Raw genomic sequence first — 115,343 nt, 5'->3', positions numbered from 1 at the left:
ATCGATCTCGAGTTCTTCTTTGGTGTCAATCCTTTGGCCGGAGCTGAAGTGGTAGTAATTTCCTCTTTTCTGGGGTCTTTCAGTATCAGGGAAGCCCTTCGAACGCGGGTATATATAGTACTTCTCCTCTTTCGGCATCTGCATTACCGCAATCTTAATTGCCTGATTCTCGATCCCGCTTGTATAGGAAACAACGAGTCTTTCGCCCCTTATAAAACAGTGCGGATTAAAGGCAAACGGGTCTGTCCTTGATATCGTTCGGCCTGCTTCAAAATCGAAGTTTGGGCCGTGTTTGCAGAAAATAGCAAGGTTGTCGTGAGCGGTTATATCCTCCGAGCGCCCTTTGTATTTCGAATCATTGGTAACGAGGAAGTTTCGCGTAAGCTTTTCGGACTGCTCAAAGCTTTCGGCCTGATTGAAACCTCTCACAGGCGTTTCTACCATATTGAACGGAAATTTCTGGGGATAGCTCCAGTGCTTGCCCCAGTCTATGGATTCTGCGTATATGCAGCTTGGGTCTTCCGGATTGAACTGGGGTTTGATGAAGGCTGAGAGCTTTGTTTCGCCGCTTCGCCAAACAGCGGCATTGAAATCGCCCTTAGGAAGGGGCTTTATTTCGCCGATTTTCTCCCAAGTTTTGCCTTCATCTTTTGTCTGTGCTGTGAGAAGCGTCCTGGAATCCTTATCCAGAACGAGGAAGTTTGCACCAGCTACACCGGCATTTACTATAAAAGGTGTTCCTTGCAGAGTGATATCGGAATTCTTATCAAAGCCTTCAATCTTCGGATAAACGGTTTTCTCGGGCTCGTCCATTTCATCAAAACGGGAAAGTGCAAGCCTGCCGGAAGATGTTTTCCAGAAGAGCCAGAGGCTCCTTCCGTAAATGAAGGGTTCTGCTCTCTTGCCGGAGCTGTCGGATTCGAAAAGCTTTTTCGGCTCAGACCATCTCCTAAGGTCTCGGCTTACGCTGTAGTAGATGTCATTCTTCTCAAACTTTTCATCTCTGCTGTTCCAAAAGCAGTACCAGCCTCCTTTGAACCATACTACAGAGCTGCCGTCGTTGAACCTGCCTGTCTGCTCCGAGCTTCTGATCACCCTGTACTTATGGAGATCCGGCTGGTAAACTTCATAATTCCGCCAAGGTTTGCCTATGGCATCAATCGAAGCTGCAAGCAGCAGAAGTATAAGCAGCCGTTTCATATTTCACCTCCGAAAGCTAATTATCATCGAGCCCCAGATCCACTGATCTTGCCCCGTGGGTAAGGGCTCCTATGGATATTCTGTCAACGCCCGTTTCAGCTACAGCGCGCAGGGTTTGTTCGGTGATCCCGCCGCTGGCTTCGAGCTCTTTGTTTGGGGCGGTTTCGTTTCGCACTTCAACAGCGTAAGACATCTGCTCGGGGCTCATATTGTCCAGAAGGATTATATCAACGCCCTTTACCTTGAGAACAGTATGAAACTGCTCTGCAAGCTCATCAACCTCAACGCATACAAATTTAACCCCTTCCAAGGCCTTGCTCATATCTACGAATCTTCTGAGCTGTGATTCGTGGTCTTCACCGAGGTGGGCAAAGTGGTTGTCTTTGAGCATAACAGCATCAGAGAGGTTGTAGCGATGGTTGAAGCCGCCGCCGCATCTGACGGCAAATTTCTCCAGCTCACGCCAGCCCGGAGTGGTTTTGCGGGTATCGTAGATGCCTGCACCTGTGCCTTTGATAATGTCAACGTATCTCTTTGTTGCCGTTGATACCCCGCAGAGCCTCTGGAGGAAATTCAGAAGAACCCTCTCTGCGCTGAGCATTGCTCGAAGAGGCCCGTAAACAGTTGCGATGGATTCGCCTTTCTTTGCAAAGTGCCCATCGCCAGCGAAGAACTCAATATGAAGCTCGCTGCTGTATTCCTGCAGAACAAGCTCTGCTACCTCACGCCCGCAGAAAACCAAGTCTTCCCTCGCTCTGAGGTATGTTCTCGCGTTGCTGTCTGGAGGTATTGTTATCCTTGTGGTGTGGTCGCCCCCGCCGAAATCTTCTTCAACTGCGAATTTTATCAGCGGCAGGACTCTTTCAATCTCTATTGGTTTAATTTTCATCTCATCTTTTTAATAACGGCAAGTTTCTTTGCCGGCTGCCCTGCGAGCGGCGTTCTTAAAATTTATTCTTAACAGCTCTTCTCAGGAGCACCATAGCCATTGCTTCAATAGCCTCGCATCTGCCCACAGCACCCATACCTTCGTTTGTTTTGGCCTTTATGTTTACCTTCGCAAAGTCCGCACCGCATATATCTGCAATGCTCCTCTTTATCTGCTTCTTATAAGCAGAAAGGTTGGGTTCTTCAGCCTTTATTACTATATCAATATTAACGAATTCCCATTTCTCCGATTCGGTTATCTCTATTACGAACGAAAGCAGCTTTTTGCTGTCTATATTGTGGTATCTTTCGTCGCTGTTCGGGAAAAATTCGCCTATATCACCAATGCAAGCAGCCCCGAGTATGGCATCTATTACAGCATGAATCACTACATCCCCGTCGCTGTGGCCTACGAGGCCCTTGTCAAAAGGGATTTCAACACCTCCGAGGAACAATTTTTCGTCCTCGTCGAGCCTGTGGATATCTGTACCCAGACCCGTTCTGTATTCAAAGGTTGTATCAACTACTTTCACAGCACACCTTTCGTACTTGGTATTTCGTCTCCTGTAACTTTCACCGCAATTCCAAAGGCCTGTCCGAGAGCCTTGAACACGGATTCAGCTATGTGATGGTTGTTCGTTCCGTAAGGCACATTTATATGCATATTTATTCTCGCAGAATTTGTGAAAGACCGCAGAAATTCTTCCAGCAGCTCCACATCAAACGAGCCTATCCTGCTGCTCGAAAATTGCACATTATACGCAAGGAAAGGGCGTCCTGATATATCAACAGAGGTATTCGCCAGGGCGTCTTCCATAGGAACGCTTGCCCAGCCGTATCTGTTAATTCCGCGTTTATCGCCCAGAGCCTCGTTGAATGCTGTGCCAAGGCAGATTGCGGCATCCTCGCAGGTATGGTGGCTGTCAACTTCATAATCTCCAGCGGCTTTGACAGTAATGTCAATCCCGCTGTGTTTGCTTAAATGGGCAAGCATATGGTCGAGAAAACCGATGCCGGTGTTGGCTTTGCAGATGCCCTTCCCGTCCAGATCGACGCTCAGGTTTACCTGCGTTTCGGTGGTTTTGCGGTTTATCTCTGCCTTCCTTTCAGACATAACTTTTCTCCTAAAGGGCTGGTAGTATCGTGCTCAGGGTGTCGAGCAGTTTGTTGTTTTGATTATTTGTTCCTACGGTAATCCTAAGCTTATCTCGAAGACCGTCAAGGTCGAAATAGCGAACTATGATGCCTGCTTCGAAAAGCTTATTGTATATCTGCTTTGCTTCTGGATGCTGGGCCAGCACGAAGTTTGTATGGCTCTTATTCACCTCAAAGCCGAGTTTCACCAGCTCAACGCGAAGCGTTTCTCTCTGCTGTTTTATCTTTTCAACCGTTTTGCGGAAGTAGTTCTGATCAGCGAGGGCTGCGGAGGCGATCTCCACCGAAAGCCGGTTTACGTTGTACGAATCGCGCACCTTATTGAGCCCTTCAAGCAGATTCTCCGATACGATCCCGTATCCGAAGCGAAGCCCTGCAAGCCCGTACCCCTTAGACATAGACCTGAGCACGATTATATTGTCGAATTCTTTCACAAGCGGTGCGCAGCTTGCCGGAGCGAAATCCACATACGCCTCGTCTATCAGCAGGATTCCGAGCCCTTCAAGCCTTGCCGCAAGCATTGAGATTCTGTCAGGCGTGATGAAATCGCCTGTGGGGGCGTTCGGATTGCACAGGATGCTCAGCGAAGCGGATATCTCTGCGATTTTCTGCACGGCCTCATCCGGCTGATATGTTACTCGAAGTGCCGAGCAGCCCTGAATACCTGAAAGCTCGTCGTAGAGTGAATAAGTGGGCGATGCCCAGCATACGTTTCGTTTTTCATCTGTGAAAGCCCTGAAAGCGAGCGTGAGCAGTTCATCTCCGCCGTTGGTGCAGATTATGTTGTCTATGCCGACGTTGTTTACCTCAGCGGCAATCTTGCGGAATTTATCTGCCGAGGGCTGAGGATATTTGCGAAGCTCGTCCGGACTGAAGTTTTTAAGGGCTTCTCCCGCCTTTGGAGATGGCCCGTATGCATTCTCATTGGTGTTGAGCTTTATAACATCATTTCCTGCCGGCTGGTAACCGGGAACATAGGCCTCTAAATTTTCAATATTTTCTCTGAAATAGCCCATCATTTGTTCCATAAATAATCTATGAGTTTTGCAAGCTCTTTCCGCAAATCTCTTCTGTCTATTATCATATCCACGAACCCGTGTTCAAGGAGGAATTCGCTTCTCTGAAATCCTTCAGGCAAATCAACGTTTATCGTCTGCTTGATAACTCTCGGGCCTGCAAAGCCGATAAGGGCTCCGGGCTCTGCTGCAATAATATCGCCCAGCATCGCAAAGCTCGCTGTTACTCCGCCTGTTGTGGGGTCCGTGAGGATGGGGATGAAAAGCCCTCCCGCATCATCGAGCCGGGAAAGGGCGGCGCTGGTTTTTGCCATCTGCTGCACCGAGATTACCCCCTCGTGCATCCTTGCTCCGCCGCTGCATACCACCATTATCAAAGGCACTTTTTCCTCAACAGCTCTTTCTGCCGCTCGGCAGAATTTCTCGCCTACTACCTCGCCCATTGAGCCCATCAGGAAACTCGAATCCATAACTCCGAGGATCACCCTTCGGCCTTTTATGAATGCGCGCCCGATTTTTACTGCCTCTGTGGAGCCGCTTTTTTCGGCATCTGTTCTGAGTCTGTCTTTATAGCTCGTTCCCCGGAAGTGAAAATTCAGAGGGTCTGAGCTGATCAGCTCAGAATCGAACTCTTCAAATGAGCTTTCATCTGCGAGCTGTTTTATCCTTGTATCGGCATCAATGCGGAAATGCTGACCGCATTCTGTGCAGATATGCATATTCGAAGCTACGGCCTTGCAGTAGAGCGTGTTTTTGCAGCTGCTGCACTGCATCCAAACGCCTTCTGGCATTTCAAGCCGGGGGTTGAGCGAAAAACCGCCCCAGTTAGACCTTGGTTTTTTTGCCATAAATTTTAATTCCCTGCTGAAGGTTTTATAAGGCCTCTCAGTTAACTTTGAACCGCTAATTATGCTCAAGCGGACTGAGCTTTAAGAGAATAATTATATTCATACAAAAGCCTATTTCGAGAAAAAAACAATTAGTAAAACGAAGTCTCCAACCCTTTTAAAGCCTTCGCCGGAAGATTTAGAAGGTTTCTGTATTATTTTTTCCTGCATCTACAGTGAATTTATTGTATATTTTACTGTTCAAAAATTTATCCGCTCTTGTATAATCGGGGCAGTGAAAACTTATTCAGGTTTGTCTTTGATAAATTCAAAAAGTTCTTTTCAATGTCGGGCAATGTTTGGAGCAAATTTCCTTTATTGCAGAAAGTTTTTTTGAGCAGTTCTTCTTTGAGATAAAAAACAGAACACCTCTGGAATAAAGCTGTATGTAAGATCCTGTTTGGCAAGGGCTTATGCGAACAGAACTGCAGCCGGGCATTGTAATGTAAAAACTGCACAGTTAAGGCCTGTAGTTTTTTCTTGACAAGGGGGCTGTTTTTTTATATTTAATCTGCTCTGTTTTGCAAAATGAATTAAGCCCCGCCGCTTGCGTTAAGCCGTGGGGCGATAGTTTTTAGTGGTAAAGTACTATAAATTTGACAGCAAACATATATAAACGGAGATAATAATGCAGCCAGTAAAAAAGACGAGTCGTTCCCGCACTAGGACAAGAAGAGCTCATCACGCCCTTCGCCCTGTGAACTACTCTGTATGCCAGCAGTGTGGCGAGTCTAAGCTGCCTCATGCGGCCTGCGGAAACTGCGGGTACTACAACAAGAAGATAAGTATTGATATCGATACGGAGGCCGCAAGCTGAAAATGCGAGTTGCCTTGGACGTAATGGGCGGAGACGGAGCTCCCGGGGTTAATATTGAAGGAGCCCTGCTCGCTGCTAAGGAAATTGAAAAGGGCGATGCCATATATCTGGTAGGCCCCGAAGAGATTGTTAAAAACAAACTCAGTGAATTCAAAAATGCCTCTAAGTTTGACAATCTTGAGATAATCCACGCACCGGAAGTAATCGGTATGGAAGAACCTCCTGTGGAGGCGATTAAGAAGAAACGCAGCAGCTCTATTGCTGTTATGGCGAAGATGGCGTCCAAAGGTGAGGTAGATGCTATAGTTTCTGCGGGCAATACAGGAGCCTGCGTAGCTGCAAGTCAGCTCAGAATGAGAAATCTTCCCGGCGTGAACAGGCCGGGTATTGCAGTTGTTTTCCCTACAAAAACAGGCCCGCACGTTGTATGTGATGTTGGGGCGAATGTGTCCTGCAAGCCGATCAACATATATCAGTATGCGATTATGGCAAGCGTTTATTCAAGTCAGATGCTTGGTATAGAAAAGCCGAGAGTGGGGCTATTGAGTATAGGTGAGGAGGAAAGCAAAGGCAATGAGGTTACAAAGAAAACACGTGCGCTTTTAAGAGACGATGAAGACCTAAACTTCATTGGAAACATTGAAGGAAGGGATGTTTTTAAGGGTGTTTGCGATGTTACAGTTTGCGAGGGTTTTGTTGGTAATATTGTGTTAAAGCTAACCGAGGGGCTTGTTGACCACCTCTTCGGGGCTATAAGAGATGAACTGAAAAAAGAAAATATGCTCTTTGCCCTTAAATTCAAGGGTATGATGAAGCGTTTTTACAAGAAATACGACTATCATGAGTATGGAGGTGCGCTGCTTCTGGGCGTGAACGGAACTTCTGTTATATGCCACGGGTCGAGTGTGCCACGTTCTATAAAGAATGCAGTGCTTGCAGCCGAGAGATTCACAAACAAACAAATAAACGACCAGATAGTTGATTGGCTGTCCAGCAGGTCTGTGGAGACTCCGCAATGAGCAATAATAATCCAAAAGTACAATTGCCCTCAAGGAGCGCAGTGATCGCCGGAACAGGTTCGGCGCTTCCGGGGAATATCCTTACCAACGATGATCTGACAAAAATCGTAGAAACCAACGACGAATGGATCACTACAAGAACAGGAATCAAGGAAAGGCACATAGCCGGCGAGAATGAAACCACCGCTTCACTTGCTGCTGAGGCTGCAAGGAAGGCGCTTGAGCAGGCCAGGATGGATCCTGAAGAGCTTGATTTAATAATAGTTGCCACGGTTACACCGGAGATGGTTTTTCCCTCGACTGCATGTTTTGTGCAGGCTGATTTGGGAGCGAAGAATTCAGCGGCGTACGACCTTTCTGCCGCATGCAGCGGGTTTGTATTCGCCCTTATGACAGCGGCCAACTGCATAAATAACGGTGCTTTGAATAATGTGCTTGTGATAGGTGCTGAAACGCTCAGCAAGATAACCAACTATAAAGACCGCGCAAGCTGCATACTTTTCGGAGATGGGGCAGGGGCGGCTGTGGTTAAGGCCTCAGACGAGCAGGAAAAAGGGATTTTGTACAGCAATATGGGCTCAGACGGCACAGGCTGGACTGCCCTGAACTGCCAGGCCTATGGCTCAAAGTATCCCGCGGATAAGCCGCTGGAGGATGAGGCCAAGAAATATATGTTCATAAACGGCAGAGAAGTATATCAGCTCGCCGTGAGAAAGATAGTGGAAACAGTAGAAGACTGCCTTGATAAAACAGGCCTCAAAAGCGAGGATATTAAGAAGGTTGTACCGCATCAGATGAATGCGAGAATAATCGAATCCAGCGCCAAGAGGCTCGGTCTTACTCAGGACCAGCTCTTTGTTAATATAGATAAAACCGGCAACACCTCGGCAGCTTCAATACCAATCGCCCTTGATGAATGTAACAGGGCAGGCCATATTTCCGAAGGCGACTACGTAGCACTGGTTGCATTCGGTGCAGGCCTTACCTGGGGCGGAAACATCATTAAATTTTGATTGAAGGCGTTTGATATGAGTATAGCGTTTATATTTCCCGGGCAGGGATCGCAGATTGTTGGAATGGGCAAACAAACCGCTGAAGATTTTCCTGAAGCAAAGGAGATCTTTCAAAGGGCTGATGAGGCAGTGGGCTGGAAAGTTTCTCAGTACTGCTTTGAAGGCCCTCAGGACGAGCTCAATAAAACCAGCATCTCCCAGCCTGCTATATTTGCAGCAAGTGTTGCGATGCTGGAAGTAATCAAGAACAGAACAGCTCTTAAGCCTGATGTAACAGCGGGGCTCAGTCTTGGTGAATACACCGCTCTATACGCAGCCGGTATGCTGAGCTTTGAAGATGCAGCGGTGCTTGTTCAGCAGAGAGGCGAGGCAATGCAGAAGGCAGCCGAAAATTCCTCGGGCTCGATGCTCAGCGTTCTCAAGCTTGATGAGGATAAGGTTATGGAGGTAGTGGAAAAGGCGCGGCAGGGCGATACTCTCGTAGCGGCGAATTTCAACTGCCCCGGACAGATTGTCCTCAGCGGCAGCCCTGAAGCCTGCAGCAGAGCAGCAGAGCTGGCAAGCGAGATGGGAGCCTTGAAAACGGTAGAGCTCGCGGTAGCCGGAGCGTTTCACTCGCCGCTTATGCAGCCCGCAGCAGATGCCCTAAGAGAAGCCTTAAACAGCAAAGAGATTGTTCTGGGCAAAGCTAAGGTGATTTCCAACGCCTCAGCGGAGTATTATTCCTCTGCTGAGCATGTTCGAGATGGGCTCTGCCTCCAGCTGACAAGCTCTGTATTGTGGCAGAGATGTATGGAAAGGCTTATCGAAGACGGAACAGATGATTTTTACGAGATCGGCCCGGGCAGGGTGCTCACCGGTCTTATGAAAAAGATTGACAGAAAACAGAAAGTTACGAATCTAAGCAATGCAGGCTCAATAAAGAAATTTATCGAGAGCCTTGAAGATTGATTGGATTTGAGAAGGAAAGTTTGATATGTCAGAGAAAAGATTAGCAGTAGTAACAGGTGCGGCAAGAGGAATCGGCCGCGCTATAGTTCTTGAGCTGCTCAGAGAAGGAAGAGCCGTTGCAGGGCTCGATATAAATCAGGAACAGCTTGATGAGCTTAAGGAAGTGGTTCAGAAGGAAGGTTTTGAAGTAGAAGCAAGGCTTTGCGATATAACAAACCTTGATGAGCTTACAAAAACCCTTGATGAGCTTTCCGAAGCCTACGGCGGCGTGGGAATCCTCGTAAACAACGCAGGTGTTACCCGAGATAAACTTATGATGCAGATGGAAGAACAGGATTACGACATCCCGCTGAACGTGAACCTAAAGGCCGCTTTTATGGCTACAAAGACCGTTCTCAGAGCTATGGTGAAGAATAAGTTCGGAAGGGTTGTTAATATCAGCTCGGTTGCTGGTGTTATGGGGCAGGCAGGCTCTGCAAATTACGCTGCGAGCAAGTCCGGCCTTATCGGCATGAGCAAGTCCCTTGCCAGGGAAGTGGGCAAGAAGAATGTTACGGTAAACTGCATCGCTCCGGGATTCATTGAAACTGATATGACCAGCGTATTGCCTGATTCGGTTAAAAATGCAGCCAAGGCTGTGATTCCGATGAGAAAATACGGCAGACCGGAAGACGTGGCAAAGGCTGTAGCTTTTCTTTCAAGAGACGAATCAAGCTACATTACCGGACAGGTGCTTTGCGTGGACGGCGGGATGGCGATGTAGCCGGAAAGTGTCCAACCGCTAAAATAATGTTAAAATTTAATAAGATTTCATTTGAATTTGGATTACGTGTCGGTATTATACCGCCGCAGGATTTGGAAACAGAAAAGAAACTTTCTAATTTATTAGGAGAATAGAGAATGGAACGTCAGGAAGTATTCGAAAAGGTCGTTGAGATTGTAAGCGAGCAGATGGGTGTGGACCCTGAGTCTATCACTGAAGAAACATCTTTTATCAATGATCTAAACGCGGATTCGCTTGACACAGTGGAACTGGTGATGGAATTTGAGGATGCATTTGATACCAGCATTCCTGAAGAGGAAGCTGAAAAGATCCAGACCGTCAGCGCTGCTGTTGATTACATTTTGAAAGTAGCAGAGTAACTCGATTAAACCAAGCTTGATTATGGATAAACGTAGAGTTGTAATAACCGGGATGGGCTGTGTAACCGCCTATGGCGAGACAGTTGACAGTCTGTTTGATAACCTCTGTAAGGGCAATAGCGGCGTCTCTAAAATCGAAGGGTTTGATCCCTCCGATTACGACGTGAAGATAGCCGGTGAGTGCACAAACTTCGATGTAAGCAAATACATTGAACGCAGAAAAGCCAAACGCCTTGACAGATTCAGTCAATTTGCTCTTGTAAGCTCGATGACAGCTTTTGAAGAGAGCGGTTTAGATTTGTCTATTCCGGAAGAAGCCGAGAGAACCGGGGTCTTGATTGGCTCTGGCATCGGCGGCATACAGGAAATAGAAACTCAGCATAAAAGGCTTCTTGCCAAAGGGCCTTCGAAAGTTTCAGCATTTTGTGTGCCCAAACTAATGGTAAACGCAGCTTCAGGATGCGTGTCAATTGAACTCGGAGCCAAAGGACCGAATCTTTGCGTTGTTACAGCTTGCGCTTCTGCAGCTCACTCCATAGGAGAAGCTTTCAGAATGGTACAGGACGGCGATGCCGACGTAATGATTACAGGCGGAAGCGAGGCGGCAGTTTCGCCGATAGCGCTTGCTTCTTTCTGTTCGCTCAAATCATTGAGCACGCGGAATGATGAGCCCGAAAAGGCCTCACGCCCGTTCGATGTGGAAAGAGACGGATTCATACTCTCTGAAGGTGCCGGAACTGTGATACTCGAGGAGTATGAGCATGCGGTCAAACGCGGGGCAAAGATATATGCCGAGCTTGCGGGCTATTCAGCCACCGGCGATGCCCATCATATCACTGCTCCTCTGCCGGATGGTGCGGGAGCGGCAAGAGGTATGAAACTTGCCCTCAATGATGCGGGAGTTAATCCCGAAGATGTGGATTACATCAATGCCCACGGGACAAGCACTCAGCTCAATGACATTGCTGAAACACTCGCAATAAGGAGCGTATTCGGCGAACATGCAGACAGGCCTGCAATCAGCTCCACCAAGAGCTGCACAGGGCATTTCCTTGGAGCAAGCGGGGCGATAGAGCTGATTGTTTCGGCGAGGTCAATAGATGATTCTATAATTCCGCTTACTGCGAACACAGAAAATCTCGATGAGAAATGCCTTCCTCAGCTCAACCATATACTTGGTGAGTCTGTGCAAAGGGATGTAGATGTTGTGCTGAGCAATTCGCTCGGTTTTGGCGGGCACAATGCCTCACTGGTTCTCAAGAAGGTGAAATAAGTTTTGTATTGAAAATAAAAGCCCCTTAATCAAGGGGCTTTTTAATGCTCTGAAATTCTTATTGAAGCGGGATTTTCAGTTCCTTCACTTTTTTTCCCACGGCTTTTGAATAAAAATCTTTTCCCTTGTCTAAGTTGTTTTCGATAGTTTTTTCAAACAAGCTTCCCACTACTACTCCATCCCCTGCAAATGCAATTTTCTCCGCATCCTCAGGCGAGGATACTCCAAATCCCATGCAGACAGGCAGTTTTGTATGCTGTTTAATCTGGCCAGCGTGCGCCGCAACAGATTCGGGATCGAGCCCGCCTGTTCCTGTAATTCCCACGCGGTTGATCATATAAATAAAGCCCTCTCCTGCCTTGCATATTGTTTCAAGTCTTGCCTCATCGGTTGTGGGGGCGGCGAGTTTAATCAGCGCAAAATCTTCTGCGGATGAATGTTTATCCCTGATTGATTTGAAGTCTTCTGATTCCTCATGCGGCATATCAACCGCCAGAAGACCGTCTGCCCCTGCCTCAAGTGCCTCTTTGATAAACCTTTCATACCCAAACCGGTAGATTGGGTTGAGATATGAGAAGATGATAATCGGCTGATTGTAATTCTCTCTCAAGGCTGCTGTCATCTGGAGTATTTTGCTCAGATTCGCCCCTGCCTTTAAGGATCTCGCAGAAGACCGCTGTATCACATCGCCGTCGGCGGTGGGGTCTGAGAAAGGAATGCCCAATTCGAGTATATCAAGACCGTTATTGAACATCTCCGATACCACAGCAAGCGAGCCTTCCATATCCGGATCGCCTGCGGTGATAAAGCCGACAAGGGCTTTAGCATTTTCGTTTTTGAGTTTAGTAAAGGTGTCTTTAATTCTGCTCATTTTATTATCCAAAGCTGTGTTGTTATTATTATCTGCTACATACCAAGAATAGATATCGCGCTGGTGAGGTCTTTATCACCTCTTCCGGAGAGGTTTACCAGCATATTTTTGCCCCTGCCCAGCTCGGCAGCGTATTTAACTGCATAGCTTATCGCATGCGAGCTCTCCAGAGCGGGGATAATCCCCTCCTTTTCCGAAAGCAGGCAGAAGGCGTCCATAGCTTCGCTGTCGGTGATTGTTTCGTATTTTGCCCTGCTGATTTCTTTCAGTATGGCATGCTCAGGCCCTACGCCGGGATAATCCAGCCCCGCTGATACCGAATAGGCCTCGCTGATCTGTCCGTATTCATCCTGAAGCACGTAAGACTTAGACCCGTGCAGAATTCCCACAGACCCGTGTGTGAGGCTTGCCGCATGCTCACCAGTTTCGATCCCTCTGCCCGCAGCCTCAACTCCTACAAGCTCAATATTATCGTCTGCAAGGAAGGGATAGAATATGCCCATCGCATTGCTGCCTCCGCCAATGCAGGCAACGATTGAATCGGGCAGCTTTCCGGTGTCTTCGAGCATCTGCTCCCGAGCCTCCTCGCCGATAACCTTCTGGAAATCGCGTACGAGAATTGGATAAGGATGGGGCCCCGCAACAGTTCCGATAACGTAAAACGTATCTTCAACGGCGGTTGTCCAGTATCGAAGGGCGGCGTTCATTGCGTCTTTGAGCGTGCCTGTCCCCCCGTCAACTTGAATCACCTCAGCACCCATAAGCCGCATTCTGTCAACGTTGGGCTTCTGTCGTTTTATGTCCTCCCTGCCCATAAACACCTTGCACTCCATTCCCAGCAGGGCGGCTACTGTAGCAGTAGCTACGCCGTGCTGGCCGGCGCCGGTTTCAGCAATGAGCTTGCGCTTGTTCATATATTTTGCGAGCAGTCCCTGCCCCATAGTATTGTTTATTTTGTGTGCGCCGGTATGAACGAGATCTTCGCGTTTGAGGTATATATTTGCTCCCCCAGCATATTCGCTCAGGTGAGAGGCAAAATAAAGCGGCGAAGGCCTGCCCACGTATTTCTTAAGCAGTTCCGACAGTTCGCTCTTGAAGCTTTCATTCTGCATATATTTTTTTCTCGCCTCGTCCAGTTCAAGGATAGCGGGCATAAGCGTCTCGCCAACGTACATCCCGCCGAACTGGCCGAAATGACCTCTGCTGTCCGGATAATTGTAATTGTTGTTCATTCTAAAAGATCCTTTTTATTTTCCGTTCGTATTTAATTTCCTGCATTGCATTCCCGAGGGTGTCAAAAAGGCTCTTCACCTTGCCCATATCCTTTACTCCAGGGCTCGATTCCACTGCACTGCTAAGATCAATGCCGTCCGGGTAAGCCTCGCTTATTGCCTGCGTGAGATTCTCTTCGTTTATCCCGCCTGCAAGGAGAAACGGGCGTTTGCCTGATATGCACTTCGAATCCCCCCAGTTCCATTCCAAAGCATTCCCGCCCGGAAGCTCGCCGCTGCCTGATTCCAGAAGAAGGGGAAAGCCTGTGAATCTCTCTGTAATAAGATCCATGGCTGCCTCAAAAGCCTTCAGCTTTTTGATTACTCCCAGCCCCTTTTCTTGGAGCTGTTTTGCAAATTCCGGCGTCTCGCTGCCGTGAAGCTGAAACCAGTTAATCCCTGTTTCCCTGTGAATCTCTTCTATTTGCTCAAGGCTTTTATCTACAGTAACTGCCACAACAGGCCTTTCCCCCGCTGCTTCCTTAATCTGCTTAGCCAGAGCCGAATCCACGAACCTCGGGCTCTTTTCGTAGGACACAACACCCACAGCAGACGCTCCGTATTCAAAGCATCTTACTGCATCGCAAGGGTTTGTAAGCCCGCATATCTTTACCTGCAATCCAGATAGATTCACTGCTTCCCCCTGAGCTCTCTTATAAATTCCACAGGGCTGCTGCTTCGCATAATGCTTTCTCCTATCAGGAAATTTGATATTCCGTAATTTTTTGAAAGCTGCACATCTGCTATCGTGTTGATCCCGCTCAGGGCAACCGGAAGCTGGTATCTCTCGAGTTTTGAGGCCAGAGATATAGCGTTTGATACGCTGGTTTCAAAAGTTTTGAGGTTTCGGTTGTTTATGCCTACAATTCTCGGGTCTATATCGGAGATCCGGCTAAGTTCGGCCTCGTCGTGGATTTCTACCAACACATCAAGCCCGATTTCCCTCGCTATGTGGTAGTATTCTGAGAGCTGCTTGTCTTCCAGACAACCCACAATAAGCAGTATTGCATCTGCCTTAGCTGCGGCAGATTCATATATCTGATACTCTGTTACGATGAAATCCTTACGCAGAACGGGAAGCGTTGAAGCCTGTTTCACGCTGCGCAGGTCTTCAAGCGAGCCGTTGAAGTAGTCCGGTTCTGTAAGCACGGATATTGCACATGCCCCGCCTTCTTCATAGGTCCTTGCGGTTTGAGCAGTATCAACGCTTTCTTTAATAATTCCCTTGGAAGGAGATCGGCGTTTGATCTCAGCGATTATATTTATTGCATCAAAGTCCTGTTTCAGTGCCCTGAAGAAACGTCTCTTGGGTCTGTCGGAATCAATCTCCGCCTTTATAGATTCAATCGGCCTGTTTTGCTTGTCTTGCGCAACAAGCTCAAGCCGCCTTTCCACAATCTCCGCTAATATGTTTCTCTGCTCTGTTTTCATTATGCAAACTCCGCCAGTTCTTTCAGTTTATTCTTGGCCTTGCCCTGATCGATAACCTCTTCAGCAATTTTGATTCCTTCCTCTATCCCTTCGGCCTCTCCGCCCGCAGTGATTGCGAAAGCCGCATTTATTACCACAACATCCCTTGCAGGGCTCTTACTGCCTGAAAAAATATCGTCTATTATCTCAGCATTCTGCTGCACATCACCGCCTTTCAGTGATTCGGGTTCTGCATAGCTTCCGAAATAGATATCCGGATAAAGCTCATATGTCTTCACTGTCCCATTGTTCAGCTCGCTTATGCGGGTGGAATCGCATACGGAGATCTCATCGAGCCCGTCATTGCCGTGGACGATAAATGCCCTCTGGGAACCCAGCAGATTCAAGGCGTTTGCGAACATCTCTGTAAGCTCCGGTGCAAACACGCCCAGAAGCTGGCGTCTTGTGCCCGCAGGATTGGTAAGAGGCCCAAGCATATTGAATATGCTTCTTATCCCGAGTTCTTTTCTCGGGCCGGCGGCGTGTTTCATTGACGAGTGAAACTTTGGCGCAAAGAGAAATCCTATCCCGATCGTGTCCACAGCATCGGCCACAATTTCAGGCTCCACGTCCAGATTAACCCCGAAGGCTTCAAGGACATCTGCGCTCCCGCATTTGCTTGAAACGCTCCTGTTACCGTGCTTGGCAACGCTTACCCCCGCTCCGGCGGCAACGAAGGCAGTGGCGGTGGAGATGTTGAACGTGCCTAGGCTGTCTCCGCCTGTCCCGCAGGTGTCTATATGGTTAGAGGCGGTAAGCTGCATCTTTCTCGCCTTAGCACGCATAGCCGAGGCGGCTCCAGCCAGCTCTTCAAATGATACCCCCTTGCAGGCAAGTCCCATAATCAGAGCTCCCGTCTGAGAGCCGGTAAGATCGCCTGAGAGCATATGATCGAAAAGCTCTGCAACCTGCCTGCGGGATAAATCGTTCTTTGCAATTAAATTATTCAGTACATCAGAAATCATCGTTCAATCTCCCTTAAATTAATGCCTCGGCGAATCTGCCTGCCCCGCCGTCTTTATCGGTGAGCAGTTTGGCCTGATTTATAAAATTCCGCAGCATCCTTTTGCCGTGCGGACTCATTATCGATTCCGGATGAAACTGCACGCCTTCGGTGAAGTGGCTTCTATGGCGAAGCCCCATAATCTCACCGTCTTCGCTCTCAGCGGTTATCACCAGCTCTTCCGGCAGCGAATCTCGGTCAACCACGAGCGAATGATATCTCATCGCCCTGAATGGTTTCTTGAAGCCGGAGAATATTCCCTTGGCATCGTTTGTTATCTCGGAGGTTTTTCCGTGCATAATTTTTCCCGCGCGTATTATCTTTCCGCCAAATGCCTCAGCAATAGCCTGATGACCAAGACAAACCCCCAGAATCGGAATCTTTCCGCTGAATTTTTTTACCGTTTCAACGGAAATTCCCGCATGAGACGGCCTTCCCGGCCCGGGTGATATTACTATTGCCTCAGGATTCATCTTCTCTATCTCAGGGCAGGTAAGGGCGTCGTTTCTGTAAACCGCAGTTTCCGCCTCAAGCTCCCTGAGATACTGCTCAAGATTATAGGTGAATGAGTCGTAATTATCTATTAGAAGTATCATTGCTCAGCCTTTCTTTTCTATTAATTAATGGCTTCCCGGGAGCATAACTTCCTCTATGAAAGTTAGAGCTCTCTGGATAGACATAGATTTATTAACTGTTTCGATATATTCGCTCTCGGGATCTGAATCTGCCACTATTCCTGCCCCTGCCTGTACTGTAACCTTATCTTTTTCCACAACAGCAGTTCGTATCGTAATAGCCATATCCATATCCCCGTTGAATGAGATATAGCCTGCGCAGCCGCCGTATGGGCCTCTGGGCTCCTCTTCCATCTCGCCGATAATCTCCATCGCCCGAACCTTCGGAGCTCCTGAGAGCGTTCCTGCGGGAAAGGCAGCACGGATGAGGTCGAAGCAGTCTTTCTGCTGCCTGATATTGCACTCAACATTCGATACAAGGTGCATAACGTGCGAATACCGCTCCACTATCATCAGGTCCGTTACCTGAACGGTGCCGGTTTGGGCGATTCGTCCGAGGTCGTTCCTGCCGAGGTCCACAAGCATCAGGTGCTCAGCACGTTCTTTCTCGTCTTTTAGCAGTTCATCGGCGAGTTTGCGGTCTTGCTGCTGGCTTGCTCCTCTTTTTCTCGTGCCTGCAATCGGCTTCAGAAAAGCCTTATCGTTTTCAAGGCGAACCATCGTTTCAGGGGATGAGCCCACAAGGGTTCTCTCATCTATATCGATGAAGAACATATAAGGCGAGGGGTTAATATAACGCTGTGCCCTGTAAAGCGAGAGCGGACTGACCCGGTGTTCACATATAAAGGGGTGCGATATCACAGCCTGAATTATATCGCCTTCTGCTATATGCTCCTTAACCTTCTCCACCTTTTCCATAAATTCTTCTTTGCCGCAGGTCGGCTTCACTGAGAAATCCCCGTCGTCCTTGGCTATTGTGGAAACTGCCGGGGTTTGAAGCATATGCCTTACCGAGATTACCTTATCAGCGGCCTGCTTATAGGCTTGCTTCGGATCGGAGACCTCTTCTTTGAAGGCGAGGGCGGCGCATATTGAGGTGTGTTTTGAATTATCGAAAGATATAATCACCTCCGGCACTACAAAACAAGCAATTGACTTATCTTTTTCGAGCTTGTTGGGGATTTTTTCAAAGAAGCTCACCATCTCGTAGTTCATATATCCCACCAGGCCGGCTGGCATCCTTTCAATTCTGCTGATATGTGCAAGATTATACTCTGATGAAATCTTCCGCAGAACATCAAAAGGCCGGCCTTCATGGGCGATGGTTTCCTTGCCGCTCGTGCCTGTGATCACAACGTTTTCAGCAAACACCTCCACCTTCTTGTGAACGCCTATGCCTATGAAGCTGTATTTGCCCCAGCGATCTCCGCCTTCAACGCTCTCGAGCAGGAAAATCCGCCCTTGGTAGGCGTCGTAAAGTTTTGCGAACAGAGATACAGGCGTCTCCATATCAGCAAGAAATTCCGAACATACCACTCCCACGCTGTTTTCTGCAAACTGCTTCTTAAACTCATCGAAATCGGGGAACTTGTCTAAATTCATTTTAATATAACCTTCAAATCTTTTCTAAATTTAACAAAAAAAGCCGTAAACTTTGAGAGAGCTTACGGCTTAAATACCTTTTTTAAGTGCACAACTTTTCCGGAAGCTTCTCTCATTTCTCAGGAAGCCAGCACCAGTAAAAGCTGTTGTATGCACATGTAATCATAAAAATTTTTCCTTTTCGTTTCTATTTACAGAAACATCATATTAAAATAAAAACGGCAATCAAGTTTAAAAACTGTTATTTTTAAATTTTTTGCCGTTTTTGTTTATTTCTGCTTTTCTTTTTGCTGGTTTTTGTCCTTATCAGGCTCAGAAGGCTTGCTTTGTTTTTTCGGTTCCTTTTTTTGCTCTTCTTTTTCGGGAGTCAGTGAATCGAGGAATTTTTTCCATTCAGGCTTGCCTGTTGCAGGTATAGTGCTCAGTTTCTCAAGGAATGCGGCCTTATTTTCCTTGCTGATTTCTTTATCGTTCAGCAGAGAGAGGGTTAGCTTATGTGCCTGCGAGTCTTTTGTGAAATCTGTCCTGCTTATAACCAGCTTTAGCACTTCGCTGAAGCCTGAATAATCCTTTATCTTCGCAAATACGTTCAAAGCCCTGTTCTGCTGCTCGGGAGAAAGGGTGTCCGCTGACATAAGCTTTCTGTAGCAAACAGCAGCCTGCTGATGCATATTTCTGGAATAAAGGGCATTGGCAGCTGTTTTGAAAGATCCAATGGAAAGGTTGTTTTTCTGCATCGCAGCCTCAAGCAGTTCAGCCTTCTTTTTCTCAGGCATATCATAGCTCTGCAGATGAGAAACAACTGTATCAGAAACCTTCCCGTCTGTTCTTTTCATTATGCTTTTAAGGGCATCTGCTGCCTGCTCGGGCATTTGCTTTATCTTGCTTTCTATCCATTTAACGTCCTTGCCGTTGCCGGCCTGAGAGGCTATCTGAAGTGATTTGGATAGTATCTGCTCTGACCTATTGTAAAGCTCGGCGCTGCGGATCTTCTGGAGCAGATCAGACTTGCTTATAACCTCAAGGCAGGATATTGCCGCACTGAGAAGTTTGTCGTTCTTGCTGGAGAGCGTCTGGCTCAAAGCAGGCTCAAAGAGTTTCACAGCGATAGAGCGGTAATGAGCGTTCTGGGCGAAAAGACCCGCTGAACGTTCGAGGATCTCTGCTGCATAATTCTGGTTTTCTGTAACAACAGACTGATATTTTTTTAGAATCGCCTTGAAGTATGCCCGTGTTTCCTCTTCGCTTATGCCGTTTCTGTCGAGCAGTTTCCTTATGGATTCCACTGCCGAGAGAACCTGCGTGCGGTTTCCGTTCTGGATCATATTTCTTGCTGTATTCAGAGCAAAAACCCGCACCTTCGGCTCTACCTTAACCTCAGAAGACTGGAGAAGACCAAAATAGCAGCTCTCAGTTAAGGCTTCAAACTGTGCGAGTTTTGCCTCGGGATTTGTTTCCCGCTGCAGCTGGGTGTACAGCTCCTGAGAAGGATTGCACTCAGCCAGATAAACCATAAGCTCGGCTGTGGCTTTGCGAAGCTGTGCCTTCTCGTCCGAAATGAGTGTTTTGAGTTTTTCCTTTATCTGATCGGGCACTTCCGCATTGCTGCGCCACTGCTCTGCTTTACGAACAGCCCAGAGCCTTACATTGAAGTTTGGGCTCTCAAGCTTTTCTATGATCAAAGCCACCTTCTGCTCAGTCTCTTTGGTGCTGTCGTAGAGCCTGTTTAGGGTGTCGAGCAGCTCGTTTTTCAGTCTGCCGCTGTAGTTTTCGAGCTCTTTTATCGTTTTGTTCTGGGCTTTGAGTTTGTTTTCGATTAACTGTTCAGGGCTCTTTTCTTTGAGTTCTTTTATGTACTCTTCCCATACCTTGCTGTTATCCTCTTCAGGAGCCCAGCCCTGAAGTATTTCTGCTGCTTTCTTTGCTACTTCTTTGTCTTTCAAATCCAGCGCAGCAATCATCGTCTCAACAGCCTTCTTCTCTGTGAGGTTTAAAGATAATGTGTGCAGAAGGTTCAGCTTGCCCTTTTTGCTTGTGTCTTCAGAGAGCAGTTTTTCCTTGAGTTTTTCTCCGTACTCTGTGTAACCAAAGCCTGAAAGGCTCTGAGCAGCCTGCTGTGCCATAGCCGCATCGCTTGATGAAAGGAAGTTTACAACTATATTGACGTATTCTTGCCGGCGGGGGAGTTTCTTCTCCCAAGTGTCTCTGTTTTCTATTGCCTGCAGAACTGCCTGCTGAGATTCAGGGCTGCCTGAGCTGAAAACCTGTTTGATAATTTCTAATGCTTCTTTCTGCTGGTTGCTGAGAAGTATCTGCTTTGCTGCGGAAGCCCTCATCTGAGGCTCTTTGTCAGAGCTCAGGGTAGATTTATATATTTCCAGCTTTTCATTTTCTTCATCAGCAAACGCAAAATGCCTCTCTCCGCTTGCAGTAAGCAGTAGAAGCATTGTAAATATTTGCAGAGCTTTCTTTATCTTCATTATAGTTTTTAAAGGAGTTGCAGGGTAAAAAAGTTAAAGTTTATCCACGAGTAAAGCCTGTTTTTCCCGCTTCAGGCATAATATACTGAAAGTATAATCAAAACACCTGTCTTAAGTCAATTCTTTATTCTTGCAATTAACACTTTATTCTAAAAAAGCAAAGTTGAAAAACATTGCCATAATGCTAAAATCCTTATTCTATATTACATAATTTTCAAGGTTTTGTTCTCAAGGAAAGGATATTAAAGCGAATCGTTATAAGAAAAACAGAATACCCGGAAGCGTAGGCGTGGTGGAAACGAAGAAACTGAGCATTCTTGAAGAAGGCGAGGTTTTCGAGCTTGAATCGGGCGGCGTACTTAAAGAAGTTGAAGTTGCCTACGAAACCTACGGCGAGCTGAACCAAGACCGCTCAAATGCTGTTTATATCTGCCATGCGCTTACAGGTGATGCGCACGTGGCCGGATACAGCACCAGCGAAGACAGCAAACCCGGCTGGTGGGATGATATGATCGGTCCGGGCAAGTATATTGATACAGATAAATACTTTGTTATATGCTCGAATTTTCTCGGCGGCTGCTCAGGGACAACTGGGCCATCCTCGATAAACCCGGATACTGGGCTCAAGTACGGGCTTGATTTCCCGCTCTTTACCATAAAAGATATGGCGCGGGTTCATAAGATGTTTGTTGATAAGCTCGGAATTGAAAAGCTTCTGTGTGTGATAGGCGGGTCTATGGGCGGAATGCACGCAATGAGAATAGCTATAGATTATCCCGAGAAGGTGAAATGCGTTGTTCTTATCGCCACTACCTCCCATCTAGGAGCCCAGGCTATTGCATTTGATGCGGTAGGGCGTAATGCGATTCTGGCCGATAAACAATTCAACAGCGGGCAGTATCCCGAAGATAAAGGCCCCGATAGGGGGCTTGGGATAGCCCGTATGATTGGACATATCACCTACCTTTCCGAAGAAGGAATGAGGCGGAAGTTTGGCCGTGCGCTTAGAAACTCCGATGATTACAGCTATGATTTCGACCCTGAATTCTCAGTGGAGACATACCTCGACCATCAGGGAAGAAGGTTTGTTGAGCGATTCGATGCAAATTCCTACCTCTACATCACAAGGGCTATGGATTATTTCGACCTTGAGAAGGAATTCGGCTCTCTCGAGAAGGCCTTTGCTTCGGTTAAGGCCAGGTTCTTTGTGGTGAGCTATTCGAGCGACTGGCTCTTTCCGCCAAAACACTCGCAGGAACTCGTTGATGCCCTTGTATCAAACGAAAAGGATGTTTCATACGCCAACATCAACTCTCATCACGGCCATGATGCGTTCCTGATCGAAACGGATGTTATCGGGCCTTACATAGAAAATTTTGTCTGGGCTACATCTCGTAAAATGGCAGATTCCTTTGCTTACACACCAAGCAGCGAGCCGGGCCGGTCTGATTATGATATTATCCAGAATCGGTTTGTTGAAAGCGGGGATGTTTTAGATCTCGGCTGCGGCGAGGGAGAGCTGCTCGCAAGGCTCAGAGATGTAAACAAATGCGATGTTTTGGGCATCGATATCGATACTGAATCAATAGGCTCGTGCCTTAAGAAGGGGGTGCCTGCTGTTTGGGCGGATATTGAAGATTCGCTGGAATCTTTCGCTGACGGCCAGTTTGATTATGTAGTGCTCTCGAAAACCCTTCAGACAACCAAACGGCCAAAAGAACTGCTCAAGGAGATTGTACGGATTGGGAGAAAGGCCGTAGTTACTTTCCCGAATTTCGCTCACATCAGCTGCCGGACGCAGCTCTTTTTTGCCGGAAGAGCCCCTACTACAAGCTCTCTGCCGTACAGCTGGTATGACAGCCCAAATGTTCATTTCTTCTCAATGAAGGATTTTGAAAAGCTCTGCCGAAGCATCAATATTCGCATAGAGCAGAGAATCGTGCCTAGAACAGCAGGAACGGGGATTGTAAATTTTCTGCCTAACCTTTTCGGAAGAGAGGCGATTTATCTTATCAGCAGAGAATCATAATCGAGCAGAAAGAAATTTTAAATTTTTGTTTAATTTTCCATTTCAAAAGCTGAAATTTAAAACTTTTGTTTTATAATCAGGGTATGTTTAACAATACAATTTTTAACACTTGATTTTCAGGAAAACTTTAAGGACAGCAAAATGAATCAGAGAGTGAGGAAACTAAGGGAAGAAAGCATAAACACGAAGCCCTTTATCTGTCCCGAACGTGCAGAGCTTGTAACAGACTTTTACATAAAAGAGCTTGATGAAAGGCTTTCTGCACCAATCGCCCGAGCGAGGATGTTTGAATATATTCTGGCCAATAAGAGCATACATATATCCGAAGGAGAGATGATAGTCGGCGAGCGGGGCTCAGGGCCGAAAGCCGTTTCTACGTATCCCGAGATATGCTGCCACAGCATTGAAGATTTAGAGATTATGAGCACCCGGGAAAAAACACAGTATGCAGTTTCTGATGATGTGAAGAAGGTTTACAAAGATCGCATCATACCCTACTGGCAGGGAAAAACTATGCGGGAGGAAGTCTTCGAACGAGCAGGTGAAGATTGGATGAAGGCCTTCGATGCGGGTGTTTTCACTGAGTTTATGGAGCAGAGAAGCCCGGGGCATGCCATTCTCGATGACAAAATATACAACCGAGGCCTCAATGATTTCAAGGAGGAGATAAGGGAGAGCGTTTACGAGATTGAGTCTGACAGCGAGGCAAAGGAGAAGCATCAGCAGCTTGAAGCTATGGCTATAGCGGCAGATGCCCTGATTATGTTTGCAGGAAGATATGCAGACCTCGCCGCCGAGCTTGCAAAAAATGAAAGCAACAGTGAGAAGAAAGAGCAGCTGCTCGAGATTGAAAGGATTTGCAGGAAAGTCCCTGCCTCAAAGCCCGATACATTCCGCGAAGCCCTGCAGATGTACTGGTTCATTCATCTGGGCGTAATAATCGAGACAAACCCATGGGATTCATACAACCCGGGCAGAATAGATCAGAACCTTATGCCTTTCTATGAGAAAGAGATTCAAAGCGGCCGGCTGACCAGAGAGCAGGCCGTAGAGCTTCTGGAATGCTTCTGGATAAAATTTAACAACCATCCCGCTCCGCCCAAAGTTGGTATTACAGAAGAGCAGAGCGGAACATATACAGATTTTTCTCTCATTAATGTTGGCGGCGTTCTTCCCGCTGACGGCTCAGACGCCGTTAATGAACTCTCATATATGATTATGGATGTAGTCGAAGAGATGCGTCTAACTCAGCCAAGCTCCTGCATTCAGCTGAGCGAGAAGAATCCTGATAAATTCCTCGAAAGAGCCTGCAAGGTGATTTGTGAAGGGTTCGGCCAGCCGAGCGTTTTTAATACTGATGTGATAATAAAAGAAATGCTGAATGCAGGTAAGTCTCTTGAAGATGCAAGAAACGGAGGCCCGAGCGGCTGCGTTACAGTAAGCGCTTTCGGAAAGGAAAGCTGCATCCTCACCGGCTACTGCAATATGCCCAAGATTTTAGAGATCACCATAAATGCAGGCGTTGACCCGCTTACAGGCAGGCAGGTTGGGCTGAAAACAAAGCCAGCAGAAGAGATTGAAAGCTTTGATGATTTTCTCGAGCAGTATAAGCGGCAGCTGAACTACTTCATAGATTTGAAGATATCACTCAACAGCGAGATAGAAAGACTTTATGCCGAGCGTATGCCAGTTCCGTTTATGTCTCTGCTTGTTGACGACTGTATAAATAGAGGACTTGATTACCACAACGGCGGACCGAGATACAACCCCACTTACATTCAAGGCGTTGGTCTTGGTTCAGCGGCTGATGCGTTTGCAGGGCTGAAGTACAATGTTTTCGATGAGAAGAATATATCTATGAAAGAGCTTGCTGAGGCACTCAAGAATAACTTCGAAGATAATGAATATCTCCGCCAGCAGCTCTTGAACAAGACCCCTAAATACGGCAACGACGACAATTATGCCGACGAGATTGCCAAAAATGTGTTCCAAATGTATTACGATGCATTAAACGGCAAACCAAACACAAAGGGCGGCTTCTATCGTGTGAACCTTCTGCCCACTACCTCGCATATTTATTTCGGCACGGTAACGGGGGCTCTTCCCTCAGGTCGAAAGGCAGGAGAGCCGCTCTCAGACGGAATCTCGCCAACGCAGGGGGCTGATCAGGTCGGCCCTACGGGTGTTATCAAGAGCGCATCCTGTTTTGACCACTCTCTCACCGGCGGCACTCTTCTTAATATGAAGTTCAGTCCCGAGCTGATGAAGGACAAAGGGGTAAAAGCCCTTGCAGACCTTATCAGGTCATATTTTAAGCTTGGCGGGCATCATATTCAGTTTAATGTTGTGGATAAAGAAACGCTTCTTGATGCCCAGCAGAATCCAGAAAAGCATAAAGATCTGATTGTGAGAGTGGCCGGATACAGCGATTATTTCATTGTTTTAGGAAAAGAATTGCAGGATGAGATTATCAAACGTACCGAGCAGGATGTTTGATTTTAGATTGTAAAAATGGCCTCTTAGAGAGGAATAAACTATAAAGGTGTTTATTTTTTTATATCAATAACTTGTGGTAAAAACTGTTTCTTATATAATATTTTTATGCTAACGCAGTTTAATCAGCATTAATGTTACGCTTATTGGAGACTAAAATGAGATCTTTTCGTATTGTTTTTACAGCGTTGTTTGTTTGTGCCGCAGCCCTTCTGACAGGCTGCCAGACAGCAGAATTTGCTTTGAATTATCAGCCCGGCGAGGTTGATACATTCAAGGTTTCTCAGGAAACTACTAAGGAAGTGAGCTTCGAACAGCCCTCGAAAGAGAAAAGCAAGCTGGACAGAAATGTCGGCAGGGTTGAGATGGTGTTCGACCAGAAGGTTGATTCACTCAAGCCGGACGGGACTGCAATCCTCGATATTACTGTAAAAGAGCTTGTGTTCTTCTCAAAGAACAGCAAAGGGGTGAATGTAGATTTCAACAGCAAAGAGGATGAAAGCGGGACCCTTGCATCTATTATAGGCGAGTCTTACAAGATATCCATGGCTGCCGATGGTACGGTTGAAGTGGTGGATAAAGAAGACATAATGAAAAAATGCCGCACCAGAGAAGCCAAAACAATTTTCAAGGATGATTACATCATCAAAAGGCATACTATAAGAGGGATTCCAAAGCCCGGCACGACTGTAGCAAAAGGCAAGAGCTGGGATAGATATTCGGCAAGCCCTAAGGGAGCTCTTGATTCCAAGGCCTTCAGAAAAACTTATGAAGTCGAAAAGATGCAGGACGGCATCGCTCATATAGAAATGACCGGCTCTCAGACTAATAAAGAAATTGAAGGGCTTGATGTGGGCTCAGGCTCTATGGGCTTCATGGCAAACATCTTTGACACAAAAGACACTTTCACAGGCAGTATGGTTTATAATACTGAAACCGGTGAGGTGGTTAAGTCTTCAGAATCTCTGGTGAGCGAGCATGTGGCAATGGAGCAGCCCAAAGGCGGCGATACTAAAAAAGGGCCGGATGTTCTTACTATGAGGTTCATTCATAAGTACTCATTTGAAAAGATCTAAAAGCAAACTCAAATGCCCGCTGAGCTCTTACAGCGGGCATTTTGTTTTTTGATTATGGCAAACATTTTTATTGAGGAGTGTTAATTTGAAGAGAGCTTTACTTTTATCAGCCGCTGCTGCTGCTGTTCTTATTTCTGGATGCAGCAGCCAAAAAACCTATCTCTCGCTCGGTTTTGACAAGCAGGATATGGTGTACAACTTTGTTTCACAGCGTGATATTACGCTAACTCTTGAAGGCAGCAAATCCGGCAAAAAGCAGAACGCATCTGAGAAGCTCAATATGCAGATTGCTTATAAACCTGTGGAGGTTGATGAGCTTGGCAGCACCGTTCTTGAGGCAGAATGCAGGGATATAAGCGTTCAGCGCAGCTCATTTACCGGAAAGAAAAGAAGCTCAGATCCGCTCGAGGTTCTTGAAGGGGAGAAGTGGAAAATCAAGATTAACTCTGCAGGCGAGATTGAAGACTATTCCGGCCTTCAGGAAGCCCTCGCCAAGGCTGGCAAGCAGGCAATAAAAGAAAGCGGAAAACGCCGCATTAAAGATCCCGATATGATTCTTGATTTCGCTGCTTCTCAGTGGACACTCTGGAACGCAGTGGCCAGTGCTAATAAAAAGTCTTTTGGAATCTCTCCCGGGCAGGAGTGGGAATCTGTGCTGATGGTTCCATTTGCTGTGGGAATTCCTGCAGAAAGAATCGTTACATACAGCCTTCCCCCCGAGATTCAGCCTGAAGATGAGAGCCGAATGATTATAAAAAGCAGCTATGAACTAAGCACATACAAAGAGGCAGAAGACGGCAAACTGAAATTTACGCCATCAATTGAGCCCCGTCCAAAGCCCTATGAGGGCTCATTCCAAACCAAAGGGATGTTTGGCTTCCTGCGGAACTATAAGCCCCTGAGCCTTGAAGGCGAGGGTAAAACAGTTTACGACCAGCTCGAAGGCGTTCTTATAAGCGAAACGCAGGAGTATGATATGGTTATGGAGGCGGGCTTTATGATTCCGCTTGGAGACAGCGTGCCGAAATTGGATGTGCATCAGAAGATAACAGTTGAACTGGCAGAATGAGAAGCGAATTTGAAAAGAAAAACCTCTGGGCGCCTTGGAGAATGGAATACATCCAAGGCCTTTCCGGCAGCTCAGAAGGCTGCTTTCTTTGCGGTTATGCAAACGAGCCGGAGAATGATGCGAAAAATTTTGTTCTTTTTAGGACAGAGCATTCGATGGCCGTATTCAATAAATTCCCATATAACAACGGCCATATTATGATATGCCCTCTCAGGCATACTGGCGATATAGCAGATTTAGGCGATAACGAGATGCTCGATTTGTTTAAGGGCGTTAAGAAAACTCAGGCCCTGCTGCGAAAAGAAATAAGCCCGGATGGGTTTAATGTTGGGATAAATATCGGCCGCTGCGCGGGAGCAGGCCTGCCTGGGCACGTGCATATTCATATTGTTCCCAGATGGGACGGCGATACGAATTTTATGGCAGTATGCGGGCAGACTGATGTCGTAAGCCAGGGGCTTAGAGATTTGTACGACAAACTGATAAAGCATTGTTAGTTTGAAAGATATTCGATGAAACCGTACGCTGTAACTGAGGCAAATTCAAAGGGAAGAATCTACGAAAACACCCCGCACCCGTATAGAGATGCCTTTGAACGCGACAGGGACAGAGTAATCCACTGCAGCGCATTCAGAAGGCTTGAGGGCAAAACGCAGGTCTTCACGCCAGGCCAGGACGACCACTACCGAACCCGCCTTACTCACAGCATTGAAGTTGCTCAGATTGGGCGGACAATCGCAAAGTGTCTCGGCGTAAACGAGAGCCTCACTGAGGCAATCTGCCTCGCCCACGATCTTGGCCACAGTCCTTTCGGCCATTCCGGCGAGGAGGCGCTCAATATAATTATGGCTGGCAGCGGCGGCTTCGAACACAACATACAAACGCTCAGGGTAGTGGAGGTGCTGGAGCATCCGTACCCGGCGTTCCCTGGTCTGGATTTGTGTTATGAAACACGTCTTGGGCTCTCAAGACATCTCAGCCCGTACGACCCGCCCCATAGCGATGAATGCATTGAAAAAAACTGCTCGCTTGAAGGCCAGATCGCAAACATAGCCGACAGAATCGCATACAACTGCCACGACCTTGAAGACGGCCTCAGAGCAAAGGCCAAGGTGATTGATGTACCGCAAGTTTGGGAGCTTGAGATAGTTAAAAGGGCGGTTGTTGAGCTTCGGGAGCAAGATATCAGCGACGGATTTATAAGAAATGTGCGGGTTTCAAAGAAAATACTCGACAGCTTGGTAAGCGATGCTATCGAAACCAGCGTTAAGCTTATTGAAAACGCAGGCATAGAATCCCTCAGCGACATATACCAGCGAAGTGAGCCGCTGGTTGGTATAAGCAATGATTCGGATTCTGCCCTCCGTGAGCTTGAAAGCTTCCTGGTGAAAAATTTGTATAAGTCTGAGAAGGTTCGGGCTACAACGGAAGAAGTGGCAGGGTGGCTGGAGAAAATTTTCGAATATTTCTACGAAAACACAGACGAAATTCCGGGCTACTACCGCTCATTTGAGAAGGAATACGGGCGTATGAGGATGGTTTGCGATTATATCTCGGGTATGACAGACCGTTTCTGTATGCGTATGCTCGAAGAGCTCGACGGCAGGGAATAGCAGTTCGTTTCAATACATAAAAAAAATAAAATTGTTAGGGTTGAACCTCTGCTTTCCTTTGAAGCTGCCGCCTTTGGCTTTCTTCCGCATCTTCCATCCTTTAATTGCAATTGCGAAGGTTTTTTTTATAATTATTGCTGGAAAAATAAAAAATTAAATTTTCTGGATGGTAAAAATGGCCGGCAATTACACACAACTCGATAAGCTCGAAAATCAAAGCATTTTCATAATCCGTGAGGCGTACAGTCAGTTCAGAAATATTGCTATGCTGTGGTCTATCGGCAAAGACAGCACAACACTTCTCTGGCTCGTTAGAAAGGCGTTTTTCGGCAAAATTCCATTCCCGATTATGCACATTGATACGTCGTACAAATTTCAGGAGATATATGATTTCCGAAATAAGTATGCTGAAAAGTGGAATCTTGATTTGAAAGTTGCGAAAAATGAAAAAGCCCTCGCCGAGGGAATGGGGCCGGATAAGGGCAAGTTTGAATGTTGCAATCAGCTCAAAACCCTCGCCCTGAAAAACGCAATAGCAGATTATCAGTTTAAGGCGCTCTTGCTTGGAATAAGAAGAGATGAGCACGGAATTAGGGCAAAGGAGAGAGTTTTCAGCCCGAGAGATCAAGACTTCGAATGGGACTACAAAAACCAGCCACCAGAGCTCTGGGATCAGTATAAAACTAAGGCCGCTCAGGAAGAGCACCTCAGAGTCCATCCCCTGCTTGGATGGAGGGAAGTGGATATCTGGGAATATGTCAAACGCGAGAATATCCCGGTTCCCAGCCTCTATTTTGCCAAAAACGGCAAAAGATACCGCAGTATCGGCTGCGAGACCTGCTGCGGACCTGTAGATTCTAACGCAGAAACCATAGATGATATAATAGCAGAGCTGAAGAGCACAAAAGTCTCTGAGCGAAGCGGAAGAGCGCAGGACAAAGAAGACGACTATATGATGCAGAAACTCCGCACTCTGGGGTATATGTAGGAACGAGCATTACAATTGGGGCTTATGATACAGCTATGAAATTAGAAGAATTCACTGAGAAGTTTCAAGAATTAAGGGATAAGCAATACGTTCGTTCTTTAAGAAAAGGCCCTACCGGCATAGGATATACATTCGAGACAATGATGGGCATAGATGAAAATAATTTCGCCCTCTCAGATATTCCTCAAGCCGAGATAAAAACTCATAGACAAAACTCTCAGTCTATGATTACTCTTTTCACTTTTAACAATAAAGCATGGCAAATTCCGCCTCTTGAAGCGATAAAGAAATATGGTTCTGAGGATTCTAATGGCAGACTGGGTATATACTTTACAATGAAGCTCAAGCCTAACAGCCAGGGACTTTTTCTGCATTTAACTGAAACTGATATTTCAGTTAGGCATATAAGCGGAGAAATAGTTGCTGTATGGCAAATTGACTCTCTTGTGAAAAGATTTAAGGAGAAAATCCCAGCCTTAATTTTTGTCTCTGCCTTTACTGAACAAAGAGGAGATATTGAATATTTCCATTTCTACAGAGCGCAGTTATTAGAACAGATTACGCACGCCAACCTTTTGAATCAGTTTAAAGAGGAAAATGTTTTTGTAGATTTGAGGTTGCATGATAAGGGAACAAGAGCCCGAAATCATGGAACTGCATTTAGGGTGTATGAACATAAATTGCCTTTGATTTTTGGAAAAAGGAGGGATTTGTAATGTCATACGCAAAAACATTGCCTGATACAGACTGGGATTTTAGGCTTGAAAACACTAAGACATATACCCATTGTTATCATGGTTATCCTGCTATGATGATTCCTCAAATTGCCAATAGGTTAATTAAATATTACGGCTCTGATGCTCAGCAGCTTTTTGATCCATACTGCGGATCCGGTACATCGTTGGTAGAAGCAAATGTAAACGGAATAAATGCAGTAGGAACAGACTTAAATCCATTGGCAAGACTAATAGCTGAAGCAAAGACTGCGTTGCCGGAAATTGAAAAAATAAAATCAAAAATTGATTTTTTTTCTAACCTTTTTTTTTCCAGCAGCTTTAAATGCGTTGAGGAAGAAAAGGCAAACTTGCCGGTATTTCCTAATTTACATTTTTGGTTTAGCGAAGAAGTGATTGAGAAATTATCACATATAAAGCGGTACATAGATGAGATTGAGGACAGAACAGTTTCACTGTTTTTTTATGTTGCCTTTAGCGAAACAATTAGAGAAGCAAGCTACACAAGAAATAGCGAATTTAAATTAGTTAGAATCCCTGAAGCTAAAAGAAAAAGCTTTTCTCCTGATGTTTACGGGATATTTCTCTCTAAGCTGCAAAGAAATATCCGAGGCTTATTAGAATATTCAGAAATTATGCAGGGCGTAAATGCCAAAACAAAGATTCTCAGTTTCGACACAGTAAAAACTGTTGAACCATTGAAAAGCTCTGAAATTGATCTTGTAGTAACCTCTCCTCCCTATGGGGACAGCAGAACTACTGTTGCCTATGGCCAATTTTCCCGTCTCGCAAGTCAATGGCTTGACCTTGAAGAGCCAAACAAAGTCGATAATAATTTAATGGGCGGTAAACGGTATTTTTCCAAGATTCACGAAATGGGCTTTGAAGAAGTTGATTCATCAATTGATAAGATAAGACAAATCGATGAGAAGAGAGCGATTGAAGTGTTGTCATTTTACGAAGATTACTATAAATCAATCAGCAACATCTCCAAGATAATAAGAGACGGGGCTTTTTGCTGTTATGTAGTTGGGAATAGAATTGTTAAAAACACAGTTTTGCCCACTGATGAAATTACTAAAGCTTTCTTTGAAGATAATGGTTTGAGGCACATTGACACTTTTAATAGAAACATCCCAAATAAAAGAATGCCCTCCAAAAACAGCCCAACAAACAAAACAGGCGCGAAGAGTGCAACTATGAGCAGAGAATTTATTGTTGTGATGAGAAAAGAGTAGGCCTTTTTTGCAAAGCTTCGGACTGATAATCATAGCGTTTTTCTGCGAATTTGTAGACGCCACGCTCGGAATGGGCTACGGGACAACTCTGACTCCTGTTCTGATGCTTCTATTCGGCTTCGAGCCTCTGGAGATTGTCCCCGCTGTTCTGCTGAGTGAGCTGGTAAGCGGGCTGCTTGCCGCAGTACTGCACCACTTCCATGGAAATGTAAATCTGAGGCCGGAAACGATGAACGCCCGCAAGATTGCCGAGCAGCTCAGCAGCATAGGCTATATCGAGAGCTTCAAGCAGAACACCCCGAGGCACCTCAAAATCGCAATCCTCCTTTCTCTGTGCAGCGTTGTCGGCACGGTTGCAGCGATTTACGTGGCTGTGAATATCCCCGAATTCTGGCTCAAGCTCTATATCGGCGTTTTGGTGTTCTCAATGGGACTTCTGATAATGATATGCCTCAAGAAAACTTTCCGCTTCTCCTGGCATAAGATGACGTTTCTCGGCGTGCTTGCCTCATTCAACAAGGGGATCTCCGGCGGGGGATACGGCCCCGTAGTAACCAGCGGCCAGATCCTCTCAGGAGTAAACAGCAAAAGCGCTGTGGGCATAACAAGCCTCGCCGAAGGGCTGACCTGCCTTGTAGGCGTTGTGCTGTATGTGTACGTTCTCAAGCAGCCGTTCGATTTCCGCCTCGCCCCTTGGCTATGCACGGGTGCGGTGCTTTCCGTTCCGCTCTCTGCGCTTGCGGTGAAGAAGGTGAGCTCTGGGAATATGAAGATGCTCATAGCAGTGATAACTATGGCCCTCGGGCTCTTTACACTGCTCAAACTCTTCTTTTGAGCTTGTTCTTTTTGCTTGAAAAATAATCCCTGCAGAATATATTTCAGCAGGTTAATGAATGCTAAATAATTATAACAAACAGCAAAGGCAGATATATGGATAATGTACTGAACTTCGTAATAGTCGGACACGTTGACCACGGAAAATCAACCCTCATCGGCAGGCTGCTTTACGACACCGATTCACTCCAGCCAGACAGGATCGCCGAGATGGAGAAGATGAGCAAATCCCGCGGGCGTGATGAGAATGAATTCGCATACCTGCTCGACCACCTCGAAGAGGAACGCAAGCAGGGCGTTACGATAGACACAACGCAGGTTTTCTTCAGCACAGACAAGCGGCATTACGTTATCATTGATGCCCCAGGGCATGTCGAATTTGTGAAGAATATGATCACCGGAGCATCTCAGGCTGAGGCGGCAGTTCTGATTGTAGATGCCGAAGAGGGCGTGATGGAGCAGACAAAAAGACACTCGTATATGCTCAATATGCTCGGCCTCAAGCAGATAATCACAGTAATAAACAAAATGGATCTCGTCCAATACAGCGAAGAGAGATTCAAGCAGGTTCAAAGCGATGTGCAGGAGTTTCTCGCATCCATTGGAGCAAGCTCCGATATAACGCTCCCGATAGCCGCCGCAAAAGGCGATAATATCGCAAAGCCCTCGGAGAATATGCCTTGGCATAAAGGCCCAACATTCCTCGACAGCCTCGACAGCCTCAAAGGAAGGATCCCCGCTGAGGACAAGAGCCTCATATTACCCGTGCAGGATGTTTACAAGGTGGATGACAAGCGGATAAATGCCGGACGCGTGGAAGCGGGCTGCATTGAGCAGGGCGAGGCCGTGAAGGTGATCCCCTCAGGCCAGAAAACAAAGGTGCAGTCTGTGGAGAAATTCCTTGAGGAGCCCGAAAGGGCGTGCGCAGGCGAATCAATCGGCATAACAACTGAAGATGCCCTCTTCCTCGACAGAGGCGATATCGTATGCAGAGAAGGCGGCGAGCCGACCCTTGCAGACTGCTTCCGTGCGAGAATCTTCTGGATGAGCAAACGCCCCCTCGATACATCCGAAAGGCTCTTCATCCGCTGCGCAACCCAGCAGACCCGCTGCTCTATAGATACTATCGAGAAACGCATAGACTCCTCAACGCTCAAGGTGCTTGAAGAAAACGGCACAAAGCTGGAAAATCTCGAAGTAGGCGAGGTGATTATCAAAACGAAAAAGGAAATCGCCTTCGATGATTTCAACAGCACTCAGGAGATGGGCAGATTCGTGCTGGTGAAAGACGAAAATATCGTTGCCGGCGGAATAATCACAGGCCGATAGAAAGTAACAATCCCTTGATGATTCCCCCGCTGCTGCGAAGAAACAGGGCAGTTTTAGTTTCACATGGGGGAAGAATAACAGCTGTTAAAAATTTGATTCGTTTAAAAAAAGAGTGGGCAGATCGTTGCGATCTGCCCTCGCGTTTTTAAGGAGGCTTTGTGTTGGTTGTTGTTATGTGTTTTTTAAGGAGAATTGCGGATGAGAGGACTCGAACCTCCACGGGCGTAAAGCCCATTAGCACCTGAAGCTAACGCGTCTGCCAATTCCGCCACATCCGCGGGAAGCCGCAGATAATATCGAATCGGCAAAAAAAGTCAAGCTGTTTATTGTTTAATACAGCTTTGCGTTTGCTCCCGCATCCACTGTTTTGAGAGGTAAAAGTTTTGACGTACAGGAACCATTCCCTCTAAAACAATCGTTATGATATTAAGTTTTTTAAAGAGGTCAAGAGAAAAAGCAAAAAAAATTGAAAAATTTTTATTTGACTTTATTTCTCATTAAACCGTTTCATCACAATGCTTTACGGGGAAGTCTTGCTTAAGTTCTCAAAGATTTGCAAAAAATTGAAAAAAGTTTTCTATTAACACAAAAAAACGGCTCAGGATTCTACACCTGAGCCGCTGATGTTGCTTTATTTAATCTTAGCGATTATTCTTCGATTTTCAGCTCAGTGCCTTCAGCTTGTTTTTCCGCCTGCTTTTTCGCTTCTTTTTCTTCTGGTTTGAATACGTCTGAGTAGCGGATTGTGGCTGCCTGCATCATATTCTCACGGATTTTATCCGCTGCTTTACCCATCTTCTGATTTACAAGCTGCTCACGGATTTCGTTTTTCTGGTCTTCAAAAACCGCTTCCTTGGCTTCTTTTTTGTCAGTAACAAGGATGATATGGTATCCGAATTTAGTTTCTACTACATCAGACATTTCGCCAACATCCAGAGCAAAAGCTGCATCCTCGAACGCACCAACCATTCTTCCGCGTGAGAAGAATCCAAGGTCCCCGCCGCGCTCTGAGCTTGGGCAGTCTGAGTTTTCTTTAGCGATCGCAGCGAAGTCGGCGCCGTCATTGATTTTCTTCAAAAGTTCTTCAGTCTTTTCCTTGGCTGCCTGCTTGTCTTCATCGCTTTCGGCTTTAATGAGTATGTGGCTTGCCTTAACCTGCTCAGGGCTAGCGAGCTTTTCTTTGTTGGAATTGAAATACTCTTTCACTTCCTTATCCTTAACCTTCACATCGTCCGCAGAGAGCTTATTGATAATCTTCTCAAATTCAAGGCTCCTGCGCACCTGATCGAGCAGCTCGCCGTAATCCTTGCCCGAATCTTCAATCATCTTCTTATACTGCTCAAGAGTGATGTCTTTGGAAGAAATCATATCGGTTACTTCCTTCTCGCATCTCTCATCGCTCACTGAAATACCCATTTCTTCTGCCTTCTGAGAGACGAGCTCACCGAAGATGATTGTATCAAGCACGCGTTTCTTGATTTTCTTAGCCTGAGACTCACGCATCTGCTTTGGATACCTGCTCAGGGTCATTTCGGCAAGGCTGTTTACCTTATCCATACCGATCTTTTCGCCGTTCACGATAGCCGCAACGCCGCTGAGGTCTTTAGTTTCTGATTGTTTCTCCGCCTCTTCCGCTGCTGCGAAAGTTACAGTTAACAGGGTTACTATTAACAAAGATTTGATAAGTTTCATTTTTTTCCTTTCAAGATTTTTCCTAAATTTAAGAACACTGCCATACAATTGTGAACATCAACTTATATAAATCAAGTGATTTTCAAAATAGATTCAAACTATTTTACTGCTGCAATTGAGATAAAATTAAAACACTTAAACCACAGATAGAACTGAGAGTATCCAGCTTCACTAAGCCTGCTGAAATGTTTTTTTGTTGTGTCCGGTACAAGTACATTTTCAAGAGCTCTACGCTTCTGACTTATCTCAAGTTCGCTGTAGCCGTTTAAACTTTTAAATTTATGGTGCATTTTTACCTGAAAGTTTTGCTCCTGCTCATCTTCATAGCAGATCTTCTCTGATAAAAGCAGCATACCGCCCGGTCGGGTGTTTGAGGCGATTCTTCTTATAATTTCATCCCTGTTTTCAGGGCTGAGAAACTGCAAAGTGAAATTTACAGCGCAGAGTGAGCAGTTTTCGATTTTGGTATCGAGGATGTCTTCCCGGCGAACATCTATCTTTACATTGCTCGGGTCTTGCTCTACTATATGCCTGCACCGGCTTACCATCGCCTCTGAATTGTCCACAGCGATTATTTTGCAGCCTTTCTTATGCTCTAAGCCTCTTCGCATTGCAATAGCAGACGCTCCAAGCGAGCAGCCCAGATCGTAGCACACAGCCCCGTCTTCGGCAACCTGCTCTGCGAAAACTTTCGTCATCGCCACAACCGTTGCATATCCCGGCACGCTCCGCCGGATCATATCATCAAAAACGCTTACTACGTTCTTGTCAAAAACGAAATCCGCCACCTTCTCGCGGTACTCTGAGTATATTGAATCTTTCTTCTGCTGCATATTATTTTTATTTTAAGCAGTGCATTCTGGGCAGGTTTCGCCGTGGTCGGCGTGTTCTCTGCACTTAATCACTTCAGCCGAGATTTTCTTGTTCGCAAGGCGGATGTCAAACAGTCCCTTGATTTTATCGCTGCCGTCTTCAATAACGCATGCGTAATCAATGTTGTACGCCCTGAAATACCGCATCGCCTCTTCCAGCTCCATATCGGGGCTTATGTGGTCTTCCATGGGCTTCATAATATCGCATGCCAAAAGCCAGCTTGCAGTGTCCCTGTATTTGAGCGTTTCTTTTATGCCCTCAATAGACATAGAGCCTATAACCTTCCCTGAATCCTCCACTACCGGATAGTAGGTGAAATCGTTTTCTGAGAATATCCTAAGCACTTCATCAAGGGTCTGGGAGGCATATATAGTTACGGGATTTTCAACCATAACATCGCGCACCTTGTATTTCTTTATCAGATCCTCCTCAGTTACGTTCAGCCCTATTTCGCCGGCCTTCTTAACTGCATACTTCACAGAAACCGGCCCGAGAAGCTGAACGAACAGCGTTGTAGCAGTTACCACAAGCACGATCATCTGCGCAATTTCCGGCTGGTCGGCGAATTTGTGGCTCGCCATAATACTCAGCCCAACTGCAACGCCGCCCTGAGCGAACAGACAGCAGCCCAGATACTTCTTCACTACAGCCTGCGCACCTGAAATCTTAGCTCCAATAAATGCTCCGCCCACCTTTCCAAGGCTCCTGAAAACCACATATCCCGCAGCTATCGCAAGAGCTGCGCCTTTAAGCCCCTGAATTTGGATCCCCGCTCCAACGAATACAAAGAAAAGTATGTATATAGGCGGGCTGAATTTCTGTATCATATTAAATGTTTGAGAGCTGAGCCTTGGTGCGATGTTCACGATCGTGAGCCCGAGGCACATGGAGGAGAGGATTACGTCGAAATGAAGGGCAATGCTAAGCCCGATTGTAAGCAGTACCGAGCCTACAGCGAATGTAAGCATACTGTCTGTATCGTGGGTTCGCTTGAGGATCCACTGCAGGATGAATCCGCCCGCTACGCCCAGAACAATCGCTCCGCCAAGCTCATAGACAGCGCTCAGCAGCGAAGCTGCCACTCCGCCTTCCGCTCCGCCTGCTATAATTCCAGCTACGCTTGTACCGATTCCGTAGAGCGTGAGGGCAAGGGCATCGTCCAGGGCCACTATCGCTGTTGCGGCGGTAGTTAGAACCCCGCGGGTTTTATATTCCCAGAGAACCTGGATTGTGGAAGCGGGGTCTGTGGCCGAGGAGATTGCTCCGAGCACAAGGCCTACTGCAGAGGCCATCTGAATGTCCTTTGTGAACAGGTAGTATATCGCTCCGCTGGCAGCTCCTACGAGCAGGAAGGCTGTTATACCCTCGCCTAAAAGGATACTCATAAACTGCTTGCCGTACTTTTTGAAGATCTCGGCCTTCAGCTCGCCGCCTATCATAAAGCCGATTATACCAAGAGCAAAGAAATTCAGCGGCTCAAGGGTTTTTATCGTTTCAGTGGAGATGATCTTCAGCCCGCTCTCTCCAATTATAGCACCTATCACAATGTACCCTATAACCTGCGGTACGTGAAGGCGCTGGAAAAGCTTGGCTCCCAGTATTCCGCCGAATACTACGACTCCCATCATTAAGACAACGTTTAAGTGTTGAATGTCTATAGGCATATTATTCCCCGCATTGCGGACTTTTTATAACTATTATGTGTGAGTATAATTAAATCTGGCCGGCACATTTTCGTGCACCGGCCAGCTGAGATGTTTAAGTATTATTTTTTCGAGAGAAAAGGATTAAGGCATATTGGGTTCGCCGCCTGCCATACCTTCTTCTTCTGCTGCGGCTTCACCAGCTCCTTTTTCAATCTGGGTTTCAGCGGCAGACTGAGTTTCCTGAGCAAGATAGTCAGAGAACAGTTCAAGGTTTTCGGAGTTTGCTGCATCCTCGCTGAGTTCAATCCAGTCTTCTTTGTGAAGCTCGAAAATTGATTTTACGATATCCTGATATGCCTGCTGGTCTTCAGGTTTGTCGAGCTTGTCGAATTCTTCGATCAGATACATCAGCCGGTCGAGCCTGTCCTGCTTTTCCATTCCTGAAACCTGCGAAAAAGCCACTTTGGCGTTTTCGTATTTCTCCATGAGTTTTTGCTGAGCGGTTTTGAAATCGATCCCGTATTCTTTGAAGAGGCCGGCAAGATAGCTCGTGCCGAATTGAGGGTCGTTCTTTATTGAATAGTCTTTTATTGAATCGAGCTTTTTGAGAAGCTCTTCTTTAAGCTGCTCATTTCCGCCTCTTTCCTCAGCGAGCTTGAGTCTGCTGTAGATTTGCCTCATATAGCCTCTTGCCGCTGCGTCCTTGCCGGAGTTGGTTTCCGCCGCATCTAAAGCATTCTGGTACAGCTCGAAGCTTTTATCAAATGCTGCATCTATTTTGCTTTCAGCTTGATTCAGCTTTTCTTCACATTTGCTTATCAAAGCTTCCGGCAAAACAGCGGCTTCCTGCTGCTGAAGAGTGCGGAGATTATTCAAAGATTTTGAAACCGAACCAAAAAACTCTGCCTGAGTGTTCCTCAGCGAAACAAGGGAGCTTTGAACCTGCGCCTTCTGGACAGCTGCATCTGAGGAGAGATTGCCCTTCACTTCAGAATAAGCCTGCATTGCATCCGAATAAATCTTTTCGATCTCGGATGCCCTTGCCGAAAAGCCCTCTACAACAGAATCAAGCTTTCCAGCCTTGTCTGTAACATAAGCTCTTCCCTTTTCAATAAGACCGCCAAGATAGGAAAGCTGCTCGGAGAAGCCAAGCTCAGAATCCATATTTTTGAGAAAATCAATCCTGTTTCTAACCTCTTCGGCATCATTTTTGAGCATTGAAAGAAGGTTTTCAATGCTTTCTTTTTCAGCTTTCAGCGGTTCGAGCTTATCCATAAGTTTCTGCATCTGAGATTCAAGCGAAAACTGAGACTTACCGCTTGCCTTTCCTCTTATAATGCTGAAGGCCTTGTCTTCAAGCTCTGCTCTTTTATCGCCGCTTTTCAATTCAGCTTTGTTGAAAAGGTTTACCGTTTCAGATTTTATCTTCACCAGAGAAGACTTAACGTTTTCGACCTCTGATTTGTATTCATTGATCTTTGATTCAATGCTGCTGAGCAGGTCTTTCTTTTCGGATATCTTTGCCTCTATGCCTGATTTCTCTTCGAGCAGTTTCTGGAGTTTTTGTTTCTCAGAAGTGCCGGTTTCTGAAAGCATCTTCACCATCTCCATATCGGAGGCGTATTCCGAGAGTTTTGAGAGTTTATCGCCTGCATCTTCAATCACGCTGCCTGCCTCAAGCGAGATGGTGTTGAGTTTATCAGAGAGCTTTTCCGCTTTGGCTTGGTAGAGCCTGCCGGCAAGCAGGTGAACCTGCTCTGCCTTCCCGCCAGCCTTCTCAGCGTATTCTCTTGCCTTTTCCACCTCTTCAATAGCGGCCTGAAAGTCGTGCCCGCCGGTTTCGGCTTTGTAGTCCTGTACAGTCCGTACAGCTTTTTCAATCTGCTTGCCCGCTTTTTCTGCCGCCTGATCTTCAGGGTTTTTCCCGCAACCGCCTGCTGCTAACACTGAGGCGAGGAGAATAAGAAAAAATTTCTTCTTTAGTATGTACTTCATCTCTAAACGCTTATAAATAGTAAAATTATAAAGATAGCACTTTCAAGACGGTGATTCTATATCCGGCAGAATCTTTTTCAAGAAAATATTTTTTTTGACTTGCCCTCAGAGCTTATACGCAAGGTTGAATAACACCCTAGCCGGTGTATAATGCTGGATACTGAATTTACCCCGAAAGGAGCATTTATGGAAGATAAATATCATCTGGATACGCTTGCAATCCACGCAGGCTACGAAAGAGACAAACAGACTCGAAGCGTTAATGAGCCTATCTACCAGACCACAGGTTATCATTATGACAGCACCGAGCAGGCGGCGAATTTATTTGAGCTTGAGGAAGAAGGCAATATATACTCAAGGCTTACAAATCCAACAGTTCGAATACTCGAAAAACGCATTGCAGCTCTGGAAGGGGGGCAGGAGGCGGTAGCTTTCAGCTCAGGTATGGCTGCTATTGCGGGTGTGGTTCTTGCGCTTTGCAGAGAGGGCGATAACATCGTATCCTCAAGCTCGCTCTACGGAGGAACAAGCACCCTCTTCACCCACACGCTCAAGAAATGGGGCATAGAAACGCGTTTTGCCGATTCCACCGACCCGGACACCTTCGCTGGGCATATAGACAACCGAACTAAGATGGTGTATTTCGAAACTATAGGCAACCCAAAGAACGATGTGCCCGAGATTGAGCAGATTGTAAAAATTGCCCACCAAAGTCAGGTGGCTGTTGTATGCGATAATACTGTTACCTCAGCGATGCTGATAAGGCCGATTGATTTCGGTGTGGATGTAGTTGTGCAGAGCTGCACAAAGATAATAGACGGACGCGGCTCCAGCGTAGGCGGAATCGTTGTAGAAAGCGGAAATTTCAACTGGGCACGAGGCAGATACCCTGATATGGTAGAGCCTGACGCAAGCTATCACGGCCTTAAACTGTGCGAGAAATTCGGCAAGGTAGCTCTCTCGGCGAGGCTTCGCATACAAACCCTTAGGGATATCGGGGGCTGTATGTCTCCCTTTAATGCTTATATGTTTCTGCACGGCCTTTCAACGCTTCATCTCCGAGTACCGAGGCACTGCGAAAATGCCCTCGAGCTGGCGAGATTCCTCGAGGCAAACAAGTTTGTAAGCTATGTAAACTATCCCGGCCTTGAAAGCGATCCGCATTATATGAATGCTCAGAAATATCTGCCTAAAGGGCAGGGGGCAATTCTGGGCTTCGGGATTAAAGGCGGCATTGAAGCTGGCAAGAAGTTTATAAACAGTGTTAAGCTCGCCTCTCACGTAACAAACCTGCTCGACAGCAGAACGATGGTGGTTCATCCAGCCTCAACCACCCATCAGCAGCTCTCTGAGCAAGAGAAAATTGATGCCGGCGTGCTGCCGGATTTTATCAGGGTATCTGTGGGAACTGAACACATTGATGATATCCTTGCCGATTTTGAGCAGGCAATAAAGGCATCCCAGAGCTGAAATCAGGCTGCGCAGCAGAAAAAACGGGGCGAATGTTCGCCCCGCTGGAATGAAGAATCTGGTGCTTAAATCAATCTGCCGGACGGTTGTCTGTAAGCCAGTTTCCAGCCATCTCAGCGATATCAAGCATATCTACCACGCAATCCTCATTGGCATCGCCAACTGGATGTGGGTGGTTCAAATCTCCGCACCGAGGTTCCGGCGATTCAACGTATATCTCGTAAGGCCCGAGCTCACCGTAAATTTTGATATAATAATAATTACCTTCGGTTAAGTATGGGTGAACTACTGTAGCAGATCCTCCCTTATAGTCGCTTGAACCGAGTTTGTAATTGTACACTCCCGCAGATTCTTCTTCGTAAAGCTGCAGATACATATAGCCTGCGCCGGATAAATTTTCAAATCCCAGGGTATAATTCCCTGTCATAGGAGCTAGGAACTTAATAACATCCCAGTCTGTGTTGAAATTTGCTGAGTAATTTATTTCGCCGGCCTGAGGGGTTCCGTCGAGCTGAGAAAATTCGGCTGCATCTTCGAAAGTGTTTCCGTACTCATCCTGCTCTAAGCCTAAGTCGATTACGCTCAGATTGTAATATTCACCGATCTTCGAATCATCTCCAAATACATTAATTTTATAGAAACCATCGTACAAGGATACAATCGTGGCGTAATTATAAACGGTGTTTTGCAGCAGGCTGCAATCGTTATCGTACAATTTGAAATTAACGTTTGAGTAGTCCGAACGTGTAAGAACAATTTCGTATTTATGCAGACGCTGCGTCTCAAATTTGAACCAGTCTGTATCCAGAGGGATGCTGTTTACAGGGTCTGATCTGTTTATAGTGCCATCTGTGGGCGGTGCGCCAGCAATTATTTCGTTTGCCGTTTCGCAATCATCGGAGTAGCTGTCTTCAGGGAAAGCCTCCAGAATCTCTGCACCAATGGAATAATCGCCTAAATAGCCGTGTCCATAAACCTCAAAATAAACAGTGTTATTCTTTTCAATAAAAACATCATAGGTTTCCATTTTATTGTAAGCTGCTGTAAAGAAGTGAGAAACGAGCTCGCCATAATCATTTTCCTGAGCAACGTGCAAATACTTGTAGCCGCCATTGTTGCGGCTTATCAGAGAAATTCTGTAAAGAGTTTCCGCTTGCGGGGTGAATTTGAACCAGTCTAAATCAGGGTTCAAGTCTTGATTGTAGTCTATAGAGCCTTCTGTTAAATCTGGGCCTGGGGTGATTTCAAATGCCTGATCGCTGAAATTCGGATAGTCATCCTGCATTATTCCGAGGTCTGTAACCTGAAGGTTGTAGTATTCGCCCTTCTCGTACTGCCCGCCTGCAACTTTAATTTTATAATTTTCGCCATTCAGAGATACAATAGTTTTGCTTGTTCCGCTCATATTAACAGGGTCGCAGTCTTCATAATAAAGCCAAAAGTTCATATTTCTGTTGTCCGCATCGCCTAGCAGAATCTGATATCTGTGCATCTGTTCGGCCTCGAATTCGAACCAGTCTTCATCCGCAGGGAGCTGGAGGATTGGATCGAAGTGCGTGATTGTGCCTTCTATCAGCGTATCAAGAGCGATCATAGTGGGCGAAGAGCAGTCATCGGAATACGAATCCTCGGGGTAAGTGCCCAGAGCTGCCGCTTCAACTGAATAATTGCCCTCGCTGCCGTAAATCCTTATGCATACATCCTCTGCCGGTTCAAGGAATACATCCCTCGTCAGTGAGCCTGCGTAAATACCCCCGCTGGTCTGTCTTACGCTTGTGCCCAGTGCATCAACGAAGAAAATCTCCATATATTTGTAGTTGTTTTCTGTGGAATCAAGTGAAATTCGGTAAAGGGTGTTTCCCGGGCTTGAAAACTTGAACCAGTCATTATCGCCGCTTGGCGTGAGGGTGCCGTAAATCTCCCCTGTTCCCGGTGCTATAACTTCGGCAGTTGAAATGTCATCACCATAGTCGGGGTCTTCTGCAAGACACGGAAAAGATGCAAAAAGACAAGCCGCACCAATAATTAAACAAATCTTCATTACTGAACTCCTTAAAAAAATGAACTGTTTTATTTTTATTATAGCAAGCTTGAATCGTTTCCTGATACAAATTTTTTTCAAAATGATTTTTTTCTTGTTAAACGAGTAAAAATACTTTAGAAGCAGCTTGTTTTTTTACATCTTGCAGAATAATTACCCTTGCAGGCAGAGGATTTTTCAGCCGCTAATCCCCGCTAATTTTTCACTAATGATTTTGCAAAGAGCCACGAGCCACAGGCTACTCTGCCACTGGCCACTCTGCCGCAGGCGGACTTGCAGCTCTGCTACTCGCTACAGGCCACTATCTTTATCTCATCCTGTAAATCTTGTTAATCCTGTCTAATTTCTTACTTCCCTCCGATTGCTCCGATTCCTCTCCGCCTCCGGCGGACAGCCGGCGGATTGAAGATGTTCCTTAAATTGTATGCTGATACAGCAGCAGGGTATCGGGAAGTCAAACATTTACAAAACCTGCCCGAAAACCCAACCGGTAGGGAAAACCGACCAGTCCGAAAACCAGACCGGTAGGAAAATCCGACCAGTCCAAAAATCAGGCAGGTACCTGCCCGAAAACCAGACAGGAACCTGTCCGAAAATTAGACCATAAAAGAATAAGAAAAGAAAAGAGTAATGTGGACGAGCCTTCCGGATACACTTTTGTGCTGAAGGGAGGAAAAAATTACTCACTTCCAAAAGCCAAACTCGAAGAGTATCAAAAAACGTTCCAAGCAGTGCGGGAGAAAATCCCACACCCCCAACGTCTAACTGTGGGAAAAATTTCCAAGGCAGTGTGGGAAAAACGTTCACAGCAATGTGGGAGAAACTCCCACACCCCCAGCGTCTAACTGTGGGAAAAACTTCCCAAAGGTGTGGGAAAAACGTTCACAAAAGTGTGGGAGAAATTCCCACGTAAAAGAAAAGAACTATTAAAAGAGAAATGTGGACGAGCCTTCCGGATACACTTTTGTGCTGAAGGGAGGGAAGGATTACTCACTTCCAAAAGCCAAACTAATAAATGGGTAACTGTCCCTATTTAAACTAACCGCTAATCAACACTAATTTTTCACTAATGATTTTGCCACTCGCTACTCTGCCACTTGCCACGAGCAACGAATCTATCCGCTTGCTCCGTCCGCCTTCGGCGGACTCCACGCACGGCTCTGATTGTCGTTAGTATTTCGCAGCGATTTCACAAAACGAGATATTTAAACCGAGCCACGCATGAAGACCCGCCGCAGGCGGGGCGAAATAAGTGGACAGCAGACGTTCATCACAGACTGGCCGCAGCATTTACGGACTGAGTCAGAGGCACACAGAGGGGAGATATTTTTTTAACCACTAATCAGCACTAATTTTTCACTAATGATTTTGCCACGAGCTACTCTGCCACTCTGCCACTCTGCCACTTGCCATCCGCCGCAGGCGGACTTGCAGCTCTGCCACTCGCCATCCGCCGCAGGCGGACTTGCAGCTCTGCCACTCGCCCCAAAAAATTGTCGCACACATTTTTTTTGAATCAGTGATTATTTTTTGTGTTTACAGTTGTTTCTGTTAAAATAGTGGGAAATAATGAAAATCAGACTAAGAGGTAGAAATGGTTAAACAATTTTTTGATGCTGAAAGCAATTTCTCCAAGTACATACTGCTTGGTATAGGTGCAGCACTGGTTATAGGGATCATAAATGGATCTTTCTATACAGTGAACACTGACGAACGTGCTGTAGTTACCAGATTCGGCGAGTTCAGCCGGACAGCCGAACCCGGCCTTCATTTCAAGCTCCCCTTCGGGATTGAAGCGGTGTCAACGCCGAAGGTAACCACCGTGTTCAAAGAGGAATTCGGCTTCAGAACGCTTAAAGCAGGCGTTGAGAGCCAGTACGACCGCCGCGACTTTTCCAGCGAATCGCTTATGCTTTGCGGCGATCTGAGCGTTGCAGACGTTCAGTGGATTGTGCAGTACAGGATTATCGATCCTCAGAAGTACCTGTTCAATATCAGAGACCATCGCAAAATGCTTCGTGATGTAGCAGAGGCGGTAGTTCGAAGGGAAGTGGGCGATTCTTCGGTTGATGAAGTGCTTACAGAACGCAGGATGGAGATTAACGAACTCGTTGAAGACGGCATGCAGAAGATACTTGATGATTATGAATCAGGGCTCTTTGTAGTAACAGTGAAGATGCAGGATGTTAATCCGCCGGATCCGGTGAAGCACGCCTTTAATGAAGTGAACGCTGCTCAGCAGGAGAAGGAAAAGCTCATAAACAGCGCTAAGAAAGAGTATAACGAGATTATTCCAAAGAAGCGGGGCGAGGCGCAGAAAATGGTGCAGCAGGCCGAGGCTTACGCTGTTAAGAGAGTGAATGAGGCTGAAGGTGATGCAGGCCGATTCAAAGAAATCTACAACAACTACAAAAACAGCAAAGACGTTACACGTACAAGAATGTATCTCGAGGCTGTCAACGAGGCCTTCCCCGAAATCGGCCAGCTTAACATTATAGACAAAGAAGTGGAATCGCTTCTGCCTCATATGAATTTAAACAAAAAGGAGGAATCTAAATGAATCCTACCAAAATAGCGAATTATATCCTGTGGGGCTTTATCGCCCTTTTTGTGGCGTTCAACCTCTTCTGTTATACGGTTAAAGAAACCGAGCAGGCTGTTATCACGCAGTTCGGCAAGTATAAGAGGGTTGAAAAGGATGCAGGCCTGAAATTCAAAATTCCTTTTGTAGAAAAGGTTAATATGTTTGAAAAGCGTCTGCTCGAATGGGACGGAACACCCACTCAAATGCCGACCGTGGAAAAACGTTATATCAACGTTGACACATTCGGCCGCTGGCGCATCGTAGATCCTCTCGAATTTATGAAAACCCTCCGCACAGAAACGGCCGCTCAGAGCAGGCTTGATGATATTATAAATTCTGCTGTTAGAAACAGAATCTCCAGCAATCAGCTTATCGAAGCTGTGCGGAATTCCAACAGAGAGATGTCCATGATGGTTGAAGTGAAGGACATCCGTGAACAGGATGTGAGCAATATATCAATGGGCAGAAACGCAATTGAGAATAAAATTCTCGCTGAAGCTAAAATTTCGGCCAAGGATTTCGGAATCGAGCTCGTGGATGTGCTTATTAAACGCATAAACTACACCGAGCAGGTGCGTGAGAAGGTTTACGAGAGGATGGTGGAAGAAAGGCTCCGCGTGGCTGCTGAATACCGCTCTGAAGGTGAGGGCGAGAAGATGAATATTCAGGGTAAGATTGAGAATGATACAAACCGCATCATCTCAGAGGCTTATAGGGAGTCTCAGCAGATTCGCGGTTCAGCAGATTCAGAGGCGGTTAAAATCTACGCAGAGTCATACGGCCTCGACCCCGATTTCTTTGCCTTCTACAAAACGCTTGAGTCTTACAAGGAAAACCTCAAGGGCTCAAACGCTGTGCTCTCAACAGACAGCGAATACCTGAAATACCTTTCCTCAAGCACAGGCAGGCAAATGCAGGAAACAGCGGAGTAGGCGGAAGGCTTCTGATGGCAAAGAAGATCTCTACTCCCCTGACAAAACAGAAAACAGCAGAGCTCAGAGCAGGCGAGGAAGTGCTCATCTCGGGCGTTATATACAGCGCTCGGGATATGGCGCACAAAAGACTCACCGAATCCATCGCACGCTCTGAGCCTCTTCCTATTGATATAGAGGGGCAGATAATTTATTTTGTAGGCCCTTCGCCGGCAGCAGAGGGAAGGCCGGCCGGTTCTGCAGGCCCCACCACATCTTCAAGGATGGATCAATTCAGCCCGATACTTCTGGATAACGGCCTTGCCGGTATGATAGGCAAAGGCTACCGCGGCGATGCTGTGATCAATTCCCTTATTAAGAATACAGCAGTGCATTTCAGTGCTGTCGGCGGGGCAGGCGCACTTTTGAGCAAATCTATAGTCAAATCGGAAGTGGTGGCATATCCTGAGCTCGGCCCAGAGGCAATCCACCGCCTCGAGGTTTCGGATTTCCCTGCAGTTGTAGCCTACGACTCCACAGGCGCAAGCATTTACGAGCGCAAGAAATAACCCCTGAATTTTGCGAGCTTTTGAAAAAGAGAGGACTGTAAATTAACGCAGGCTCGGCATGTAATTTTCGAATAGAATAAACTACCCCTTGTTTTTTGTATGCCAGGAATAAAATAAACTGCGAAAATTTGGGTTTTAATAATCAGGCGTAACGGAGAGATTATGAGGTCGAAAGCATTTTATTTTTTTATCCTGTTTATTTCTGCAGCCTTCTCCGCAAGGTTGCCGGCAGCCGGTGAAATTCAATCTAAAAACAGCAAAAGCACGCCAGAACCCCTGCATATCTATCTTGACGCGGATATGACTCTGCTTGCAGAATCAGGTGCCTCAATAAAACGCGGAATAGAAACCGCCCTTGCCGAGGCAGGAAACAAGATTGACGGCAGAAGGGTCGAAATTGTTGTTAAAGATCATCAGGGCAATACAGTCCGAAGCAGAAGGCATATGGAGGAATATCTCAAAGACCCTCGGGCTCTTGCTGTTTTTTCCGGTCTGCATTCTCCCCCTCTTCTGGCAAACAGGGATTTTATAAATGAAAATGGCATTTTAGTTTTAGATCCATGGGCAGCTGCCGCACCAATTACCCGATATCCGTCTCCCGAGAATTGGATCTTCCGGCTTTCAATTGATGATTCCAAGGCCGGCGGAGTGATCGTAGATTATGCGATGAACAAAAAAGAATATCAGAATCCCGCACTTCTTCTTGAGCAAACCGGTTGGGGGGAATCGAACAGGAAATCTCTTACGAAAGCCATTAGGGATTTTGGATTCGGCTCTCCAGCTGTTATAAAAATGTTCAACTGGAACCTCACTGAAAACGGGGCGAAAATAATACTTAGGGATATTTGTACCAGCGGGGCGGATGTCGTTTTTCTAGTGGCAAACGCACCTGAAGGGAAAACCATCGCACGGGCAATGGCCTCTCTTCCCGAGGGAAAAAGGCTTCCAATATGCAGCCACTGGGGCATTACAGGGGGAGATTTTCCTCAGGAGATAGATGCGCAGATGAGGGAAAAAATTAAGCTCAGCTTCATTCAGACAAATTTCTCATTTATCTCAAGCCCCCAAACCGAATTGAGCAGGAGGGTTTTCTCGTTAGCCAAATCTTTGTATCCCAAAAAAATCAAAGAACCGGTAGATATTAAAGCCCCCGCAGGATTTATACACGCCTACGACCTCACAAAAATCCTGATAAGAGCCGCAGAAAATGCAGGACTTACGGGCGATATAATCATAGACAGAGCCGCTGTGAGAAGTGCTCTGGAAAATCTGGATAGACCGGTGGAAGGGCTTATAAAAGTTTATAACAAACCTTTTAGCGAATTTACCGAAAATAATCCTGATGCCCACGAAGCATTGAATGCAGAAGATTACGTTATGGCGCATTACCGCAGAGACAATGCAATAGTTTTTGAATCGATGTACGTGAAATGAAGAACAAACGAAATGGTATTCAAGGGGCAAAGAAAGCAGCGGAACTGATCCCTGTATCTAAAGCTGTAAGGAATTTTATCCTTACAATTACTGTTCTTACAGGCCTCGTGGTGTGTTTTTTTGTTGTCTTGGGTGCAAACACTGTGGTGAAAAGCCTTGATCAAAGGGCTTGCAGGGAGAAAACCCTTGCCGCAGATGATATCTTCAATAGATTCATCGATAATCATTATATGATTCTCAAAGACTACGCTGATTTTCCGCTTATCACTCAGGCAGTTATGCAGCCGAAATCAAATCTCTCAAGCGTAGGGGATTTTATGAAAACGCTTTCTTTCTTCGGCAGGAAATACCAGCTAACCCTTTTAGACTGTTTCGGAAGCAGAATTAAAAGCACTAAAGAAAACCCCTTATTCGATTATTCCTCGCAGCAATGGATGCAGAGGCTGGCAGAAGGAGAAATTGAAAAGTTTTCTTCTGTAAGCCGGCAGGGCAGGAATTTCTTCTTCAGGGTTGTCTCGCCAGTAGATTATAAAGGGACTGTGCAGGGGTTCTTGGTACTCGAGATTCCCGTGGACGAGATTGTTGAGCAGTCTTCTTTAAAGAGTCTTCTTTCCGGCTCGCATCTTGCTGTCTATTCCGGCAGTAATCTTATCCTGCAAATAGGCACAAGGGGCAGTTCCGTTGAGCATATGAGAAAGAATGCAGATCTCGGGCTTAAATTTGAATATTCTCATAGCAGAAGCCAAAGCGCTGAAGCGGTAGCTTTGCTCACAGTAAAACTCCTGTTGATTTTGTTGGCCTTTGTTGCCGTTAACGTGATGATAGGAATGTATTTTGGGAATAAATTCTTTGCAAGGCCTCTTGAGGTCTTCCGGCAGGCTGCTGCTGATTTTGCAAAGCACCGAAAGTCTTTCAGACCTGAGCAGATTGGGTCTAAGATAAGAGAGCTTGAGCTTTTGGCAAGGGAATTCAGCTCTATGGAAATGCAGATCGTGCAGAATGAATCTGAGCTGGGCAAGGCAAGGAAGCACCTTGAGGAAAGGGTTATTGAAAGGACAAAAGAGCTCAATGAGGCTAATGCTGAAATCCTCACTTCAGTGAGGAGATGGCAGGCTACTTTCAATTCCTCTCAGAGCCTTATTATAGTTTATGATGAAAATCTCAATATCGTTAAAGCTAACAGGGCAGCGGAAAAATTCCTAAACAGCAGTGCCGATAAGCTGATGGGCAGGCATTTCAGCAGTGTATTTGGAAGCTGCGAGATAGAGGATGGCTTTATTTATTCTGCTGAAGCTGTTTTGGAAAAGGGCGGTCATTCATGGGAGATGTATTTCAAAGAATGTGAAAGATGGATGCTCTCCAACTTAGACCCAATCTACGCGGAGAATGGAAGCATCAGCGGAGCTGTACAGTTTCTTCAGGATATTACAGACCTGCGGGAAGCTCAGAAGCAGGTTACTGAAAATGCCGAGAGGCTCTCGCTCGCTTTGGAAGGTTCAGGACTTGGCCTATGGGACTGGCAAATCAAAACCGGCAAAATTAAAATTGACAGCAGATGGGCCGGTATGCTCGGCTATGAGATTGAAGACATCCCTGAGAAAATTGAAGCTTGGAGCCAGAGAATACATCCCGATGATTATCAGAGGGTAATGGATGAATTGCGTAAAGCAATGAGGGGCGAGGTTGACCAGTATCATGTGGAGCATAGGCTCAAAACCAAAAGCGGGGAGTATAAGTGGATTTTAGACAGCGGCAGGATCATTGAATTCGATGAGCTGGGCGAGCCTTTGAGAATGGCAGGGATACATCAGGATATAAACGAAAGCAAGCTCCTAACGGAAAAACTCAAGCAGAGCGAGGCGAATCTAAGCAGCTTCTTTAACTCTGTTGACAGTTTGTTTTCTGTTTTGGATATGCAGGGCAATATTATTGAGGTAAACCAGCCTCTGCTGAACAAACTCGGATACTCACGCGAGGAAATTATAGGCCGAAACATCTTAATTTGCCATCCCGAGCAGTACAGGAAGGAGGCAGGTGAAAATGTAGAGCAGATGCTTAAGGGCAAGCGGGAAAGCTGTCCCTTGCCTTTAGCCGCCAAAGACGGTACGATAATCCCGGCAGAGTCGTATGTTATCAAGGGCATATGGAATGGAAAGCAGGCGCTTTTCGGAATCAGCAAGGACATATCTCAGTTGAAAGAGTCTGAAGAGAAATTCGCCAAAGCCTTCAACTCCTCACCGCTTCTGATGGCCTTAAGTACGGTTGAAAGCGGCAAATTCATAGACGTTAATGATACATTTCTCAATGTACTTGGATTTGAGAGAGATGAAGTTATCGGCAAAACATCTCAGCAGCTCCGGCTTTTTGAAGATGTAGAAAAAAGGCACAAAACCGCAGAGAAAACCCTGCAGCAGGGATATGTTAGAGAATCCGAACTCAAAGTTCGCAAGAAGAATGGAGAAAAGCTTATTGTTTTGTTTTCTTCTCATTTAATCAATACACAGAGGGGGAAAATTCTGCTTACAGCTGCAAATGATGTTACCCAGCTTCGAGAGAATCAGAGGATGCTCAGAGAGAGCGAGCAGAGGCTTTCGGGACTGATATCTTCCATTACAGACTGCATGTTTATTGTGAATAATGATTTCCGAATCAGCTGGACAAACGAAACAGCTGCCGGGATTTTTGGCGGGGTTGAAGGCTTAAAATGGAATTCTGTTTTCAAGAATGCCGACGTAGAGGAAGGCATTCTCGCTGCAGCCTTTAACGATGGTGAAATACATGACTGCGAGGTTGAAATAAAGCCGGAAAGAAAAAGCTCTGCAATGAATTTCTGGTGTACAGTGAGCCCGGTTAAGTATTCAAACGGCATAACAGAAACAGTGGTGGTTGTTTGCAGGGACATTACAAAGAGAAAGGAGTATGAGGCAGCCCTTTCTCGCTCAAGGCAGATTCTCGAGCAAAAGGTTGAGCAGAGAACTAAAGAAATAGATAATTCAAAAAAAGAACTCAGAGAGCTGTATATCCGCCTTAACAAAGTGCAGGAAGATGAGAGAAAGCAGATTTCTCGGGAAATTCACGACCAGCTGGGAACAATCCTCACTACGCTGAAGTATGACCTTGCTTGGGTGAAAAATAAAGCCCCTGGCAGTGATGAGCAGTCTGAATTATTAGAAAGTAAAATTAATCAAATGTCTGATAAGATTGACGGGATAATCGAAACCGTCCAGCGGATAAGCTCTCAGCTTCGCCCGGGCCTTCTTGATGATATGGGGCTTCCAGCGGCGATTGAATGGCAGGCGGAAAAATTCGCTGAAACTGCTGATATAATGATTGATACAGAGTTTGACGAATCAATTAAATTTGACTCTGAATGCAGTACAGCGGTTTTCAGGATATTTCAGGAGCTTATGACCAATGTTTTAAGACACGCTAAAGCGAGTTTTGTTTTAGTAAAGCTTTACAATCAAGGGCAATACGCTAAGCTGGATGTAATAGACAACGGAATAGGCATAAAAGATGCTGCAGCTTTCGACAAAAATTCCCTCGGGCTGATTGGTATCAGGGAAAGAGCAAATGTTTTTGGAGGAAGCTTCAGCATAGCCTCTGCTGCTGAAGGCGGCACTGTTGCAAGTGTTTTTATTCCATTAGAGAAATAGCGGAGAGAGAATGATTGAGATATTAGTTTGCGATGATCACGCTGTAGTTCGAGAAGGGCTAAAGCTTATAATAGAAAGCAGCGAGGATATAAGTGTGAAATCTGAGGCCGGTTCGGGAGAAGAGGCCGTGGCTTTGGTTACAAAGCACGCATTTGATGCTGTTATCCTTGATATCTCCATGGAAGGAATGGGAGGCATAGAGGCATTGAACCAGATCAAGAATACCCGCCCTGATCTGCCTGTTTTAATGCTGAGTATGCATCCAGAGGATCAGTATGCCGTGCGCGTTTTAAAGGCAGGAGCGGCCGGGTATCTTACAAAGAAAAGCGCTTCTGAAGACCTGCTCGAAGCTGTCAGAACTGTTTATAGAGGTAGAAAATTTATAACTCCTGCTGTGAGCCGGAAGTTGGTGGATACTATTCTTGAGCCTCAAAATTCACAAAAACACGAAGGCCTCTCAGACCGTGAATATCAAGTGCTGATTATGCTGGGTAAGGGAAAATCGCTTGGTGAAATCTCTGATGAGCTGCATTTATCCCCCAAAACCGTAAGCACATACAAAACGAGAATTATGAATAAAATGGGAATTTCAAATAACGCCGAACTAATCCGCTACTGCATCGAAAATTCCCTCGTTTAGGAGAATAGAAACAATTCAAACGAAAATTAAATTTACAGAAATAATCTTGTATGATCCAGAATACTGAGCGGCATATTTTCGTTTATTTAAGCCTGCGGGGGCGGGGTAAAGATAGAGCCAGATATTTGCATCTATAAGAATTTCTTCGCCGTTGCTGAAAGAATACGAGGACAGTTTGTGTATTCTATTCGGTTCATTCATCATCTTCCTCAAGCTCCTGCCAAGCCTCATCGTATGGTTCGGGATTGTTGTAGTATCTTAGGGCATTTTCTTTAACCCTCTCCAAAATCTGTAAATCAGAATTGCTGAGCCCCTGAACTTTAATAGAGGATTCAATTACATCTTTGCTAAATTGCCCGTATAGCTGGCCTATAGCAACGTTCAAAAACAGTGAGATCAGTATCTCCACCCCTTCAAAATTAAGGATGATTTTATTGTTTTCTTTAAGAAGAGGCTTTAGTTTATCGAACAGTTTTTGTCCGTCATCTGAAGATATGCAAAGACTGCCTACAAATTCTGCTGCGTTTATTTTTATTTCTTTCGGCATAATTCAAATCCTGTAAGTTATCATTCAGTTTCCATTTTGTAACTGTATTCATCTGCGGTATTGATTTCTATGTTTACGCAGGTGCCTGGAAAATCATACTTCATTTTTTTAAGCTGCTCGTCTTTCTGAGAAAATTCATAATAACCAAATCTTGAAATAACCTGTAGCTTGCCTTTATTAAGATTAAGAAAATCTTTGATTAGTTTCAAGCCAATTCCGCTGGGCTGTTTGAAGGTTCTGGTAGAATGCCCTTCTTTCAGAGCCCATTCTATGGCTTGTTTTGAGCTGATTTTATCATTTTTGAAAAACTTTCTTACATTTTCACGAATTCCAATTCCAGAATCTGATATTGAAAAATCAAACCTTTCTTTGTTCGGAAAGTATTGGCCGCAGGAAAATATGTTTATGCCGTGGCAGGAATGTGAACCCGAATTTTGAAATATCTCAAGAAGGCTTTGCTTGAACCGCTTGCTCAATTCGCCCGACATTTTCGGAATGCCTCGGCCTCTGAGATAGTATTTCAAATATTCCAGAAATTGTTCGTTGGCATTCTTTTTGAATTTTTTAAAGGGAATCGTTGTTTGATATGTGTCTTTTTCAATCTGAAACCCAAACTCAGCTAAAAGGCGGTTTCTGCATAAAACTTGTTTTATGTTTTGAGGGATGTTCTGGAGTTTTACGCTGTTAAGCTCTTCATAAAGCCTTGATATTATAGAATACAATGCAGCGGCCATATTTGCTTCAAAAAACTCACACTGCTCAAAATCGAGTTCAATTAAATCATATTTCAAGTGTCTGCTTGAGTTATACAGCCTTGCTATCTCCTCAAAGCCGTCTATATTGTTTCGGATAGATCCAACATTCAGATTCATAGTAACTCCATTTTTTTAAGGCAAATATCTTGCGAAAGCGGCCTGTTAAATGAAATTTGCCTTTCATTTTTTAATCATATCAGCTTGACAGCCTTCGTCAAGAATAGCAGTCAAAGGGGGCATGGTTTCTCAAGCAGTTTTTATGCCCCTCCAGAGTATTTGAATAGAAATGCAAGGCCGGCAAGCAGAATCATCACGAGGATCGTAACAGTATTGAAATGCTTTTCGATAAAATCTCTTGCCTTCTCGCCGAAAAGGTAAAACAGCAGGCCTTCAGTTCCGAAGCGAAGCGTCCGGAAAACAAGGCTGATAAGAACAAACTTCAGCACGCTCACCTTTGCAAGACCGGCAAGCCAGCTGAAGATCATATAGGGGACGGGCGTAAGAGCGGAGATTGAAATTGCCCAGAAATCATATTCTTCATAGAGCTCGAGAGCCTTCTGGGTTTTCTCGCCGATATGCATAAACTCTATCGAGCTGAAAAAGCCTATCACCCCGTCTCCAATCAGCAGACCTGTGAGCAGTGCGGTTGTCCCGCCGAGCACGGAGAAAAATGCGCAGATAAGCCCGTACTTTATCCCCTTCTTTGGTTTTGCAAGGCTCATCCCCAACACCATAACATCCGCAGGCACAGGCACGCATATAGGTTCAAAAAACGCAAGCAGAACAAGCACTGTCATCCCGTATTTTGTTTCCACCCATTTGAGAAACCAGTTGTAGAGTTTTTTGTGTATCTCCCAAGATTTAATATTTTTCTTCGAGAGCCCATCAGCTACGCTGTTTTCCTGATTTTCCGCCATAATTGCAATTCCAATCAATTTTAAGGTAATAGTTTTCAGGCCATAAATCGGCCAAACCTTAGAGCAAGCTCTATATTTTTACAAAAAATCTGTTAAAATTACCGCTTTAACCGGCTAATTACGAACTCAGAATTCAATAAGATATATTTTTGCTGAAAAAACACAAAGGTTTTTCGATGAGCAGGCTGAACAGGCAGAATGAAAATACCGGCTTCATTTTTGATTTCAAACGCTTTGCCGTTCACGACGGGCCGGGGATAAGGACAACAGTTTTTATGAAAGGCTGTCCGCTGAGGTGCAGGTGGTGTCATAATCCGGAGAGCTGGAGCATTCGCCCTGAGCTCAGATTCGCCCCGAACCTCTGCATAAGCTGCGGCAGGTGCGTGGAAGTATGCCCGGAGGGAGCGATAAGCTGGAAGAACGGCCAGCCCGAAACTGATCCTGAAAAATGCACCGGGAAGGGCAGGTGCTGCGAGGTTTGTGCGGCAGATGCGAGGATCCTGCTCGGCAGAGAATACACACCGCAGCAGGTTATGGAAGTTCTCGAGAAAGACAGGGTTTTCTATGAGCAGTCCGGAGGCGGGGTAACCTTCTCCGGAGGCGAGCCGTTTATGCAGCCCGAATTCCTGCTCAGCACTCTTGAGCTTTGCAAACAGGCCGGCCTGCATACAGCCGTTGACACCACGCTCTGTACCGAGCCGGAGCTGCTCAGCAGGGCATTTGAGCTTACCGATTTGTTCATCGTTGACGTAAAACAAACCGATTCAGCCAAACACAAGGAATTCACCGGCGCAGCTGCGGAGCAGATTCTGGATAATATAAAAATGCTTGGCGGAAGCGGGGCTGAGATAATCGTGCGAATCCCGCTTATTAAAGGGTTTAACGATGACATTTCTTTCATTAAGCAGGCAGTGGAGATTTGCAATAAATCACGCGTAAAGCAGATTGACCTGCTTCAATATAATGAAGGCGGGCTGGAAAAACAGAAGACTCTTATAGGAAAATCCTCCATCGTTAAATTTGAACCTGCAAGCGAGGATTTCTTCAATCAGGCAAAAACAATCCTCTCAGAATCAGGCCTTCTCGGCACTGCCGGCGGCTGATTTGTGCGCAAATTGGTTAATTTAAATACTTAAAATGGCTTTGAAATCAGGTCGATAATCATCTATCATTTTCCCAAAAGGATTTCTCTTAAATAAGACACGGAATATCTCTTTATGACAGGAGTAGATGATGAAAAGACGTGATTTCCTGAAGTCATCCGCAGGTTCTTTAATTGCGGCCGCAAGCAGTGGCTATGGAATTTCAGGTTTTCGTAATCGTAAATTCAATGTACTGTTCATAGCTATTGATGATATGAACGACTGGATCGGTCCTCTTGCCAACCATCTGCCTAAGGCAAAAACTCCCAGTCTTGACCGTCTTTCCGAAATGGGCGTTAACTTCACAAACGCTCACTGTGCAAGCCCCGCCTGCCATCCGTCAAGGGTTTCTGTTATGACAGGAGTGTCTCCCGGACGCAGCGGTTTGATTCAAAATGTTTTCAAGAGTTCCGGCAAACCTACTTGGCGCGAAAATAAAGTACTCAAAGATACTATTACTCTATCCCAGCATTTCAGAAATAATGGTTATACAGCCCTTGGTACAGGAAAACTTTTTCATGCCCTTCAGTGGTGGCCAGGAAGTGAGTGCCCCGCCGGAGACTGGGATGAATATTGGCCTACCGCTGAAAAACCGATACCGCAATGGCAAAGACCGGAATTAGTGCCAGATAGTGAAGCAGGTTTAACCAAAGGAAGGCCGCTTGGCGGCGCAAGCCAGCTCTTCGGAGCCCATCCGCTCAATATTGCAGATGAGAAAACAAGCGATTACAAAGTGGTAAGTTGGGCGGTTTCAAAGCTCAATAAAAAGCACAATAATCCTTTCTTCCTTGGTTGCGGCATCTTCCGTCCGCATATACCTTGGGAGGTACCTAAAAAATATTTCGATATGTACCCTCTTGAGGATATTCAGCTTCCGCCTCATAAGAAAGATGATTTGAAAGATGCTATGTCTCACGGCAGGGAGCACTGGCATAAGTGGGTGCTTGAAAATGATAAATGGGAAGAGTTTATTCAGGGCTATCTTGCAAGCATTTCATACTCCGATGCTATGCTTGGCAAACTCCTCGACGGGCTTGAACAAAGCAGATATAAAGATAACACCATAATCGTTCTATGGGCAGATCACGGTATGCATATAGGCGAGAAGCAGAACTGGGAAAAATTTACGCTTTGGGAAGAATCAACCAGAGTTCCGTTTATGTGGGTTGTGCCGGGTGTTACCGACGCAGGTTCAAAATGCAGCAGCCCTGTAAGCCTTATCGATGTTTATCCGACCCTTTGCGAGCTTACCGGCCTTCCTGTTCCCAAGCAATGCGACGGAAAAAATCTAACTTCTCTTCTCAAAAAACCATCTGATATAAGAGATGCTCCCGCAGTTACAACATACCGTTTTCGCAAAAAAATAGATGGTAAAACGCTTGTCGGAGCGAGTGTCCGCTCGCATAGATGGAGATACATCTATTACAACAGTGGTTTCGAAGAACTTTACGACCACAATAATGATGAAAATGAATTTACTAATCTTGCAAATAAGCCTAAATACAAGGTAGTGAAAGACAGACTTAAAAAATGGCTGCCGGAATTTTTGAAATAGTTTTTATGAAAGGGTGAAAATGAGAAGATTTATTAAACAGACAATTTCTTTTATGCTTTTAGCATTTATTGCGGCAGGAATTTCTTATGCCGATTCAGTTAATGTTACTGTAAATTGTGATGAAAAGAAGGCCGAAATCAGCGACCATCTTTACGGAATCTTCTTTGAAGATATAAACTTTGCAGCAGATGGAGGACTTTACGCCGAACTCGTGCAGAACAGGTCTTTCGAGTATCATACTGTACCCGGCAGAAATCCGCTTAGGGAAAAGTATCACGCGCTTTACGCATGGCAGAAGGTGGAGAGAAACGGCGGAGAATGCACACTCACTGCTGAGCGAGAGATACCCCTAAACAGAAACAACCATAATTACCTAACAGTGCATATAGATAAGGCGGGCGAGGCCGGCGTTATGAATACAGGCTACGACGGCATACCTCTGGACAGAGGAGCCAAGTACGATTTCTCAGTTTATGCCCGCAGAGAAGGGGGAATTTCGAAACTGAGCATCACACTTGAAACGCAGGACAGTAAAGTCTGCGGCAAGGCCTCTGTAAAAGGGATAGACGCAAACTGGAAGAAATTTGAAACCACGATTCAATCCCGCATAACGACAGATAATGCAAGGCTCGTGGTAACCTCAGAAAACACGGGAAAGCTTCATCTGGATATGATATCTCTCTTCCCGCAGGATACATTCAAGGGCAGGAAAAACGGGCTCAGAAAAGACCTCGCCCAGGCCCTTGCTGACCTTGAGCCGGAATTCCTCCGTTTTCCGGGCGGATGCATCTCCCACGGCCACAGCCTTGAGAATGCCTATCGCTGGCCGGATACTGTAGGTGATGTTGCGCAGCGCAGAGGCAACTGGAATCTCTGGGGCTACCACCAAACCTACGGGCTCGGGTTCTTCGAATACTTCCAGTTCTGTGAAGATATCGGAGCAGAGCCGCTGCCGGTAGTGCCGGTGGGGGTCTCGTGCGGATTCAGGCCGCCTTACGAATGCGCACCTATGGACGAGCTGGATGAATGGATTGATGAAGCTGTCAACTTAATCGAATTCGCTAACGGTGATACCGACACCGAATGGGGCAGCGTGCGTGCTGAGATGGGGCATCCTGAGCCTTTCGATATGGAGTACATCTGTCTCGGCAATGAAGAACACGACCGCCCTGAGCTCCACGAGCGTTTTCCGCATTTCGTAAAGGCAATTCGTGAAAAATACCCCGATATAAAGATAATCGGTACTTCCGGCCTCGGTACGGGCATACCGCTCTATCCGCTTATGGATAAGCTCAATGTTTACAGCTCTGATGAGCATTACTATATGTCGCCGGAGTGGTATTTCAATAATGACACACGATTCGATGATTTCGACCGCAGCAAGCCGCTGATATTTGTTGGCGAGTATGCCTCGCAGGGCAACACGCATTACAATGCCCTCGCAGAGGCCGCCTTCCTTACAGGCGTTGAGCGGAATGCCGATATCGTTGATATGACCTGCTACGCCCCGCTTTTCGCCCACAAAAACCATACGCAGTGGAGAGCCGCAGACCTGATCTGGTTCGATAAAAGGCAAGTGGTAAAAACGCCGAATTACTACGTTCAGCAGCTCTTCAGCAAAAATGCCGGCGATTATTATCTCGGTAATGATGTTGAAGTGGTTAGAGAGGGAAAGCCTCAAACGATATCAGGCAGCGTTGGCCTCGGCTCATGGAATACGCAAATTGAGGCAGCAGAGGCAAGGCTAAACGGCAGAAAGCTTGATCTCTCAGAATTTGAGCAAAGCTCAGGCGATTTCGATTTCAGCGGCGGCAGTCTTTCTCAGAAAGACGGCGGAGCGAGGCCGGCAATCAGCTTTTCTCCAAAAGAATTCAGCGGCGAAAAAATAACTTACTCCGTCCGTGCACGCAAAACAGCAGGCGATGAAGGCTTCCTTATAGTTTTCGGAGCTGAAAACAGCGATACATACTACTGGTGGAATATCGGCGGCTGGGGGAATTCTCAGCACGCTATCGAAAAGACCGTCAACGGCCGCAAATCCGTACTTACCCAGCGCAACGGAAGCATCAAGCCGAACCGGTGGTACGAGATGAAAGTTGAGCTCAGCTCGGGGCGAATCCGCTGCTATTTGGACAACAAGCTTATTCACGATTACAGCCTCGAAAAGAAAAGCATCTATGCCTCAGCAACATTAGATGAAGAAAAAGGCGAGGTGGCTGTGAAGCTGGTAAACTCCTCAGATAAGCCGGCAGATGTACGAATCAAGCTCAATAATATAAGCAGAGCTGCGAGAATGGCAGATGTGAAGCTGCTCGAAGGTGAACCGGGTGCAGAGAACACCTTCGAAAACCCTGACAGAATAAAACCGGAAACGAAGAGAATAAAGGCAGGCAGAGAGTTTGATTACAAAGCTCCTGCGATTAGCGTTCAGTTTATAAAAATTAAAGTGGATTAAAAAATTAGAGGTTAATGTATGGCTTACACAATAGGACTGGACTTCGGTTCAAATTCAGTAAGAAGCGTTATCGTTGATACAGCGGACGGAAGGGAGCTCAGCTCAAGCGTTTGGGTGTATGAATCTGGCGAAGAGGGGATTCTTCTGGACCCCTCAGACCATAATCTTGCCCGTCAGAACCCTGCTGATTACCTAAAGGGTACTGAAATAACGATAAAAGATGCGATTAAGCAGGCAAAGCAGGATCCGGATTTCTCGCCTGATAAGATTGTCGGAATCGGCGTTGATACTACCGGCTCTACACCGATGCCCGTTGATGCAAATAACTGCGCCCTGAATGAAGATTCCAAATTCAAAGACAATCTAAACGCCTATGCTTGGCTCTGGAAAGACCACACCTCCCACAAGGAAGCGGAGAAAATCACCCAGACAGCAAGGCAGGATTTCCCTGAGTATCTCGCCAAATGCGGCGGTACATACTCTTCCGAGTGGTTCTTCAGCAAGGTTTGGCACTGCCTCAACACAGACCCTGGGGTATATAATGCAGCAGAGAGCTGGGTGGAAATCTGCGACTGGATCCCCGCAGTCCTTTGCGGAATAACAAACCCGAAGGATATCGTGAGAAGCAGATGCGCAGCAGGGCATAAGGCGATGTTCAGCCCGCAGTGGGGCGGTTTGCCGGCAAAGGAATTCTTCCAGAAGCTCTCTCCAGAGCTCGCCGGCCTGCGTGATAAGCTATACAGCGAAACCTTTACAAACGATAAGCTCGCCGGCAAACTCAGCGGTCAATGGGCTCAAAAGCTCGGCCTAAATCAGGGCACAGCTGTATGCGTCGGGGCGTTTGATGCGCATTACGGAGCCATCGGCAGCGGCATTAGGCCCGGGACTATGGTGAAAATTATGGGCACAAGCACCTGTGATGTGATTGTCTGGCCGAGCGATAAGCCTCTGGAAGATATCCAGGGAATCTGCGGGATTGTAGAGGGCTCTGTTCTGCCAGACTGCTACGGCATCGAGGCAGGGCAGTCTGCTGTGGGCGATATCCTGAACTGGTATGTCAATTATCTCAAGCCAGAGGGCGATAAATGCTCTCATCAGGCTCTAACAGAAAAAGCCGCAAAGCTCAAAACCGGCGAAACAGGCCTTCTCGCTCTCGACTGGAACAACGGCAACAGAACCATCCTCGTTGACCAGCGCCTTACCGGACTGATTATGGGGCAAACCCTCCAGACAAAGCCCGAAGAGATATATCGCGCATTGATTGAAGCCACTGCCTTTGGTGCTCTTCGAATTATCAACCGCATAGAAGAATACGGCGTGAAGATCGAAAATCTCATCTGCTGCGGCGGGATTGCTGAGAAAAACCCCGTGTTTATGCAGATTTACGCCGATGTATTGGGTCGCGAGCTGAAAGTATCCAGCTCCAGCCAAACCTGCGCATTAGGCGCAGCGATGGGGGCGGCAGTTGCAGCGGGCGAATACGCCGATTTTGATAAGGCCGCAAACGCCATGACAGGCGTTAGAGATAAGGTTTACAAGCCGGACGCTGAAAGCGGCAAGGTTTATCAGAAGCTCTACGGGCTCTACTGCCAAATTCACGATCAGTTTGGAATCGGGCAGGGCGGCGATCTTGGAAACGTAATGAAAGATCTTCTCGAGATAAAGGAGCAGGCAGCCAATGCTTGAAGAACTCAAAAAGGAAGTTTGCAGGGCCAATCTCGAGCTCTCGGAGAGCGGGCTTGTAATACTCAGCTGGGGGAATGTGAGCGGGATAGACCGCAGCAAAGGCATATTCGCCATAAAGCCCAGCGGCATTGACTATGCGAAGCTAAAGCCTGAGGACATTGTGCTTGTCAGCCTTGAAGGCGAGAAGGTGGAAGGGGATATGAAGCCCTCCTCAGATACGCCCACCCACCTTGAGCTCTACAGGCAGTGGAGCGGGATTGGCGGGGTATGCCATACCCATTCGCCCTGCGCAACTGCCTTCGCTCAGGCGAAAAGAGAGCTGCCGTGCCTCGGGACAACCCATGCCGATAATTTCTACGGCACTGTCCCTGTTACAAGGCAGATGGCCATAGAGGAAATCGAAACCGAATACGAGCTGAATACGGGGAAAGTGATTTGCGAGCGGTTCAAGGGTATCGACCCTGAAACAATCCCCGCCGTTTTCTGCGCAGGCCACGGGCCTTTCACTTGGGGCAAAGATGCAGGGGAATCTGTGAAGAATGCGATAGTTCTTGAGATGGCCTGCAAGATGGGCTTAGACACCCTCTCACTTGCCGGAAAGATGGAGGCGATTCCTCAAACACTGCTCGATAAGCATTACCTAAGAAAACACGGGAAAGGCGCATATTACGGGCAAAATTAAGATATACTTAATTTCTCTTTATAAAGTGAATATGGTTAGAAAAGGGCTGTTGGGATGTTTTTCCGGCAGCCTTTTTTTTATTATACAAGTCCGAAAAACTGAAAAAGATTTTGGTAATTTTAAGAATTATGCTATATTGAAACTTCAGTGAATCAAACTTATAAGATGGAAAATTTTTAAGAGAGTTTTGAAATGAAGAAAACAAGGGCTTTTCTGGTTATAATTTCTGCGGCAGTTTTTATTTCCGGAACCTCTGCCTTGGCAGAAGAATTTGGCGGAATTGAGTTTCCAAACGGCGAGCTTAGCTTTGCAGATGAGGTTATAACATACGCCCCGCTTCACTCCGGCGGCCCCGCACCAACAACCGCTGAAAACCCGCAGAAGGCTCTCGGAACGCCTGATTATTCTTCCAGCTCTGATTCTTACGTAACTTTGGGAAGAGGCGGGCTGATAGAGCTCAAGTTCGTTGACAATTTCCTCATAAACGACGGCACTCAAGAAGCCGACCTGCATATCTTTGAGATCGGGCCGGATGTCGAAGATACACTCGTTGCCGTGCGTCCCACGCAGGAGACTATTGCACTGCTTGCAGGAGAAGACTACGACAGCAACGACGACGGCTTCTATGAAATCGGCAAGGTTTCCGGCAGCACTTCATCAATAGACATTGATGCTTTTTTCGCCGGCCATACCTCAGGTGAGCTTGTGTTTGATGCTGTGCAGCTGATTGACGATTACAACGAAGGCAATACATCTGGCGCAACAGTTGGAGCGGATATTGACGCTGTTGGAGCGATTGGTTCGGTGAGAAGCTGCGATTACGCTCTGGAGGGCGATATCAATATGGACTGCAAGGTCGATCTTTCTGATTTTGCAATTATGGCGAAAAACTGGCTTATCAACTGTGAACAAAATCCGTCCGACCCCGCATGCGAGCCTCTGGATTAAAGCTGGCTGGAGCCGCAGCCATCCTCTGACTTCGCAATTGAATTAATACTTTATTTTGCTGAAAACTTTAAGCCCTAAGGGGCTTTTTAGAAATGTTTTTTCGTGCAGCAGAACGTATTCACTGTCCATCACTCTCTTTAAGTCATAATCAAAAATCGTATGCCGCAGGGTTGGTATTTGTGAAATTTTCGCCTTCGGAAATATATTGTTTGACAACCCCTTTTCGTTTCTTATAATCCTCGAACGGTTAATTCCGATGCGGTATCGGTGTGTCTTGAAAAACAGTTTAGCAATTTCTTTACAAAAGGATTTCTACTTATGGAAAAACCCCTTGAATATCTTAAGGGTTGTATGAAGCCGGATCAGTATGAGAAGCTGGCGGCTTTGAACAACTCAAAATTAAATGAGTTCATCGCAGACTCAGTCCAGCTTTGTACACCGGATGATGTACATCTCTGCGACGGCTCAAAAAACGAATATGATACAACTATGGCAGCAATGGTTGAAGAAGGTCTTGCAACAGACCTGAAAGCACGCGAAAACTGCTTCCACTTCCGTTCAGACCCGTCAGACGTTGCACGTGTTGAAGGACGTACATACATCGCCTGCGAAAATGAATCTGATGCAGGCCCGACCAACAACTGGATCCACCCGGACGAGCTCAAAGGTACAATGAGAGACCTCTACAACGGCTGCATGAAAGGCCGTACTCTCTTTGTAATCCCGTTCTCTATGGGGCCGATCGGCTCTCCGATTTCTAAGATCGGCTTCGAAATCACAGACAGCGGCTACGTTGTATGCAATATGCACATTATGACAAGAGTTGGCGATGAGGTTCTCGAAACCCTCGGTCAGGGCGATTTTATCCCCTGCCTGCACTCTGTTGGCAAGCCGCTTGCTGAAGGCGAAAGCGATAACGGACAGTGGCCATGCGCTCCTGTTGACAAGAAATACATCTCGCACTTCACCGAAGAACAGAAGATCTGGTCTTTCGGCTCAGGTTACGGCGGAAACGCACTTCTCGGTAAGAAATGCCTCGCTTTGAGGATTGCCTCAGTTATGGCTAAGAAAGAAGGCTGGATGGCAGAGCATATGCTTATCCTCCGCCTTACCAACCCTGAAGGCAAGAAGTTCCATATCGCAGCTGCGTTCCCAAGTGCATGCGGAAAGACAAACCTCGCTATGCTTGAATCTACAGTAGAAGGCTGGAAGGTTGAATGCGTGGGTGATGATATTGCATGGATGAAGATGGAAGATAACGGCCAGCTTCGCGCAATCAATCCTGAGTCAGGTTTCTTCGGCGTAGCCCCCGGAACTAACAGCAAAACAAACCCGATGGCTGTTAAGTCTTGCGAAAAGAATTCAATCTTCACCAACTGCGTTGTTACAGACGACGGCGATGTATGGTGGGAAGACGGCGACGGCGAATGCAAGCACGGCATCGACTGGAAAGGCAGAGAATGGACACCTGATTCAGGCGAGAAGGGTGCTCACCCGAACGCACGTTTCACAGCTCCTGCTGCTCAGTGCCCCACAATCTGCCCAGACTGGGAAGACCCTGCAGGCGTTCCTATCGATATCTTTATCTTTGGAGGCCGCAGAAGCGAGCTTGTGCCGCTGGTTACCGAAGCCATGGACTGGGATCACGGTGTTTACATGGGTGCTACAGCAGCATCTGAGAAAACTGCCGCTGCTCTCGATTCAGGCGTGGCTATCCGCCGCGACCCATTCGCTATGCTTCCGTTCTGTGCATACCACATGGCAGACTACTGGCAGCACTGGTTCGATATGGGCGATAAGCTCGGCAACAAGGCTCCGAAGATCTTTTACGTGAACTGGTTCCAAAAGAACGAAAAGGGCAAATTCATCTGGCCTGGATTCGGCGAAAACAGCCGTGTTCTCAAGTGGATGTGTGAGCGTGTTGACGGCAAGGCCGGCGCTTACGATACTGCTATCGGCAAGATGCCTAAGAAGGAAGACCTCGATCTTGACGGCATAGACCTCACTGATGAAGAGATGGATAAGATCCTCAGTGTAGATACCGAAGGCTGGAAGAAAGAGCTTCCTATCGTTAGAGAGTTCTTTGAAACAATGGGCGATAAACTCCCTGACCGTATGGTTGCTCAGGTTGACCGCCTTGAAGAGCGCCTCGGCAAGTAATCTTCTAAAAAGCTTACAAATAATAAAGGTCGGTTCTTAATTGAGCCGGCCTTTTTTAACGGAAAATTATAAAATTCTCTAATCAGCCTCTTGATTTTTTATACGTCTTACCGGCAATTATATCATATTTCTTCAGAAATCAAAAAAAGCCCGATGCTGTTAAGCACCGAGCTTCTAAATTCTTATCAGGGCACTGAATCGTTAAGGAGTCTGACGTAAAAGGCTAAGCAGCTAAACTTTCGGCATAATTGCCGTACTGCTTAGTTTTTTCATCCCTTAGAAAGGAGGTGATCCAGCCGCAGGTTCCCCTACGGCTACCTTGTTACGACTTAGTCCCAGTTACCGAGTTCACCGTAGGCAGCCGTCTCTCCGAAGAGTTGACAAGCCGACTTCGGGTGCTCCCGATTTCCATGACTTGACGGGCGGTGTGTACAAGGCTCAGGAACATATTCACCGCGTCATTGCTGATACGCGATTACTAGCGATTCCAACTTCATGTTCTCGAGTTGCCAGAGAACAATCCGAACTGAGGCAGACTTTGTGCGATTTGCTCAACCTCACGGTTTTGCGTCGATCTGTATCTACCATTGTAGCACGTGTGAAGCCCTGGGCATAAAGGCCATGAGGACTTGACGTCATCCCCGCCTTCCTCCGGTTTAACACCGGCAGTCCCGTTAGAGTCCCCAGCTTAACCTGCTGGCAACTAACGGCAAGGGTTTCGCTCGTTCAAGGACTTAACCCAACATCTCACGACACGAGCTGACGACAGCCATGCAGCACCTGTGTAAGTTTCACTCTCCGAAGAGAGCAGCCAGACTCTGTTTCCAGAAAGGCATACAAACATGTCAAACCCAGGTAAGGTTCTGCGCGTTGCTTCGAATTAATCCACATGCTCCACCGCTTGTGTGAGCCCCCGTCAATTCCTTTGAGTTTTAGCCTTGCGACCGTACTCCCCAGGCGGTGCACTTAACACTTTTGCTACGCCCGTGATAATGTCAGAATTACCACGAACCAGTGCACATCGTTTACGGCATGGACTACCGGGGTATCTAATCCCGTTCGCTACCCATGCTTTCGTACCTCAGCGTCAGGTCATACCCAGCGGGCCGTTTTCACCTCTGGCGTTCCTCTTCATATCTACGCATTCCACCGCTCCACGAAGAGTTCCACCCGCCCCTGTATGCCTCAAGTTTTCCAGTTCGCCCCCCAATTCCCCGGTTGAGCCGGGGGATTTCAGAGAACGCTTAAAAAACCGCCTGCGTACGCTTTAAGCCCAGTGATTCCGAACAACGCTTGCCACCTTCGTATTACCGCGGCTGCTGGCACGAAGTTAGCCGTGACTTCCTTTAGAGTAGTTCTGCTTGCGCTTACTTGCTCTTGACAGCAGTTTACACCCCGAGGGGCTTCTTCCTGCACGCGGCGTCGCTGGGTCAATCTTTCGATCATTGCCCAAGATTCGTTACTGCAGCCCTCCGTGGAGGTCCGGGCAGTGTCTCAGTCCCGATATGGCGGACCAACCTCTCAGTCCCGCTACCCGTCGTTGCCTTGGTGAGCCGTTACCTCACCAACTAACTGATAGGGAATAGGCCGCTCCGATGCCGATAAATCTTTGATTGCCAGCCCTGCAGCTCGCAATATTATCAGGTATTACCGCCCCTTTCGGTAGAGAGCAAGCTCTCGACGCTATACCTGTGCATCGGGTACGTTACCTATCCGTTACTCATCCTTTCGCCACTAGCCATGAAAGGCTCGTGCGACTTGCATGTCTTAACCACGCCGCCAGCGTTCGTTCTGAGCCAGGATCAAACTCTTCAATTTAAATCCTTATCTCATCAATCTCACTGTAAAAGCGATTTTGTGTGATTTTATTTTTTACGGATGCTTCACACTCCAGTTTCTCGCAAGGAGTATGATTTATAACACACCTGTGTTATTATTTTCTGCCTCCAAATATCCAGTGCGAGCCGAATATCAGGGGCACTCCTAACGATTCTGGTCTGTACCCTGTTAAGTTTTTAATGAGCTCCTCGAAAGCTTTCGCTGACAAGGAACGTGGAATTCTATAGAATTGATGGGCCAAGTCAAACCAATTCTAAACAAAATTATGAAAAGATTAAAATTTTTATGTTCTCTTGTTTGTTAAGAGCTAAAATACAGCTTTTCGGCGAAAAATTGATAAAACTGATTTTACTCTGTTAAGGGCTTATAATTGAAGAGAAATGCTGCTGTTATCATACTTGCGGTTTCTGCGGTGTTTGCGGAAAGCAGATTCGCAGATAAAACTTCTCAGCTGGGTTTGAAGCTTAGTAAGGGGTCGGTTTCCTGCGTTGACTACAATCGCGACGGCTGGGCAGATTTATACTGCAATGGAACACTTTGGAAAAACAATCAGGGCAAAGGTTTTGAGAAAGTTTTTCAAAGCAGAGGCAGGGCAGTATTTTCAGATTTCAACAACGACGGCTTCCCTGATATGTTCGTTTACAATAAACAAAGACTGCTGATAAATCAGGGAGGGCAAGCTTTCAAAGAGACCGAATTTCCTGATCTCCCGATTGGTTCAAGCCTTTCCGCCTGCTGCGCTGATTTCAATTCAGACGGGTTCACAGATATTTACATTGCAGGCTATGAGAATAGGAAGAAAGGGCTGACATACCCCGATGCTCTTATACTGAATCGAAAGGACAAGGGGTGGGAAAAGGTCTGGCAGGTGAAGAAGTACAGGGCTAGGGGGGCAGCAGCCTGCGACTTTGACAGAGATTCGGATGCCGACGTTTATGTGTCGAATTACAGGCTTCAGCCGAATCTGCTTTGGGTTAATAACGGCAGCGGAGAATTTGAGAACAAGGCGGAATTGTACAACGCGCAGGCCGGCAGCGGGGAATTTAATGGCGGGCATTCCATAGGGGCAGTTTGGGCGGATTTTGATAACGACGGCTTTTTTGACATCTTCGCGGGCAATTTTGCCCATAAAGATTCGCGAGGAACGCAGCCCGAGTCGGTTTTTTTGAGGAACAAAGGCTCCCATGCGGATTACATATTCGAGGATATGGGGCAGTGCGGCCTGCATTATCAGGAATCTTACGCTTCTCCGGCAGCTGGTGATTACGATAACGACGGGGACGTTGATTTGTTTTTCACAACTGTTTATAAAACTGCTTCATTCGGCAAGAAGAATCATCCGGTTCTTTACAGAAATGAGGGCAGCTGGCAATTCACAAATGTTACCCAACAGGCTGGGCTTTCCGGGCTCAGCCCGACATATCAGGCAGCTTGGGCTGATTTCAACAATGACGGCTTTATTGATCTGGTAACGGATCGCAAGGTTTTCATCAATCAGGGCAATGGAAATTCTTGGCTCAAGGTTCAGCTGGTTGGTGATGGTGAGCGGATAGATAAAGATGCAGCAGGCAGTCAGGTTTTTATTCAGAATGGGCAAAGCCTTTTAGTTCGGCAGGTGGAAATCGGAACTGGGCAGGGCAATCAAAACCAGAAGACGCTTCATTTCGGGTTGGGCAAAAGGCAGAAAGATGTGGTTCTCAAAGTACGCTGGCTGAATGGAGCTGAGCAGGAAGTTAGTCAAGTTTCTGTGAACAGTTCAGTTAAAGTTACCTTCAATCCAACCTCTGAAAAGAGCATTACAGACGTGAATTCTGCATACAGAGTCCCTGCAGACAGCTCGCTTGTGGGCAAATAAAAAAGGGCTGCTTCTCAAATTAGAAACAGCCCTAAAGAAATTGTCTCAATACTGAAAGCTTTTATTCATTACTCTCAAATTCAGCATCTATAACGTCATCGTCCTTTTTCTTCTTAGAATCGTCGGCTGCCTGCTGGTCGGTTTCTCCGCCGGCCTGCTGCTGGCCGCCTTCAGCCTGCTGATTTTGAGCTGCTTCTTCATAAAGTACTTTTCCAAGCTCCTGCGAGGCTTCGCTGAGCTTTTCTATAGCTTTCTGTATGGCGTCTTTGTCGTCGCTTTTCTGGGCTTCCTTGAGGTTGTTAAGAGCGCTTTCTATATTGCTCTTTGCCTCAGCGGAAACCTTGTCTCCGTGTTCCTTGAGCGTTTTTTCTGTTGAGTAAACAAGCTGGTCTGCCTGATTCTTCACCTCAATCAGTTCTTTGCGCTTCTTGTCTTCCTCAGCGTGCTCCTCGGCGTCTTTCTTCATCTTTTCAACTTCTTCTTCTGTAAGTCCGGAGCTGCTCTTGATCTCGATAGACTGCTCCTTGCCGGTAGCAGTGTCCTTTGCGCTTACGTGAAGAATCCCGTTCGCATCAATATCAAAAGACACCTCAATCTGAGGCACGCCTCTTGGAGCAGGCGGAATATCGCTGAGCTGGAATCTGCCAAGGGTCCTGTTGTCTTTGGCGAATTCACGCTCGCCCTGAAGAACGTGAACGTCCACAGCAGTCTGATTATCCGCTGCTGTTGAGAACACTTCCTTCTTGCTGGTCGGTATTGTGGTATTCTTCTCTATCAGCTTGGTCATTACGCCGCCGAGGGTCTCGATACCCAGAGACAGCGGTGTAACGTCCAGAAGCAGAATATCCTTAACGCCTTCATCGCCGGACAGGATAGCGCCCTGCACAGCAGCGCCCAGAGATACCACCTCATCAGGGTTGATGCTCTTATTAGGGTCTTTGCCGAATATGCTCTTTGTGATTTCCTGAACCTTCGGAACCCTTGTTGAACCGCCTACCAGCAGAACCTCTGAAATGTCTTTGGATTCAAGGCCGGCATCGCTTAAGGCCTGTTTGCACGGGCCTTTGAGCTTTTCGAATACATCTTCTGCAAGAGCCTCGAATTTGCTTCTTGAAACATTCATCTGAAGGTGCTTAGGCCCTGAAGAGTCTGCGGTGATAAACGGCAGATTGATGTTGGCCTCAAGCTGGCTTGAGAGCTCGCATTTAGCCTTTTCAGCGGCTTCTTTGAGCCTCTGGTGAGCCATTGGGTCTTCTCTTAGGTCTATCCCGTTATTCTTGCGGAATTCATCTGCAAGATGGTTCATCAGCACTTCATCTAGATCGTCGCCGCCGAGGTGGCCGTCGCCGTTTGTGCTGAGAACTTCTACAACGTTTTCTCCGATATCGAGGATTGATATATCGAAAGTACCGCCGCCGAAGTCGAATACTGCTATTTTTTCGTCTTTCTTCTTCTCAAGCCCGTATGCAAGTGCAGCTGCAGTAGGTTCGTTGATAATCCTTTCAACTTTCAGCCCTGCAATCTTGCCTGCATCTTTAGTTGCCTGCCTCTGAGAATCATTGAAGTATGCAGGCACGGTAATTACTGCCTGTTCTACAGTTTCGCCAAGGTAGTCTTCAGCTGTTTTCTTAAGGTCTTGAAGAATCATCGCTGATATCTCTGGCGGGGTGTATTCTTTTCCGCCGGCATGTATCTTTACAAGCTCCTCGGTTCCGCCGCTTACCTTGTAAGGAACGGTTTTCTCTTCCGAACTCACTTCGCCGTGCTTGCGGCCCATAAACCGCTTTACTGAGAATACAGTATTTTCAGGGTTCGTAACCTGCTGGTGTCTTGCTGTTTGGCCTACAAGCCTTTCACCCTTGTCTGTGAAACCCACAACAGACGGGGTAAGCCTTGAACCTGAAGAGTTTACAAGAACCTTCGGGTTAGACCCTTCCATTAGAGCTACAACCGAGTTGGTTGTACCAAGATCTATTCCTATAACTTTGCCCATTTTAAAACTCCCATTATCAAAGTTTAAATTTCAAAATTCGTTCGCTTAGCAACTAAGCAATCCCCGTGCCACAAGCTTTTTAAGTCTTTGAGAGAGGGAAATAAAGCTTTCAGCGGTGATATAACCTTTTCAAGGTGTCAATCTGACAGTTTGGCAAGGCTTGTGTCAGAATAGTGTGAATGCCCGATTCTGCTTGTCTGTGTTTTGGGGAGTTTAATGGACATATAAAGAGCTGTCTCTCGGTTTTTTGTTTAAAAAATATAAAAAACTGCCCCCAGTAATATTAGAGACAGTTTGAGTTTATTTTGGTAAATCGAGTTTTAAGTCAGCTTTTTTCGGCCAGATAATCGTTAATTGCTTTCGCTGCTGTTCTTCCATGCCCCATAGCAAGGATTACAGTAGCAGCGCCAAGGGCTGCGTCTCCGCCCGCATACACTCCGGGCAGGTTCGTTTCGCAGTTCTCGCCGATATTTATATTGCCCCATTTGTTGTATTCAAGCTCAGGGGTTGCTCTTCTCAGCAGGGGATTGGCTTTGTTTCCGATAGCCACAATTACTGTGTCGATCTCGAATTCTTCTTCCGAGCCTTCAATCGGAACAGGCCGTCTTCTTCCTGAATCATCCGGCTCGCCCAGCTCAAAGCTCTGGCATACCATAGATTTAACCCAGCCCTCTTCGTCGCCTTTGTATTCTATCGGGCTTTTCAGGATATTCACCTCAACGCCTTCTTCTTTGGCGTGGTGGATTTCCTCAATACGTGCGGGCATCTCTTTTTCTGTACGTCTGTAAATAAGCTTTACGCTCTCAGCACCGAGCCGCAGGGCGGTTCTTGCCGCATCCATCGCAACATTCCCGCCCCCAATCACAGCTACCTTTCCGCCCCTGATTATCGGCGTGTCAGATTCACTGCCGAATTTGTAGGCGTTCATAAGGTTGGCTCGTGTGAGGTATTCATTGGCGCTGTAAACGCCGATAAGGTTCTCGCCCGGTATATTCATAAATCGGGGCAGCCCAGCCCCCACAGCCAGAAACATTGCATCGTAGCCGTCTTCATTCATAAGCTGGCTGATTGAGCGTGTTTTTCCGATAATAAAATTGCACATTATCTCAACGTCCATTTGCTTGAGCGTTTCGATCTCCTTTGCTACAAGCTCCTTGGGCAGCCTGAATTCCGGAATCCCGTACATAAGCACGCCGCCGGGTTTGTGGAAGGCTTCGAATACAGTAACCTTATGCCCTGCTCTTCTGCAGTCCGCAGCGGCTACAAGCCCGCCTGGACCTGAGCCGACTATCGCTACCTTTTTCCCTGTATCTTCTGCCACTTTCGGCGATTCGGACTGCTCAGCGCAGCGGTCTGCCACGTATCTCTCGAGCCTTCCAATAGACACTGCCTTCATTGGATCTTTCATAACCTTCCCAAGCGTGCAGGTTTCCTGACACTGCGTTTCTTGAGGGCATACCCTGCCGCAAACCGCCGGCAGAAGTGAGGTCTGCTTTATCGTATCAAGGGCTTCTGTGAATTTACCGTCTGCTATCTGTTTTACGAAGCTTCTAATATCAATCTGTACAGGGCAGCCTTCAATGCAGGGTGCGTTTTTGCAGTCAAGGCATCGCATAGCCTCAATTCTCGCCTGCTCCTCGGTGTAGCCAAGTGCAACTTCATTTATGTTGCTTCGCCTTTCATTCGGATCCTGCTCGGGCATTGGCTGCTGAGGAATCTTCATTCGCTCTTTGTTTGTAAGCTCGCCGGCAGCTTCCTTCTCCATCAGCTCTTTGAGAAGTTCCATATTGCTTTTCATTACAGTTTGCCCTCCAGCTTGCAGTTATGCTCAGCAGCGGCCTGCTGCTCGTATTTCTTGTAAGACCCGAGCCTCTTGATGAGCTGGTCGAAATCAACCTTGTGTCCGTCGAATTCCGGCCCGTCAACGCAGGTGAATTTTGTTTCTCCGCCAACTTCAACCCGGCAGCCCCCGCACATCCCTGTACCGTCAACCATTATGCTGTTAAGCGATACTATCGTAGGAATGTCATACTTTTTCGTGGTCTGGCAGCAGAATTTCATCATTATCGCCGGACCTATAGCAACGCAAAGGTCGATCTCCCCCTTTGAGCATAGCTCGCCAAGCGGTTCAGTTACCAGTGCCTTTCTGCCATAGGAACCGTCGTCTGTTACTGTGATAATTTCATCGCTTATTTCTTTGAACTGCTCTTCCAGGATAAGAAGTTCCTTGTTTCTAGCCCCTAAAATGGAGATTACCTCATTGCCGGCCTGTTTCAATGCCTTTACTATCGGGTAAAGCGGGGCGTTTCCGATTCCGCCTCCTACGCAGACTACTTTTCCGTATTTTTCAATGTCAGTGGGATTGCCAAGCGGCCCGGCCACTGCATCAAAGCTGTCTCCCACATTCAGAGATGCGAATTCGATAGTTGATTTCCCAACCGCCTGAAATATTACTGTTATCGTGCCTTTATCCAGATCAACATCTGCAATTGTGAGCGGTATTCTCTCGCTTCTGTCGTTATCGTAGGCGATTAGTACAAACTGCCCGGGCTCCCTCGCCTCGGCAACATATTTCGCTTCAATTTCCATCCTGTAAACATTTTCGCTCAATTTTTCCTTGTCAACAATCCTGTGTGCCATATGCAGTTCCTTAAATGTAACTAATTACCAAAAAGAAAAGCAATCTGCTGAAATTGAAACAGATTGCTTTGAGATGTCAAATTCAACCTGCCGTTATTTTGCAGGCTCTTTTTCAAGAATCTTATCCGCAAGCCCGTAATCAATTGATTCCTGCGCTTCGAGCCAGAGGTTGCGGTCGCAGTCTTTTACAACCTGCTCCTCGCTTTTGCCTGTGTGGAATGAGAGGATGTTGTAAAGCCGCTTGCGGAGGCGGATAATCTCCTTCGCCTCTATCTCCAGATCAGTAGCAGGCCCCTGCATTACACCGGAAATAAGCGGCTGATGAAGCAGTATCCTGCTGTTTGGGAGCATACATCTCTTGCCCTCTGTTCCGCCGGCAAAGAGAACCGCCCCCATGCTTGCCGCCTGACCGATGCAGTATGTGGCCACATCGCAGCGGAGAAACCGCATTGTATCATAAACCGCAAGCCCCGCGCTTACCGAACCGCCGGGTGAGTTTATGTAGAAGTGGATGTCTGCTTCGCTGTCTTCGTTGCTCAAAAAAAGAAGCTGAGCTATTACAAGATTCGCTATATTGTCGTCAACTCCTCCGCCGAGAAAGACGATACGGTCTTTCAAAAGACGCGAATAGATATCGTATGCTCTCTCGCCGCGTCCTTCTTTTTCTATTACCATCGGTATTAACTGATTCGATACCATTATTATTCCTTATTAATTGATTTTCAATCTAATCAAAATAGCTGATTGTCATTCCGGCGTTTCAAGCACGTCGTCTATTATGCCGTATTTCTTTGCTTCTTCTGCCGTCATATACTTATCTCTTTCGGTGTCTTCCTGAAGCTGCTCAACGGTTTTGTTCGTATGCTTTGCGAGGATTCCGTTGATTATATTTTTGCTTCTTATAATCTCCTCGGCCTGAATATGCACATCTTCTGCCTGCCCTGTAACTCCGCCCCATGGCTGATGAATCATCACCTTTGCATGCGGCAGTGCAAAGCGTTTTCCTTCAGCTCCTGAGGCGAGGATTATAGCCCCGCCGGACTGAGCCCTTCCGATGCAGTATGTGGAAACAGGCGAGCTGATAAAACGCATCGTATCGTAAATCGCCATCGTGTCGTCAACGCTGCCTCCCGGAGAATTTATGTACATACTTATCTCCGCCCCGGGCTTGTTGTTCTCGAGGTGAAGAAGCTTCATAATCACTTCTGTTGACATTCTGTAATTGATTTCGCCTATCATAAACAGAATTCGATTATCCAGAAGCATCTCGTCGAGAGTCATCTCTCGGGTGCGCTGGTATGGAGGGCTGTACGCTGATGCCCCGAAGAGCATTTTGTCTCTGATTGTTTCGTTCATATATTTGCCTTCTTGTTTTACTCGTTCTTCTTTATAATAATCCGGTTAAAACCTGATTTTTTGCATTATATATACAGCTCTGAATATTTCTATGTTTTTTTACTGTCGTAGCTCATTATATTATCAGGTGGGTCTGTTATAAACAGTCAAAATAAAAATTTCGAAATTTTGCAAAAAAAATGGTCTGAACCGGATAAACAGTTGAAGTGATATTCAGGGGAAAATTTAATGAAACGAAAAACAGAAGACTCTGATACGAAATTATTCTTGAATCTGGTTACCCAAAACCAGAGGCTCGTATTCAGGTACATCCTCTCAATTGTGCCGAACTACTCTGATGCAGAGGATATCTATCAGGATACGGTTACCTCGCTTTGGGAGAAATTCGACAAATTCGAGAGAGACTCCAGCTTCACTGCCTGGGCCTGCGTAACAGCGAAATACAAGGCTCTGCAGTTTATAAGAAAAAGCCGCAAATCGAAACTGGTTTTTGATGATGATATATTGGAGCTGCTCAGCGGCGAGCAGGACAGCCCTGAATTAAAACGAATAAATGGAATACTTAAAGAATGCATAGATCAGCTTCAGTATGGTTTTGCACAATTAATAGAAATGAGATACCAAAAAGGATGGACAGTAAAGAAAATAGCGTCGTTTTATGGAAAAAGCATTCATACGATTTACCGAAGGCTGAACAACATACATCTTGTTTTGCTGAGCTGTATAGAGAGGAAGATGTAAATGTTTAATTCTAAATATGAGAAAAAACAGTTCGGCCTTAAGGTTTTAAAGCTTCTGGAAGGCTGGGCAGGCAGAGATGAATTTGAAGAGGTTCAGGATACGCTAAGAGAAAGCCCTGAGGCCCGAGCTCTGTATAAAAAGTATGTCAATGTTTACAGTACTCTCAAAGAGATAAATATTTCCTCGATACCAAAAATAGATGATGAGCTTGCAGAGAAAATCATTGAGGCAGAAAAACGTGCCCCTGCTATTAGAAAATGCAGGCAGGAGAAAGAAAAGCAGGGCTGCCTTATAGAAGACGTTCACTATGATATCCCAAAAAGGCAGTACAGCAAGTCCTCAGTGATCGCATTTGTACTCTCCGCTGCTGCTATGCTGGCTATCGTATTGATCCTTACCTTTGCAGACAGGACTAATCAGTCTATTAGAGCTGCTGTAGTTGAGGACGCATTAAACGCCCAGTTTTCAGATTCTTCCGTTTCTTTTTCTAGCGGCGATTCAATTTGGGCAAATAACAAGGTATCGCTTTCTGAAGGCTATATCGAACTGAAGACGCCTAACGATGTTTTGATAACAGTAGAAGCGCCTGCAGAGTTTGATTTAAGCAAACAAAGCGACCTTCAGCTCGATTACGGCCGGATTTATGCAAAGGTAGGCGATCAGGGTATCGGGTTTACCGTTCATACCGATAATATGCGTCTTATTGATCTCGGTACGGAGTTCGGGGTATATAAAGACAAAAAGGGCTGGACTGAAGCCCATATGATAAAAGGAAAGGCCGCATTTATAAGCGGAAATTCTTGGCTCAAAAAGGCAAAAAGGGAGCTTACAAAGGGTAAAGCTCTCGGTATTTCAAACGCAAACTCCGATGCTGTAGAGATAAACCCCGACCCCGAGGAGTTTGTCCGGAGCATTAACTCTAAATTCAAGGCAGTATGGAGAGGCCAGGAAACTTTAGACCTTGCCGATATGGTAGGCGGGGGAAACGGCCTTGGGACAGGGAAATACAAAAGCGGTATAGTTACCATCAAAGGGGAATATTCAGATGATATCAAGGAATTTGAGTCCGTTACAACTGAGTATGAAGACTACCTTGCTGTAGATTCTCTGCCCTTTATTGATGGGGTATTTATGCCTGATGGAGGCCGAGGGCCGGTTAAGGTTTCAAGCCAAGGTCATACTTTCAGCGGGCTGCCTGATACTAATGTAAGGTATAGAGTTGGTGTGCTCAATGGTGCTTATCATCCGCGGTCAGGTAAGGTTCTTCCGCATGTTATGACCCTTCAGGGCGTCAAGCAAAGATATCCTGAAACATCTGCTATATATATCCACCCAGAGCAGGGCGTTACCTTCGATCTCGAAAAGATTAGGGGAATTGTGCCGAATTTTCGTATGTCCAGATTCACTGCTAAATTTGGCCTTTCAGACAGCATTTTTAACGATGCTGTATTCGCTGAACCCGAGAAATGGCAGGATAAGTCTGGTTTTAAGTCAATTGTTTGCGATATGCAGGTTCTCGTAGATGGTAAGCTTCGATTTGAGGTTAATAATCAAACACCGGTAGATAAACCTGTGGATTTTGATATCAGATTAAATCCGAAAGACCGTTTCCTCACAATTTGTTCATTTGTGCCAATGGGTAAGGGAGCAGGAAATGCAGGCCTTGCAATGCCTCTTTTTGTAAACCCCAAGCTGCACTTAGATTCCCTTAAATAAATTCGCGTTTTTTTTTATAAGAGAGATGAAGCTATGATAAAAATTGTTTATTTTTTAGCTGTTATCAGTTTTGCAGTTGCTCCTGCAAGGTCGGGAGAGATTGTCCCTTGGCTCGATGATTCAGAGGCCCTTGTGGATTATACTGCTCCCAAAGACGGTTCTTCAGGCGATGTTCCTGCCTTGAATCCTGAAAGCGAAATAACATTCGCCGCAAAATTCACCCCTTCTCGGGCCGATTTGGACGAACAGACCGGCCCGGTAGTTATCATTGAGGTTGGCGGTGTACTGCACGGCAGCGGGCTTTATATCTGCGGCGGTGAGCTGGTGTATGCCGTTAGAACAGGCGGCGATGCTCCGGTTCGTGAGCTGATGGATCTGGATAATATCAACGGGGCGGTTTCAGTGGTCCTGGGCGATTTAGAGGCCGGACAGGAGAATAAGGCGTATGTGTCCTTGAATCTTCAAACCGGTATGGTCTTTTCTTCTGTGAACGGTGAGAGGCAGATTAAATACCTCATCAATGCCCCGCAGTCAACAGACCTTACCGGCAACAGAACATCGGCGTTTCTTGGCAAAGATCAGCTCTCCATTCATATGGGCGGCTTAAACGACAACTACACAGAGCCGTTTCTCGATATGGATAACCGGCAGATCTTTCAGGGGCTGCAGGGCACGCCTGTGAGAGGCCAGATTTTTGATCAGGCTGTCAGTCCGCCTGAGCCGTGCAGTCCGAGCCCGGAAAACGGATCTGATGCCAGAGTTTCACTGTCAAGTTTTTCTTGGGCAGGCGGGATGTATGCGAACAGTTATAACGTTTATCTCGGCACTTCTCTGGAGAATGTTACGCAGGCCGATTCAGCGAACCACTTCGGTACGCTGCTGCATCAGCCGCAGATTTCCGGCCCTGATTTGCAGGGGCGTTTTGAGCTTGGGCTCACTGAAAACCAGATTTACCTTGATGAACAAACCACATACTATTGGAAAGTGGAAGCGATAAATTCCGGCTACGCAGAAAGCCCGTGGGAAAGTCAGGTGTGGGCAGTAAATACCGACCCCCTCAGAGATTTCCCGCTTACTGCAAGCGGGGACCTTCCGTTTATTTCTCTCAGCTGGGAAAGGCCGGCCGATCTGCTGGTCGAGCTGTATCCTGATCTGAGGTACGATGTTCTTATAGCTTCAGATTCCAGTTTCGAGCAGATTGTATCATCCGTTTCAGGGATAAACCAAACTTCTTGGCAGCCTAATACGCAGGGGATGTTCTTCGGGGAGAACTACTACTGCCGCGTGGATTGCTATTCCCCCTCCCATCCGGATCTGGAAGGAAGCAGCGAGGTGCTGGAGCTCTCATACGAGAATCCAGGAATCATTGAAGATTTCGATCAATACTCCTCAGATGCCCAGCTGCTCGCCGATTGGCAGGACGGAACAACTAATTCCACAGGCTCCTTAATCGAGCTGGGGCTGCCGGCTTATGGAAAATCTTTGAAACTGAGCTACCAAAATCAAAACGGAACTGAAAAATCGGCAGTTGGCAGGTCATTTAACCAGCCTAAAGACTTCACTGCTTGCGGGACCCAGATTTTAGAATTTTATTTCAGAGGAGAGCCGGAAAATCAGCCCGCAGATTTCTACGTTCAGTTGGAAGATTCAGGCGGAGTGAGCAAAAAGGCATATTTGCAGGAAGATTTGATCTATGCAGCGCCGTCTCGTGTGCGGATTAAGCTCGAAGAATTTTCGAACGAGGGCGTGAATATTTCCGAAGTTGCTTATTTGGAATTCGGCCTTGAAAATTCTCCATCACAGACGGCCAGCGGAGTGATTTCAATTGATTCTATCGCTCTGGATATCAAACGCTGCCTTGAGGGCAGCAGTCAGCCTGCCGATATCAATAACGATTGCCTGATTAACCTTCAAGACTTGCAGATCTTGGCGGAGAACTGGCTTGCACAGAGCCATTGGGTTTTTGCCGCTGCTGAAGAGCCGGAGGGGCTTGAGGCTTATTATCCATTCGACGAAACCAGCGGGGCAGTGGCCTACGATAATTCTGCAAATTCTTACCACGCTGATGTGCTGAAAGATGCTCCGGATACTGCTTGGAATCCTTCAGGAGTTGAGGCGGGCTGTCTCGAGCTGGACGGTACGTTTGCCGTTGAGCTCCCGAGCGGAATTTTCGATGCCGCAGACCAAGGCTTCACAATCAGTTTCTGGTTTTTGGATCAGCCGGATGCATGGGAAACGAGAAATTCGATTGATTTTCTAATAGCAGCTTCGAGTGCAGATTTTGAAAAGGAAGCCGAATATGAATTTGCTGTTTATCCCGATTTCCAGGCCGGCTGGCATCATCTGTGCATCACAAACAAAACTGGAGGTTTCACGAAAATCTATAAAGACGGTGTTTTAACAGCCGAGGGTGAAACCTCCCTCACTTCTGAAGATTATTCAAATGCAGGCCGGTCTTTTATAGGTTCTTCTCCCTCAGGAGACGGCGAATTCCTGAAGGCCAAAATCGATGAATTCAGGATTTACAGCAGAAGCCTCAGTCATGAGGAAGTTGTGTTCCTTTACGGCGGAGCTATGCAGCTCGTAATGCAGCCGGTTTCTCCTGTGATTTGCCCCAAAGACCCCCTTTCAGACGGCGTTATAAATATAGGTGATTTTAATCAGATAGCCCTTTTCTGGCAGGAAAACTTCAAGCATTAAGATCCAATCAGGGTGTATATAATGAAGAGAAGAAATTTTATAAAACTGGCAGGCTTTGCAGCATTCTCCTCGGTTTTTTCGGATGCTTCAGCGGATATTTTCAGCTCAAACGAGTCAGATTCATCCCGCCCGAATGTGCTTCTGATAATGGCCGACGACTGCACCTTCAGAGACCTTCCCCTTTACGGCGGCGAGAATGCCTATACCCCCAACATAAACCAGCTTGCATCTGAGGGGCTTGTGTTCAACAAAGCCTACCTCTCAGAGGCTATGTGTCTGCCTTGCCGCTCAGAATTGCAGACAGGGCTTCATCCAATAAGCAACGGGGCAAGCTGGAATCATTCCAAATGCCGAAACGATATTAAAAGCGCCCCGCATTACCTCTCCGAACTGGGCTATCGTGCAGGGCTTACAGGCAAGAGGCATATACGACCGAAATCTGCTTTCCCGTTTGATTACATTGAAGGGTTTGATCAAAAATGTGTTCGAAACCCCACCCAGCCGCACGATACGCAGTATATCAGGCGGTATATGGAAGATGATTCTTCGCCGTTCTATCTCTCTGTATGTCTCGTTGAGCCGCACGCCCCGTGGGTAATGGGAGATGCGAGCAGGTATCCCGCTGATCAGCTGAAACTGCCTCCCAATATGGCAGATACGCAGGAAACGCGCGATAATTTTTCAAAGTATCTTGCAGAAATAACATATATGGATTCGCAGGTTGGCGATATTTTAGAAGCCCTTGAGCAGTCCGGAAAGGCGGATAACACCCTTGTGCTCTTCTCTTCAGAGCAGGGCTCTAAGTTTCCGGGGAATAAGTGGACGAATTGGGATACCGGCCTGCATACAGCCTTGATAGCCCGCTGGCCGGGAGTTGCGCCGGTGAATAAACGGACAGAGGCAATGGTTCAATACTGCGATTTCCTCCCCACGATTATAGAGCTTGCAGGTGGAAATCCTGAAGAGCTTGAATTCGACGGAAAGAGTTTTCTTGATGTGATTAAAGGCAATACAAACAAACACCGTGATTACGTGTTCGGCATACACAATAACGTACCCGAAGGCCCGCAATACCCTATCCGGACAGTCTTTGATGGGCAGTACAGATATATACGCAATCTCTGCCCGGATAGGCTCTATATTGAAAAGCACGTGATGGGAGGTGCGGACTTCTGGCATTCGTGGGTTTCCAGCTCCTACAATCAGGAAGATGTGTATAAGCTCGTTGAGAGGTTCACAAGAAGGCCCGCAGAGCAGCTCTACCACACATCAGAAGACCCATACGAAATGAACAACCTCGCCGATAACCCTGATTATTCCGAAATAAAAAACAAGTTAAGCGACAGACTTGATAAATGGATGGCTCAGGAAAACGACCCAGGAGCCCCTATTGATACTATGGAGGCCCTTGAGGCCGCAAGAAACCAGAATCATATATACTGAATTTGAAGCAATATTTTAAACAGGAATTGAAAATGGAAAGAAGGAATTTTATAAAATTAGCAGGCGTTGCGGCATTTTCCGCTGTTCAGTCGAGCGGTGTTGCGGAGTCTATTTTTGCAAACAGTAATTTCCAGTTGAAAAAAGGTGTACGTAATGCCGGCGGGAAAAAACCGAATTTCCTTTTCATAATGGCAGACGACTGTACCTACAGAGATATAGGCTGCTACGGAGGACAGGCTCATACGCCGAATATCGATAAGCTTGTTCCCGAAGCAATGAAATTCACTAACTGTTTTCAGGCTGCACCCATGTGTTCGCCCACAAGGCATAATATATATTCAGGCCTATATCCCGTAAAGAGCGGGGCATACCCAAATCATGCAGTTGCAAAGGAAGGCACTAAAAGTATTGTGCATTATCTTAAGCCGCTTGGCTATAGAGTTGCACTTTCCGGTAAAAAACATATAGCTCCGGAAGAAGTATATCCGTTTGAATACAGCGGCAACAAAAACCCTGATATGGGAGCTGTTGAGAGTCTGTTCTCAGAATGCAGCAATACAGAAACACCCTTCTGCCTCTTTGCCTGCTCAAACGAGCCGCACACACCTTGGAACAAAGGAGACCCTTCTGCCTACGATGCTGATGATGTTGAGCTTCGTCCATACATCCCCGATACACCCGTCGTGCGCGAATCTATGACGAAGTATCTCGCAGAGATTACTTATTTCGACAGTCAGGTAGGTCAGCTTCTTGATCTGCTTGATAAGCATAATCTCTCCGATAATACGATGGTTATGGTTGTTTCAGAGCAGGGAAATGCGCTGCCTTTCGCCAAATGGACATGCTATGAAGACGGGCTCGGCTCGATTATGATTGTCCGCTGGCCCGGGAAAGTGGAAGCTGGAAGCAAGAGTGATGCAATTGTGGAGTATGTTGACGTAACGCCCACTTTCATTGAGGCGGCAGGCGGAAAGCCCCCGGAAATCCTCGACGGTAAAAGTATGCTCGGCCTGCTCACCGGCAAGACAGATAAACACAAGGACTACACCTTCGGCATCCATACATCAAGAGGAATACTCAAAAACAAGCAGCCATACCCGATACGTTCTGTGAGGGATGAAAACTACAGGCTGATTTGGAATCTCATACCTGAAAATGAGTTCCAAAATGTAGTTACAGAAAACCCCAGCCCTGAATTTCAGTCTATGCTTGATTTAGCCGCAAGCGGCGATGAGCACGCGCAAGAATATACGCATAAGTATCAGCACCGCCCAGAATTCGAGCTCTACAACATCAAGCAGGACCCTGCAAATATCAATAATCTGGCTGACGAGCCCGGCTATGAAGAGGTGTTCAAAAGGCTCAAAGGAAAGCTTGATGAATGGATGAAAGATCAGGGAGACAGAGGCATTCAGACTGAGCTTAATGCTTACGACCATCAGAGATAAAAAATTGTAAACTTTGTTAAGATTTAGAGTGTTATAAATTAAATCAGAAAAAGGAATGTGTATGAAATATTAGTTTATCTGCCGTGTGGTTGAAATGATGTATTTCGATTCAGCCTACTGTTGGTTTATCACGCCCAAAAAGGCGTGGTGCAAGTTTTTTAATCTTTATTATTACGGAGGTTTCCCAATGTTGAAAAAAATTAAAACCTTAATCCTTCTATTTGTATTTCTTATTGCCGCAGGGGCATGGGCAGGTGAAATAGTCCCCTGGTTTGATGACAGTACTGCCCTTGTTGACTATACTGCTGCCTACGATGAGACAGGCAGTGATATAGTTTCTTTAAATCCGGCAAGTACCATAACCTTTGCCGCCAAATTTACGCCTTCAGAACTGGACGTAACAGAAGAAACAGGCCCTGTTCTGCTCATAGAAACAGGCGGGAGCAAGTATGGAAGCGGCCTGTATATCTGCAATGGCGAGATTGTTTACGCCCTCAGAACTAGCGGAAATGGCCCAGACAGAGAATTGACCGACCTTGACAATAGTGATGGATCTTCTTCTGTGGAAATGGGCAAGGCTCTTGAGGGGCAGGAAAATAAAGTGTATGCCTCTTTAGACCTCACCACTGGAATGATTTTCAGCTCTGTCAACGGCGTTCGAAGGATCAATTACCTCTACAACGCCCCGACTTCTACCAACCTTACCGGAAATCAGGCTGTAACCTTTCTCGGAGATACCAGCTTAGGCTCGACGGGCGGACTCAGCGGCACAAACCCGCTTCTTAGTGCCTCAAATGCATGGATGTTTACCGGCATAGCCGGCGCACCTGTGAGAGGTCAGATTTTCAGTCAGGCAGTTAATCCTGCTGTTATGGCCAACACACCTTCTCCGGCAGTTAATGCCGAAAATATTGACCCTGCTGTCATTTCTGAGGTAAGCTTTAATACAGCTGAAGACCCTGAAAATGCCGGCTCGCAGAACCCTGATGTAACTGGGCACTTTGTTACTTTCTATGAGGGAACTGGAAGTGATCCGAATCTCAGCCTCCCGCAGCTTTATGAAACCTTTGTGCCTACGGGAACAGACCCGATTTCTGTAACGGTAAATTCTCCGGAAACTTTCGAGCTTGATCTCGGACAGGATATTTACTGGAGAGTAGAAGAGCAGATCAGCGGTGCACCTAAAGGTGATGCAGGCAATGTTACAGGTCCTTTCTGGGGCTTTGCAACCCTTCCGCCAAAGCCTGCCGCATATATTCAGCCTGAAGACGAGGCCGTATTTGATGATGAACAGGCCATGTTCGAATTCACTTTCACCAGCAAGAGCTCAGCAAGCTCTGCTTGGTATAAAGAAGGCGATCCGGATACCGAATTGCTCCCATCCGATCCGGATGTAACGATTGAGCTCACTCAAGACGGCGATCAATACACTTCAGCCCTCTATCTTGATAATCCAGAAGCTGCAGATCAAGGCTACTACTACTGCAAAGCAGAGAATGAGTTTGGAAGCTTAGACTCTGAATCTGCCTCACTGGCTGTTAAGCGTATGGTTGTTTATTGGCCGTTCGACGGGGATTACCTTGATTATTCCGGCGAAGGCAATGATATAACACCTTATGGAACCCCTGTTCCGGAGCAGTGGGTTGACGGCGTGGTACCTGCTGAAACAGGGCAGGCCATCAGCACCATTGGAAACCGTGAATCAGCAGGCGAGACAGCTCCGTTTAATGTTGCTGAGTATACAAATGAGATTACTGTATCTCTATGGCTCAATTGGCCAGGGCCGGACAGCTTCTCAACTCTCAACTATCGCCAGATTGTATGTTCACAGGATGACAGTGATAACAATTTCTTCCTCGAAATCGACAACAGAGACGGCTGGATTCAGATAAATGCCCCGGGCTACAGCCCCTATCCATTCTATCAGATACAAAGGGATGAGTGGACTCATCTGGCATTTACTGCTTCAGAAGATGAGGTGGCAGCGGTTTACGTCAACGGCTCGCAATATGAAATAACCGATCCGGGCAGATTCAGCATCAATCAGCTGTCCAAGCCGATATTCTTTGCATCAGACGTGCAGGACAGCGAAAACCTGAACAACGTGCTGGAAGCTGTTTTCGATGATGTAAGGATCTATAACTATGCTATGAGCCCCGAAGAGATTGCAGGGCTGTACTACGATGTATCTGGTGAGCAGATTTGTGTTGAGCCGAATGCAGACAACCTGAAATACGATTTCGACGGCGACTGCACTGTTGATTTCGATGACCTTGCTGCTCTGTCTATCGACTGGCTAAATGATAAGATGTATCTGAGCTCATTAGAGTAGTTGGTAAGTGTTAATTAAATTTTATGGAGAAGATAAAATGATGAAAATATACAAGTTTTTTACACTAATTGTTTGTCTCTCAGTTGCCTCAGCTTGTTTTGCAGGTGAAATCGTACCTGAATTTGACGACTCTGATGCGATTGTTGACTATTCCGAACGTCAGCTGCAGAACTCAAGTGATATGACGGGAATTGTGGATTCCGGCCTTATCACTCTGACAGCTAAATTCACCCCTACAGAAGCGGATACAACCAAAACAGATGGCCCTGTTATTGTAACAGAAGTAGGCGGGTCTAACTACGGAACCGGTATATTCATTTGCGATGGTATGCTCACTTTCGGCTCTAAGGGAGCAAACGGAAGCGGCGGCGGGAATGCTGTTGTTGAGAGTTTGAACGATACCGATGCCTCCGGCGACGGCGGCGTGGCAGTGGCTCTCGGGCCTGTTTACCCAAACATTGAAACAGAGCTCTTCGTTTCTTTTAATTCAGGTACAGGCGAGCTTATAGCAATGATTAACGGCCGGCTCTACACTGAAACAATCACTGGCTCCGTGCAGGTTACAAACCTGAGCGGCAACCGTACCGTGAGTGTTTTGGGCTGGGTTCCGGGTCCGGATGAAGATTACGGTGTTTTCGGCGGGCTCAATAACTCCAACGACCCCCCAGACCTTGTAAATCAGGCAAATGTTGTTGCAATGGAGACAGTATCTGGAACGCCTTTAAGAGGCCAGATATTCGAAGATGTTGTAGATCCCGATCTTTGGCCGAGAAATCCCGTGCCTGCAAACGGAGAGGTTAATGTTGACCCTGTAGCTGTTACATCGCTTCAGTTTGATACTGCCGGCGAACCCGGAAACACATCTAACCCGAATCCCAATGTAACAGGGCATTTCGTAACTGCCTATTCTACGTTTGACCCCGCTGATCCAAACAACAACGTCGAGGCGCTCAGCGCATTCGTACCTGCCGGCAGCGACCCTGTTCAGGTGCCTTTTACATTTGAACTGGGTGATGAGATATACTGGAAGGTGGAAGAGCAGATCAACAATGCAGCAGAGGGCTCTGCAGAAAATATCGCAGGGCCAATCTGGCATTTTGAGGCTCTCCCCGCAATACCGGCCATTACAGCTTCGCCAGCAGATCAGGCAGATTTTACCGGCGAAGAAGTTACTTTCAATGCCGCTTTTACAAGCAAAACTGCTGCATCTGTAGAATGGGTGAAGGCAGGAGATCCGGAAACCATAGTTGATGATACAGACCCCGATATAACCATTGGTGTTTCCCAGCATGGAGACAGCTACACCACAAGCCTTTCTGTTGCTAACCTCGAAAGAGATGATCAGGGCGAATACTTCTGCCGTGCGAGCAATCAAGACGGCACTGCGGATTCTGATTCTGCAATGCTCGGCGTTAAGCGCATGATTGGCTACTGGCCTCTCGACGGAGACTATACAGACGCTTCAGGCGAAGGGCTTAATGCTGATCCGAACGTTGCGCCTCTGCCTGAGCAGTGGGTTGACGGTGTTGACCCTGCAAAGACAGGGCAGGGCTTTGATACCGTTCCCGAGCCTCTGGCAGCAGCGGCAACCGAGCCGTTAGTCCCCGCTCCTTATACTGATGAGCTCACTGTTTCGCTCTGGGTCAAGTGGACTGGAGATATTTATCCCAGCGGAGGCCTGGCAGGGCTGATTTGCAGCTCAGATCCCGATGGCGGAGAAAATAACTGGTTCTTCGATATCCAGCCCGATGGACAGCTAACCGCTAATACTCCGGGTTACGTTCAGTGGGGAGTACCGGAAGACCACTACATTACTCCCGACCAGTGGATGCATGTTGCGTTTGTCAATGATGCAGACCAGACGGGCAGGCTTTATGTAAACGGATCTCTCGTTCAGACCAACGATGACTTTATGCGCAGTAAATTCGAGCAGCGCGTATATATTATGTGTACAGGCGAAACGAACGGTCAGCTCGGCAATCCGGGGCTTGGTGTGTTCGATGAAATCAAGATGTACAACTATGCCCTTACTAACGATCAAATCGCCCAGCAATATCACGAAATTATGGGCGGCGATTTCTGCACAGACCCATACTCCGAAGACCTCAAGTATGACTTCAACGGAGACTGCAAGGTGAATCTTGCTGATTTGGCGATGTTCGCTCTGGACTGGAATGAGTCTAATCTATATCCCCAGCTCGACTAAGCTGAGTTAATCTTTCAAAACAAAAAAAGCTCTCCCGGTTCGGGGGAGCTTTTTTAAATTTAGGCGTTGTCCCATACCCAAGCCGAACATCGTAATTTTGGCAGAGGTTATAAGTACTCCGTGCCTTCCAAGGCGTTTTAATACAATAAACAGGCCTTCAAAGATAAATTTAAGAACTTGCGGGATGGATGCGGAAAAAAGTTTTTGAATTGTTTTGTTTTTGTTTGACAAACCATTCAATTCTGCTAATATTACTGTTCTCGTTTGATTGCGGGATAGAGCAGGCTGGTTAGCTCGTCGGGCTCATAACCCGGAGGTCACAGGTTCGAATCCTGTTCCCGCTACTTATTGATATAAAAGGACTTGCAGAAATTTGCAGGTCCTTTTTTTTGGTTAAAATTAGCGATTTGTACAGTAAATTGTACAGTAAAAAAATGCCTAAGGATCTGCAAACTAATACTAACTTTAATTTTAAGAGGTATTAAAATGGCAGGTTTAATCAAAAGAAGGAAAACATATTATGTGGTTTATCACGTAGGAAAAAAAGAAAAACGGGTAAGCCTTAGAACAACAAATTACCAACTCGCTAAAGAGAAGTTGCGTAAGTTCGAAACATCTCTATTCATGGGGGAAGATAACCCGCTTCCAACTAATACACCGATAGGCAGAGTTCTTGATAAATACATTAAGCACATTAGAACCGTAAAGACCCCAAAGAGCGCGCAAACTGAAATATACTATCTACGACAAACATTTGGGGTTGTGTGCCCTCAACTTGAGATTACAAGCCGTAAACCAAGCGACAAAGCCTTGAAGAAACCAAAAAAACGAGGAGCAGCTAAGAAAGAGTATTCTCAAATAATAGAAGCATCATGTTTTGAGAAAATAACAACAGCCTGCATATCTGAATTCATATCCGCACAAGTTCGCACCAGAGGATTATCACCTAAGACTGCAAACCACTTCAGGCAAATTATCGTTAGATTATTTAATTGGGCTATGAAAGAAGGGGGAGTTCGTATGCCGGGAGATATAAACCCCGGGGCAAATGTTGAGAGATACATAGAAAGAGCTTCTCAAATTCGTTACCTTTCATTTAAACAAATCGATGAGCAAATCAATGGGCTCAGTTTTAAAAAGCAGCTTCAAACGATGGTTGCTATGCTAATATATACTGGTATGCGAAGAGAAGAGATCTTATGGCTAACTAAAAAAGATGTTGACTTGAAGGCTGGTAAATACGGAATGATACGAGTTCGAGCAAAAGAAATTAATGGAGAATATTGGCAGCCTAAGACAAAGACCAACAGGGCAATTCCAATTAGTTCATCATTAAGACCTTATCTAATTAAATATGTTCCCAGTCCAAATAAAGGTAACTTATATTTCCCGAGTCCAAAGAGTTTGAGCCTTTACGACCCTGATAATTTTAGCAGGGACCTATCAAATGCAAATAAAAAACTAGGATTGCAGTGGACTTGCTTAGACTTTCGTCATACTTTTGGCTCTATCTTGGCGCAAAGAGGTGAGTCACTTTACAAAATTGCCACCTTAATGGGCAATTCTCCAGAAATATGTAGAAAGCATTATGCTGCTCTTATACCGGAAGCGATGTCTGATTGCGTTGAATTTAATTTACCTAAACATTTTATGATTGGATAAAGATAAGCCCCGGCAGGACTTGCACATCACTAGAATCCGGGGCTTATACTGGTTAGCTTTTTTCTTTGATTGGCAGATTACACAGTTGAACAAATCTGCCTTTCTTTTTCATAAGCTTCCACCTCCTTTCTTAAAAATCTTATAGTTCCGTTTTTCCCTTCTCCCGGGCAGAACCTTGTAAGCCCCGCTCTGCGTGTAATCCTGTCAATGCTTGAACGTGAGCATTGCCAGCGATGAGCAAGCTCTTTAGGAGATATGTAAACGGATTTCTCAACGAACTGATTTTTCATTTTTAGGCCCCCTTCTCTTTAAATTTATTACACAATTTTTATCTATGTTAAATGCTTGGCTTATATGGGCTTTCAGAGTTGCTTTGCATTTAAGTTCTTTATATATTCGATTTCGTCTCTTAATAATTTGTTGCCTTTTGCTCATCAACTTCTCTCCAATGAAAGGTTTTGTATTTTCTGATTATCCCCAGCTTTTTTTGTGATATAGTGCTGAGTTGTGTTAAGGCAGCATTAAAATTCTCAGCACAGAATATTCTTCTATTTCTCTTAGGGTTGCCGTTATCATTAATTTTGGGGATGAGATTTTTTGATTGAATATCAAGTTGGCCAAGCCATTTCCTGTTCTGTTCAACTTCACCCGTTTTAATGTCGGTAGTAACCAATAACTGGAAAAAGTTTACTGTTTGACCGCAGCCATTGATTCTTTCTCTGTAGCTTTTCTGCTGATTTTTACGTTTATCTTTATTGTCATTATTAGATTTTGAAGACGTTTCGCCCCAGAAACCACGGCTAGCGCTGTATCTTCTAATTCTTCTCTCTTTCCCCATATCCAACACCCATTCAGGAAAGCCCTCTTTAGGTGTTTTGATAAGATACTTTGTAGCATATCTACCGGCATAAGCTGGATCTTTGAAATTAGGAGCAGAATGAAGAACAGTTCCAAACCTGGGGCGGTTCTCTTTTACTTCTCCGGCATCTTTGGGGCGATGTTTGCCCCATGAATATAAAATTGCATTCCATGAAATATACTTAGAATCATACAAAACATGGAAATGAGGCATCTGAGTATCTTTCTGCCATTCAATAACATAGAAATATCTGCGAGTTGCGAGATAGCCCCACCTATACAAGTCTTGTGTTGTTACACTTACACAGCGATTCTCCATAACATAAAGATATGCATCTTTTGGATTTGAAAATAATTCAGGATCAACAGTCAGAGTTTCCATTATCAACCCCTTAAAAGTCTTAAGAATAGGGATTAATCGGGCTCTGAGTTTATATCCTTCAGTTATGCAGCAATCAGGGCAAAACCAACAACGACAATTACATTTGGCAACTTCATAAATATTATTCTCTGTTACAGTATTGTGTAAGTATTCAAGTAAATATGAAGGCTTCGCCTTCATCCCCGCTTCGGCTTGTTGCCGAAGCGGGATGTTGGCGGTTCCTCTATCCCTGTAACTTCGTTTTGCCTCAAATGGGGGCATATTTTTCCTTTCATTTAATAAAGATAAATGTGATTAATGAACTAAAAGGAATCATAGCAATGAAAGGTGAAATCTTCCGGACACTTAAAAATTTATTTTTGTCCGGGTAGCAAGCAGGTTTTAGAAGTGGCTTAAAGCATAAGCTTCTGCAAAAATCTTCCTTTTTTTTATTATTTTTCTTCGAAAAATTCCCCTTGACACTTAAAGCTTGCCGATTTTTTATGCCTTTATGCCCGAAAAGGGCAGAGTAAAATATTTCCTGGAACAGATGCCGTATTAGCTCTGGTAGTTTTATTCACAAACCACGTCTTTACCCTTTTCGAGCAATTTGTGATTGTTTGGCAAGCTTTTGCGTGTCAATCGCCATAAAAAAAAGAGTATTTTTGCCCTCATACAGCATAGAAATTCTTCCCATATACCACATATTTAACATAAATACTTGATTATTTATGATATAGCTCTAATATAAGAGCGTTAAAGTTACTAATTGCAGAAGTGATAAACTCAGGAATCTTGGTTGATAAACGAGCATTACACAGATTTCCATAGTAAATACTGGGCATATTGCCTTAGCGTTGAAGGCTCTGCTGGTGAAATTGACACTCTCTTGAAGTCTATCTCAAACTCAAAAGTAGACCTAAACCCTCATCAGGTTGATGCAGCATTATTCTTATTCTCCCCGCATTCTTGCGTAAGCAGTGGCAGCAGGAGCTTGAAAGCAAATTTTTCCTGCCAACTTTTATTATCGATTCCAACATATACAAAAAAGAGGTAAGAGCAGGAAATCCTAAGCCATTCAAACAGCAGAATAAAATTATTCTTTGCTCTTACAATTTCGCTTCAAGAATGGCCCAAGAAATTTCAATGATTCCATGGGATCTCGCTGTTATAGACGAGGCCCATAGAATGAGAAACGTCTATAAGACCAAGAATAAGATGGCCAAGAAGATCAGCAATGCTCTGGGAAGCTGCTCTAAGCTTCTTTTAACTGCTACACCCCTCCAAAATTCTCTCATGGAGCTTTACGGGATTATAAGTGTATTGGATGAGCATGCTTTTGGTGATGCAGCTACATTCAGGCAACAGTTTATCAATGTATCAAATGAGTACCAAAGAAACCTCATTCTAAAAGACCGAATAAAGCCCTTTTGCAGCAGAACTCTACGAAAGCAGGTTGTTGAATATGTTCCTTTCACCAAAAGAATTCTTATCACTCAAGAATTTATCCCAACTCCGGAAGAGGCTGAGTTGTATGATATAATTTCAGCATACCTTAAAAGGGATAGGCTTATTGCTTTGCCGCAAAGCCAGCGAACGCTTATAACCCTCGTTCTAAGGAAACTGCTTGCTTCTTCTTCGTTTGCTATCACCGGCACGCTTCACTCTCTAATTAAAAGGCTTCAGCATATTTCTGAGTATGTGCAGGTTTTAGATGATGAAGACTTGGAGGGAATTGATGAATATGCCGATGAACTCGAAGAAGACCAGCCAGAAAATTACTCCCTAAGCTCGAATTCAGATATCGACCCAGAGCAAATTAAAGAAGAAACTGATGAGCTCAAGGTCTATCTCGAGCTTTCTCAAAGGATAAAATTCAATACAAAGGGCAATGCTCTCAAGGATGCCCTTAAAGCAGCATTCGAGAAAGCAGAAGAGCTGGGAGCAAGCAGAAAAGCTGTTATATTCACTGAATCCCGCCGCACGCAGCAGTATCTTTATGATTTGTTATCTGAATCCAGCTTTGAAGGCAAGCTATGGAAGTATTTGCTTATTCCCCATAATGTAATTGACGAAAGTAAAACATTTAATTATTTGGCTTCAAGATACCAGCTAACAAACTTCTTTGATTAGGATTAGTTCTTTCTCGGAGCTTTGATTTTATTGCTTTCTCTGTAAATTGCTTTTGTAAATGATTCTGGAGAATCAGGGAGGTCAGGGTCTGCCGGATTAGAGGTTCTATCTTTTTCTATGCTGTCAAATAATTTGGCGATTTCTGGTGCACTAAAATCTTCAAGACCAGATGAGAAATACTTAATTAAAGCGCTGAGTCTGTTCTTAATTTGTCTCATTTTCGGCTTTGGTGATTTGTTTTTTAAAGAGTTGAGAAAGCTATTATAGGAATGGTATTTACCGTTTTCATACAAATTAACTATGAACTCTGCGATTCTGGGATTATGAATTATTGTTTTGTCTATTAGCGCAAGTTTTTTTAATTGAGTTATAGTCTCCATTTCTTGCCTTGTAGAACAATGTTGTAGGATATTCGCCATGGATAAAATAACAAGGAAGCCAAATTCTGAGAAAAAAGTGAACAACTTGCTTAGTTTCAAAATCCATATTTGCGATATAGCTTTCTTCAGAAGAAGTTTTTTCTTCAACGCAATTTAATGCTTGTATAGTTAGGTAATTAAAGAAGTTGCTTATGTAATATTCGGCTTCCTTGATTTCTTGAGTATTGATTGCTTCTTCGAGCTGTTTTCGCTCTTTATTTGTAGAGTTGTTGTACCAAAAAGGAAACGCTTTGAAAATCAACAATAACTCAGAATTCTTTAAATCTTTGTAAAATTGCGGAAAAACGCCATCAAATAAAACCTTTTCAAGGTAGTTGTGTTTTCTGTATAGTGAATGCCATTCAGTTATAGAAATATCTCGCGGCAATAATGTAGATAAATTGAGCTTGTTTTTTTCGTCCAATAACCAATAAATTTGCTTTGGAACTGAGGCTGTCTGAATGGCAAATATGCCAGTCAGGTTCTTCCTATTTCTAAACCAATCTCTAATATTCTTTGTAGACATATCAGCATTCTACTCAAAAAAGAATAAAAAGGCAAGTTGATATTGGAAGATGAAATTTGTACAGTAAACTGTACAGTAAAAACTTGCAAATATGGTAAAAATGTGGTATATGTATAGGTAGAGAAAAAAAGCTAAGTTGCTTTATTACTGCAAGTTATGGCAGGACAAGGATTTGGGAAAATACCAGTGAAAACTCTCATAACCCGGAGGTCACAGGTTCGAATCCTGTTCCCGCTACTTATTGATATAAAAGGACTTGCAGAAATTTGCAGGTCCTTTTTTTTTGGTGTGCCCGGCAGGGCACATTCGCTTGGGAGTGAAAGTCTCCTGTGGGCCCGGTAATGGGAACCACTAGCCGGACGGCAATGGCTGTCACCGTGAGGTGAGGTCTGAAGGAAGCCGCAGGCAAAATGCTGCTCTGACGAACAGGAATCGCACACGAGGCGTTGTTACTGGATAAGAAGGCCAATATCTTCAAAGTCCAATAGTTACACGGAAAGTATCAACGTATATGCGGCAGAGATAAGCAGGAAGGCGTATGTGCATTACCCGGGGAGGTCTGTATGTTTGCCACAAGGCTACTGCGTCCAAGAGGTTGCAGGATGGGCATACAGAAGTCAGCCGAAGGCATAGTAGGTCTGCAAAGTTCGACCAGACTGAAGGCCTGAACATTTTAGCTGTGGCTGGTTAGATTGAAGTTTACATATATGGTGAAGCAGAAAATAAATAACTATACCGACACTGGAAGCAGGCGGCAGAACCGCCGAGTTAAGGATGCGGTGCGTCAAGTATGTGCAACCACTTCAACAACAACCAGATACTCAGAATCCAACCTACTTGAACAAGTGGTCGAACAAAGTAATATGCAGCAAGCCTGGCAGCGTGTAAAACGCAATAAGGGAGCGGCAGGTGTTGACCGAATGAATATCCCCGCAGCGTTCAGCTATCTACAAGATAACTGGCCGCAAATCAAGCAGGATATACTTTCAGGACACTACAAGCCCCAGCCGGTACTGTGTATTGAGATTCCCAAACCCAAAGGTGGAATCCGCAAGCTCGGTATCCCTACAGTTATTGACCGTATGATACAGCAGGCAATACTGCAAGTATTGAGTCCAATTTTTGAGCCAACCTTTTCAGATTCAAGTTTTGGATTCAGGCCTAGGCGTTCTGCCCATCAGGCACTGAAACAACTCCAAAGCTATTGTGCGGAAGGTTACAGATGGGTTGTTGATATGGACCTCGAAAAGTTTTTCGATAACGTCAACCACGATATCCTGATGAACCGTATCAGCCGCAGGGTACAAGATAAACGAGTTCTTGGCCTTATTCGCAGATATCTTCAATCAGGTATAATGGTTGATGGTGCGGTTAATATTCTGTCTAAAGGTACTCCGCAAGGAAGCCCTTTAAGTCCATTGTTATCTAACATAATGCTAGATAACCTTGACAAGGAGCTTGAGAAAAGAGGACATAAGTTTACCCGTTACGCTGATGATTGTAATATCTACGTTCGCAGCAAACGGGCAGGCGAAAGAGTTCTCGAATCTATAGGAAACTTCTTGCAGAAAGAGTTGAAGCTAAAGCTCAACTCTGAAAAGAGTGCTGTTGGCAGGCCTTGGAATCGTAGTTTTCTTGCCTACTCAATAACCACTCATCGGAAAGGTAAACTTAAACCTTCCAAGGATGCGGTAAAACGTTTCAAGAAGAAAGTTAAAGTGCTGTTCCGGAAAGGGAGAGGCAGAAATATCGTCAGATTTATCAAGGATACTCTCAATCCGGTACTTCGTGGCTGGGGACAATACTTCAGATTGAGCGAAGTCAAAGGGATATTCGAGGAACTTGATAGATGGATACGCAGAAGATTGAGGTGTATCAAGTGGCGACAATGGAAACATCCTAAAACCCGCCTCAAGATGCTCAAGCGGCGTAAACTTCCAGAAGAGCAGGCCGCAAAGTCTGCATACAACGGACGCGGACCGTGGTGGAATGCCGGAGCAAGCCACCTTAACAAAGCGTTCCCGAAATCCTACTTCAACAAACTGGGACTCATATCACTTCAACAGGTAGTCGGAACAACTGATTGGCTAAAGTGAACCGCCGTGGTACGGAACCGTATGCCCGGTGGTGTGAGAGGTTGGGACTGTAAAGTCCCCACCTACTCGATGTTTTTTATTAAATCTGTTTTTTAAATCCACTTCTTAGCAGAACTGATTTTTTATTGTTTTGAAAAATCAGGGGTTTCTATTTTTTGCTTTTCGTTTTAGTCTTTCTGGTATAGTTATAAGGCAAAAGTCAATAATTCTTGGCTTTTTTGCAGGTTTATAGACATCTTCTTATGCTTTCGTATAATCCGATTGTTAATTTGTTATGTTCATAAACAGTTTTGAAGGAAATAACAATGAAAAGAAACCCAGCAGCAATTATTCTAATAATGCTAATGTTTTCGGCCTGTGGGTTTTGTGCTGAAGACCAAAATAAACCAAGTATTCGTGAGATGGCCGGCCAGATGCTGATGGCTGGCTTCCGTGGGCTCATGCCTGAACAATGCCCCCAAATACTTGAAGATATTGAGAAACGCAATCTTGGCGGCGTTATACTGTTTGATTATGACGTATCGCTGGATAAGCCCGTACGCAATATTGAAAGCCCAGCACAGCTCAAAAGACTTGTTTCTGCCCTTAAATCCCGTGCTAAAGCACCTCTTCTTGTAGCAGTGGATCAGGAGGGCGGGCAGGTTTGCAGGCTCAAGGAGAAATTCGGCTTCCCGGAAACAAACTCTGCCGAGCATCTGGGCAATATAGATGATCCTGAAAAAACAAGGCTCGCCGGAAGGCAAATTGGCCAAACGCTTGCTAATATCGGCATCAATCTCAATCTAGCCCCCTGTGTTGACGTTAATATCAATCCGGACAACCCAGCTATTGGCAGGCTCGAACGCAGCTTCTCGCCCAATCCCCGCAAAACAGCCGTTCACGGCAGGGCATTCGCCCAGGGACTCAGTGAGGCCGATGTATTAAGCTGCATAAAGCACTTCCCCGGTCACGGCAGCGCATACAACGATTCCCACAAGGGACTTACCGATATAACGAACACTTGGCTGCCCAAAGAGCTTATACCGTTTCGCAGTATTATCCGCTCCGGCGATGCTGATATGGTTATGACAGCCCATTTGGTAAATGAAAACATTGATCCCAAATACCCCGCAACGCTCTCCAAAAACTTTCTGTACACAATGCTTCGCCTCGGGATCGGCTGGGATGGAGTTGTGATAACCGATGATATGCAGATGAAAGCGATTGCAGAAGAGTATTCACTCAAAAGGAGCATTAAGCTTTCGATAAATGCAGGTGCTGATATCCTGCTCTTTGCAAACAACCTCTCATGGCAGCCTGATATCGTAGAAAAAGCCTTGGAAATGATTGAAGGCTTACTATTAGAGGGCAAGATTAAACGGGCCAGAATAAGAGAAAGCTATGAGCGTATTATGAAGCTCAAAGAAAAACTAAAAAAATGAATTTACTGCTGAATCAGTTTTTGCCTTAATGCTTTTGCTGATGATTACGTTTAAATTGATTGTTAAAAGGTTGCAATGCCTTTGGTGATTTATTGACAGTTCATTTTTAGGGGTTATGATTGAATTTTCGATGTTTTTAAATTAGCAAGGAGCCTCAAATGGATGTTAAATCAAGCAATAGAAGGAGTTTCCTCAAAAACGCGGCGGCGGGAATTGCCGCAGGATCATTTTTAAGGCCTGCATTTTCAGCTTCAGGTAACAGCCACTCAATGCGTCCCAAAGATCTCAAAGAAAAACCAAACATACTCTGGGTTTATCTCGAAGACACCAACGCTTGGATGAGCTGCTACGGCGACGATACCATCAAAACGCCCAATATCGATAAACTCGCAGAAAGAGGCGTACGTTTCAACAGGGCTTATATGCCCGCTCCGGTTTGCTCGCCCACACGTTCTGCTCTGATTACAGGGATGTACCAAACATCCATTGCGGCCCATGAGCATTACAGCTCTTTCAGCTCTTGGCGGGGCAAAGAAGTCGAAACATGGCATCCGAATCACATCGGCGTTCGAACACTTCCAGAGATATTCAAGGTAGCTGGATATTATACCTTTAACGAAGGTAAGGATCATTACAACTTCGTTTTTTCCGATGAAGACCTTTACGACCGCAAGGGTGGTAACGGCTTTAAGGGAGCTGAAAACGGCACTGAATGGACAGGCAGAGCGGAAGGGCAGCCGTTTTTCGGGCAAATACAGCTCAGAGGTGGAAAGAAAGGCGGCTCTCCAAAGAGAGTAAATCCGGACGAAGTTACAGTGCCGCCGTATTATCCCGACCACCCGATTTACAGAAAAGAGATTGCTCATCACTACGATACAATCCTCAAGATGGATGAAATACTTGGTGATATAACCCGACGTTTGAAAGAAGATGGGCTTTACGAAAACACAGCAGTATTTTTCTTCTCAGACCACGGTATGTGCCTGCCGAGGCACAAGCAGTTTGTTTATGAAGGTGGAATAAGAGTTCCATTGATAGCAGCCGGCCCCGGAATACCTGCCAATAAAGTACGCAATGATTTAGTTAGCGGGCTTGATGTAAGCGGGGCAACGCTGGAACTTGCAGGGATAGAAATTCCTGCTCATATGCATGCCAAAGGCCTCTTCGCAGATGATTTTCACAGAGAGTTCGTTTTCTCTGCAAGAGACCGCTGCGACTATACTATCGACAGAATACGGGCGGTGGTAGGCAAACGCTACAAGTATATTCGCAACTTTATGACCGACAGACCCTACCTCCAGCCGCAGTATAGAGACGGTCACGATTATATGAAAGTGCTCAAGCGGCTGCATGAAGAAGGCAGGCTTAATGATGTGCAGGATAGGTTTGTCTGCCAGCACAGGCCTGCTGAAGAGCTTTACGATCTGCAGGAAGATCCCCATGAGACGGTAAATCTCGTTCATTCATGGAAAAGAGAACACGCCTTGGCCCTTACGCAGATGAGGGATGCCCTTTACCGCTGGATACTCGAAACAGACGATAAAGGCCGTTTTCCGGAGACCGATGAAGCTTTGAAAGCTGTGGTTGACCGCTGGGGAAGCGAGAAGACATCTTGCCCCGAATACAACCGCATAAAGTAAAGTGCTGAGATCGTAAGCCTGTGATAGTTTTTAAAAAATAAAACCCTGCCCTGAATCGCTATGAATCGGGGCAGGGTTAGTATAGCAAATTGTGCCTATATTATCTGCTGATTTGAGCCTCGAAGCTAATTTTAGTCTCATCATTTGCCTTCACAGGTACTTCAAAGCGTACCACGCCAGCCTCAGGTTTTTTGTAATCAAGGTTGTTGTCGTAGATCCGGCAGTTGGAATAGCCGGCAGGGTATTTGTAGTTCACTTCTACAATGCAGTCTTCATCTTTATGATTACGGATTACCGCCTCCTTGTGAAATTCTTTGAGCCTTGCATTTTTTACGTCTGCCTTAATTGTTTTGAATTCACCCACAATATCAAATGCATTTCCCGTCTGCACTTTCACCTTTTCATCTTTAGGTGTATGATTTATCCCTGATTCGCCCACAAACTCAAGGCTTCCGTCTTCGGTATCTTCCTTGAATGCACGTATCAGCCCTTCCGGCAGGGGCATACCCATTCCGTTATCTTCGCTGTTTACAAACTCAAAGTTTACTGAAGGATTTTCCTTGCGAGTATTTGTGTCCATAATCTGCGAACTGATTTTATAAATCTTCTCAATATCGATATTCTTTACGTTCTCAATGAATCTGATTTGCTTTACCTGCTTGTTGTTCACAGTGCTTTCTCTGCCGAGGGTGTATAGGTGGAAGTCCTGAAACGCCTTTTCCTTGAATCCGCTCCCGCCGTCCTTGGCAGCAGCTGCGTAAAGCTGCTCCATTCTTCGGTTTGTCTGAGGCCTTTCCTGCTTCACTTCGCCTGCAATCAGCTTTATCTTTGCGTTCTTGTAGTCCTTGCCGGACTTATTGTCTATAGTAACCCAGCCTGAAAATTCCATCTGATTTTCTGAATCGCTGAGTATCATTGAGTAGTTTGCCTTCCAGCTTATTCTTGAGGCCATATATGCAACTTGGCAGGGGATTGTCTGGTCTTTGTCCGAATCGGCCAGCCATACCAGCGTGGGTTTTGTGAGCATATCTCCCTGCTCTTTGCCGAATCTTACGCCCTTAATCAAATCTCTGTTTAATATATGAACGCCGCTCCTGCTTCGAACCACGAAATCATTGCCCTTGAATGCAAGAAGCTCATATTCGTCCCGAACCGGGGCTACGTTCTCATCCCGCTGTACAAAGAGAGTTATTTTCTTGCCTATGTATTTTTCCAGCAGTTTGTAAGGATCTACAAGGTCGTACTCGTAGTTCTGCTCAAGAAGCGATATTTCAGCTTCCTCCATCGGCCTGAAGCTAACGCTGGTGGGGTCTATAGTTTCTGCTACATCAGTGAACTCAACCCTGCTCGTTCCTTTTTCAAATTCAATGTCCCGAACTTCCTTCACAACGCCTAGATTATCGTTGTAGATGGTCAGGGCTGTCTGAGATCCTGCAATACACGCCGCAGAAACTGCTGCAATGATAAACAAATTAAATAATTTCATCTTAAACTCCTTGTAATTAGTTTTAACAGATAATAGTATGTCTTCATTGTTTTGACAAATCCAAGGGCTTTTTGTTCCGACAAAATTATTCTTACCGCTTTTAAGCTTGATTCAATCAATGCGCTGCTTAAATCAGCTCTTCTACAATGCCGCAGATAATGTGGTATGCTAAAACGTGTATTTCCTGAGCGGTGCTTGTGATTTCGGTGTTTGCGCAGATGCAGCAGCTGGAATGAGATTCGATAATCGAATTTGGTTTGCCCGTAAGCGAGATTATTTCAGCTCCGATCTGCTTTGCTTTAAGGATAGCCTTCAGCACGTTCTCAGAGCTGCCGCTTGTGGAGATAGCCCAGAGCACATCGCCCTTTCTTACATACGCCTCAACCTGCCTGAGGAATATGCTGGAATAGTTGAAATCGTTCCCGAGGCTTGTGAACACCGCAGGGTCTGCTGTGAATGTCATGGCGGGCATAGCCTTGCGTTCTTTCTTGAATCGGCCAACCAGCTCGCTTGCAATATGCGAGCAGTCCGCCGCAGAACCGCCGTTGCCGCAGAGGTATATCCTGCCGCCTTTTTTGATGGCATTTGCTACTGTCTCTGCTGCCCGATTTAGTGAATCGCTGCTGTTTTTTTCAAAGTTGTCGAGAGCTTTTCTGTGTTCAATGATATATTCACTGATTATTTTTTCAGTCAATTTCAAGCTCCCTGAAATAAAAGACGTCCGGCGGATTCTCCACCGAACGCCTGAGTGTGTCATTGTTTTGGATTTAGCCTATTGCAACTCTTTCAAAAGCAGCAATTTTAGAACCGCCTGCATCTTTAACTGCCTCTTCGACAGTCATTTCCTCGTTCTTAACGAATTTCTGATTAACAAGGCAGTTCTCGGAAATCATCTTGTTGATCTTGCCTTCAACAATCTTCTCGATAATTTGAGCAGGCTTATCTTTCATCTGCTCCTTGGCAATTTCTCTTTCCTTCTCGATAACTTCCTGATCGAAGCTTTCTTTATTTAGCGCCATCGGCTTAACGGCCGCTATATGCATGCAAACCTCATCAGCAAGCTTCTGAAGCTTCTCAGAAGGGTTTTCGCAGACAATCTTCACAAGAGCGCCCATCTTATTGTTGAAATGAACGTATGAGCCTACAACTGTATTCTCTTCTTCGCTCATCTTTGCCCAGTCGCCGATTTCAGTTTTCTCGCCGGTCTTGCTAACGAGCTCTGTGATAAGCTCGGAAACTTTCTTCCCTTCAATTTCCTGCTCGGCAAGTTTACTGCCTGGAGCTGCCTGAAGGGCTGCATCTGCAACCTTATCAGCAACCTCTTTGAAGTCGTCGTTCTTCGCAACGAAATCCGTCTCGCAGCAAAGGGATGTAAGCACGGTGTCTTTCCCAGAGCTCTTAACAGTTACCTTGCCCTCTGATGCGCTGCGGTCTGCACGCTTTGCCATTGTGGCAAGCCCCTTCTTGCGAAGGAGGGTCATTGCCTCATCAAGGTCGCCGTTTGTTTCGGCGAGGGCCTTTTTGCAGTCCATCATTCCCTGCCCGCTCATTTTGCGGAGCTTCATTACATCGGAAGCGTTTATTTCAGCCATCTTTTTTTATCTCCGAAATATTCTGCCATCTAATACCAAACAAACCTGCAGTTTCGGGAAGCCATTTTCCCGAACTCTGCAGGATTAAATTACATTTTAACAAAATTTTAAAGTCCGCTAAGCCTGATTTTCAGCAGGTGTATTGTCAGCGGATTTTGCCTCTTGCTCTTTGCCGGGCGTTTCGGGCTTTTCAGCCTTTTTTTCTTCATCGCTGCTCGGCTTAGCTTCGGGCTTTGCTTCTTGAGCTTGCTCTGCCTTGGCTTCTTCCGGCTTAGAATCCGCTTTCTGTTCAGCAGCTTTCTCTGTTTCGCCCTGACCTTCAGAAGCTTTAGTCTCGCTGCTGCCTTGCTCAGTCTTTTTCTTTTCGCCCTTATTAAAGGCTGAGGCAGGCTTGTCCTGAGGCTTTCTCGGCTTTCTCTTGCTTCTTGTCTTGGTCTTGCCTTCATCCTCTGAAGCTGCCTGAATACGGGCGAGAGTTTTGCCCTCAGCTACTGCTGAAGCGAGCTCATGAAGAATAATATCAACAGCCTTTGTTGAGTCATCGTTGCCCGGGATCGCAACATCAACCATATCCGGATTGGAGTTTGTGTCGATAATTCCGATGGTCGGGATTTTGAGCTTTTTGGCTTCGCTCAAGGCGTTCTTTTCCTTCATTACGTCAACAACAACTACCGCTCCCGGCAGTTTGTTGAGGCCGCGGAGGCCGTCAAGATTGGATTTAATCTTGTTCAGCTCACGCTTGAGCATAGCGCCCATTTTCTTGCTCTCGCTCTCGATAGAGCCGTCCTGCTCCATCTTTTCGAGCTGCTCCATCCTTAAAACCCTCTGGCGGATTGTACGGAAGTTTGTCAGCGTACCTCCGAGCCAGCGGTTTGCGATAAAGTGCATTCCGGTTTGCTTGGCAGCGTCTGTTACGGCCTTTTTCGCCTGACGCTTCGTGCCTACAAACACTACGTCTTTGCCTGAAGAAACCACCATGGTAAGGAGCTTTTTAGCTATCAGCAGCCCCTTGAGTGTTTCCTTCACATTAATAATGTGGATCATTCCGCGTTTGGCGAAGATGTACGGTGCCATCTTCGGATGCCAGCGGGATGCTCCGTGACCGAAGTGTACGCCGGCTTCTATCAGCTGGCGTGCCAGATCCTTATTCACGAAGTTTACTCCTAAATTAAAAATTAATACATTAATATCCTTCTACGCCAAAGGATAAGAACGAAGAAGATACAATCTCACCTTCCGCCTGTCAAGCAATAAATGGTGTCCGAAAGCTGAAAATCACTTTTTAGCTTCGAAAATGTCAGTCTCAAAACTTTTTTGACTAAAAGCAGAGAAAACAAGGGCAAGGATTTTGGCCTTACGGGAATTTATAGCTGATAGGGCATCGATAGCTTTATATTTACTTGCGGGCAGGCCTTTTATTATTAGAATACCCTTAAAGCCGCAAGGAAGTTTCCTAACACCTAAATATTATGATTTGGTTATAAAATATTAATTAAATGCATTAAGGTTGCAGCCGAGAATGAAGATATTAGTTACAGGTACCGCAGGATTTATTGGGTTTCATCTCGCTAAAGTACTGTTAGACAGGGGCGATGAAGTTGTAGGCTTAGACAGCGTAAACGACTACTATGATATCAACGTTAAATTCGGCAGACTCACCGAAACCGGCATATCCCCGGAAAGCTGCGAATACGGCAGGCTGATTCAGAGCAGTAAATACGAGAATTACCGCTTTATCAAGCTCAAGCTCGAAGACGGCGAGAATCTCGAAAAGCTTTTCAAGCAGGAAAAGTTCGACCGCGTGTGCAATCTGGCCGCTCAGGCCGGCGTTCGCTACAGCCTTGAGAATCCAAGGGCGTATGTTGATGCGAATATAGTTGGCTTTATCAATATCCTTGAGGCCTGCAGAAAGAACGAAATTGAACACCTCGCCTATGCCAGCAGCTCCAGCGTTTACGGGCTCAATGAGAAAATGCCTTTCAGCACCTCCGATAATATCGACCATCCCGTAAGCCTTTATGCCGCAAGCAAGAAGAGCAACGAGCTTATGGCGCATTGTTACAGCCATCTCTACAGCCTACCGACAACCGGCCTGAGATTCTTCACCGTTTACGGCCCTTGGGGCAGGCCGGATATGGCTCTGTTCATTTTCACCAAAGCCATCCTTGAAGGCAGGCCGATAGATGTGTATAACTATGGCGATATGAAGCGTGATTTTACATACATAGATGATATCGTAGAAGGCGTAAAACGCGTTATTGATAATCCGGCCAAAGGCAGGGAAGACTGGTCCGGGATGGATCCCGATCCCGGCAGCTCGAAAGCTCCGTTCAAAGTGTATAACATAGGCAACAGCTCGCCTGTACGGCTTATGGACTTTATTGAAGCGATTGAAAAAGCCGCCGGCAGAGAGGCTCAGAAGAGTATGATGCCGATTCAGCCCGGAGATGTCCCTGCTACGTGGGCAGACGTTACAGACCTTACAGAAAACCTCGGCTACCGACCAAACACCCCGATTGAAGACGGCGTAAACAGATTCGTACAATGGTACAGAGATTTCTATAATGTTTGATATTTCTATTTTGGCATAAAAGAGAATGTTACCGCTGATTGAAAATAAAAGTAAAGAGTTAGCTCAAATATGCAGCAGACACGGAGTTTCGCGGCTCGAAGTTTTTGGTTCTGCCGCTGCGGGCAGTTTTGACGAGCAAAACAGCGATATTGATTTCTTAGTAGAATTTGACAGTAGCGTTTGTTCAGGACGCTTTGACAATTATTTCAGCCTCCATGAAGACTTAAAGAATCTTTTCTCAAAGCCGATAGACCTCGTTGAGGCGGGCGGATTGAAAAATCCTTATTTTATCAGTCAGCTCAATAATACAAGAAAAGTGGTTTATAGTGCGTGATCCAAGAAAATATCTTTTTGACATAGCAGACAGTTGTCAGTTTCTAATTGAATTTACTTCAAACAGAAAATTAGATGATTACAAAAAGAGTCGAGCATTTAGATCTGCTGTTGAAAGAGAGCTTCAGATAATAGGTGAGGCTATGGCACAGCTTGACAGAGTGAGTCCTCAAACATCTGAAAAGATAAGTGAATATAGGAATATTATAGCTTTTAGGAATATAATTGTTCATGGATATGATAAACTCAATCCTGAAACGGTTTGGGATATTATTGTAGAAAAGATTGAGCCTTTGTTGAAGCAGACTAATACAGCAATGCAAGAAATAGGCGAATAATAAGGTTCGTATATTATTAGTAGCTTTTTTATTGTTTATTTAGCTTATAACTTAAAACTTAAAACTTATAACTTAAAACTATGCTAAATCTTGAGCCAATAAAAGATCGTCTTGCCTCTTGCGAGGCTGTTTTAGCGGCATACCTTCTGGGCAGTGCTGCAAGGGGGGAGCTGCGTGCGTCCAGCGATATAGACATAGCTCTTCTTCCGCAGCCGGGCCAAAAGATTTCCGGCATGCAGCTTTTCGATCTCGCAGGCGAGCTGAACCTAATCAGCCCTCGGCCGGTGGATCTTGGCGTTCTCTCCAGCTCTGATTTGATCTATGCCTCGCAGGTTCTCCAAACAGGCCGCCGCTTCTTCTGCCGAGACGAAACAGCCGCAGAATTCAGAGAATGCACCTTAATCGGAATGATTCAGGACTATCGTATTGAAATGAGGGAGATTTATGAAGCCTATTCAGCCAGATGATGTCAGCCGAAGCAAGGCAGCGGTTTTGCAGAGATGCCTGAAACGAATCAAGGAGGAGTACAAAGCAGATCCATCATTCGAAAGCTTCACCCATCTCGACGCTATGACGCTTAACCTCGAAAGAGCTTGTCAGGCGGCAATTGATTTGGCAAATCATACAGTAAGCAAATCGAAGCTGGGAGTTCCCAATTCCTCAGCGGAAGCCTTCAAATTGCTCGCAGATTCGGGCATAATAGATAAGCCGATGGCTCAGGAGCTCGCTGCTATGTCTGGTTTTAGGAATATTGCAGTGCATCAGTATCAGAGGATTCAAAATGAGGTTTTGAAAGCAATAGTAGAAAACAAGCTTGAAATATTCGAAAATTTATGCAGGAAACTGGGCATTGATATATATAGTCCTGAATAGAGGGCTCTGTAAACCGCATAACCCTCTCGAAGCTTTGCAGATTTTGGGCTCTTAATAATCCCAGAAACTTTCCCGAAGCAGGGTTTACATCTCAGGGGGAAAATATATTATTTTAATATTGTTAAACGCAGAAAAGTTAGTGAAATTAAGAAGCTGATTGTTATAATGCTCCGCATCATTAACTTTGATTTACAAAAACAGGAAGTACTGGTATGAGCGAAAGCGATAAAATCCCTTACGTTGGGATAGTTGGCCTTGGTTATGTAGGCTTGCCGCTGGCAAGGGAATTTGCCGCCGGCGGAGCGAATGTTTTGGGTTTCGATGTAAACCAGCAGAGCGTAGAACGCATCAATTCCGGCAAGAGCCCCCTCAAGCACATCCCCGATGAGCAGGTTGCCGGCATGGTTAGCACAGGCCGCTTCGAGGGCACAGCCGATATGTTCCGTATGTGCGAGCCGGACTGCCTCCTGATTTGCGTGCCCACCCCGCTCACGGAGAACCGCGAGCCGGATATGACGTACGTGGAAGACACCTGCCGCACGATCTCCGAGAATATGCGTAAGGGGCAGCTCATCGTGCTTGAAAGCACCACCTACCCGGGCACAACCAGAGAGCTTATGCTCCCGATCCTTGAGGCCGGTTCAGGCCTCACTGCCGGCGAAGATTTCTTCCTCGCCTACTCCCCCGAACGCGAAGACCCGGGCAACAAATCCTTCCGCACAGGCACAATCCCCAAGGTCGTCGGCGGGCTGAATAAGCCCTCGCTCAAGGCGGCAATGGACATATACAAATACGCAATCGAGCAGCTTGTGCCCGTAGAGAGCTGCGAGGTGGCAGAAGCCGCCAAGATCATCGAAAACACCTACCGCTGCATCAACATCGCAATGGTAAACGAGCTCAAAATGCTCTTCGACCGCATGGGCATAGATGTATGGAGCGTGATAAACGCCGCCAAGACAAAGCCCTTCGGCTTCCAAGCATTCTACCCCGGCCCCGGCCTCGGCGGACACTGCATCCCGATAGACCCGTTCTACCTCACGTGGCGGGCGAGGCAGTATGGCCTGCCGACCAAGTTCATCGAGCTTGCCGGCGAGATCAACACCTCAATGCCCGAATACGTAATCCACAGAACGATGGAAGCCCTCAACAGCCGCAAGAAGGCGATAAACGGGGCGAAAATCCTCGTCCTCGGCCTTGCCTACAAGAAGGATATCGACGATGTGCGCGAGTCGCCATCGCTCGAGCTGATAGAGCTGCTGCGGGATAAGGGGGCGAAAGTGAGCTACAACGACCCGTACATCCCGGAAACGTGGAAGCAGCGGAAATACGATTTGAAAATGAAGAGCAAGAAAATAACGCCGAAAATGCTCGCAGGCTTCGATGCTGTGCTTATCGCCACCGACCACTCAGACTACGACTACCAGATGATAACCGATAACGCCCAGCTCGTAATCGACACCAGAAACTCCTGCGATAAATGCAAAGCCGCAAAGAAGAAGGTTTGGAAGGCATAAAATTTAAAAGACTAGTTAGACTAAGTTTATTATATGCATATAAATAATAATAAAATATTTTATTTTACTTGTTTTTTTACAGGACTTGTAATTCTTTATTCTTGTTTTATTCGAGTTTTGGCTACGTTCTTAACTCCGACATTGAAAGAATTGGTTACCCTTTTGCCAGGGATATTTTTAATTTTCTTGACTTATGTTTTTTACTGTAAAGAAACTTTTCGAAACTATTTATTTGAGTTTTGTGCCAAATGGAATTGGGTGTTTATTTTTTTTATAGCATTGATTTTAAGAATCGTTTGGGTTTTTGTTGCTGATGTAACTCAATTGTCGGATTTTAGTAGCTATGAGGATATGTCAATAGAAGTCTTTAATGGTGGCAATATATTTGACCCTACTTATTTTAGGCCTTCTGGGCCTTCTATACTATTTGCACTAAGCTATCACCTATTTGGTCAGAATCCACTTTCTGCACAGGTGGTCTTGGCTCTTTTAGGGGCTTTAACGGTAGTAGCAGTATACTGGATAGTGTATCTGGTTTCCGGTTCTCTGGCATCATCTGCTCTTGCTTCTATGTGTTTAGCATTTTGGCCAAGTCATATAATTTACAGTGTCTTAATGGGAACAGATACACTTTTCTGTTTTCTTGTGGTTGTTTCATTTCTTCTTTTAGTTGTAGCTCAAACTGCGAAACCTTCGGAATTAAGGTTTTTTATGTTTCTATTGTCTGGTGTTTTTATTGGTTTGTCAAACTGGACACGTGGTACCGCACCATTATTCTTATTAGCATGGATTTTGTATACTTTATTTTACTTAGACAAAGTTTCTTATTCATTAAAAGGAGCTTTTATGGTTTTCTTAGGTTTTATTATTGTAGTCCTTCCTATTTTTATTCATAATTATAATGTATTTAAGATCGTTTCACCCTCAATGCAACGTATAACGGGCTGGAGTTTAATGATGGGAGTAAATTTAGATAATCAAGGAGGATATAATGGAAAATTAGCGTCAAAAATTGGTGCTAATATTAATGATAAAAACAAAGAGAATAATGTTCATGATTCTATTTTAAAATCCAAACTTGCAAAAGAGGAAGCTCTCAAAATAGTTAAAGAGTCGCCTTTTAAAGTTTTGACGATGATTTTGACGTGTAAACCCTCTAAATTTATTGCTAAAGCTGAAAGTGTTATGGGTTGGTCTTTAACTACCTCACCGCATTCTAATTTGTTAATGTTTCTGAATATTATTAATCATGCAGTTTATATCACTTTGATTTTCTGGTCAGGTGTTATTCTATGTACAAGGTGGTTTTATTATAAAATCGAAAAAACTGTGCCTCTAAATGCTTTTTTGTGGGCATTTCTTTTGTCCTTTTTTAGCCATATGATTTTAGAGGTACAGCCAAGATATCACCATATGTTTATTCCTCTTTTTATCATTATTTTGGTTGTTGGATTAAATAATATAGCTTTTCGTTGCCCGCATGATAGCGGTAACTATTCACATTAAATTATTTGGGGATTGAAGTAAATGAAAAGGGTCGCGTTTGTAATTCCTTGTTATAATGAAGAACAAATACTGAATGAATCTTCGGAGAAATTAGTGAAAAAGCTGATTGATTTGATTAATTCAGGTTTAGCAACTGAACAAAGTTTTATTTTATTTGTTGATGATGGGAGTTTTGATAAAACTTGGGATATAATTTACACTCTCACTCAAAATTCCAATTTTTACAAAGGTTTAAAGCTTTCTAACAATTTTGGCCACCAAGCTGCAATATTAACAGGAATGGAATATGCTCTGGAAAAGGATGTAGATTGTGCTGTTACAATAGACGCTGACCTACAAGATGATATCTCAGTGATAAATGAAATGTTTGAATTATTTAATAAGGGTTCTGAAATTATTTATGGTATAAGGGATGCCCGTAATGAAGATTCTTTCTTTAAGCGAAATAGCGCTCTTTTGTTTTATAAACTAATGAATCTGATGGGTGCGAATGTAATTTTTAATCATGCAGATTTTAGATTGGTGGGAAGTAAAGCCCTTAAAGCACTAAAAAGTTATAATGAAAATTGCTTGTTCTTGCGGGGTATTTTCCCCCATATGGGGTTCAAAACTGCTAAGGTTTTTTATGGCAGAAAGAAGAGAGAAGCTGGCTATTCTCAGTATACTTTGAAAAAAATGTTAAAGTTAGCCTTAAATGGTATAGTAGCTTTTTCTGCGATTCCTCTGAGATTTATTAGTGCCTTAGGCTTTTTAACAACCTTTATAGCTTTAGGCGTTTTACTTTATGCACTTTGTGTAAAAATTACAGGCAATAGTATAGCAGGGTGGGCATCTATTGTTATTGCAATTGTTTTATTTGGAGGTGTTCAGCTTCTTTGCCTTGGCATTATCGGAGAGTATTTATCCAGAGTGTATATAGAAGTTAAAAGAAGACCACGTTATATCATTGATGAAGTAATTGATTAGTTTGAATATTTCTTAAAAATAATAAGGATTTAATGAAGAGCAGGAAAATAACGCCGAAAATGCTCGCTGGCTTCGATGCTGTGCTTATCGCCACCGACCACTCAGACTACGACTACCAGATGATAACCGATAACGCCCAGCTCGTAATCGATACCAGAAACTCCTGCGACAAATGCAAATCCGCAAAGAAAAAGGTTTGGAAGGCATAAAACATATTACCTAAAACATAAAACATAAAACTTACAACTTACAACTTACAACTTAAAACTAATATAAATGAACATAATAGTAACAGGTGGTGCGGGCTTTATAGGCTCGGCCGTAATAAGACATATTATAAAAAACGCCGACCATAGCGTGCTCAATATCGACAAGCTCACTTACGCGGGTAATCTTTCCTCGCTCAAGGAGGTTGAGGGTTCGGATCGCTATAGCTTTGCTCAGGCTGATATATGTGATAAGCCGGCCGTGCAGGAGCTTTTCAGCTCTTTCAAGCCTGATGCTGTTATGCATTTAGCTGCCGAGTCTCACGTTGACCGCTCAATAGACGGACCGGCAGATTTCATTGAAACAAATATAATTGGCACATACAACCTGCTCGATATATCCAAAAAGTACTTTGAGCAGCTCCAGCCCGATGCTAAGAGTCGTTTCCGTTTTCATCATATCTCAACAGATGAGGTTTACGGCAGCCTTGGCAGAGAAGGGTTTTTCAAAGAAGAAACTTCTTACGACCCTCGCTCTCCTTATTCAGCCAGCAAGGCCAGCTCAGATCATCTGGTTAAAGCTTGGCATCATACTTATCAGCTTCCGATAGTGCTCACAAACTGCTCCAACAATTACGGCCCATATCAGTTCCCGGAAAAGCTTATCCCGCTTATAATTTTGAACGCACTTGAGGGCAAGCCCCTCCCTGTTTACGGCAAGGGTGATAATATTCGGGACTGGCTTTACGTGGAAGACCATGCTGAGGCTCTTGCGAAGGTGCTTCTTGAGGGCAGGCCGGGAGAATCCTACAATATCGGAGGGCACAACGAAAAAACAAACCTCGAGGTAGTGCAGACAATCTGCGATCTCATTGATGAGATAAGGCCGGCAGATAAACCAAGACGTGAGCTTATAAAATTCGTTAAAGACCGCCCGGGCCACGATAAACGATACGCAATCGATGCGGGCAAAATACAGAGCGAGCTGGGCTGGCAGCCCAAGGAAAGCTTCGAAACCGGCATCAGAAAAACAATACAGTGGTATATCGATAACCAGTGGTGGTGGCAGCCGATCAGAGATTCCAAATATGCAGGAGAAAGACTGGGGGAATAAAAACCGCTAATTGACACTAATCAAACACTTATTCATAGAGAAGATTAGTGGTTAATTAATATTTGGATAAGGATTGAAAAAAGGCAAAAAAATGTATAAACAGGAAGGTTATGATTTAATATCTGCTGCTTTTGAAGTTTATAATACCCTTGGCTATGGATTTCTCGAAGAAGTCTATCAGGAAGCCTTGGAAATTGAACTTCAGTACAGATGTATTGAGTTTCAGAGCCAACCAATTTTGCATATTAACTATAAGAGCGTAACATTAAATAAATATTATCGGCCTGATCTTTATGTTTCAGGTGGAATAGTTGTTGAGCTCAAAGCAATAGAGGGTTTAACAAAAGTTGAAGAGGCTCAAATTTTTAATTATCTTAAAGCCACAGACAAAAATGTCGGCTATTTGATAAATTGGGGCAACAAAAATAAGCTGGAGTGGAAACGATTTATAGTGAGCCGCTGATTTTGAAAAAAGAAAATCAGCAATTAAAAATAAAAATACTGATCTAAATCTTTATTTTTAGTGGATATTAGTGAAAATTAGCGGTTAGAAAAAAAAGTTTAGAATAGTGGTTTAGTTAAAATGCCAAGAAAAGGAATAATACTTGCCGGCGGGGCGGGAACAAGGCTTCACCCTGTAACAAAGGTTGTCAGTAAGCAGCTATTGCCTGTTTACGATAAGCCGATGATATACTACCCGCTCACAACCCTGATGCTTGCCGGCATCCGTGAGATCCTCATCATCTCCACGCCTGAGGAAACGCCCAGATTCCGCGAGCTCCTTGGAGATGGCAGCCAATGGGGCATCAGCCTCGAATACGCCGTACAGCCAAGCCCCGACGGCCTCGCACAGGCTTTCATCATCGGCGAGGATTTTGTAGGTGATAATAATTGTACATTGATCCTTGGTGATAATATATTTTACGGCTATGGACTCTCAAAAAGATTGCAGTTGGTTTCAGCCCAAGATAAAGGAGCAATTGTTTTTGCATATAGGGTTCAAGAGCCTAGCAGATATGGTGTTGTTGAGTTTGATGGGAGAAATGTTGCTTTGAGTATTGAAGAAAAGCCCACACATCCTAAATCCAATTATGCTGTAACAGGCTTATATTTTTATGACAATGATGTTGTTGATATTGCAAAAACAATCAAACCCTCTGACAGGGGGGAGCTTGAAATAACTGACGTCAATTGTGTTTACCTTAAAAATAAATCTTTAAGAGTTGAACTGCTTTCCCGCGGTGCTGCCTGGCTGGATACGGGTACTCATGAATCTCTTATTGAAGCCGGCAATTTTGTTTCTACAATAGAGCATCGTACAGGTTTGAAAATTGCCTGTCCTGAAGAAATAGCATTAATCAATAACTGGATCTCTCAAGAAGACATAAACGAAATAATATACTCCTATGGGAAAAGTTCTTATGCAGATTATCTTAAAGGGCTCGTGAAATGAAAGTTTTAATTGTAGGCGCAAAAGGCCAGTTAGGAACTGAGCTGCAGAATTGTGCCCCAGAAAATATAAAGCTTAAAGCAGTGGATATAGAAGAGCTTGATATTTCTCAGAAAGAGCTTGTTAATACAACTCTTCATGATTTCAATCCTGAAGTTGTAATAAATGCCTCTGCATACACAGCAGTTGATAGAGCGGAGCAGGAGGAAGGAATTGCTTTTAAGGTCAACTGTGAAGGTGTTGCGAATTTAGCCCTTGCTTCCAAGGGAATTGGAGCTAGGGTAATCCATATATCAACAGATTATGTTTTTGACGGCCGATCCTGCAAGCCTTACCTTACTTCAGATTCTTCCAACCCTCAAACAGCATATGGTAGAACAAAGCTGGCAGGGGAAAAAGCTCTTGCCGAGGCAATAGATAATTATATCATTATAAGAACATCCTGGCTTTACTCTCCAAATGGCAGTAATTTTGTTAAAACTATGCTTCGCCTGATGACTGAGCGTGATGAGCTTTCAATAGTTGCAGACCAAATAGGCACGCCGACTTCATCGCATACCTTGGCAAAGGCGGTGTGGGAGTTTACGGAGAGGGATAACCTAACCGGCGTATATCATTGTTCAGATTCAGGGGCAGCAAGCTGGTATGACTTTGCACATGAAATAATGATAAAGGCCGTCAGAATTGGCCTTTTGGAGGATAAGATTAGGCTGCTTCCGATAACAACGGCAGATTATCCAACGCCTGCTGAGCGTCCGATGTATTCAGTGATGGACAAAACATCACTTTATAAGGATTTAGGAATAGAACCGATTCACTGGGCGGATGCATTGGAAGAGGTTCTATTGAAAATTAAGGAGATGGCTGATGCCGTTTGAGTTTAAGAAAATGGAAATTCCAGATGTTATCCTCGTTACGCCGAGAGTTTTCGAGGACGACAGGGGCTACTTTATGGAAACATACAAGGCCTCCGAATTCAAGGCTAACGGTATTGAAGAGGATTTTGTGCAGGATAATCAATCCTTTTCCAAGAGAAATGTTATTCGCGGGCTTCATTTCCAAAAAAAACCACATGCTCAAGGAAAGCTTGTAAGATGCCTGCAAGGGTCTATTTGGGATGTAGCGGTTGACCTGCGGGAGAATTCTGCAACGTACAAAAAATGGGCTGCTGCCGAGCTTACCTCAGATAACAAACAAATGCTCTATATCCCGCCCGGCTTTGCCCACGGCTTTGCAACTCTATCAGATACTGCTATTATTTCATACAAATGCACCGCAGAGTACTGCAAGGATGCCGATTCAGGAATCAGATGGAATGATCCGGAAATTTCAATTGCATGGCCTGTTGAGGAACCAATTTTGAGTCAAAAGGATTTTGATGCAAACAAAGGTTAATCTAAAAAAATATGCGGCTGTTAATTCTTTAACTCAGATAACTTCATTGTGTACTACTACTTTAATTGCATTTTTTGTAACTAGAATTTTAGTTGACAGTATGGGGGTGGCTTTATATGGAGTATTTGCTCTGTTTTTGTCTCTAAGGAAGTATGTTGACCTAACTTCTATAATAGTTACGTCTTCAGTTGGCAGATTTGTTGGAATTGAATACTTTGCTCAAAGATTTGGCAAAGCCA

Annotated in this window: 95 protein-coding genes, 2 tRNA genes and 1 rRNA gene (2 of these 98 running past the window's edge); 61 read left to right on the top strand and 37 right to left on the bottom strand. The window is 45.5% G+C overall.

Translation table 11 applies throughout. From position 1 onward, the window contains the following. The 6 genes in view from STSP1_RS03870 to accD are tightly spaced (at most 55 nt apart) and all read right to left on the bottom strand, a layout consistent with a single transcriptional unit that may run on beyond the window. Nucleotides 1-1,200, bottom strand: partial view of a sialidase family protein gene (locus tag STSP1_RS03870; protein ID WP_085755088.1) — the 5' portion only. Its footprint begins 1,011 nt before the window's first position; the window shows 1,200 of its 2,211 coding nt (coding positions 1-1,200); the start codon lies at nucleotides 1,198-1,200; its stop codon lies beyond the left edge, outside the window. Nucleotides 1,201-1,216: 16 nt separating this feature from the next. Continuing rightward, nucleotides 1,217-2,089: a carboxylating nicotinate-nucleotide diphosphorylase gene (nadC, locus tag STSP1_RS03865; RefSeq protein WP_085755087.1), complete on the bottom strand. Its 873-nt coding sequence runs from the start codon at nucleotides 2,087-2,089 to the stop codon at nucleotides 1,217-1,219. Between the two features lie 55 nt (nucleotides 2,090-2,144). Next, nucleotides 2,145-2,660 carry a 2-C-methyl-D-erythritol 2,4-cyclodiphosphate synthase gene (ispF, locus tag STSP1_RS03860; RefSeq protein WP_085755086.1) on the bottom strand — a complete coding sequence of 172 codons (516 nt, stop codon included), beginning with the start codon at nucleotides 2,658-2,660 and terminating at the stop codon, nucleotides 2,145-2,147. Next, nucleotides 2,657-3,241 (bottom strand): imidazoleglycerol-phosphate dehydratase HisB, encoded by a 585-nt coding sequence (gene hisB / locus STSP1_RS03855; RefSeq protein WP_085755085.1) that lies wholly within the window; start codon nucleotides 3,239-3,241, stop codon nucleotides 2,657-2,659. The genes ispF and hisB overlap by 4 nt, the downstream gene beginning before the upstream one ends. 10 nt (nucleotides 3,242-3,251) lie before the next feature. Then, on the bottom strand, nucleotides 3,252-4,310 hold the full coding sequence (gene hisC, locus STSP1_RS03850; RefSeq protein WP_085755084.1) for a histidinol-phosphate transaminase: 1,059 nt from the start codon (nucleotides 4,308-4,310) through the stop codon (nucleotides 3,252-3,254). Beyond that, nucleotides 4,298-5,146: an acetyl-CoA carboxylase, carboxyltransferase subunit beta gene (accD, locus tag STSP1_RS03845; protein ID WP_085755083.1), complete on the bottom strand. Its 849-nt coding sequence runs from the start codon at nucleotides 5,144-5,146 to the stop codon at nucleotides 4,298-4,300. Before accD ends, hisC begins: the two co-directional genes overlap by 13 nt. Nucleotides 5,147-5,813: 667 nt before the next feature. On the opposite strand from accD, the gene rpmF reads away from it, so the two are divergent. From rpmF to fabF, 7 genes are all read left to right on the top strand, one after another. Then, on the top strand, nucleotides 5,814-6,002 hold the full coding sequence (gene rpmF, locus STSP1_RS03840; protein ID WP_085755082.1) for a 50S ribosomal protein L32: 189 nt from the start codon (nucleotides 5,814-5,816) through the stop codon (nucleotides 6,000-6,002). Nucleotides 6,003-6,004: 2 nt separating this feature from the next. Then, nucleotides 6,005-7,021: a phosphate acyltransferase PlsX gene (gene plsX, locus STSP1_RS03835; RefSeq protein ID WP_085755081.1), complete on the top strand. Its 1,017-nt coding sequence runs from the start codon at nucleotides 6,005-6,007 to the stop codon at nucleotides 7,019-7,021. Beyond that, complete coding sequence (locus STSP1_RS03830; protein ID WP_085755080.1) at nucleotides 7,018-8,034, top strand: beta-ketoacyl-ACP synthase III; 1,017 nt, start codon at nucleotides 7,018-7,020, stop codon at nucleotides 8,032-8,034. The genes plsX and STSP1_RS03830 overlap by 4 nt, the downstream gene beginning before the upstream one ends. Before the next feature lie 15 nt (nucleotides 8,035-8,049). Continuing rightward, nucleotides 8,050-8,985: an ACP S-malonyltransferase gene (gene fabD, locus STSP1_RS03825; protein ID WP_085755079.1), complete on the top strand. Its 936-nt coding sequence runs from the start codon at nucleotides 8,050-8,052 to the stop codon at nucleotides 8,983-8,985. Between the two features lie 25 nt (nucleotides 8,986-9,010). Further along, on the top strand, nucleotides 9,011-9,748 hold the full coding sequence (gene fabG / locus STSP1_RS03820) for a 3-oxoacyl-[acyl-carrier-protein] reductase (RefSeq protein WP_085755078.1): 738 nt from the start codon (nucleotides 9,011-9,013) through the stop codon (nucleotides 9,746-9,748). A gap of 137 nt (nucleotides 9,749-9,885) precedes the next feature. Beyond that, nucleotides 9,886-10,128, top strand: coding sequence for an acyl carrier protein (acpP, locus tag STSP1_RS03815; protein ID WP_085755077.1), 243 nt, complete (start codon nucleotides 9,886-9,888; stop codon nucleotides 10,126-10,128). Nucleotides 10,129-10,150: 22 nt separating this feature from the next. Continuing rightward, on the top strand, nucleotides 10,151-11,401 hold the full coding sequence (fabF, locus tag STSP1_RS03810; protein WP_085755076.1) for a beta-ketoacyl-ACP synthase II: 1,251 nt from the start codon (nucleotides 10,151-10,153) through the stop codon (nucleotides 11,399-11,401). A 58-nt stretch (nucleotides 11,402-11,459) separates the two neighbouring features. On the opposite strand, the gene trpA is transcribed toward fabF, so the two are convergent. From trpA to STSP1_RS03770, 8 genes are all read right to left on the bottom strand, one after another. Further along, nucleotides 11,460-12,272 carry a tryptophan synthase subunit alpha gene (trpA, locus tag STSP1_RS03805; RefSeq protein WP_085755075.1) on the bottom strand — a complete coding sequence of 271 codons (813 nt, stop codon included), beginning with the start codon at nucleotides 12,270-12,272 and terminating at the stop codon, nucleotides 11,460-11,462. 35 nt (nucleotides 12,273-12,307) lie between these two features. Then, a complete protein-coding gene (trpB, locus tag STSP1_RS03800; RefSeq protein WP_085755074.1) occupies nucleotides 12,308-13,504 on the bottom strand; it encodes a tryptophan synthase subunit beta in 1,197 nt (398 codons plus the stop codon). Nucleotide 13,505: 1 nt separating this feature from the next. Then, on the bottom strand, nucleotides 13,506-14,177 hold the full coding sequence (locus tag STSP1_RS03795; RefSeq protein WP_161491596.1) for a phosphoribosylanthranilate isomerase: 672 nt from the start codon (nucleotides 14,175-14,177) through the stop codon (nucleotides 13,506-13,508). Next, a complete protein-coding gene (trpC, locus tag STSP1_RS03790) occupies nucleotides 14,174-14,974 on the bottom strand; it encodes an indole-3-glycerol phosphate synthase TrpC (RefSeq protein WP_085755072.1) in 801 nt (266 codons plus the stop codon). The genes STSP1_RS03795 and trpC overlap by 4 nt, the downstream gene beginning before the upstream one ends. Further along, nucleotides 14,974-15,978, bottom strand: a complete 1,005-nt coding sequence (gene trpD / locus STSP1_RS03785; RefSeq protein ID WP_085755071.1) for an anthranilate phosphoribosyltransferase — start codon at nucleotides 15,976-15,978, stop codon at nucleotides 14,974-14,976. The genes trpC and trpD overlap by 1 nt, the downstream gene beginning before the upstream one ends. 13 nt (nucleotides 15,979-15,991) lie before the next feature. Then, entirely contained in the window at nucleotides 15,992-16,612 is a 621-nt protein-coding gene (locus STSP1_RS03780) for an anthranilate synthase component II (protein ID WP_085755070.1), read from the bottom strand. 24 nt (nucleotides 16,613-16,636) lie between these two features. Then, nucleotides 16,637-18,133 carry an anthranilate synthase component I family protein gene (locus tag STSP1_RS03775; protein ID WP_085755069.1) on the bottom strand — a complete coding sequence of 499 codons (1,497 nt, stop codon included), beginning with the start codon at nucleotides 18,131-18,133 and terminating at the stop codon, nucleotides 16,637-16,639. Between the two features lie 269 nt (nucleotides 18,134-18,402). Beyond that, nucleotides 18,403-20,613, bottom strand: coding sequence for a hypothetical protein (locus STSP1_RS03770; RefSeq protein WP_085755068.1), 2,211 nt, complete (start codon nucleotides 20,611-20,613; stop codon nucleotides 18,403-18,405). Nucleotides 20,614-20,905: 292 nt separating this feature from the next. Between STSP1_RS03770 and metX the strand changes: the two genes are divergently transcribed. The 11 genes from metX (at nucleotide 20,906) to STSP1_RS03715 (ending at nucleotide 34,016) form a co-directional block, all read left to right on the top strand. Next, complete coding sequence (gene metX, locus STSP1_RS12655) at nucleotides 20,906-22,642, top strand: homoserine O-acetyltransferase MetX (protein ID WP_123806970.1); 1,737 nt, start codon at nucleotides 20,906-20,908, stop codon at nucleotides 22,640-22,642. A 141-nt stretch (nucleotides 22,643-22,783) separates the two neighbouring features. Then, entirely contained in the window at nucleotides 22,784-25,138 is a 2,355-nt protein-coding gene (gene hypD, locus STSP1_RS03760) for a trans-4-hydroxy-L-proline dehydratase (protein WP_085755066.1), read from the top strand. Between the two features lie 155 nt (nucleotides 25,139-25,293). Next, nucleotides 25,294-26,211 (top strand): hypothetical protein, encoded by a 918-nt coding sequence (locus STSP1_RS03755; protein WP_085755065.1) that lies wholly within the window; start codon nucleotides 25,294-25,296, stop codon nucleotides 26,209-26,211. A gap of 85 nt (nucleotides 26,212-26,296) precedes the next feature. After that, nucleotides 26,297-27,280, top strand: a complete 984-nt coding sequence (locus STSP1_RS03750; protein WP_085755064.1) for a hypothetical protein — start codon at nucleotides 26,297-26,299, stop codon at nucleotides 27,278-27,280. Next, nucleotides 27,277-27,777: an HIT family protein gene (locus STSP1_RS03745; protein ID WP_085755063.1), complete on the top strand. Its 501-nt coding sequence runs from the start codon at nucleotides 27,277-27,279 to the stop codon at nucleotides 27,775-27,777. The genes STSP1_RS03750 and STSP1_RS03745 overlap by 4 nt, the downstream gene beginning before the upstream one ends. 15 nt (nucleotides 27,778-27,792) lie before the next feature. Continuing rightward, a complete protein-coding gene (gene dgt / locus STSP1_RS03740; RefSeq protein ID WP_085755062.1) occupies nucleotides 27,793-28,893 on the top strand; it encodes a dGTP triphosphohydrolase in 1,101 nt (366 codons plus the stop codon). A 175-nt stretch (nucleotides 28,894-29,068) separates the two neighbouring features. Further along, nucleotides 29,069-29,881 (top strand): sulfate adenylyltransferase subunit CysD, encoded by an 813-nt coding sequence (gene cysD / locus STSP1_RS03735; RefSeq protein ID WP_085755061.1) that lies wholly within the window; start codon nucleotides 29,069-29,071, stop codon nucleotides 29,879-29,881. A 35-nt stretch (nucleotides 29,882-29,916) separates the two neighbouring features. Next, nucleotides 29,917-30,597 (top strand): MvaI/BcnI family restriction endonuclease, encoded by a 681-nt coding sequence (locus STSP1_RS03730; protein WP_085755060.1) that lies wholly within the window; start codon nucleotides 29,917-29,919, stop codon nucleotides 30,595-30,597. Then, complete coding sequence (locus STSP1_RS03725; RefSeq protein ID WP_085755059.1) at nucleotides 30,597-31,853, top strand: hypothetical protein; 1,257 nt, start codon at nucleotides 30,597-30,599, stop codon at nucleotides 31,851-31,853. Before STSP1_RS03730 ends, STSP1_RS03725 begins: the two co-directional genes overlap by 1 nt. Before the next feature lie 7 nt (nucleotides 31,854-31,860). After that, nucleotides 31,861-32,688, top strand: coding sequence for a sulfite exporter TauE/SafE family protein (locus STSP1_RS03720; RefSeq protein ID WP_085755058.1), 828 nt, complete (start codon nucleotides 31,861-31,863; stop codon nucleotides 32,686-32,688). 95 nt (nucleotides 32,689-32,783) lie between these two features. Beyond that, nucleotides 32,784-34,016 carry a sulfate adenylyltransferase subunit 1 gene (locus STSP1_RS03715; protein WP_085755057.1) on the top strand — a complete coding sequence of 411 codons (1,233 nt, stop codon included), beginning with the start codon at nucleotides 32,784-32,786 and terminating at the stop codon, nucleotides 34,014-34,016. A gap of 193 nt (nucleotides 34,017-34,209) precedes the next feature. Here STSP1_RS03715 and STSP1_RS03710 read toward each other — a convergent pair. The 5 genes from STSP1_RS03710 to STSP1_RS03690 form a co-directional block, all read right to left on the bottom strand. Next, nucleotides 34,210-34,294 (bottom strand) — tRNA-Leu (locus STSP1_RS03710). Between the two features lie 370 nt (nucleotides 34,295-34,664). Continuing rightward, complete coding sequence (locus STSP1_RS03705) at nucleotides 34,665-35,708, bottom strand: peptidylprolyl isomerase (protein ID WP_085755056.1); 1,044 nt, start codon at nucleotides 35,706-35,708, stop codon at nucleotides 34,665-34,667. Between the two features lie 98 nt (nucleotides 35,709-35,806). Then, nucleotides 35,807-36,541 carry a carboxy-S-adenosyl-L-methionine synthase CmoA gene (cmoA, locus tag STSP1_RS03700; RefSeq protein ID WP_085755055.1) on the bottom strand — a complete coding sequence of 245 codons (735 nt, stop codon included), beginning with the start codon at nucleotides 36,539-36,541 and terminating at the stop codon, nucleotides 35,807-35,809. Between the two features lie 12 nt (nucleotides 36,542-36,553). Continuing rightward, complete coding sequence (locus STSP1_RS03695; RefSeq protein WP_085755054.1) at nucleotides 36,554-38,245, bottom strand: cation:proton antiporter domain-containing protein; 1,692 nt, start codon at nucleotides 38,243-38,245, stop codon at nucleotides 36,554-36,556. Nucleotides 38,246-38,368: 123 nt separating this feature from the next. Further along, nucleotides 38,369-40,222, bottom strand: coding sequence for a hypothetical protein (locus STSP1_RS03690; protein WP_085755053.1), 1,854 nt, complete (start codon nucleotides 40,220-40,222; stop codon nucleotides 38,369-38,371). A 186-nt stretch (nucleotides 40,223-40,408) separates the two neighbouring features. On the opposite strand from STSP1_RS03690, the gene STSP1_RS03685 reads away from it, so the two are divergent. After that, nucleotides 40,409-41,692 carry an O-acetylhomoserine aminocarboxypropyltransferase/cysteine synthase family protein gene (locus STSP1_RS03685; protein WP_085755052.1) on the top strand — a complete coding sequence of 428 codons (1,284 nt, stop codon included), beginning with the start codon at nucleotides 40,409-40,411 and terminating at the stop codon, nucleotides 41,690-41,692. A gap of 70 nt (nucleotides 41,693-41,762) precedes the next feature. Here STSP1_RS03685 and STSP1_RS03680 read toward each other — a convergent pair whose 3' ends face one another. Then, on the bottom strand, nucleotides 41,763-43,733 hold the full coding sequence (locus tag STSP1_RS03680) for a hypothetical protein (RefSeq protein WP_085755051.1): 1,971 nt from the start codon (nucleotides 43,731-43,733) through the stop codon (nucleotides 41,763-41,765). Between the two features lie 1,594 nt (nucleotides 43,734-45,327). Between STSP1_RS03680 and hflK the strand changes: the two genes are divergently transcribed. The 6 genes from hflK (at nucleotide 45,328) to STSP1_RS03650 (ending at nucleotide 53,527) form a co-directional block, all read left to right on the top strand. After that, nucleotides 45,328-46,293 carry an FtsH protease activity modulator HflK gene (hflK, locus tag STSP1_RS03675; RefSeq protein ID WP_085755050.1) on the top strand — a complete coding sequence of 322 codons (966 nt, stop codon included), beginning with the start codon at nucleotides 45,328-45,330 and terminating at the stop codon, nucleotides 46,291-46,293. Next, nucleotides 46,290-47,249: a protease modulator HflC gene (gene hflC, locus STSP1_RS03670; RefSeq protein ID WP_085755049.1), complete on the top strand. Its 960-nt coding sequence runs from the start codon at nucleotides 46,290-46,292 to the stop codon at nucleotides 47,247-47,249. The genes hflK and hflC overlap by 4 nt, the downstream gene beginning before the upstream one ends. A gap of 14 nt (nucleotides 47,250-47,263) precedes the next feature. Then, nucleotides 47,264-47,797, top strand: coding sequence for a Fe-S-containing hydro-lyase (locus STSP1_RS03665; protein WP_085755048.1), 534 nt, complete (start codon nucleotides 47,264-47,266; stop codon nucleotides 47,795-47,797). A gap of 300 nt (nucleotides 47,798-48,097) precedes the next feature. Further along, entirely contained in the window at nucleotides 48,098-49,231 is a 1,134-nt protein-coding gene (locus tag STSP1_RS03660) for an ABC transporter substrate-binding protein (protein WP_161491595.1), read from the top strand. Next, the gene (locus STSP1_RS03655) at nucleotides 49,228-52,887 is read left to right on the top strand and encodes a PAS domain S-box protein (RefSeq protein ID WP_085755046.1); all 3,660 of its coding nucleotides are present in this window, start codon (nucleotides 49,228-49,230) and stop codon (nucleotides 52,885-52,887) included. Before STSP1_RS03660 ends, STSP1_RS03655 begins: the two co-directional genes overlap by 4 nt. Before the next feature lie 10 nt (nucleotides 52,888-52,897). Continuing rightward, nucleotides 52,898-53,527 carry a response regulator gene (locus STSP1_RS03650; RefSeq protein ID WP_085755045.1) on the top strand — a complete coding sequence of 210 codons (630 nt, stop codon included), beginning with the start codon at nucleotides 52,898-52,900 and terminating at the stop codon, nucleotides 53,525-53,527. A 193-nt stretch (nucleotides 53,528-53,720) separates the two neighbouring features. On the opposite strand, the gene STSP1_RS03640 is transcribed toward STSP1_RS03650, so the two are convergent. The 3 genes from STSP1_RS03640 to STSP1_RS03630 form a co-directional block, all read right to left on the bottom strand. Beyond that, entirely contained in the window at nucleotides 53,721-54,074 is a 354-nt protein-coding gene (locus tag STSP1_RS03640; protein ID WP_085755043.1) for an STAS-like domain-containing protein, read from the bottom strand. 20 nt (nucleotides 54,075-54,094) lie between these two features. Next, nucleotides 54,095-54,946 (bottom strand): ATP-binding protein, encoded by an 852-nt coding sequence (locus STSP1_RS03635; RefSeq protein ID WP_085755042.1) that lies wholly within the window; start codon nucleotides 54,944-54,946, stop codon nucleotides 54,095-54,097. Nucleotides 54,947-55,086: 140 nt separating this feature from the next. Beyond that, nucleotides 55,087-55,746 carry a YqaA family protein gene (locus STSP1_RS03630; RefSeq protein ID WP_085755041.1) on the bottom strand — a complete coding sequence of 220 codons (660 nt, stop codon included), beginning with the start codon at nucleotides 55,744-55,746 and terminating at the stop codon, nucleotides 55,087-55,089. Between the two features lie 176 nt (nucleotides 55,747-55,922). Between STSP1_RS03630 and STSP1_RS03625 the strand changes: the two genes are divergently transcribed. From STSP1_RS03625 to STSP1_RS03595, 7 genes are all read left to right on the top strand, one after another. After that, complete coding sequence (locus STSP1_RS03625; protein ID WP_085755040.1) at nucleotides 55,923-56,849, top strand: glycyl-radical enzyme activating protein; 927 nt, start codon at nucleotides 55,923-55,925, stop codon at nucleotides 56,847-56,849. 127 nt (nucleotides 56,850-56,976) lie between these two features. Beyond that, the gene (locus STSP1_RS03620; RefSeq protein ID WP_085755039.1) at nucleotides 56,977-58,443 is read left to right on the top strand and encodes a sulfatase; all 1,467 of its coding nucleotides are present in this window, start codon (nucleotides 56,977-56,979) and stop codon (nucleotides 58,441-58,443) included. 19 nt (nucleotides 58,444-58,462) lie between these two features. Next, nucleotides 58,463-60,898, top strand: a complete 2,436-nt coding sequence (locus STSP1_RS03615; protein WP_085755038.1) for an alpha-L-arabinofuranosidase C-terminal domain-containing protein — start codon at nucleotides 58,463-58,465, stop codon at nucleotides 60,896-60,898. 18 nt (nucleotides 60,899-60,916) lie between these two features. Continuing rightward, nucleotides 60,917-62,584 carry a ribulokinase gene (locus STSP1_RS03610; RefSeq protein ID WP_085755037.1) on the top strand — a complete coding sequence of 556 codons (1,668 nt, stop codon included), beginning with the start codon at nucleotides 60,917-60,919 and terminating at the stop codon, nucleotides 62,582-62,584. After that, on the top strand, nucleotides 62,577-63,266 hold the full coding sequence (locus STSP1_RS03605) for an L-ribulose-5-phosphate 4-epimerase (RefSeq protein WP_085755036.1): 690 nt from the start codon (nucleotides 62,577-62,579) through the stop codon (nucleotides 63,264-63,266). The genes STSP1_RS03610 and STSP1_RS03605 overlap by 8 nt, the downstream gene beginning before the upstream one ends. Nucleotides 63,267-63,458: 192 nt before the next feature. Beyond that, the gene (locus STSP1_RS03600; protein ID WP_085755035.1) at nucleotides 63,459-64,214 is read left to right on the top strand and encodes a hypothetical protein; all 756 of its coding nucleotides are present in this window, start codon (nucleotides 63,459-63,461) and stop codon (nucleotides 64,212-64,214) included. A gap of 351 nt (nucleotides 64,215-64,565) precedes the next feature. Continuing rightward, a complete protein-coding gene (locus STSP1_RS03595; protein WP_085756656.1) occupies nucleotides 64,566-66,374 on the top strand; it encodes a phosphoenolpyruvate carboxykinase (GTP) in 1,809 nt (602 codons plus the stop codon). A gap of 280 nt (nucleotides 66,375-66,654) precedes the next feature. Here the strand turns inward: STSP1_RS03595 and STSP1_RS03590 are convergent. Continuing rightward, nucleotides 66,655-68,192: ribosomal RNA gene (locus STSP1_RS03590) — 16S ribosomal RNA — on the bottom strand. 391 nt (nucleotides 68,193-68,583) lie between these two features. Here STSP1_RS03590 and STSP1_RS03585 point away from each other — a divergent pair. Beyond that, complete coding sequence (locus tag STSP1_RS03585) at nucleotides 68,584-70,068, top strand: CRTAC1 family protein (protein ID WP_085755034.1); 1,485 nt, start codon at nucleotides 68,584-68,586, stop codon at nucleotides 70,066-70,068. A gap of 61 nt (nucleotides 70,069-70,129) precedes the next feature. Here STSP1_RS03585 and dnaK read toward each other — a convergent pair whose 3' ends face one another. From dnaK to STSP1_RS03560, 5 genes are all read right to left on the bottom strand, one after another. Next, complete coding sequence (dnaK, locus tag STSP1_RS03580; protein WP_085755033.1) at nucleotides 70,130-72,061, bottom strand: molecular chaperone DnaK; 1,932 nt, start codon at nucleotides 72,059-72,061, stop codon at nucleotides 70,130-70,132. 325 nt (nucleotides 72,062-72,386) lie between these two features. Next, nucleotides 72,387-73,859: an NADPH-dependent glutamate synthase gene (gene gltA, locus STSP1_RS03575; protein WP_085755032.1), complete on the bottom strand. Its 1,473-nt coding sequence runs from the start codon at nucleotides 73,857-73,859 to the stop codon at nucleotides 72,387-72,389. Further along, the gene (locus STSP1_RS03570; protein ID WP_085755031.1) at nucleotides 73,859-74,701 is read right to left on the bottom strand and encodes a sulfide/dihydroorotate dehydrogenase-like FAD/NAD-binding protein; all 843 of its coding nucleotides are present in this window, start codon (nucleotides 74,699-74,701) and stop codon (nucleotides 73,859-73,861) included. Before STSP1_RS03570 ends, gltA begins: the two co-directional genes overlap by 1 nt. Nucleotides 74,702-74,794: 93 nt before the next feature. After that, the gene (locus STSP1_RS03565; protein ID WP_085755030.1) at nucleotides 74,795-75,400 is read right to left on the bottom strand and encodes an ATP-dependent Clp protease proteolytic subunit; all 606 of its coding nucleotides are present in this window, start codon (nucleotides 75,398-75,400) and stop codon (nucleotides 74,795-74,797) included. A 48-nt stretch (nucleotides 75,401-75,448) separates the two neighbouring features. Further along, nucleotides 75,449-76,057: a ClpP family protease gene (locus STSP1_RS03560; RefSeq protein WP_204845031.1), complete on the bottom strand. Its 609-nt coding sequence runs from the start codon at nucleotides 76,055-76,057 to the stop codon at nucleotides 75,449-75,451. A 228-nt stretch (nucleotides 76,058-76,285) separates the two neighbouring features. On the opposite strand from STSP1_RS03560, the gene STSP1_RS03555 reads away from it, so the two are divergent. The 9 genes from STSP1_RS03555 (at nucleotide 76,286) to STSP1_RS03510 (ending at nucleotide 90,305) form a co-directional block, all read left to right on the top strand. Then, a complete protein-coding gene (locus tag STSP1_RS03555) occupies nucleotides 76,286-76,798 on the top strand; it encodes a sigma-70 family RNA polymerase sigma factor (RefSeq protein WP_085755029.1) in 513 nt (170 codons plus the stop codon). Continuing rightward, entirely contained in the window at nucleotides 76,799-78,514 is a 1,716-nt protein-coding gene (locus tag STSP1_RS03550; RefSeq protein ID WP_085755028.1) for a FecR family protein, read from the top strand. Nucleotides 78,515-78,547: 33 nt separating this feature from the next. Then, on the top strand, nucleotides 78,548-81,214 hold the full coding sequence (locus STSP1_RS03545; protein ID WP_085755027.1) for a LamG domain-containing protein: 2,667 nt from the start codon (nucleotides 78,548-78,550) through the stop codon (nucleotides 81,212-81,214). 21 nt (nucleotides 81,215-81,235) lie between these two features. Beyond that, a complete protein-coding gene (locus STSP1_RS03540) occupies nucleotides 81,236-82,657 on the top strand; it encodes a sulfatase family protein (RefSeq protein ID WP_085755026.1) in 1,422 nt (473 codons plus the stop codon). Between the two features lie 32 nt (nucleotides 82,658-82,689). Continuing rightward, nucleotides 82,690-84,105 carry a sulfatase family protein gene (locus STSP1_RS03535; protein WP_085755025.1) on the top strand — a complete coding sequence of 472 codons (1,416 nt, stop codon included), beginning with the start codon at nucleotides 82,690-82,692 and terminating at the stop codon, nucleotides 84,103-84,105. A gap of 187 nt (nucleotides 84,106-84,292) precedes the next feature. Then, entirely contained in the window at nucleotides 84,293-86,437 is a 2,145-nt protein-coding gene (locus tag STSP1_RS03530; RefSeq protein ID WP_161491594.1) for a LamG-like jellyroll fold domain-containing protein, read from the top strand. A gap of 37 nt (nucleotides 86,438-86,474) precedes the next feature. Further along, nucleotides 86,475-88,643 (top strand): LamG-like jellyroll fold domain-containing protein, encoded by a 2,169-nt coding sequence (locus STSP1_RS03525; RefSeq protein WP_085755023.1) that lies wholly within the window; start codon nucleotides 86,475-86,477, stop codon nucleotides 88,641-88,643. A gap of 269 nt (nucleotides 88,644-88,912) precedes the next feature. Continuing rightward, nucleotides 88,913-88,987 (top strand) — tRNA-Met (locus STSP1_RS03515). 142 nt (nucleotides 88,988-89,129) lie between these two features. Then, on the top strand, nucleotides 89,130-90,305 hold the full coding sequence (locus STSP1_RS03510) for a tyrosine-type recombinase/integrase (RefSeq protein ID WP_085755021.1): 1,176 nt from the start codon (nucleotides 89,130-89,132) through the stop codon (nucleotides 90,303-90,305). Between the two features lie 77 nt (nucleotides 90,306-90,382). Here the strand turns inward: STSP1_RS03510 and STSP1_RS03505 are convergent, their stop codons facing one another. After that, entirely contained in the window at nucleotides 90,383-90,595 is a 213-nt protein-coding gene (locus STSP1_RS03505; protein ID WP_085755020.1) for a hypothetical protein, read from the bottom strand. A gap of 119 nt (nucleotides 90,596-90,714) precedes the next feature. Continuing rightward, complete coding sequence (locus STSP1_RS03500) at nucleotides 90,715-91,545, bottom strand: hypothetical protein (protein ID WP_085755019.1); 831 nt, start codon at nucleotides 91,543-91,545, stop codon at nucleotides 90,715-90,717. A 948-nt stretch (nucleotides 91,546-92,493) separates the two neighbouring features. On the opposite strand from STSP1_RS03500, the gene STSP1_RS03495 reads away from it, so the two are divergent. Beyond that, nucleotides 92,494-93,657: an SNF2-related protein gene (locus tag STSP1_RS03495; protein WP_161491593.1), complete on the top strand. Its 1,164-nt coding sequence runs from the start codon at nucleotides 92,494-92,496 to the stop codon at nucleotides 93,655-93,657. Between the two features lie 2 nt (nucleotides 93,658-93,659). On the opposite strand, the gene STSP1_RS12380 is transcribed toward STSP1_RS03495, so the two are convergent. Continuing rightward, nucleotides 93,660-94,037, bottom strand: coding sequence for a hypothetical protein (locus STSP1_RS12380; RefSeq protein WP_123806968.1), 378 nt, complete (start codon nucleotides 94,035-94,037; stop codon nucleotides 93,660-93,662). Continuing rightward, nucleotides 93,979-94,602, bottom strand: a complete 624-nt coding sequence (locus tag STSP1_RS03485) for a hypothetical protein (RefSeq protein ID WP_123806967.1) — start codon at nucleotides 94,600-94,602, stop codon at nucleotides 93,979-93,981. The genes STSP1_RS12380 and STSP1_RS03485 overlap by 59 nt, the downstream gene beginning before the upstream one ends. A gap of 707 nt (nucleotides 94,603-95,309) precedes the next feature. Between STSP1_RS03485 and ltrA the strand changes: the two genes are divergently transcribed. The 3 genes from ltrA to STSP1_RS03470 all read left to right on the top strand — a co-directional run bounded on the left by ltrA (nucleotide 95,310) and on the right by STSP1_RS03470 (nucleotide 99,759). Continuing rightward, the gene (gene ltrA, locus STSP1_RS03480; RefSeq protein ID WP_085755015.1) at nucleotides 95,310-96,698 is read left to right on the top strand and encodes a group II intron reverse transcriptase/maturase; all 1,389 of its coding nucleotides are present in this window, start codon (nucleotides 95,310-95,312) and stop codon (nucleotides 96,696-96,698) included. Between the two features lie 305 nt (nucleotides 96,699-97,003). Next, nucleotides 97,004-98,119 (top strand): glycoside hydrolase family 3 protein, encoded by a 1,116-nt coding sequence (locus STSP1_RS03475; protein WP_085755014.1) that lies wholly within the window; start codon nucleotides 97,004-97,006, stop codon nucleotides 98,117-98,119. A 158-nt stretch (nucleotides 98,120-98,277) separates the two neighbouring features. Next, on the top strand, nucleotides 98,278-99,759 hold the full coding sequence (locus tag STSP1_RS03470; protein WP_226997506.1) for a sulfatase family protein: 1,482 nt from the start codon (nucleotides 98,278-98,280) through the stop codon (nucleotides 99,757-99,759). Nucleotides 99,760-99,859: 100 nt separating this feature from the next. On the opposite strand, the gene STSP1_RS03465 is transcribed toward STSP1_RS03470, so the two are convergent. The 4 genes from STSP1_RS03465 to rpsB form a co-directional block, all read right to left on the bottom strand. Next, nucleotides 99,860-101,245: a DUF4139 domain-containing protein gene (locus STSP1_RS03465; RefSeq protein ID WP_085755013.1), complete on the bottom strand. Its 1,386-nt coding sequence runs from the start codon at nucleotides 101,243-101,245 to the stop codon at nucleotides 99,860-99,862. 127 nt (nucleotides 101,246-101,372) lie between these two features. Then, nucleotides 101,373-101,939 (bottom strand): D-sedoheptulose-7-phosphate isomerase, encoded by a 567-nt coding sequence (locus tag STSP1_RS03460; RefSeq protein WP_161491592.1) that lies wholly within the window; start codon nucleotides 101,937-101,939, stop codon nucleotides 101,373-101,375. A gap of 73 nt (nucleotides 101,940-102,012) precedes the next feature. Then, a complete protein-coding gene (gene tsf, locus STSP1_RS03455; protein WP_085755011.1) occupies nucleotides 102,013-102,837 on the bottom strand; it encodes a translation elongation factor Ts in 825 nt (274 codons plus the stop codon). A gap of 117 nt (nucleotides 102,838-102,954) precedes the next feature. Further along, nucleotides 102,955-103,989, bottom strand: coding sequence for a 30S ribosomal protein S2 (gene rpsB, locus STSP1_RS03450; RefSeq protein WP_204845027.1), 1,035 nt, complete (start codon nucleotides 103,987-103,989; stop codon nucleotides 102,955-102,957). Nucleotides 103,990-104,356: 367 nt separating this feature from the next. Between rpsB and STSP1_RS03445 the strand changes: the two genes are divergently transcribed. The 15 genes from STSP1_RS03445 to STSP1_RS03380 all read left to right on the top strand — a co-directional run. Beyond that, entirely contained in the window at nucleotides 104,357-105,409 is a 1,053-nt protein-coding gene (locus STSP1_RS03445) for an NAD-dependent epimerase (protein ID WP_085755010.1), read from the top strand. 25 nt (nucleotides 105,410-105,434) lie between these two features. Next, entirely contained in the window at nucleotides 105,435-105,743 is a 309-nt protein-coding gene (locus STSP1_RS03440; protein WP_085755009.1) for a nucleotidyltransferase family protein, read from the top strand. Further along, nucleotides 105,736-106,080, top strand: coding sequence for a HepT-like ribonuclease domain-containing protein (locus STSP1_RS03435; protein ID WP_161491591.1), 345 nt, complete (start codon nucleotides 105,736-105,738; stop codon nucleotides 106,078-106,080). Before STSP1_RS03440 ends, STSP1_RS03435 begins: the two co-directional genes overlap by 8 nt. An 80-nt stretch (nucleotides 106,081-106,160) precedes the next feature. Continuing rightward, the gene (mntA, locus tag STSP1_RS03430; protein ID WP_085755007.1) at nucleotides 106,161-106,547 is read left to right on the top strand and encodes a type VII toxin-antitoxin system MntA family adenylyltransferase antitoxin; all 387 of its coding nucleotides are present in this window, start codon (nucleotides 106,161-106,163) and stop codon (nucleotides 106,545-106,547) included. Further along, nucleotides 106,525-106,953 (top strand): type VII toxin-antitoxin system HepT family RNase toxin, encoded by a 429-nt coding sequence (gene hepT / locus STSP1_RS03425; RefSeq protein WP_085755006.1) that lies wholly within the window; start codon nucleotides 106,525-106,527, stop codon nucleotides 106,951-106,953. Before mntA ends, hepT begins: the two co-directional genes overlap by 23 nt. A 212-nt stretch (nucleotides 106,954-107,165) precedes the next feature. Next, nucleotides 107,166-108,467, top strand: coding sequence for a nucleotide sugar dehydrogenase (locus STSP1_RS03420; RefSeq protein ID WP_085755005.1), 1,302 nt, complete (start codon nucleotides 107,166-107,168; stop codon nucleotides 108,465-108,467). 33 nt (nucleotides 108,468-108,500) lie between these two features. Then, nucleotides 108,501-109,973, top strand: a complete 1,473-nt coding sequence (locus tag STSP1_RS03415) for an ArnT family glycosyltransferase (RefSeq protein ID WP_085755004.1) — start codon at nucleotides 108,501-108,503, stop codon at nucleotides 109,971-109,973. A 21-nt stretch (nucleotides 109,974-109,994) separates the two neighbouring features. Next, nucleotides 109,995-110,939 carry a glycosyltransferase family 2 protein gene (locus tag STSP1_RS03410; RefSeq protein WP_085755003.1) on the top strand — a complete coding sequence of 315 codons (945 nt, stop codon included), beginning with the start codon at nucleotides 109,995-109,997 and terminating at the stop codon, nucleotides 110,937-110,939. Nucleotides 110,940-110,971: 32 nt separating this feature from the next. Then, entirely contained in the window at nucleotides 110,972-111,148 is a 177-nt protein-coding gene (locus STSP1_RS12315) for a hypothetical protein (RefSeq protein WP_226997505.1), read from the top strand. 67 nt (nucleotides 111,149-111,215) lie between these two features. Further along, entirely contained in the window at nucleotides 111,216-112,259 is a 1,044-nt protein-coding gene (gene rfbB / locus STSP1_RS03405; RefSeq protein ID WP_085755002.1) for a dTDP-glucose 4,6-dehydratase, read from the top strand. 73 nt (nucleotides 112,260-112,332) lie between these two features. Then, the gene (locus STSP1_RS03400; RefSeq protein WP_226997504.1) at nucleotides 112,333-112,722 is read left to right on the top strand and encodes a GxxExxY protein; all 390 of its coding nucleotides are present in this window, start codon (nucleotides 112,333-112,335) and stop codon (nucleotides 112,720-112,722) included. Nucleotides 112,723-112,842: 120 nt separating this feature from the next. Beyond that, nucleotides 112,843-113,712 (top strand): glucose-1-phosphate thymidylyltransferase RfbA, encoded by an 870-nt coding sequence (rfbA, locus tag STSP1_RS03395; protein ID WP_085755000.1) that lies wholly within the window; start codon nucleotides 112,843-112,845, stop codon nucleotides 113,710-113,712. Beyond that, nucleotides 113,709-114,587 carry a dTDP-4-dehydrorhamnose reductase gene (gene rfbD / locus STSP1_RS03390; protein ID WP_085754999.1) on the top strand — a complete coding sequence of 293 codons (879 nt, stop codon included), beginning with the start codon at nucleotides 113,709-113,711 and terminating at the stop codon, nucleotides 114,585-114,587. The genes rfbA and rfbD overlap by 4 nt, the downstream gene beginning before the upstream one ends. Next, nucleotides 114,577-115,104: a dTDP-4-dehydrorhamnose 3,5-epimerase gene (rfbC, locus tag STSP1_RS03385; protein WP_085754998.1), complete on the top strand. Its 528-nt coding sequence runs from the start codon at nucleotides 114,577-114,579 to the stop codon at nucleotides 115,102-115,104. The genes rfbD and rfbC overlap by 11 nt, the downstream gene beginning before the upstream one ends. After that, nucleotides 115,088-115,343 carry the 5' end (the start) of a lipopolysaccharide biosynthesis protein gene (locus STSP1_RS03380; protein ID WP_085754997.1) on the top strand. It continues 1,307 nt past the right edge of the window, so only the first 256 of its 1,563 coding nucleotides appear in the window; it begins with the start codon at nucleotides 115,088-115,090; its stop codon lies off the right edge, out of view. The genes rfbC and STSP1_RS03380 overlap by 17 nt, the downstream gene beginning before the upstream one ends.

This window comes from Sedimentisphaera salicampi (assembly GCF_002117005.1).
GTDB lineage: Bacteria > Planctomycetota > Phycisphaerae > Sedimentisphaerales > Sedimentisphaeraceae > Sedimentisphaera > Sedimentisphaera salicampi.
Note: the sequence above shows the minus strand (reverse complement) of the source record. Positions and strands in the feature narration are given on the sequence as shown.

What these genes read in the sequence shown, in the direction of transcription:
- hepT (WP_085755006.1), top strand. Translation starts at nt 106,525, where the DNA reads ATGAAGCCTATTCAGCCAGATGATGTCAGCCGAAGCAAGGCAGCGGTT.
- hflC (WP_085755049.1), top strand. Translation starts at nt 46,290, where the DNA reads ATGAATCCTACCAAAATAGCGAATTATATCCTGTGGGGCTTTATCGCC.
- STSP1_RS03570 (WP_085755031.1), bottom strand. Translation starts at nt 74,701, where the DNA reads ATGGCACACAGGATTGTTGACAAGGAAAAATTGAGCGAAAATGTTTAC.
- accD (WP_085755083.1), bottom strand. Translation starts at nt 5,146, where the DNA reads ATGGCAAAAAAACCAAGGTCTAACTGGGGCGGTTTTTCGCTCAACCCC.
- STSP1_RS03745 (WP_085755063.1), top strand. Translation starts at nt 27,277, where the DNA reads ATGAGAAGCGAATTTGAAAAGAAAAACCTCTGGGCGCCTTGGAGAATG.
- fabD (WP_085755079.1), top strand. Translation starts at nt 8,050, where the DNA reads ATGAGTATAGCGTTTATATTTCCCGGGCAGGGATCGCAGATTGTTGGA.
- STSP1_RS03680 (WP_085755051.1), bottom strand. Translation starts at nt 43,733, where the DNA reads ATGAAGATTTGTTTAATTATTGGTGCGGCTTGTCTTTTTGCATCTTTT.
- rfbC (WP_085754998.1), top strand. Translation starts at nt 114,577, where the DNA reads ATGCCGTTTGAGTTTAAGAAAATGGAAATTCCAGATGTTATCCTCGTT.
- STSP1_RS03410 (WP_085755003.1), top strand. Translation starts at nt 109,995, where the DNA reads ATGAAAAGGGTCGCGTTTGTAATTCCTTGTTATAATGAAGAACAAATA.
- STSP1_RS03775 (WP_085755069.1), bottom strand. Translation starts at nt 18,133, where the DNA reads ATGAATTTAGACAAGTTCCCCGATTTCGATGAGTTTAAGAAGCAGTTT.
- STSP1_RS03715 (WP_085755057.1), top strand. Translation starts at nt 32,784, where the DNA reads ATGGATAATGTACTGAACTTCGTAATAGTCGGACACGTTGACCACGGA.
- STSP1_RS03620 (WP_085755039.1), top strand. Translation starts at nt 56,977, where the DNA reads ATGATGAAAAGACGTGATTTCCTGAAGTCATCCGCAGGTTCTTTAATT.
- STSP1_RS03525 (WP_085755023.1), top strand. Translation starts at nt 86,475, where the DNA reads ATGATGAAAATATACAAGTTTTTTACACTAATTGTTTGTCTCTCAGTT.
- rfbA (WP_085755000.1), top strand. Translation starts at nt 112,843, where the DNA reads ATGCCAAGAAAAGGAATAATACTTGCCGGCGGGGCGGGAACAAGGCTT.
- acpP (WP_085755077.1), top strand. Translation starts at nt 9,886, where the DNA reads ATGGAACGTCAGGAAGTATTCGAAAAGGTCGTTGAGATTGTAAGCGAG.
- STSP1_RS03625 (WP_085755040.1), top strand. Translation starts at nt 55,923, where the DNA reads ATGAGCAGGCTGAACAGGCAGAATGAAAATACCGGCTTCATTTTTGAT.
- STSP1_RS03440 (WP_085755009.1), top strand. Translation starts at nt 105,435, where the DNA reads ATGTTACCGCTGATTGAAAATAAAAGTAAAGAGTTAGCTCAAATATGC.
- STSP1_RS03605 (WP_085755036.1), top strand. Translation starts at nt 62,577, where the DNA reads ATGCTTGAAGAACTCAAAAAGGAAGTTTGCAGGGCCAATCTCGAGCTC.
- STSP1_RS03610 (WP_085755037.1), top strand. Translation starts at nt 60,917, where the DNA reads ATGGCTTACACAATAGGACTGGACTTCGGTTCAAATTCAGTAAGAAGC.
- STSP1_RS12380 (WP_123806968.1), bottom strand. Translation starts at nt 94,037, where the DNA reads ATGGAGACTATAACTCAATTAAAAAAACTTGCGCTAATAGACAAAACA.
- STSP1_RS03755 (WP_085755065.1), top strand. Translation starts at nt 25,294, where the DNA reads ATGAGATCTTTTCGTATTGTTTTTACAGCGTTGTTTGTTTGTGCCGCA.
- STSP1_RS03630 (WP_085755041.1), bottom strand. Translation starts at nt 55,746, where the DNA reads ATGGCGGAAAATCAGGAAAACAGCGTAGCTGATGGGCTCTCGAAGAAA.
- STSP1_RS03565 (WP_085755030.1), bottom strand. Translation starts at nt 75,400, where the DNA reads ATGGTATCGAATCAGTTAATACCGATGGTAATAGAAAAAGAAGGACGC.
- STSP1_RS03640 (WP_085755043.1), bottom strand. Translation starts at nt 54,074, where the DNA reads ATGCCGAAAGAAATAAAAATAAACGCAGCAGAATTTGTAGGCAGTCTT.
- plsX (WP_085755081.1), top strand. Translation starts at nt 6,005, where the DNA reads ATGCGAGTTGCCTTGGACGTAATGGGCGGAGACGGAGCTCCCGGGGTT.
- STSP1_RS03655 (WP_085755046.1), top strand. Translation starts at nt 49,228, where the DNA reads ATGAAGAACAAACGAAATGGTATTCAAGGGGCAAAGAAAGCAGCGGAA.
- hisB (WP_085755085.1), bottom strand. Translation starts at nt 3,241, where the DNA reads ATGTCTGAAAGGAAGGCAGAGATAAACCGCAAAACCACCGAAACGCAG.
- dgt (WP_085755062.1), top strand. Translation starts at nt 27,793, where the DNA reads ATGAAACCGTACGCTGTAACTGAGGCAAATTCAAAGGGAAGAATCTAC.
- STSP1_RS03665 (WP_085755048.1), top strand. Translation starts at nt 47,264, where the DNA reads ATGGCAAAGAAGATCTCTACTCCCCTGACAAAACAGAAAACAGCAGAG.
- hisC (WP_085755084.1), bottom strand. Translation starts at nt 4,310, where the DNA reads ATGGAACAAATGATGGGCTATTTCAGAGAAAATATTGAAAATTTAGAG.
- rfbD (WP_085754999.1), top strand. Translation starts at nt 113,709, where the DNA reads ATGAAAGTTTTAATTGTAGGCGCAAAAGGCCAGTTAGGAACTGAGCTG.
- rpmF (WP_085755082.1), top strand. Translation starts at nt 5,814, where the DNA reads ATGCAGCCAGTAAAAAAGACGAGTCGTTCCCGCACTAGGACAAGAAGA.
- STSP1_RS03690 (WP_085755053.1), bottom strand. Translation starts at nt 40,222, where the DNA reads ATGAAGTACATACTAAAGAAGAAATTTTTTCTTATTCTCCTCGCCTCA.
- nadC (WP_085755087.1), bottom strand. Translation starts at nt 2,089, where the DNA reads ATGAAAATTAAACCAATAGAGATTGAAAGAGTCCTGCCGCTGATAAAA.
- rfbB (WP_085755002.1), top strand. Translation starts at nt 111,216, where the DNA reads ATGAACATAATAGTAACAGGTGGTGCGGGCTTTATAGGCTCGGCCGTA.
- STSP1_RS03555 (WP_085755029.1), top strand. Translation starts at nt 76,286, where the DNA reads ATGAAACGAAAAACAGAAGACTCTGATACGAAATTATTCTTGAATCTG.
- STSP1_RS03510 (WP_085755021.1), top strand. Translation starts at nt 89,130, where the DNA reads ATGGCAGGTTTAATCAAAAGAAGGAAAACATATTATGTGGTTTATCAC.
- STSP1_RS03730 (WP_085755060.1), top strand. Translation starts at nt 29,917, where the DNA reads ATGAAATTAGAAGAATTCACTGAGAAGTTTCAAGAATTAAGGGATAAG.
- ltrA (WP_085755015.1), top strand. Translation starts at nt 95,310, where the DNA reads ATGGTGAAGCAGAAAATAAATAACTATACCGACACTGGAAGCAGGCGG.
- cmoA (WP_085755055.1), bottom strand. Translation starts at nt 36,541, where the DNA reads ATGCAGCAGAAGAAAGATTCAATATACTCAGAGTACCGCGAGAAGGTG.
- tsf (WP_085755011.1), bottom strand. Translation starts at nt 102,837, where the DNA reads ATGGCTGAAATAAACGCTTCCGATGTAATGAAGCTCCGCAAAATGAGC.
- STSP1_RS03530 (WP_161491594.1), top strand. Translation starts at nt 84,293, where the DNA reads ATGTTGAAAAAAATTAAAACCTTAATCCTTCTATTTGTATTTCTTATT.
- STSP1_RS03470 (WP_226997506.1), top strand. Translation starts at nt 98,278, where the DNA reads ATGGATGTTAAATCAAGCAATAGAAGGAGTTTCCTCAAAAACGCGGCG.
- STSP1_RS03475 (WP_085755014.1), top strand. Translation starts at nt 97,004, where the DNA reads ATGAAAAGAAACCCAGCAGCAATTATTCTAATAATGCTAATGTTTTCG.
- STSP1_RS03770 (WP_085755068.1), bottom strand. Translation starts at nt 20,613, where the DNA reads ATGAAGATAAAGAAAGCTCTGCAAATATTTACAATGCTTCTACTGCTT.
- trpA (WP_085755075.1), bottom strand. Translation starts at nt 12,272, where the DNA reads ATGAGCAGAATTAAAGACACCTTTACTAAACTCAAAAACGAAAATGCT.
- STSP1_RS03540 (WP_085755026.1), top strand. Translation starts at nt 81,236, where the DNA reads ATGAAGAGAAGAAATTTTATAAAACTGGCAGGCTTTGCAGCATTCTCC.
- hypD (WP_085755066.1), top strand. Translation starts at nt 22,784, where the DNA reads ATGAATCAGAGAGTGAGGAAACTAAGGGAAGAAAGCATAAACACGAAG.
- cysD (WP_085755061.1), top strand. Translation starts at nt 29,069, where the DNA reads ATGGCCGGCAATTACACACAACTCGATAAGCTCGAAAATCAAAGCATT.
- STSP1_RS03445 (WP_085755010.1), top strand. Translation starts at nt 104,357, where the DNA reads ATGAAGATATTAGTTACAGGTACCGCAGGATTTATTGGGTTTCATCTC.
- STSP1_RS03415 (WP_085755004.1), top strand. Translation starts at nt 108,501, where the DNA reads ATGCATATAAATAATAATAAAATATTTTATTTTACTTGTTTTTTTACA.
- STSP1_RS03465 (WP_085755013.1), bottom strand. Translation starts at nt 101,245, where the DNA reads ATGAAATTATTTAATTTGTTTATCATTGCAGCAGTTTCTGCGGCGTGT.
- trpC (WP_085755072.1), bottom strand. Translation starts at nt 14,974, where the DNA reads ATGAAAACAGAGCAGAGAAACATATTAGCGGAGATTGTGGAAAGGCGG.
- STSP1_RS03725 (WP_085755059.1), top strand. Translation starts at nt 30,597, where the DNA reads ATGTCATACGCAAAAACATTGCCTGATACAGACTGGGATTTTAGGCTT.
- fabF (WP_085755076.1), top strand. Translation starts at nt 10,151, where the DNA reads ATGGATAAACGTAGAGTTGTAATAACCGGGATGGGCTGTGTAACCGCC.
- gltA (WP_085755032.1), bottom strand. Translation starts at nt 73,859, where the DNA reads ATGAAAAGCAATATGGAACTTCTCAAAGAGCTGATGGAGAAGGAAGCT.
- hflK (WP_085755050.1), top strand. Translation starts at nt 45,328, where the DNA reads ATGGTTAAACAATTTTTTGATGCTGAAAGCAATTTCTCCAAGTACATA.
- STSP1_RS03830 (WP_085755080.1), top strand. Translation starts at nt 7,018, where the DNA reads ATGAGCAATAATAATCCAAAAGTACAATTGCCCTCAAGGAGCGCAGTG.
- STSP1_RS03545 (WP_085755027.1), top strand. Translation starts at nt 78,548, where the DNA reads ATGATAAAAATTGTTTATTTTTTAGCTGTTATCAGTTTTGCAGTTGCT.
- STSP1_RS03560 (WP_204845031.1), bottom strand. Translation starts at nt 76,057, where the DNA reads ATGAACGAAACAATCAGAGACAAAATGCTCTTCGGGGCATCAGCGTAC.
- dnaK (WP_085755033.1), bottom strand. Translation starts at nt 72,061, where the DNA reads ATGGGCAAAGTTATAGGAATAGATCTTGGTACAACCAACTCGGTTGTA.
- trpB (WP_085755074.1), bottom strand. Translation starts at nt 13,504, where the DNA reads ATGAACAACAATTACAATTATCCGGACAGCAGAGGTCATTTCGGCCAG.
- STSP1_RS03600 (WP_085755035.1), top strand. Translation starts at nt 63,459, where the DNA reads ATGAAGAAAACAAGGGCTTTTCTGGTTATAATTTCTGCGGCAGTTTTT.
- STSP1_RS03780 (WP_085755070.1), bottom strand. Translation starts at nt 16,612, where the DNA reads ATGATACTTCTAATAGATAATTACGACTCATTCACCTATAATCTTGAG.
- STSP1_RS03695 (WP_085755054.1), bottom strand. Translation starts at nt 38,245, where the DNA reads ATGCCTATAGACATTCAACACTTAAACGTTGTCTTAATGATGGGAGTC.
- STSP1_RS03595 (WP_085756656.1), top strand. Translation starts at nt 64,566, where the DNA reads ATGAAGCCGGATCAGTATGAGAAGCTGGCGGCTTTGAACAACTCAAAA.
- STSP1_RS03685 (WP_085755052.1), top strand. Translation starts at nt 40,409, where the DNA reads ATGGAAGATAAATATCATCTGGATACGCTTGCAATCCACGCAGGCTAC.
- STSP1_RS03505 (WP_085755020.1), bottom strand. Translation starts at nt 90,595, where the DNA reads ATGAAAAATCAGTTCGTTGAGAAATCCGTTTACATATCTCCTAAAGAG.
- fabG (WP_085755078.1), top strand. Translation starts at nt 9,011, where the DNA reads ATGTCAGAGAAAAGATTAGCAGTAGTAACAGGTGCGGCAAGAGGAATC.
- STSP1_RS03535 (WP_085755025.1), top strand. Translation starts at nt 82,690, where the DNA reads ATGGAAAGAAGGAATTTTATAAAATTAGCAGGCGTTGCGGCATTTTCC.
- STSP1_RS03650 (WP_085755045.1), top strand. Translation starts at nt 52,898, where the DNA reads ATGATTGAGATATTAGTTTGCGATGATCACGCTGTAGTTCGAGAAGGG.
- mntA (WP_085755007.1), top strand. Translation starts at nt 106,161, where the DNA reads ATGCTAAATCTTGAGCCAATAAAAGATCGTCTTGCCTCTTGCGAGGCT.
- STSP1_RS03500 (WP_085755019.1), bottom strand. Translation starts at nt 91,545, where the DNA reads ATGGAAACTCTGACTGTTGATCCTGAATTATTTTCAAATCCAAAAGAT.
- STSP1_RS03550 (WP_085755028.1), top strand. Translation starts at nt 76,799, where the DNA reads ATGTTTAATTCTAAATATGAGAAAAAACAGTTCGGCCTTAAGGTTTTA.
- STSP1_RS12315 (WP_226997505.1), top strand. Translation starts at nt 110,972, where the DNA reads ATGAAGAGCAGGAAAATAACGCCGAAAATGCTCGCTGGCTTCGATGCT.
- STSP1_RS03485 (WP_123806967.1), bottom strand. Translation starts at nt 94,602, where the DNA reads ATGTCTACAAAGAATATTAGAGATTGGTTTAGAAATAGGAAGAACCTG.
- STSP1_RS03615 (WP_085755038.1), top strand. Translation starts at nt 58,463, where the DNA reads ATGAGAAGATTTATTAAACAGACAATTTCTTTTATGCTTTTAGCATTT.
- STSP1_RS03635 (WP_085755042.1), bottom strand. Translation starts at nt 54,946, where the DNA reads ATGAATCTGAATGTTGGATCTATCCGAAACAATATAGACGGCTTTGAG.
- STSP1_RS03420 (WP_085755005.1), top strand. Translation starts at nt 107,166, where the DNA reads ATGAGCGAAAGCGATAAAATCCCTTACGTTGGGATAGTTGGCCTTGGT.
- STSP1_RS03705 (WP_085755056.1), bottom strand. Translation starts at nt 35,708, where the DNA reads ATGAAACTTATCAAATCTTTGTTAATAGTAACCCTGTTAACTGTAACT.
- STSP1_RS03660 (WP_161491595.1), top strand. Translation starts at nt 48,098, where the DNA reads ATGACTCTGCTTGCAGAATCAGGTGCCTCAATAAAACGCGGAATAGAA.
- trpD (WP_085755071.1), bottom strand. Translation starts at nt 15,978, where the DNA reads ATGATTTCTGATGTACTGAATAATTTAATTGCAAAGAACGATTTATCC.